Source organism: Photorhabdus akhurstii, from assembly GCF_018448925.1.
Taxonomy (GTDB): Bacteria; Pseudomonadota; Gammaproteobacteria; order Enterobacterales; family Enterobacteriaceae; genus Photorhabdus; species Photorhabdus akhurstii.
Genome location: NZ_RCWE01000001.1, coordinates 1 through 115,343 on the forward strand (window position 1 = coordinate 1; position 115,343 = coordinate 115,343).

At 41.6% G+C, this 115,343-nt stretch carries 103 protein-coding genes, 1 pseudogene, 1 riboswitch and 1 other annotated feature; of the genes and pseudogenes, 40 read left to right on the forward strand and 64 right to left on the reverse strand.

Features of this window, described 5'->3' with window-relative positions; all coding sequences use genetic code 11:
- Positions 1-822: 822 nt before the first annotated feature.
- Together EAE93_RS00005 and yvcK are read right to left on the reverse strand one after the other, a co-directional pair.
- Positions 823-990, reverse strand: coding sequence for a hypothetical protein (locus EAE93_RS00005; RefSeq protein WP_214038794.1), 168 nt, complete (start codon positions 988-990; stop codon positions 823-825).
- A gap of 565 nt (positions 991-1,555) precedes the next feature.
- Entirely contained in the window at positions 1,556-2,464 is a 909-nt protein-coding gene (gene yvcK, locus EAE93_RS00010; protein ID WP_036777875.1) for a uridine diphosphate-N-acetylglucosamine-binding protein YvcK, read from the reverse strand.
- Between the two features lie 244 nt (positions 2,465-2,708).
- A riboswitch (molybdenum cofactor riboswitch) is annotated at positions 2,709-2,853 on the forward strand.
- Here yvcK and moaA point away from each other — a divergent pair.
- The 5 genes from moaA to EAE93_RS00035 all read left to right on the forward strand — a co-directional run bounded on the left by moaA (position 2,840) and on the right by EAE93_RS00035 (position 5,951).
- Complete coding sequence (moaA, locus tag EAE93_RS00015; protein ID WP_214039010.1) at positions 2,840-3,823, forward strand: GTP 3',8-cyclase MoaA; 984 nt, start codon at positions 2,840-2,842, stop codon at positions 3,821-3,823. It overlaps the preceding riboswitch by 14 nt.
- A gap of 39 nt (positions 3,824-3,862) precedes the next feature.
- Positions 3,863-4,339, forward strand: coding sequence for a cyclic pyranopterin monophosphate synthase MoaC (moaC, locus tag EAE93_RS00020; RefSeq protein ID WP_036777877.1), 477 nt, complete (start codon positions 3,863-3,865; stop codon positions 4,337-4,339).
- Positions 4,339-4,584 carry a molybdopterin synthase sulfur carrier subunit gene (moaD, locus tag EAE93_RS00025; protein ID WP_036777878.1) on the forward strand — a complete coding sequence of 82 codons (246 nt, stop codon included), beginning with the start codon at positions 4,339-4,341 and terminating at the stop codon, positions 4,582-4,584. The genes moaC and moaD overlap by 1 nt, the downstream gene beginning before the upstream one ends.
- A gap of 20 nt (positions 4,585-4,604) precedes the next feature.
- Positions 4,605-5,060: a molybdopterin synthase catalytic subunit MoaE gene (moaE, locus tag EAE93_RS00030; RefSeq protein WP_105398923.1), complete on the forward strand. Its 456-nt coding sequence runs from the start codon at positions 4,605-4,607 to the stop codon at positions 5,058-5,060.
- 180 nt (positions 5,061-5,240) lie between these two features.
- Positions 5,241-5,951 carry a Bax inhibitor-1/YccA family protein gene (locus EAE93_RS00035; RefSeq protein WP_214038795.1) on the forward strand — a complete coding sequence of 237 codons (711 nt, stop codon included), beginning with the start codon at positions 5,241-5,243 and terminating at the stop codon, positions 5,949-5,951.
- A gap of 66 nt (positions 5,952-6,017) precedes the next feature.
- Here the strand turns inward: EAE93_RS00035 and EAE93_RS00040 are convergent, their stop codons facing one another.
- Genes EAE93_RS00040 through EAE93_RS00060 form a run of 5 tightly spaced genes read right to left on the reverse strand, consistent with a single transcriptional unit; the run spans position 6,018 to position 11,735 of the window.
- Positions 6,018-7,124, reverse strand: a complete 1,107-nt coding sequence (locus EAE93_RS00040) for an ABC transporter permease (protein WP_214038796.1) — start codon at positions 7,122-7,124, stop codon at positions 6,018-6,020.
- A 12-nt stretch (positions 7,125-7,136) separates the two neighbouring features.
- Positions 7,137-8,297, reverse strand: coding sequence for an ABC transporter permease (locus EAE93_RS00045; RefSeq protein WP_214038797.1), 1,161 nt, complete (start codon positions 8,295-8,297; stop codon positions 7,137-7,139).
- Positions 8,294-10,030: an ATP-binding cassette domain-containing protein gene (locus tag EAE93_RS00050; RefSeq protein WP_214038798.1), complete on the reverse strand. Its 1,737-nt coding sequence runs from the start codon at positions 10,028-10,030 to the stop codon at positions 8,294-8,296. Before EAE93_RS00050 ends, EAE93_RS00045 begins: the two co-directional genes overlap by 4 nt.
- A gap of 9 nt (positions 10,031-10,039) precedes the next feature.
- Positions 10,040-11,032 (reverse strand): secretion protein HlyD, encoded by a 993-nt coding sequence (hlyD, locus tag EAE93_RS00055; protein WP_214038799.1) that lies wholly within the window; start codon positions 11,030-11,032, stop codon positions 10,040-10,042.
- A 16-nt stretch (positions 11,033-11,048) separates the two neighbouring features.
- Positions 11,049-11,735: a transcriptional regulator gene (locus tag EAE93_RS00060; protein WP_036814589.1), complete on the reverse strand. Its 687-nt coding sequence runs from the start codon at positions 11,733-11,735 to the stop codon at positions 11,049-11,051.
- 302 nt (positions 11,736-12,037) lie between these two features.
- Here EAE93_RS00060 and rhlE point away from each other — a divergent pair, with 302 nt between their 5' ends.
- Complete coding sequence (gene rhlE / locus EAE93_RS00065) at positions 12,038-13,324, forward strand: ATP-dependent RNA helicase RhlE (RefSeq protein ID WP_214038800.1); 1,287 nt, start codon at positions 12,038-12,040, stop codon at positions 13,322-13,324.
- Positions 13,325-13,327: 3 nt separating this feature from the next.
- On the forward strand, positions 13,328-14,260 hold the full coding sequence (dusC, locus tag EAE93_RS00070; protein ID WP_214038801.1) for a tRNA dihydrouridine(16) synthase DusC: 933 nt from the start codon (positions 13,328-13,330) through the stop codon (positions 14,258-14,260).
- 127 nt (positions 14,261-14,387) lie between these two features.
- On the opposite strand, the gene EAE93_RS00075 is transcribed toward dusC, so the two are convergent.
- The 7 genes from EAE93_RS00075 to EAE93_RS00105 all read right to left on the reverse strand — a co-directional run bounded on the left by EAE93_RS00075 (position 14,388) and on the right by EAE93_RS00105 (position 22,492).
- Positions 14,388-14,942, reverse strand: a complete 555-nt coding sequence (locus tag EAE93_RS00075) for a GNAT family N-acetyltransferase (protein ID WP_214038802.1) — start codon at positions 14,940-14,942, stop codon at positions 14,388-14,390.
- A 250-nt stretch (positions 14,943-15,192) separates the two neighbouring features.
- A complete protein-coding gene (locus EAE93_RS00080; RefSeq protein ID WP_214038803.1) occupies positions 15,193-16,305 on the reverse strand; it encodes a lipase family protein in 1,113 nt (370 codons plus the stop codon).
- Between the two features lie 479 nt (positions 16,306-16,784).
- Positions 16,785-17,861, reverse strand: coding sequence for a lipase family protein (locus tag EAE93_RS00085; RefSeq protein WP_036814594.1), 1,077 nt, complete (start codon positions 17,859-17,861; stop codon positions 16,785-16,787).
- Positions 17,862-18,240: 379 nt separating this feature from the next.
- A complete protein-coding gene (locus EAE93_RS00090; protein WP_040150986.1) occupies positions 18,241-19,359 on the reverse strand; it encodes a lipase family protein in 1,119 nt (372 codons plus the stop codon).
- Positions 19,360-19,839: 480 nt separating this feature from the next.
- Positions 19,840-20,964 (reverse strand): lipase family protein, encoded by a 1,125-nt coding sequence (locus EAE93_RS00095; RefSeq protein ID WP_214038804.1) that lies wholly within the window; start codon positions 20,962-20,964, stop codon positions 19,840-19,842.
- 464 nt (positions 20,965-21,428) lie between these two features.
- The gene (gene sseA, locus EAE93_RS00100) at positions 21,429-22,268 is read right to left on the reverse strand and encodes a 3-mercaptopyruvate sulfurtransferase (protein WP_214038805.1); all 840 of its coding nucleotides are present in this window, start codon (positions 22,266-22,268) and stop codon (positions 21,429-21,431) included.
- A gap of 62 nt (positions 22,269-22,330) precedes the next feature.
- Positions 22,331-22,492, reverse strand: a complete 162-nt coding sequence (locus tag EAE93_RS00105) for a hypothetical protein (RefSeq protein ID WP_162835243.1) — start codon at positions 22,490-22,492, stop codon at positions 22,331-22,333.
- 164 nt (positions 22,493-22,656) lie between these two features.
- Between EAE93_RS00105 and dinG the strand changes: the two genes are divergently transcribed.
- Both dinG and yafC read left to right on the forward strand, forming a co-directional pair.
- On the forward strand, positions 22,657-24,792 hold the full coding sequence (gene dinG / locus EAE93_RS00110) for an ATP-dependent DNA helicase DinG (RefSeq protein WP_214038806.1): 2,136 nt from the start codon (positions 22,657-22,659) through the stop codon (positions 24,790-24,792).
- A 261-nt stretch (positions 24,793-25,053) separates the two neighbouring features.
- Positions 25,054-25,983 (forward strand): DNA-binding transcriptional regulator YafC, encoded by a 930-nt coding sequence (gene yafC / locus EAE93_RS00115; protein ID WP_214038807.1) that lies wholly within the window; start codon positions 25,054-25,056, stop codon positions 25,981-25,983.
- 165 nt (positions 25,984-26,148) lie between these two features.
- Here the strand turns inward: yafC and EAE93_RS00120 are convergent, their stop codons facing one another.
- The 4 genes and pseudogenes from EAE93_RS00120 to EAE93_RS25445 all read right to left on the reverse strand — a co-directional run bounded on the left by EAE93_RS00120 (position 26,149) and on the right by EAE93_RS25445 (position 28,933).
- Complete coding sequence (locus tag EAE93_RS00120; protein WP_036814600.1) at positions 26,149-27,249, reverse strand: alkene reductase; 1,101 nt, start codon at positions 27,247-27,249, stop codon at positions 26,149-26,151.
- 237 nt (positions 27,250-27,486) lie between these two features.
- Positions 27,487-28,293, reverse strand: a complete 807-nt coding sequence (gene dkgB, locus EAE93_RS00125) for a 2,5-didehydrogluconate reductase DkgB (RefSeq protein ID WP_036814601.1) — start codon at positions 28,291-28,293, stop codon at positions 27,487-27,489.
- A gap of 233 nt (positions 28,294-28,526) precedes the next feature.
- Positions 28,527-28,712, reverse strand: a pseudogene (locus EAE93_RS00130) (helix-turn-helix domain-containing transcriptional regulator); the annotation flags it as partial.
- 2 nt (positions 28,713-28,714) lie between these two features.
- Complete coding sequence (locus EAE93_RS25445) at positions 28,715-28,933, reverse strand: type II toxin-antitoxin system RelE/ParE family toxin (RefSeq protein WP_072165121.1); 219 nt, start codon at positions 28,931-28,933, stop codon at positions 28,715-28,717.
- Between the two features lie 421 nt (positions 28,934-29,354).
- On the opposite strand from EAE93_RS25445, the gene EAE93_RS00135 reads away from it, so the two are divergent.
- On the forward strand, positions 29,355-30,041 hold the full coding sequence (locus EAE93_RS00135) for a hypothetical protein (RefSeq protein ID WP_214038808.1): 687 nt from the start codon (positions 29,355-29,357) through the stop codon (positions 30,039-30,041).
- Positions 30,019-30,426, forward strand: a complete 408-nt coding sequence (locus tag EAE93_RS00140; RefSeq protein WP_181147847.1) for a hypothetical protein — start codon at positions 30,019-30,021, stop codon at positions 30,424-30,426. The genes EAE93_RS00135 and EAE93_RS00140 overlap by 23 nt, the downstream gene beginning before the upstream one ends.
- Before the next feature lie 160 nt (positions 30,427-30,586).
- Here EAE93_RS00140 and EAE93_RS00145 read toward each other — a convergent pair whose 3' ends face one another.
- From EAE93_RS00145 to rhtA, 3 genes are all read right to left on the reverse strand, one after another.
- A complete protein-coding gene (locus EAE93_RS00145; RefSeq protein WP_036814603.1) occupies positions 30,587-30,808 on the reverse strand; it encodes an alkylphosphonate utilization protein in 222 nt (73 codons plus the stop codon).
- A gap of 218 nt (positions 30,809-31,026) precedes the next feature.
- Positions 31,027-31,533, reverse strand: coding sequence for a DNA starvation/stationary phase protection protein Dps (dps, locus tag EAE93_RS00150; protein WP_105398909.1), 507 nt, complete (start codon positions 31,531-31,533; stop codon positions 31,027-31,029).
- 279 nt (positions 31,534-31,812) lie between these two features.
- Positions 31,813-32,706 carry a threonine/homoserine exporter RhtA gene (gene rhtA, locus EAE93_RS00155; RefSeq protein WP_110086421.1) on the reverse strand — a complete coding sequence of 298 codons (894 nt, stop codon included), beginning with the start codon at positions 32,704-32,706 and terminating at the stop codon, positions 31,813-31,815.
- 431 nt (positions 32,707-33,137) lie between these two features.
- Between rhtA and EAE93_RS00160 the strand changes: the two genes are divergently transcribed.
- Positions 33,138-33,701: an LOG family protein gene (locus tag EAE93_RS00160; protein WP_036814606.1), complete on the forward strand. Its 564-nt coding sequence runs from the start codon at positions 33,138-33,140 to the stop codon at positions 33,699-33,701.
- Positions 33,702-33,952: 251 nt separating this feature from the next.
- Here EAE93_RS00160 and EAE93_RS00165 read toward each other — a convergent pair whose 3' ends face one another.
- A complete protein-coding gene (locus EAE93_RS00165; protein WP_036777902.1) occupies positions 33,953-34,363 on the reverse strand; it encodes a hypothetical protein in 411 nt (136 codons plus the stop codon).
- A gap of 1,168 nt (positions 34,364-35,531) precedes the next feature.
- Between EAE93_RS00165 and EAE93_RS00170 the strand changes: the two genes are divergently transcribed.
- The 5 genes from EAE93_RS00170 (at position 35,532) to EAE93_RS00190 (ending at position 40,947) form a co-directional block, all read left to right on the forward strand.
- Positions 35,532-36,131: a TetR/AcrR family transcriptional regulator gene (locus tag EAE93_RS00170; RefSeq protein WP_214038809.1), complete on the forward strand. Its 600-nt coding sequence runs from the start codon at positions 35,532-35,534 to the stop codon at positions 36,129-36,131.
- 122 nt (positions 36,132-36,253) lie between these two features.
- On the forward strand, positions 36,254-37,291 hold the full coding sequence (locus EAE93_RS00175) for an NADP-dependent oxidoreductase (protein WP_214038810.1): 1,038 nt from the start codon (positions 36,254-36,256) through the stop codon (positions 37,289-37,291).
- A gap of 40 nt (positions 37,292-37,331) precedes the next feature.
- Positions 37,332-38,489: an iron-containing alcohol dehydrogenase gene (locus tag EAE93_RS00180; RefSeq protein ID WP_036814609.1), complete on the forward strand. Its 1,158-nt coding sequence runs from the start codon at positions 37,332-37,334 to the stop codon at positions 38,487-38,489.
- 110 nt (positions 38,490-38,599) lie between these two features.
- The gene (aac(6'), locus tag EAE93_RS00185) at positions 38,600-39,094 is read left to right on the forward strand and encodes an aminoglycoside 6'-N-acetyltransferase (RefSeq protein WP_214038811.1); all 495 of its coding nucleotides are present in this window, start codon (positions 38,600-38,602) and stop codon (positions 39,092-39,094) included.
- A gap of 257 nt (positions 39,095-39,351) precedes the next feature.
- Positions 39,352-40,947: an ABC-F family ATPase gene (locus EAE93_RS00190; protein ID WP_036814610.1), complete on the forward strand. Its 1,596-nt coding sequence runs from the start codon at positions 39,352-39,354 to the stop codon at positions 40,945-40,947.
- A gap of 82 nt (positions 40,948-41,029) precedes the next feature.
- Here the strand turns inward: EAE93_RS00190 and moeB are convergent, their stop codons facing one another.
- From moeB to EAE93_RS00205, 3 genes are all read right to left on the reverse strand, one after another.
- A complete protein-coding gene (moeB, locus tag EAE93_RS00195) occupies positions 41,030-41,782 on the reverse strand; it encodes a molybdopterin-synthase adenylyltransferase MoeB (RefSeq protein ID WP_110091447.1) in 753 nt (250 codons plus the stop codon).
- Positions 41,782-43,023 carry a molybdopterin molybdotransferase MoeA gene (moeA, locus tag EAE93_RS00200; protein ID WP_214038812.1) on the reverse strand — a complete coding sequence of 414 codons (1,242 nt, stop codon included), beginning with the start codon at positions 43,021-43,023 and terminating at the stop codon, positions 41,782-41,784. The genes moeB and moeA overlap by 1 nt, the downstream gene beginning before the upstream one ends.
- Before the next feature lie 222 nt (positions 43,024-43,245).
- Entirely contained in the window at positions 43,246-43,992 is a 747-nt protein-coding gene (locus EAE93_RS00205; RefSeq protein WP_036814613.1) for an SDR family NAD(P)-dependent oxidoreductase, read from the reverse strand.
- A gap of 381 nt (positions 43,993-44,373) precedes the next feature.
- Between EAE93_RS00205 and EAE93_RS00210 the strand changes: the two genes are divergently transcribed.
- From EAE93_RS00210 to yeiB, 3 genes are all read left to right on the forward strand, one after another.
- Positions 44,374-45,561: a YbfB/YjiJ family MFS transporter gene (locus tag EAE93_RS00210; RefSeq protein ID WP_036814630.1), complete on the forward strand. Its 1,188-nt coding sequence runs from the start codon at positions 44,374-44,376 to the stop codon at positions 45,559-45,561.
- Positions 45,562-45,732: 171 nt separating this feature from the next.
- The gene (gene folE / locus EAE93_RS00215; RefSeq protein WP_036777911.1) at positions 45,733-46,392 is read left to right on the forward strand and encodes a GTP cyclohydrolase I FolE; all 660 of its coding nucleotides are present in this window, start codon (positions 45,733-45,735) and stop codon (positions 46,390-46,392) included.
- Between the two features lie 21 nt (positions 46,393-46,413).
- On the forward strand, positions 46,414-47,562 hold the full coding sequence (gene yeiB / locus EAE93_RS00220) for a DUF418 domain-containing protein YeiB (RefSeq protein WP_036814614.1): 1,149 nt from the start codon (positions 46,414-46,416) through the stop codon (positions 47,560-47,562).
- On the opposite strand, the gene sanA is transcribed toward yeiB, so the two are convergent.
- The 6 genes from sanA to metG all read right to left on the reverse strand — a co-directional run bounded on the left by sanA (position 47,450) and on the right by metG (position 54,644).
- Complete coding sequence (gene sanA / locus EAE93_RS00225; protein ID WP_046393928.1) at positions 47,450-48,274, reverse strand: outer membrane permeability protein SanA; 825 nt, start codon at positions 48,272-48,274, stop codon at positions 47,450-47,452. The two genes, yeiB and sanA, sit on opposite strands and share 113 nt — an antisense overlap.
- 144 nt (positions 48,275-48,418) lie before the next feature.
- The gene (locus EAE93_RS00230; RefSeq protein ID WP_214038813.1) at positions 48,419-50,116 is read right to left on the reverse strand and encodes an NAD-dependent malic enzyme; all 1,698 of its coding nucleotides are present in this window, start codon (positions 50,114-50,116) and stop codon (positions 48,419-48,421) included.
- A 214-nt stretch (positions 50,117-50,330) separates the two neighbouring features.
- Complete coding sequence (gene cdd / locus EAE93_RS00235) at positions 50,331-51,215, reverse strand: cytidine deaminase (protein ID WP_040151014.1); 885 nt, start codon at positions 51,213-51,215, stop codon at positions 50,331-50,333.
- A gap of 142 nt (positions 51,216-51,357) precedes the next feature.
- Positions 51,358-52,053: a CidB/LrgB family autolysis modulator gene (locus EAE93_RS00240; protein WP_036814618.1), complete on the reverse strand. Its 696-nt coding sequence runs from the start codon at positions 52,051-52,053 to the stop codon at positions 51,358-51,360.
- A gap of 2 nt (positions 52,054-52,055) precedes the next feature.
- Positions 52,056-52,484: a CidA/LrgA family protein gene (locus EAE93_RS00245; protein ID WP_110086430.1), complete on the reverse strand. Its 429-nt coding sequence runs from the start codon at positions 52,482-52,484 to the stop codon at positions 52,056-52,058.
- A gap of 132 nt (positions 52,485-52,616) precedes the next feature.
- Positions 52,617-54,644, reverse strand: coding sequence for a methionine--tRNA ligase (gene metG, locus EAE93_RS00250; RefSeq protein WP_214038814.1), 2,028 nt, complete (start codon positions 54,642-54,644; stop codon positions 52,617-52,619).
- A gap of 221 nt (positions 54,645-54,865) precedes the next feature.
- Between metG and apbC the strand changes: the two genes are divergently transcribed.
- The 4 genes from apbC (at position 54,866) to asmA (ending at position 59,422) form a co-directional block, all read left to right on the forward strand.
- Positions 54,866-55,978, forward strand: a complete 1,113-nt coding sequence (gene apbC, locus EAE93_RS00255) for an iron-sulfur cluster carrier protein ApbC (RefSeq protein ID WP_040151018.1) — start codon at positions 54,866-54,868, stop codon at positions 55,976-55,978.
- 272 nt (positions 55,979-56,250) lie between these two features.
- A complete protein-coding gene (udk, locus tag EAE93_RS00260) occupies positions 56,251-56,892 on the forward strand; it encodes a uridine kinase (protein ID WP_118985326.1) in 642 nt (213 codons plus the stop codon).
- 58 nt (positions 56,893-56,950) lie between these two features.
- Positions 56,951-57,532 (forward strand): dCTP deaminase, encoded by a 582-nt coding sequence (gene dcd, locus EAE93_RS00265; RefSeq protein WP_036777925.1) that lies wholly within the window; start codon positions 56,951-56,953, stop codon positions 57,530-57,532.
- A 57-nt stretch (positions 57,533-57,589) separates the two neighbouring features.
- Positions 57,590-59,422, forward strand: a complete 1,833-nt coding sequence (asmA, locus tag EAE93_RS00270) for an outer membrane assembly protein AsmA (RefSeq protein WP_214038815.1) — start codon at positions 57,590-57,592, stop codon at positions 59,420-59,422.
- 134 nt (positions 59,423-59,556) lie between these two features.
- Here the strand turns inward: asmA and EAE93_RS00275 are convergent, their stop codons facing one another.
- Positions 59,557-59,994, reverse strand: coding sequence for a GNAT family N-acetyltransferase (locus EAE93_RS00275; protein WP_214038816.1), 438 nt, complete (start codon positions 59,992-59,994; stop codon positions 59,557-59,559).
- Between the two features lie 286 nt (positions 59,995-60,280).
- Positions 60,281-61,852 carry a TerC family protein gene (locus EAE93_RS00280; protein ID WP_036777931.1) on the reverse strand — a complete coding sequence of 524 codons (1,572 nt, stop codon included), beginning with the start codon at positions 61,850-61,852 and terminating at the stop codon, positions 60,281-60,283.
- Positions 61,853-62,097: 245 nt separating this feature from the next.
- On the opposite strand from EAE93_RS00280, the gene gndA reads away from it, so the two are divergent.
- A complete protein-coding gene (gene gndA, locus EAE93_RS00285; protein ID WP_214038817.1) occupies positions 62,098-63,504 on the forward strand; it encodes an NADP-dependent phosphogluconate dehydrogenase in 1,407 nt (468 codons plus the stop codon).
- Between the two features lie 182 nt (positions 63,505-63,686).
- Here the strand turns inward: gndA and EAE93_RS00290 are convergent, their stop codons facing one another.
- The 3 genes from EAE93_RS00290 to EAE93_RS00300 form a co-directional block, all read right to left on the reverse strand.
- A complete protein-coding gene (locus EAE93_RS00290; RefSeq protein WP_110091442.1) occupies positions 63,687-64,316 on the reverse strand; it encodes a beta/gamma crystallin domain-containing protein in 630 nt (209 codons plus the stop codon).
- A gap of 962 nt (positions 64,317-65,278) precedes the next feature.
- The gene (locus EAE93_RS00295; RefSeq protein ID WP_036814691.1) at positions 65,279-65,899 is read right to left on the reverse strand and encodes a beta/gamma crystallin domain-containing protein; all 621 of its coding nucleotides are present in this window, start codon (positions 65,897-65,899) and stop codon (positions 65,279-65,281) included.
- Positions 65,900-66,393: 494 nt separating this feature from the next.
- On the reverse strand, positions 66,394-66,885 hold the full coding sequence (locus EAE93_RS00300) for a YbaK/prolyl-tRNA synthetase associated domain-containing protein (RefSeq protein ID WP_214038818.1): 492 nt from the start codon (positions 66,883-66,885) through the stop codon (positions 66,394-66,396).
- A gap of 297 nt (positions 66,886-67,182) precedes the next feature.
- Here EAE93_RS00300 and yiaY point away from each other — a divergent pair, with 297 nt between their 5' ends.
- Positions 67,183-68,334 carry an L-threonine dehydrogenase gene (gene yiaY / locus EAE93_RS00305; protein ID WP_214038819.1) on the forward strand — a complete coding sequence of 384 codons (1,152 nt, stop codon included), beginning with the start codon at positions 67,183-67,185 and terminating at the stop codon, positions 68,332-68,334.
- A 226-nt stretch (positions 68,335-68,560) separates the two neighbouring features.
- Here the strand turns inward: yiaY and EAE93_RS00310 are convergent, their stop codons facing one another.
- From EAE93_RS00310 to hisL, 10 genes are all read right to left on the reverse strand, one after another.
- Positions 68,561-70,198 (reverse strand): bifunctional metallophosphatase/5'-nucleotidase, encoded by a 1,638-nt coding sequence (locus EAE93_RS00310; protein ID WP_214038820.1) that lies wholly within the window; start codon positions 70,196-70,198, stop codon positions 68,561-68,563.
- A 761-nt stretch (positions 70,199-70,959) separates the two neighbouring features.
- Complete coding sequence (gene hisIE / locus EAE93_RS00315) at positions 70,960-71,565, reverse strand: bifunctional phosphoribosyl-AMP cyclohydrolase/phosphoribosyl-ATP diphosphatase HisIE (protein ID WP_214038821.1); 606 nt, start codon at positions 71,563-71,565, stop codon at positions 70,960-70,962.
- Entirely contained in the window at positions 71,559-72,335 is a 777-nt protein-coding gene (gene hisF, locus EAE93_RS00320; RefSeq protein ID WP_214038822.1) for an imidazole glycerol phosphate synthase subunit HisF, read from the reverse strand. The genes hisIE and hisF overlap by 7 nt, the downstream gene beginning before the upstream one ends.
- Positions 72,317-73,054, reverse strand: coding sequence for a 1-(5-phosphoribosyl)-5-[(5-phosphoribosylamino)methylideneamino]imidazole-4-carboxamide isomerase (gene hisA / locus EAE93_RS00325; protein ID WP_214038823.1), 738 nt, complete (start codon positions 73,052-73,054; stop codon positions 72,317-72,319). Before hisA ends, hisF begins: the two co-directional genes overlap by 19 nt.
- A 5-nt stretch (positions 73,055-73,059) precedes the next feature.
- Positions 73,060-73,665, reverse strand: a complete 606-nt coding sequence (gene hisH, locus EAE93_RS00330) for an imidazole glycerol phosphate synthase subunit HisH (RefSeq protein WP_036814679.1) — start codon at positions 73,663-73,665, stop codon at positions 73,060-73,062.
- The gene (gene hisB, locus EAE93_RS00335) at positions 73,665-74,732 is read right to left on the reverse strand and encodes a bifunctional histidinol-phosphatase/imidazoleglycerol-phosphate dehydratase HisB (protein ID WP_036814678.1); all 1,068 of its coding nucleotides are present in this window, start codon (positions 74,730-74,732) and stop codon (positions 73,665-73,667) included. Before hisB ends, hisH begins: the two co-directional genes overlap by 1 nt.
- Positions 74,732-75,835 carry a histidinol-phosphate transaminase gene (gene hisC / locus EAE93_RS00340; protein WP_036814677.1) on the reverse strand — a complete coding sequence of 368 codons (1,104 nt, stop codon included), beginning with the start codon at positions 75,833-75,835 and terminating at the stop codon, positions 74,732-74,734. The genes hisB and hisC overlap by 1 nt, the downstream gene beginning before the upstream one ends.
- 2 nt (positions 75,836-75,837) lie before the next feature.
- On the reverse strand, positions 75,838-77,154 hold the full coding sequence (gene hisD, locus EAE93_RS00345; RefSeq protein ID WP_214038824.1) for a histidinol dehydrogenase: 1,317 nt from the start codon (positions 77,152-77,154) through the stop codon (positions 75,838-75,840).
- A 6-nt stretch (positions 77,155-77,160) separates the two neighbouring features.
- Positions 77,161-78,060, reverse strand: coding sequence for an ATP phosphoribosyltransferase (hisG, locus tag EAE93_RS00350; protein WP_046395504.1), 900 nt, complete (start codon positions 78,058-78,060; stop codon positions 77,161-77,163).
- 26 nt (positions 78,061-78,086) lie between these two features.
- Positions 78,087-78,210: a sequence feature (His leader region), on the reverse strand.
- Positions 78,186-78,233: a his operon leader peptide gene (gene hisL, locus EAE93_RS25450; RefSeq protein ID WP_109791964.1), complete on the reverse strand. Its 48-nt coding sequence runs from the start codon at positions 78,231-78,233 to the stop codon at positions 78,186-78,188. (Overlaps the previous feature by 25 nt.)
- Before the next feature lie 284 nt (positions 78,234-78,517).
- Here hisL and EAE93_RS00360 point away from each other — a divergent pair, with 284 nt between their 5' ends.
- Positions 78,518-79,345 (forward strand): SDR family oxidoreductase, encoded by an 828-nt coding sequence (locus tag EAE93_RS00360; RefSeq protein ID WP_214038825.1) that lies wholly within the window; start codon positions 78,518-78,520, stop codon positions 79,343-79,345.
- A gap of 6 nt (positions 79,346-79,351) precedes the next feature.
- On the opposite strand, the gene EAE93_RS00365 is transcribed toward EAE93_RS00360, so the two are convergent.
- On the reverse strand, positions 79,352-79,972 hold the full coding sequence (locus EAE93_RS00365; protein ID WP_036814671.1) for a glutathione S-transferase family protein: 621 nt from the start codon (positions 79,970-79,972) through the stop codon (positions 79,352-79,354).
- 181 nt (positions 79,973-80,153) lie between these two features.
- Between EAE93_RS00365 and EAE93_RS00370 the strand changes: the two genes are divergently transcribed.
- The gene (locus EAE93_RS00370; RefSeq protein ID WP_214038826.1) at positions 80,154-81,353 is read left to right on the forward strand and encodes a serine hydrolase; all 1,200 of its coding nucleotides are present in this window, start codon (positions 80,154-80,156) and stop codon (positions 81,351-81,353) included.
- A gap of 92 nt (positions 81,354-81,445) precedes the next feature.
- Here the strand turns inward: EAE93_RS00370 and EAE93_RS00375 are convergent, their stop codons facing one another.
- The 3 genes from EAE93_RS00375 to EAE93_RS00385 form a co-directional block, all read right to left on the reverse strand.
- Positions 81,446-82,300 carry a hypothetical protein gene (locus EAE93_RS00375; protein ID WP_214038827.1) on the reverse strand — a complete coding sequence of 285 codons (855 nt, stop codon included), beginning with the start codon at positions 82,298-82,300 and terminating at the stop codon, positions 81,446-81,448.
- Between the two features lie 578 nt (positions 82,301-82,878).
- Entirely contained in the window at positions 82,879-83,217 is a 339-nt protein-coding gene (locus EAE93_RS00380; RefSeq protein ID WP_036780031.1) for a hypothetical protein, read from the reverse strand.
- Positions 83,218-84,238: 1,021 nt separating this feature from the next.
- Positions 84,239-84,553 carry a hypothetical protein gene (locus EAE93_RS00385; RefSeq protein ID WP_036814664.1) on the reverse strand — a complete coding sequence of 105 codons (315 nt, stop codon included), beginning with the start codon at positions 84,551-84,553 and terminating at the stop codon, positions 84,239-84,241.
- An 889-nt stretch (positions 84,554-85,442) separates the two neighbouring features.
- Between EAE93_RS00385 and EAE93_RS00390 the strand changes: the two genes are divergently transcribed.
- Positions 85,443-86,267: a hypothetical protein gene (locus tag EAE93_RS00390; protein WP_110086317.1), complete on the forward strand. Its 825-nt coding sequence runs from the start codon at positions 85,443-85,445 to the stop codon at positions 86,265-86,267.
- Between the two features lie 76 nt (positions 86,268-86,343).
- Here EAE93_RS00390 and EAE93_RS00395 read toward each other — a convergent pair whose 3' ends face one another.
- From EAE93_RS00395 to EAE93_RS00405, 3 genes are all read right to left on the reverse strand, one after another.
- Positions 86,344-87,642, reverse strand: a complete 1,299-nt coding sequence (locus tag EAE93_RS00395) for an HAAAP family serine/threonine permease (protein WP_036814661.1) — start codon at positions 87,640-87,642, stop codon at positions 86,344-86,346.
- 909 nt (positions 87,643-88,551) lie between these two features.
- A complete protein-coding gene (ybjG, locus tag EAE93_RS00400) occupies positions 88,552-89,160 on the reverse strand; it encodes an undecaprenyl-diphosphate phosphatase (protein WP_036814659.1) in 609 nt (202 codons plus the stop codon).
- A 525-nt stretch (positions 89,161-89,685) separates the two neighbouring features.
- Positions 89,686-89,946 carry a GrxA family glutaredoxin gene (locus EAE93_RS00405; RefSeq protein ID WP_011145878.1) on the reverse strand — a complete coding sequence of 87 codons (261 nt, stop codon included), beginning with the start codon at positions 89,944-89,946 and terminating at the stop codon, positions 89,686-89,688.
- A gap of 159 nt (positions 89,947-90,105) precedes the next feature.
- Here EAE93_RS00405 and EAE93_RS00410 point away from each other — a divergent pair, with 159 nt between their 5' ends.
- The 3 genes from EAE93_RS00410 (at position 90,106) to rlmC (ending at position 92,200) form a co-directional block, all read left to right on the forward strand.
- On the forward strand, positions 90,106-90,438 hold the full coding sequence (locus EAE93_RS00410; protein WP_228999605.1) for a YbjC family protein: 333 nt from the start codon (positions 90,106-90,108) through the stop codon (positions 90,436-90,438).
- Positions 90,439-90,529: 91 nt separating this feature from the next.
- Positions 90,530-91,042: a type III secretion system chaperone family protein gene (locus EAE93_RS00415; protein ID WP_105399132.1), complete on the forward strand. Its 513-nt coding sequence runs from the start codon at positions 90,530-90,532 to the stop codon at positions 91,040-91,042.
- Positions 91,043-91,066: 24 nt separating this feature from the next.
- A complete protein-coding gene (rlmC, locus tag EAE93_RS00420; RefSeq protein ID WP_214038828.1) occupies positions 91,067-92,200 on the forward strand; it encodes a 23S rRNA (uracil(747)-C(5))-methyltransferase RlmC in 1,134 nt (377 codons plus the stop codon).
- A gap of 53 nt (positions 92,201-92,253) precedes the next feature.
- Here rlmC and artM read toward each other — a convergent pair whose 3' ends face one another.
- The 5 genes from artM to EAE93_RS00445 form a co-directional block, all read right to left on the reverse strand.
- On the reverse strand, positions 92,254-92,922 hold the full coding sequence (artM, locus tag EAE93_RS00425; protein ID WP_214038829.1) for an arginine ABC transporter permease ArtM: 669 nt from the start codon (positions 92,920-92,922) through the stop codon (positions 92,254-92,256).
- On the reverse strand, positions 92,922-93,638 hold the full coding sequence (gene artQ / locus EAE93_RS00430; RefSeq protein WP_036814654.1) for an arginine ABC transporter permease ArtQ: 717 nt from the start codon (positions 93,636-93,638) through the stop codon (positions 92,922-92,924). Before artQ ends, artM begins: the two co-directional genes overlap by 1 nt.
- Before the next feature lie 14 nt (positions 93,639-93,652).
- A complete protein-coding gene (gene artJ / locus EAE93_RS00435; RefSeq protein WP_214038830.1) occupies positions 93,653-94,387 on the reverse strand; it encodes an arginine ABC transporter substrate-binding protein in 735 nt (244 codons plus the stop codon).
- A 19-nt stretch (positions 94,388-94,406) separates the two neighbouring features.
- Positions 94,407-95,135 carry an arginine ABC transporter ATP-binding protein ArtP gene (gene artP, locus EAE93_RS00440; RefSeq protein ID WP_214038831.1) on the reverse strand — a complete coding sequence of 243 codons (729 nt, stop codon included), beginning with the start codon at positions 95,133-95,135 and terminating at the stop codon, positions 94,407-94,409.
- Positions 95,136-95,378: 243 nt separating this feature from the next.
- The gene (locus EAE93_RS00445; RefSeq protein WP_036814649.1) at positions 95,379-96,278 is read right to left on the reverse strand and encodes a LysO family transporter; all 900 of its coding nucleotides are present in this window, start codon (positions 96,276-96,278) and stop codon (positions 95,379-95,381) included.
- 334 nt (positions 96,279-96,612) lie between these two features.
- Between EAE93_RS00445 and macA the strand changes: the two genes are divergently transcribed.
- On the forward strand, positions 96,613-97,728 hold the full coding sequence (macA, locus tag EAE93_RS00450) for a macrolide transporter subunit MacA (protein WP_036814648.1): 1,116 nt from the start codon (positions 96,613-96,615) through the stop codon (positions 97,726-97,728).
- Complete coding sequence (gene macB / locus EAE93_RS00455; protein ID WP_214038832.1) at positions 97,728-99,671, forward strand: macrolide ABC transporter ATP-binding protein/permease MacB; 1,944 nt, start codon at positions 97,728-97,730, stop codon at positions 99,669-99,671. The genes macA and macB overlap by 1 nt, the downstream gene beginning before the upstream one ends.
- An 82-nt stretch (positions 99,672-99,753) precedes the next feature.
- Here the strand turns inward: macB and cspD are convergent, their stop codons facing one another.
- The gene (gene cspD, locus EAE93_RS00460) at positions 99,754-99,975 is read right to left on the reverse strand and encodes a cold shock-like protein CspD (protein WP_036814644.1); all 222 of its coding nucleotides are present in this window, start codon (positions 99,973-99,975) and stop codon (positions 99,754-99,756) included.
- Positions 99,976-100,318: 343 nt separating this feature from the next.
- On the opposite strand from cspD, the gene clpS reads away from it, so the two are divergent.
- Both clpS and clpA read left to right on the forward strand, forming a co-directional pair.
- On the forward strand, positions 100,319-100,639 hold the full coding sequence (gene clpS / locus EAE93_RS00465; protein ID WP_036814643.1) for an ATP-dependent Clp protease adapter ClpS: 321 nt from the start codon (positions 100,319-100,321) through the stop codon (positions 100,637-100,639).
- Positions 100,640-100,670: 31 nt separating this feature from the next.
- Positions 100,671-102,947 carry an ATP-dependent Clp protease ATP-binding subunit ClpA gene (gene clpA / locus EAE93_RS00470; RefSeq protein WP_036814641.1) on the forward strand — a complete coding sequence of 759 codons (2,277 nt, stop codon included), beginning with the start codon at positions 100,671-100,673 and terminating at the stop codon, positions 102,945-102,947.
- A gap of 83 nt (positions 102,948-103,030) precedes the next feature.
- Here the strand turns inward: clpA and infA are convergent, their stop codons facing one another.
- The 5 genes from infA to trxB all read right to left on the reverse strand — a co-directional run bounded on the left by infA (position 103,031) and on the right by trxB (position 108,719).
- Positions 103,031-103,249: a translation initiation factor IF-1 gene (gene infA, locus EAE93_RS00475; RefSeq protein ID WP_002211347.1), complete on the reverse strand. Its 219-nt coding sequence runs from the start codon at positions 103,247-103,249 to the stop codon at positions 103,031-103,033.
- Between the two features lie 156 nt (positions 103,250-103,405).
- Positions 103,406-104,098: a leucyl/phenylalanyl-tRNA--protein transferase gene (gene aat / locus EAE93_RS00480; RefSeq protein ID WP_036780073.1), complete on the reverse strand. Its 693-nt coding sequence runs from the start codon at positions 104,096-104,098 to the stop codon at positions 103,406-103,408.
- A 6-nt stretch (positions 104,099-104,104) separates the two neighbouring features.
- Positions 104,105-105,853, reverse strand: coding sequence for a heme ABC transporter ATP-binding protein/permease CydC (gene cydC / locus EAE93_RS00485; protein ID WP_214038833.1), 1,749 nt, complete (start codon positions 105,851-105,853; stop codon positions 104,105-104,107).
- A 2-nt stretch (positions 105,854-105,855) separates the two neighbouring features.
- Entirely contained in the window at positions 105,856-107,625 is a 1,770-nt protein-coding gene (gene cydD, locus EAE93_RS00490) for a heme ABC transporter permease/ATP-binding protein CydD (RefSeq protein ID WP_214038834.1), read from the reverse strand.
- 134 nt (positions 107,626-107,759) lie between these two features.
- Complete coding sequence (gene trxB, locus EAE93_RS00495) at positions 107,760-108,719, reverse strand: thioredoxin-disulfide reductase (RefSeq protein ID WP_214038835.1); 960 nt, start codon at positions 108,717-108,719, stop codon at positions 107,760-107,762.
- Positions 108,720-109,219: 500 nt separating this feature from the next.
- Between trxB and lrp the strand changes: the two genes are divergently transcribed.
- From lrp to EAE93_RS00515, 4 genes are all read left to right on the forward strand, one after another.
- On the forward strand, positions 109,220-109,714 hold the full coding sequence (gene lrp / locus EAE93_RS00500) for a leucine-responsive transcriptional regulator Lrp (RefSeq protein ID WP_011145896.1): 495 nt from the start codon (positions 109,220-109,222) through the stop codon (positions 109,712-109,714).
- Positions 109,715-109,861: 147 nt separating this feature from the next.
- A complete protein-coding gene (locus EAE93_RS00505; protein ID WP_214038836.1) occupies positions 109,862-113,287 on the forward strand; it encodes a DNA translocase FtsK 4TM domain-containing protein in 3,426 nt (1,141 codons plus the stop codon).
- Between the two features lie 90 nt (positions 113,288-113,377).
- Entirely contained in the window at positions 113,378-113,989 is a 612-nt protein-coding gene (lolA, locus tag EAE93_RS00510; protein WP_105399144.1) for an outer membrane lipoprotein periplasmic chaperone LolA, read from the forward strand.
- A 7-nt stretch (positions 113,990-113,996) separates the two neighbouring features.
- Positions 113,997-115,340 carry a replication-associated recombination protein A gene (locus EAE93_RS00515; RefSeq protein WP_214038837.1) on the forward strand — a complete coding sequence of 448 codons (1,344 nt, stop codon included), beginning with the start codon at positions 113,997-113,999 and terminating at the stop codon, positions 115,338-115,340.
- Positions 115,341-115,343 lie beyond the last annotated feature (3 nt).

A 115,343-nucleotide genomic window follows, 5' to 3' on the forward strand; every position in this document is an offset into this window, starting at 1 on the left:
ATATTAGCTTTTTGCGAGATTTAAATATTATGATATATCGTGGTTTTACGTTTAAACTAACATTAATCATATCCGATTTATTTTGACTGACACTGTTTTACCGGCATGGTTTTACTAATATTTTTTTTACCAACATTGTTTTACTGGCAATTCTGCGAGTTTTTATAAATCAATCACCTTTTATCTTTCCTTTATAAATCACTAATCAATAGCTTGATAGTATAAAAACACCGTTAATGTTTTTTAGGATAACGCCTTTTTTAGCATTTAAATCCGGCTAAATTAATCTTTTTATCTCTTTTTTATCACATTTTTTATTGATTTGTTCGTAAAATGATGGTGAGAAAATACTTGAGCGTTAATCTATTCCATTATGTTATTTTACGTGATTATTGCTTTTCAACTCTCGGTTAATGATTAGTGAATTTCGATTAAATGTCATTAATCACGCTACTGAAAAATTTGATTCATTGTGTTAAATCAGTCTGTTGAATGAAGTATTTAACCTCTCCCTGTTTGTCGTTTTAAATAGTCATAGCGGGTTAGGCAAATGTAAAATAAGTGGAGTGTAGTATTACCGATTTACCGATAAGTGGATTAAACATAGCAGGGAATAGGTTGTTTTTAGTCACTCTATACCTTTTAAAAAGCTGACATTAATGGCCTGCCTATTCTTTAATCCTTAGTTGATTAATCACCGGTAAAAGGGAGATGTAAGTTAAAAAATAATGTTGAAAATATGATAAGCTTATACAGCGATTTTCATTCTGAGGGGGTGTTTGTTTTTAATTATAAATCGGCCATGACGAAAGGTTTTTACATTTACTGAACCGTATTTAACCTCCTTGTTTTCATTAAACTGATATTTAGGTTTTCTGTTTTCTGTTTTCTGTTTTCTCCTTTTTCTGTATTTGATTTTTTAGGTTTAAAACCAATGAGGGTGGCAGAACGGCTAACGGTATTAAGATTAACGCCCATCTCTTTAATCATTTTTAATGTTGCTAAACATTCTTGCTTTTCTGGGGTTAATCTAAAATTTGCCCGGTTTTCTACAATTATAGTCTCTGATTTTTCGTAAACTTGTTGTAGTCAGGCAAAATCTTTTATTTAAGAAGATTGGTTTAATGTGGTTAATACGGTTAAATGTTTTGCTAAGATATATTATTGTTATTAGGTTAACACAGTCATCTTTTCACCTTGTTTAATCAATTTAAAACCCGTTTTCCCTGATGTTTTCTCTTCCAATGTCCGAATGCCATCGGACTTTTCATCCGCTTTTAAAAATCCTTAATCACTGCTTTTTACTTTTGATGATTAAAGTTTTTACCTGTTTTTTCGTGGTTAGCCTGGCCTCTTTTCCCGCTTTTAAAACCACACAGATAGATAAAAAAGGCTTTTTTTAACAATTGCCCCGTAAATCCTGGCCCAATGCGAGGGTGTCGCAAAAGGCCGGCATTGAAAACAAACCGCGAGTTTGGGTAAATTTTTCTGACGCCCGGTGTGAATGGAAGGCATCAGTTGTTGTAGAAATGTCGTCATAAAGGAGCCGCAACAGTCACCCAAGGTTTTGCAGGGTATTCTCTAACGCCTGATGCAGTAATTCACGGTCGTGTCGGTAGGGAACATCCTGTGCTTCGAGTATTTGCTGAGTGATAATTCGGCCGTTAAGGTCGCTGATATCTGTACAAGGGCCAACAATTACCGCATCAATTATCCGGCTGCCAATTTTGTTTTCCATTATTTCCAGCTTATCTTTCAGTGTCAGTTCAGCGGCGGCGGCACTTAATTCTTTGCCAAGATTACCGATATAAATCATATTGGCATTGCTACGGCGCAGGGATTGGGTGAGATCTTCAAGCAAAAGCAATGGCATCAAACTGGTAAAGAAGCTGCCGGGGCCGATGATAATCAGATCTGCCTGAGTAATAGCATCCAATGCCTCTTTTGTTGCTGTCGCGGGGGGATAAAGCATCAACTCCTGAGGAATACAGTGCAACTGATCAACATTAACTTCGCCATAAATGGTGTTGCCTTGATCATCTATCGCCATCAGGTCAACGGGCTGCTCAGACATTGGAATAAGATGAGCATTAACTTTCAGTAAACTGCGGATTAAATTAATCGCCTCAAGGGGCCTGACGCTCAGATGATCCAACGCTTTAAGCATCAGATTACCCAGATTGTGCCCGGCCAATTCTCCATTGCCACCGAAACGGTATTCGAACATTGCCGACGCGACACTGGGTTCGGTAATAAGCTGATTTAAACAATTGCGGGTATCACCCCAGGCAATACCGCCTTCCGAACGCCGGATTCTGCCGGTTGAACCGCCATTATCTGTCGTGGTGACAATGCCTGTCAGGCGGGAGCCTAGTGATGAAAGAGAGGACATAACGCGCCCAAGGCCATGACCTCCACCTAAAGCAACTACCCGATCTAAATCGGCTAATGTGCGGTTTCGCATAGAATTCCTGTTGCTAACTGAACGTATATTTACCGAATAATTTTAACGTAATTTATTATAAAACACGATTAACCAACTAGCGTTATGATTGGGCGCAATGTTTTAATCAATCACCAATAGAAATTGCCTGCGATTTATTCTGCCGCTGGCTAATTCATTGTATATTCAATTATATAACGAAAGTGGGTATTCGCATTTTCCTGTGTTAAGCGCTAGAATTTGTAGTGGAAATGTAAATCACAGATGTTGAAATTAACTCCTAGCCTCTGCATCTAACTCACTTTTTACACAGCGATATGATGTTTTGGCCGTGACCATTGAGTCACCAGGATGTGAGGCAGAAATGCCTGCGTCTCCCATGTTTGGAAAGGTGTTATTGTGGAACAACTCATAGATGCTTTTGCCCGCAAATTTTACTATTTACGGCTATCCATTACCGATGTATGTAATTTTCGGTGTACTTATTGCCTGCCGGAGGGTTATAAGCCCCGTGGACATCACTCCTTTTTGACATTATCCGAAATCCGTCTTGTTGGCCGAGCGTTTGCCGATCTGGGTACAGAGAAAATCCGTTTGACGGGTGGCGAACCGACCATGCGCCGTGATTTCACCGATATTATTTCCGTCATACGTGAGAATAAGTTGATTAAAACCCTGGCGGTAACTACCAACGGTTATCGAATGGAACGGGATGTTGCTCAGTGGAAAGAGGCGGGTTTAACTGCGGTGAATGTCAGTATGGACACGCTTGATCCTCGCCAGTTTCATGCGATTACCGGACAGGACAAATTTTTTCAGGTGATGCGCGGTATTGATGCAGCATTTGCGGCGGGTTTTAATAAAGTGAAAGTCAACGTGGTGTTGATGAAAAATGTGAATGATATCCGCCTGCCCGCTTTCTTGAACTGGATAAAAGATCGTCCAATTCAATTGAGATTCATCGAGTTGATGGAAACCGGTGACGGCGGAGAAATGTTTCGTCAATACCACATTTCGGGAGAAACTATCCGGGAACGTCTGTTGCTTGATGGTTGGCAGTTGCTTCAACGTTCACGCAGTGATGGACCGGCACAGGTTTTTAACCATCCTGATTATCAAGGAGAAATTGGTCTGATCATGCCTTATGAGAAAGATTTTTGTCGAAGTTGTAATCGGTTACGTGTTTCTTCAATAGGTAATCTTCATTTATGCCTGTTTGGTGAACAGGGGATACCACTGCGTGACTTGTTGGCAAGTGAAGAGCAACTCAATGATCTGAAATTGCGTATTCAGGGTGGATTGCGACATAAACGGGAAACCCATTTTCTTCATCAAGGCGATAGCGGCATCACCCCAAATCTTTCTGTCATCGGCGGTTAATTTACCGTCTGGATATTGTTGTTTTTTCAGGAGCTGAGAATGTCTCAATTAACCCACATCAATTCTACCGGTGAAGCGCATATGGTTGATGTTTCCGCTAAAGCTGAAACATCACGCGAGGCCCGGGCAGAAGCTTTTGTTGAAATGAAGCCGGAAACATTGGCAATGATTATTGATGGCAGCCATCACAAAGGTGATGTATTTGCCACCGCGAGAATAGCGGGTATCCAGGCGGCAAAGCGCACATGGGAATTAATTCCGCTATGTCATCCATTACAGCTAACTAAAGTAGAAATCCAGTTGGAGGCACAAACGGAATATAACCGGGTCAGAATTGAATCTTGTTGTCGTCTGACCGGGAGAACCGGGGTTGAAATGGAGGCACTGACAGCAGCGTCGGTCGCGGCTTTGACAATTTACGATATGTGTAAAGCAGTACAGAAAGATATGGTCATTGGGCCAGTTCGTTTGCTGGAGAAGATAGGCGGGAAATTAGGCTATTTTAAGGCGGAATAATGATTAAAGTACTATTTTTTGCTCAGGTACGTGAGCTGGTAGGTACTGATTCACTGGATCTCGATAATCGTTACACAACCGTTGATGGGTTGAGAAAGGCGTTAATATCAAAGGGAGAGCGTTGGGCCTTGGCGTTGGAAGATGGAAAATTGTTGTCAGCGGTAAACCAATCTCTCGTTCATGGCGGGCACTCATTACAGGATGGTGATGAAGTGGCTTTTTTCCCGCCAGTGACTGGGGGATGATCAATGCTGGGGAATGATTAATGAAAAACACCCGCATTTTCGTTGGGCCGGAAAATTTCAATGTAGGGGATGAATATCAATGGCTTGCGCAGTGTGATGAAGATGGCGCTATCGTCACTTTCACCGGCAAAGTCCGCAATCATAATTTGGGAGATAATGTCGGTGCGCTGAGATTGGAACATTATCCGGGAATGACGGAAAAAACGTTACAGCGTATTGTCACCGAAGCACGCAGTCGCTGGCCGTTGCAGCGAATCAGTGTTATCCATCGGATTGGTACGCTTTATCCGGGTGATGAGATTGTGTTTGTCGGTGTAACCGGCGCTCATCGTCATATGGCTTTTGAAGCGGCTGAATTTATTATGGATTATTTGAAAACGCAGGCACCTTTCTGGAAAAAAGAGTTTTTGCCTGATGGTGAACGTTGGGTTGAATCTCGTGAAAGTGATCAGGAAGCCGCGGGACGTTGGTCATGAAAGTTTTTGCTAAATTCTGCGAAGCGCTTCGAAAAAGAGTTGATTAAAAAGATTGCTATATGAGTAATTATTGAATAGTTAATTGTTTTGTTTATTTTCTATGATAATGTATAAAACTTGAGTGGGTTGTTGATACTGAACAACCTGGATTTTTGAATATTGTTATAAAAGGTAAGCTTCATGGATCGATATCCACGCTCTAATGGTTCGATAATCCAGCAAGCTGGAACCGGCCTGCAAACTTATATGGCCCAGGTTTATGGTTGGATGACTTGTGGCCTGTTGTTAACCGCGTTTGTGGCTTGGTATGTGTCACAAAATCAGGATATTGTTGAATATATTTTCTCAAACTCAGTACTCTTCTATGGGTTGATTATTGCCCAGTTTGGGTTGGTTTTCGTCCTCTCTGGCATGATTAACCGTATGGGAGCTTCGTTAGCCACGGGGCTATTTATGCTCTATTCGGCGCTGACCGGCCTGACGCTTTCTAGTATTTTCGTTATCTATACTATCGGCTCCGTTGCGAGCACTTTTGTCGTGACGGCGGGGATGTTTGGCGCACTGAGTTTTTACGGCTATACCACCAAACGTAGCCTGAGTGGCCTTGGCAGCTTCTTGTTTATGGGGCTGATCGGCATCATTTTGGCTTCTCTGATTAACTTATGGTTAAAGAGTGCAGCGTTGACGTGGGCGGTAACCTACATTGGCGTCGTTATCTTTGCGGGCTTAACCGCTTATGACACTCAGAAGCTGAAAGAGATGGGTGAAGATCTGGATGTGAATGACAAAGAGAATTTGCGTAAATTCTCGATTGTCGGCGCACTGACGCTGTATCTAGACTTTATCAACATGTTCTTGATGTTATTGCGTATTTTTGGCGATCGCCGTTAACCGCTGATTTGCTTCTGATAAAAGCCCTGCATCGTTAAGCATAGCTAAAATGCAGGGTCATTTTTGTTAAGCAATCTTCCGTCGAAATAACCAATAAGCAAGATTACCGGTTGTAGCGGTAATGGCCAAAAGAGGCCATAGACTTCTCCAGATAACAGTGAAATCAGCATCTTTGAGATAAATTTGCTTGGTGATGTCGTTAAAGTGCCAAATAGGATTAATCCAGGTGATCTCTTGTAACCATCCGGGCATATTTTCAACCGGAGAAATATAACCGGAGATTAAGATAGCGGGCATGATAAAGACAAATACGCCAATAAACGCCTGTTGCTGAGTGTAGCAAAGGGAAGAGATTAACAGGCCAAATCCCACCAGCGATAAACTGTATATCAGCATAGCGCAGTAAAACAGCGTGAGTGAACCAGAAAAGGGGATTTGATAGCAGAAGATGCCAATAGCGAGCACCAAAGTTGCCTGAAAGGTAGCGACAATTACCGCAGGAACCGCTTTGCCAATGAAAATCTGCCAAGTGGTCATGGGTGAAACCAGTAACTGGTCCAGCGTTCCCTGTTCCCTTTCACGCGCAATCGACAGCGCGGTGACCGTTAATATCCCAACCGTGGTAATCAGCGCCACCAAAGAGGGGACGACAAACCATTTATAGTCCAGGTTAGGGTTATACCAGTTGCGGATCACCAACTCGCTATTATTGGTCTTCGGCAGATTACCGATCAGTTCCTGTTGATAGTTAAGGACAATTTCTTGGATATAGCCCGCTGCAATTTGAGCGCTGTTAGAATTGCGTCCGTCCAGCAATACCTGGAGGGAAACCGGGTCATGGCTGGCAATCTTAGCACTGAAATCTTGTGGGAAACGTACCAATAATAAGGCTTTTTGGTGATCGATGACCGGTTGTATTTCTTGTGAATGGTTTAGCAACATCACGTCAGGAAATGCCTTTGATTTTGCCAGCCGTTGGGTGAGTTCAATAGAGGCTTTACCTTTGTCTTCATCAAAAATAGCAATAGTCGCGTTAGTCACATCAAGGGTTGCGGATAGAGGAAATAAGATCATCTGGAAGATAACCGGCATAACCAAGATGGCCCGTGTTTGCGGATCTCTGAGTAGAGACTGCAATTCTTTAATAATCAGGGTGTAAAGACGATAAAACATGCTAACTCCTTCTTAATCCAGACGCCGCTGGGTTTTCCATGCAGTCAGGCCAATAAACACAATAGCGGAGGCGATCAGTAATAATAGATTTATCATCAATACCGTGCTGATATTTCCCGCCAGAAAGAGCGTATGCAAGCTACTGACAAAATAACGAGCCGGGATGAAATAGGTTGTTACCTGAATAAAGGCGGGCATGCTGTTTATTTCAAAGATGAAGCCGGAAAGCATAATCGCAGGCAGAAAGGCGACATTCAACGCTATCATTGCTGCATTAAATTGGTTGCGTGTCACCGTAGAGATCAAAAGCCCGATACCAAGGGCAGTAGCCAGATAGAGGCTAGTGATCGCAGACAATATCCATAGCGAGCCTCGGTAGGGTACATCTAGTACGAATACAGCCACCAGCATACAGAGTAGCATGGAGAATGATCCAAGCACTTGATAAGGCAAGAGTTTAGAAAGCAGTAATTCGGTGCGGGTAATTTGAGTAGACAGCAGGGCTTCCATCGTACCGCGTTCCCATTCACGAGCGACTACCAATGACGTCAGGATGGCGCCAACCACGGTAATGATAATGGTGATTGCGCCGGGAATGATGAAATGCTGGCTAATTGTTGCCGGATTGAACCAATAACGGACCTGCATATCGATCAGTGGATTAACCGCGTTTCCCTGATCTTGCCCTCTTTGTTGTAGCCAAATCCGCCATACGCCTTTGGCATAATTTTGTACAAAGCTTGCGGTATTGGGTTCACTGCCGTCAGTAATGACCTGAATTTGTGCTTTAGCATCAGGGCGGGCAAGTTGCGTATCGAAATTAACAGGAATGACAACCAGCCCACGTATTTCTCCTGATTGCATCATATTAATTAATTGCTGACGATTATCACTGATTTTGGGTTCAATATAGGGCGAACCGGCAAAAGCTTGTATCAACTCACGAGCATCTTTACTTTGTTGCTCTACCAGAATACCAAGACGGACGGTGCTGGAGTCGAGATTAATACCATAGCCGAAGATAAATAACAGAATCAATGGAATGACAATAGAAATTAATCCGCTGGTGGGATCACGTAAGATCTGTTTTGTCTCTTTTACACAAAGTGCTTTCAGTCGCCACCAAGAGAAACGGACAGCTTGCTGTGGAGCATGTTGCTTTGGGCTATTCATTGTGGCTCCTCATCATAATTAATGACCAGATCAATAAACGCCTGTTCCATTGATGGGTCAGGATTTTCATCGGTAGCAACCAATTGTTTCAAATCATCTGGTGTTCCGGCGGCAATCAATTTACCGCGAAATACCAGCCCTATTCGGTCACAATATTCAGCTTCATCCATAAAGTGAGTAGTCACCATAACGGTGACGCCTTTATCTACCATGCCGTTGATATGTAGCCAGAATTCGCGTCGTATCTGCGGATCAACGCCAGAAGTCGGCTCGTCCAGAAACAGAATGTCTGGCTCATGCATCAATGAGCAGGAGAGGGCAAGGCGCTGTTTATATCCCAGAGGCAATTCATCGGTGGTTTGCTGTAAAACCGATTTGAGATTGAAAGCGTCGATCATGCCGTCAATTTTCTCTTTTTGTTTACGTCCTTGCAGACCGTAAATGCCGGAAAAGAATTTCAAGTTCTGTTCAACGGTCAGGTTGCCGTACAGAGAAAATTTCTGCGCCATATAACCTAAATGTTGACGGGCTTTCCCGGAGCTGGTTTTAAGATCCATTCCCAATACCAGAGCCTTACCGCTAGTGGGCACCATCAGCCCGCACATCATTTTAAATGTGGTGGATTTACCGGCGCCGTTCGGGCCAAGCAGACCAAAGATTTCTCCGCGTTTCACCTGAAAATCAACATGGTCAGTGGCAGCAAAATCGCCAAATTTTTTGGTTAAATCCTGTGCTTCAATCACTGTTTCTGTCGGGTTAGCTGCGATTCGTGGCATGATCTCTGCCAATTCCGAACGACGGGTAGAGCCGCCACCGAGTAAATCGATAAAAGCATCTTCAAAGCGAGGAGTTGCTTTAATGATTTCAGCATCTGGTAGTTCAAGCCGGTTAAGCAATTCTTGCGGGGAGACATCAGGTTTGAGAATAAGACGAACATATTTTCCCTGAATCACGCCATCGGTGACTTGTGGCAAGGTAAGGGCATGTTGCAGTGTTTTTCTACGGGAGTTCTGTTTGGTATCAAGTAGAAAAGAGCGTCCGTACATCTTTTGGGTTAATTTTTGCGGCTGCCCGTGGTAGAGCAATTTTCCTTGATTAAGTAACAGGACATCGCGACACTGTTCAGCTTCATCCAGATAAGACGTGCTCCAGAGAATTAGCATTCCATCATCTGCCAGCTCGTGAACCATGCGCCAGAGTTCGCGGCGGGCGATTGGGTCAACGCCAACGCCGGGTTCGTCCAGCAGCAGAACTTTGGGTTTGCCAAGCAAAGTACAGGCCAGCCCCAGTTTTTGCTTCATACCGCCTGAAAGCTTGCCCGCCAGTCGCCCGGTAAAACGGGTCAGATCGGTAAACGTGAGTAATTGCTCATAGGTTTTCTTACGTTCATCACCCAGAACGCCGCGTAGATCCGCATACAGATTCAGATTTTCTAATACGGTGAGATCTTCATACAGGCCAAATTTCTGCGGCATATAGCCCAATTCAAAACGCACTTGTACGCCATCTTTTATTGGATCAAGCCCCATGATTGCAATAGAACCACTATCGGGTTTCAGTAAGCCTGCTAACATGCGTATCAGCGTGGTTTTTCCCGCTCCATCCGGCCCGACAAGGCCGGTGACAGAGCCACCGTAGATCTCGGCGGTTAGGCTGGATACCGCAGGATGACTCAAGTTAGGAAAAGTTTTCTCGACTTTTGCCAACTTTATCGTATATGCAGCGCTGCTCATGACAGCCCCTTATTTGTCTGAATCAGAAAAATGCAGGGTCACTGGCATACCTTGACGCAGGGCTTCATCCGGGTCGGTGACAATAATGCGCAACCGATAGACTAGATCGGTACGCAGATCGGGGGTCTCTACATTTTTTGGCGTAAATTCGGCTGTGGGTGAAATAAAGCCAATTTTGCCGTGATAAGGTTTATCTTTACGGCTGTCGGTATAGAGCAAAATTTCACGTCCGGGCGTTGCCTGCCCAAGATGGCTTTCACTGATATAAGCTCGAACCCAAACCGGGTCAGTCAGAGAAAGCGTAAACACCGTATTGCCTGCCGCCAGCATGGTGCCGGGTTCAATGGCGCGGGTTAGGATAGTCCCCTGCGAGGGGGAAGTCAGTTGAGTATCTTGTAAGTCCAATTCAGCCTGAGCAACAGCCGCTTCGGCTTGAGCAAGCTGGCCTTTGGCTTCTGCAATTTCTTCTTTACGATAACCGGTTTCGAACTGGTTCAGTTTATCTTTTGCCGCTTGTAAAGCCGCTAATGCTTGATTACGGTCAGTTTTAGCATCATCTAATTCGTTGGCTGAAATAACTTTGCTTTGCCACAAACCTTGTTGGCGTTTGAAGAAACTATCAGCGAAATGCCAGGCAGCCTCACGTTGTGCAACTTCTGAACGGACTTGGGCAATTTCTTCGGTGCGATAACCCTCTTCCATCATAGCTAAACGGGCTTTAGCGCTATCACGAGTGGCTTTCGCTTTATTGAGAGCGTTAATAAATGGCCCATTATCCAGTTGGCCGATTGCTTGATTAGCTGCAATGGTATCGCCTTCATCAACTTGCAGGCTGGCGAGTTTGCCGCCAACTCGGAAACTCAGATTAACAGTACGTATATCTACGTTGCCATAGAGAGTCAGAGTTTTATCATTTTTACCTTGATAATAGTAACTTCCTAAAATAGCGCCAAGAACAACGGCGACCACTAATATTGCCAGCGTGACTTTTTTGTTGTACATGATATTCCCTGTTATTTTATTTATTCGAATTCTGTTTTTTCAGTCCATTCAGTAATAAATCAATATGCTGGATAAGGATCTGATCAATCAATTTATATTCTTCTGGCCCAATATTATTCCAGCCTGTTTGACGTAATAAGGTTTCCCTTGCCATTCTGAAAGTGAGAATTTCTCCCATGAGTGCATGGGCATGCAGCATGGTAGAGAGCTGATGTTCATCGGCGCCGATATAGCTGGCAATCAGTTTATTTAATCTATTATGGAGGGGAGCTAGCGCTTGCTCATGGATTAGAGTATAGGCATCTGTTGGGGCGAGTTGCTCTCTGGCCATTATCCGGCTGATATTGATACTCTCTTTTTCAATCATCAGACGATTAACGCCAAGAAATCCTTCGTGAATTAATCTCAATATATTTTCCGGTGAGCCTGTCGTTGATGATGAAAAAAAATCATCAATCTCTTTAAAAAGATGAGTGAACTCCTTCTTGATTGTATCAGTAATATACTGGGCGACTGCCTGATAAAGCCCCTCTTTAGATCCAAAATAGTAGGCTATGGCAGCAATGTTCTGTTGAGCGCGCAATGCGATTTCCCTAGTTGTTGCACCGGTCAGTCCTGATTTACCGAAAATTTCAAGGGCTGCTTCGAGTAACTGTTGTTTGGCTTGTTCGCCTCTGGCGGTTTGGGTGTTGTTGACTGACATGGACATGCATCCTGTTGCAAATAATCAAAAGACTTAAACAAAATATCAATCATGGGGTAACTCTATACTTATAGTAAATCAATGTAAATTGCATAAAAATGTTATGGATCATGAAAATTACCGGCTAAATAGCTGTAGTTTTAGTTGCGCCATCAGAAAGTATATCTGATATAATAATTCAGATATGGCGCATTGCAGTTTGTGTTTTTTTCTTTGTGGTATTTACCACGTCTGATTTTCTTCCCATAAAACTGCCCCTGAATAGCGTTCAGGAATGGTGAAGTCTGGAGCATTTCTTATTTATGAATTTTGAATCACTTGGCTTAAGTGCTGATATTTTGCGTGCCATTGAAGAACAGGGTTATTCAGTGCCAACGCCAATCCAACAGCAGGCAATCCCTGTCGTATTAGCAGGTAAAGATTTATTAGCGAGTGCTCAAACAGGCACGGGTAAAACCGCAGGTTTTACCTTACCCATGCTGCAACGGTTAAATGATTCTTCTATTCAGGTGAAAGGGCGCCGACCGGTCAGAGCATTAATCCTGACGCCAACCCGTGAATTGGCTGCTCAAGTGGGGGAAAATGTACGTGATTACAGTAAATACCTCAGATTGCGCTCTCTGGTTGTTTTTGGCGGTGTTAGCATTAATCCTCAGATGATGAAATTGCGTGGTGGTGTGGATATTTTGGTCGCCACGCCGGGGCGTTTACTGGATCTTGAACATCAGAATGCAGTTGATTTATCGCGGGTAGAGATTCTGGTATTGGATGAAGCTGACCGTATGCTGGATATGGGATTTATTCATGACATCCGCCGAGTGCTGAATAAATTACCGCCGAAACGGCAAAATTTGCTGTTTTCTGCAACTTTCTCTGACGATATCAAAAATTTAGCCAATAAATTACTGCATGATCCTGTTAGTGTTGAGGTTGCACGTCGTAACTCTGCTTCTGAACAGATTGAGCAGTTTGTTCACTTTGTCGATAAAAAGCGTAAAGGTGAGTTGCTTTCTTTCTTGATCGGGAGCCGTAACTGGCAGCAAGTTCTGGTGTTTACCCGAACCAAGCATGGGGCAAACCGTTTGGCGGAACAGTTAAATAAAGATGGTGTAACGGCTGCTGCTATTCATGGTAACAAAAGTCAGGGAGCGAGAACCCGTGCGTTGGCTGATTTTAAAGCGGGCCGCATCAGGGTATTAGTTGCGACAGATATTGCAGCTCGTGGTCTGGATATTGATCAACTGCCTTATGTAGTGAATTTTGAATTGCCTAATGTCGCCGAAGATTATGTCCATCGTATCGGTCGTACTGGTCGGGCAGACGCAACAGGGCAAGCCCTTTCTCTGGTTTGTGTTGATGAGCACAAATTATTGAAAGATATTGAACGTTTGCTAAAACGGGAGATTCCTCGTATGGCGATTCCCGGCTATGAGCCAGATCCCACCATCAAGGCCGAACCTATTCAGAATGGCCGTCAGGCACGTGGCGATAATCGGCAGAAAAACAGCCATCGTCGCTCTGGGGCGCCTTCGCGTCAGCGTAGCCGCAATCATGATGGATCTCATAAATCGCCGAGCGCCAGAGGTTAATTAATGCGGGTTTTACTGGCGCCGATGGAAGGTGTGCTGGACTCTTTGGTCAGGGAACTTCTGAGTGAGATTAACGAGTATGATCTGTGCATTACGGAATTTTTACGGGTTGTCGATAGCCTATTGCCGGTAAAATCTTTTTATCGGCTTTGCCCTGAATTACGTAACCAAAGCCGGACGCCATCCGGCACATTGGTACGGATTCAGCTCTTGGGTCAATATCCACAGTGGCTGGCGGAAAACGCGGCACGAGCGATTGAATTAGGGTCCTATGGAGTTGATTTAAATTGCGGTTGCCCGTCAAAAACGGTCAACGGCAGCGGTGGCGGGGCAACGTTGCTAAAAGATCCTGAACTGATTTATCAGGGAGCGAAAGCGATACGTGAAGCGGTACCTGCTCATTTGCCTGTGACGGTTAAGGTTCGCTTGGGTTGGGATAGCGGTGATCGGCAATTCGAAATTGCTGATGCGGTACAACAGGCGGGCGCGACGGAAATTACGGTTCATGGGCGAACGAAAGAGGATGGTTATCAAGCGGAGCGTATTAACTGGCAAGCGATTGGTGAAATTCGCCAACGTCTTGCTATTCCGGTTATCGCTAATGGTGAGATTTGGGATTGGCAAAGCGCGCAGGATTGCCTGAGTGTGACAGGCTGCGATGCGGTCATGATTGGGCGAGGGGCGCTTCATGTTCCTAATTTGAGCCGAGTGGTGAAATATAACGAGCCAAAAATGTGCTGGCAGGATGTTGTTCAACTACTGCAAAAATATATCCGGTTGGAAAAGCAGGGTGATACCGGGCAATATCATGTTGCCCGGATTAAACAGTGGCTTGGTTATTTGCGTAAAGAATATGGAGAGGCAACAACGCTGTTTGAGGAGATAAGAAAGTTAAAAACATCTGCTGATATAGCGCATGTGATCTCTTTGGTATAACAGATGATTAAGAGCAACTTAAAACCTGTTTCCATTAGGGCTATTATTTTATTTTGCTCTTCTTTGTTATGAAAAATGAACTTGGGCAGTGCTTAGGCAAAAGCATGCCCATGAATATGTAAGACCGTTACTCTTTTTGAGGATTATTGTTATTCCACTCGTCGCGAGTTATTTCCCATGTTTCCGAGAGCATTCTTCCACTAACAAAATCTTTATTCTCTAGTCTTATTAACCGCATACCACTTTTAATTGATATTTTCTTTGAGGCAATATTGTCACTGGATTTAGGCGCTCTGAGTACTTTGCGATTTAGGGTATTAAACCAAAAATCGGTAACTACTTGGACAGCTTCGGTCATAAATCCGTTTCCATGCCATTGTGGGTCTAGCCAGAAACCTCTATTATTATTTTCTTGCTCATATAGCGATATCATTCCTATTATTATAGATGGCTCATCCTTCTTTCTTATAGTCCAAAACCATGCATTTCCTTCTGCCATTGATGGTAGCGCAATATTATTTATATATTCCCAGGCGCCATTATCTGGGTAGGGCCACGGGGTGTTTGCTGTGAGATAGCGAACAATTTCCCATTGAGGAAAGATGTTTTGAATTTGTATATGATCCTTACTTTCTAAAGGAGATAATATTAATCTTTTGGTTTCTAGTTTTTTTTGTTCCATTTTAGTTTCCCTTTGTAATGTTCTGTCTTATAAAAAAGTAGCAAAAGGTGTTAATTGAAATATTAATGATTCCTCCTGTCTTGTTAGATGATAATGAATTTAATTACCATTATGTGATATTTTTGTCAAAGAAATTTTAATTGATGTGATAATGGTTACTATGAATGATCTGGGTGCGTTGGGAAAAGAATGGAACCTTTAATCAAGGTTCCATTTTGGCTAAGTTATAAAAAGAGTCAATACGATGAAATTAACAGGTATTATCTTCATCTTGAATGATAGATGAGAGGAAGTTTCTAATATTGCGAGACTGACCATCGTTAATCACAACAATGTCGTAATCAGTCGGTGGATTAGAACGATCATTAACTACAGTAAAACTCATGCCATACTCTTTGGCATAAGCATCAAGGTGTCGAGATACTAGTTTTTCAATTAAACCTTGAGAAGGTTTTAAATCAGGTGAAGTAAAAGCTAAATCTGGCGTAAGTTGAGTGTAATTCTTATCCTTCACGACGGAGATAAAACCGTTAACGATTAAAGTTGATATTGGATAGAGAACCTTAATTTCTTCTAATCCTTTTACACTCCAGGCGAGGGTAACGATATCTTTACGATTGTGGACTCGGAGGAAATTACTTTTATAGCTAGAGAGTAATGTTCCATTAAAAACAGATTCACTATAAGATGCAAAAACATCGTTACCGGCAGTTGGGGCAGCAAAGGAAGAAACATGAATACGAATATTATTATTTCCTTTATCAATATAACGTCTCTTTAAATACACACCAAGCGTAGAGGCCATTACACCGCCTAAACTGTGCCCTGTAAGAGTAATATTATGTACGCCTTCTTCCAGAGCAATTTTATCAATTGCTTCAATCAATGATTCTCCATAACCAGGTGGGTTATTGCTCTTTATTTGGTTGACAACATAGTCTAAGGTTATGTGGGTTCCTTTTGAAATTTTAGCATCTTTGGGGGCTTTTGAATCCCAAATTGACCAGTTTTCAGTTGTGCCTACATTGAAATTCTCATCAAACCAGTTAACAGCAGACCATGATCCACGAATAACAATTCGATAATCGTTTGGATTGTTGAGATCTTTCACAACGAATAAAACGTGATCATCTTTTTTATCTGTAGCACTCTTTTTCTTATTAACATCAACACTACCGACACGAAAAACAGCAGGTCCCCAAGTGATAGCGAATCTATTGGCTGTCGCTTTACTACTTGCTAATGATTTTTGAATATTTTCTGAAACGATAGCCGGTTCTGGTTGATATGTTATTATACTTCCCGAGTTAATAATAAAGCCTAACGCGAGATTTATTTTTTGATCTTCAAGAGAAATTGTCATTTTTGTTTCCAATTTTTAATATAATGAATGCTGATCTGATGTGTTAGCTTAAACATCAATGATCAATATTTTGGGTTTTTATCTAAATAACAGAGTAAAAGTTAATAATAATCTTTAAATCTGTTAAATGAGAGTATATAATTTTTTAAAGTTATTTTATTTAACAAAATAAATTATCTATTATGAACTTTGAAATAATTGATAAAAATTATGCTATGCTTTTGTAAGATTATATTAACTATTGGGAATGATAACGTGAAGGGTGTGGCTATATATTATCTAAGAAAAACAATTTATATTGGTATCTACAAAGTGAGTGATAGTGAATTACTGTAATTAGTGATAGGTAGTAAAAATAATTTATTTGCTCTATTCAATTATAATTTATTGAAATTAATGAAGCCTTTAATAAAGGCTCCATTTAAATAAAATATATACATAATAAGATAAAGTTATGTAATATCGATTTTATCTTTGGTTTAAAACTTGAAGAGATCAATAATCCTTTCGGATAGACTATCATTAACCACAACAATATCGTAACTAGTCGGTATCTCTGGACCATTCTCGATTCGAATGAAACTCATGCCATAGCCTTCGGGATATGCATCGATATGTTGATAACCTATCTTATTAAATAAGCCGTGAATGGAGTCTGGAATCTTTATAGTAAAAGAGTAATCTGGGAAGATCTGGGTGTAATTTTTATCGAGGACAAAAAAAATAGCTGCATCAACCAATACTTCGATTGCTATATGTGGATAGATAGCCTTAATTTTCTTTAAATCTTCGATAGCCCATGCCAAGGGAACGATATCATGATTATTATGAATTCTCAGAAAATGACTTTCATAAGAGTTAGGGCTTAATGTTCCTTTGAAAAAAGCGTCAGAATAGGATGCGAAAATATCATTGCCGGCAGTGGGGCCTGCAAAGGAGCAAACGTGAATACGTATATTGTTGTTGTTGATGTAGCGCCTTTTAAGATATAAACCAATAGTAGAAGCGAGTAAACCGCCCAAACTGTGTCCCGTGACGGTAATATTCAGTATCTTATCTTTTCCTTCTTCTGTGGTAATTCTATCAATTTCATCGATTAGTGATACGTAATCCTTATTAAGAGGCTTGCCATTAATAAGAGACTTTAATGCTAAGTCTGTTCCATAGGAGATCTTAGCGTCTTTAAACTCTTGGGGGATATTTATATCCCAATTTGACCAGTCTACAGTTGTAGCTACAAGAAGATCTTCATCAATCGCATTAATCTGGGACCAGGTTCCTCGAATAACAAGGCGATAATCACTTGGATTGTCGGTATTTTTCACAATCATTACAACGTGATCATATTTTTTATCATGGTATTTGTTATCAATACGGAACACTGCCGGTCCCCAAACGATAGAGAATTTATCTGCCGTTGTCTTACTGCTTTTAAGTGATTTATTAATATCAGACTCAATGATGTTTATTTTGTCTGGTTTGTCAGAAATTTCTCCAGAATTGATAATAAGACTTAACGCGAGATTTAATTTTTGCTCTTCAAGAGATATCGTCATTTTTACCCCCGTCTATTTCTTTCATATGATAAGTATTGATCTGATGTTTGGACTCAAACATCAAGGTTTAAATTTTTTAATCTTCCGTCTAAATAAAAATATAGTTAATTTTAAAGTTAATAATGAATTTTAAATCTGTCAAATGTGTGCAAAGGATTTTTTAATGTTATTTTATTTGGCGATATGTAAATTATTTATTACGAAATTAAAAATAGGTGATAAAAGTGATGTGCCAAATAATTCCATGAAAATATCATTACATCTTTGAAAGATTATATGAAATTACTTTGTGTATAATGTCGCTTATGGAAAGTCATTTATTGCAATGAATGGAACCTTTAATAAAGGCTCCACTTATATTTTACATGATGGAATAAAGTTATGTAATACTAATTCTATCCTTGGTTAAAAATTTGAAGAGATCAATGATACTTTCGGATAGGCTATCATTAACCACAACAATATCGTAATCAGTCGGTATATTTGAACTATCATCAATGGTGATGAAACTCATGCCATACTCTTTGGTATAGGCACGAATATGTTGATTGCCAATATTAACCAGTAAATCGTCAAACGACGCTATTGGTAATATTGGAATCTGTGAATTAATAGGGAGATCTGGGGAAATTTGCGTGTAATTCTTATCAAGGACGGAAACAATAAGAGCATCAATTGTGACAGTTAACACTGGATAGATAGCTTTAACTTCCTCCAAACCTTTTATATGCCAGGCTAAGGGAACGACATCTGTACTATTATGAATTCTCAGAAAATCACTTTTGTAACCGGCTACTGATATATCATTGAAAATAGATTCAGAGTAGGATGCGAAAGCATCGTTACCAGCAGTTGGGCCTGCAAAAGCACAAACATTAATTCGAATATTGTTGCTTCTTTTATCAAGATACCGTCTCTTTAGATATAAACCAATGGTAGAAGATAGTACGCCTCCTAAACTGTGTCCTGTGATAGTAATATTTTGTATCCCTTCTTTCAGGGCAATTTTATCAATAGCATCAGTGAGTGATTCTCCATAACCTGGAGGATTGTTGCTTTTCAATTGATTAAGAATATAGCCTAATGCCATGTCAGTGCCATAGGCTATCTTGGCATTTTCAGGTGATCTTGAATCCCATCGTGCCCAATCTTGAGTCTTACAGACAATAATATCTTCATTGAGCCAGTTAATATCGGACCATGATCCCCGAATAACCACGCGATAGTCATTTGGGTCATGGAGATTTTGTGCAATGAATAGAACGTGATCATCCTTTTTATCTATAACGCTTTTTTTCCCACCAACGTCATCAACGCGGAACACCGCGGGTCCCCAGATGATAGTGAATTTATTTGCTGTTGCTTTACTGTTTTCCAATGATCTGTGGATATTTTCCGAAACAATGCCCGGTTCTGGTTTGCTAGTTTTTATACCTCCAGAGTTAATAACGAGGCTGAGCGCGAGATTTATTTTTTGATCTTCACGAGAAATAGTCATTTTTACTCCCTATTTTTTCATGTAATAAGTATTAATGCGAGGTGTAGGTTTAAATATCGAGATTTAATTCTTTTTTTCTTCCATTTAGACAAAAACAGAATTAAACTTAAAGTTAATAATAACTTTTAAATCTGTCAAATAATTACATGGGTTTTTTGATATTGCTTCATTTGACAAAAATATAAATTATTTATTTTTAAATTAAAAGTAAATGATCAAGATTATATATTGAATAATTACATGTAAATATTATTGCTATTTTTTAGAATTATATTTATTACTTGATAGTGGTAATATATAAATAACTTTGAGATCGTCTTTGTGAATAATTTCATTGGGAATGATTATAAATCAGTGATATTCTAATGATATGTAGAGGGAAGTGATTTTATTATTATATTTAAGTCGCTGTTGTTTAATTGAGCCTTTGTAATAAGGCTCCATTAATTTTATATAAAATATAGATAAAGCACAATAAATTTATTCTGCATTAATATTACCATCAGGCAGAGGTATAAGTAAGAAATAAGCGACGATATCTTGAGATAGATTACTATTAATAACCACAAGATCATCAATAGGTGGTTTAGTACCGTCATTAACCTCCACTAAATTCATGCCATATTGGTTGGCATAGGCTTTAATATGTTGAAAAACAACTTGCTTATTGAGATCTAATTTTAAAATAGGTGCCGTAAAAGATAAATCTGGCGTGAGTTTGGTGTAACGCTTATCTTTCACAAGCAGAACAATCTTTTTAAATCTGTCAATTAATTTTTCATCTAATTTAATTAATGGTTCATAGATAGTTGGAATCTTTTCTAATCCGTCCAGATTCCAGATGAGGGAAATGACATCTTTTTGATTATGGACCCTTAAGAAATAGCTCTTATAGCTGGTTGCTGACGTGTGGTTAAAGACATATTTAATGTAAGAGGCAAAAACATCATTACCGGTATTTGGGCTGGCAAAAGAGCAAACATGAATACGAATATTGTTATTCCCTTTATTAAGGTATAAGCGTTTTAAATATAATCCAAGGGTAGAAGCGAGAATACCACCCAAACTGTGGCCGGTGATGGTAATATTATGAATACCTTTTTCCGCAGCAATTTTATTAATTGCTTCAATGAGTGATTCTCCATAACCAGGAATATTGTTACTTTTTACTTGATTAACAATATAGTCTAATGCGATGTGGGTTCCATAAGAGATTTTAGCGTCTTTAAATTCTTCAGGGATATTTTGATCCCAAAGTGACCAATTTACTGTTTCGTGTACAGCAAAGTTTTCAACCTGCCAGTTAACATCAGACCATGATCCACGGATAACGATGCGATAATCATGAGGAATTTTGCGATTTTTTACAATAAATAAAACGTGGTCGTCCTTATTATCTTTAGTGTTTTTTCCATTATCAACACGAAAAACAGCGGGTCCCCAAATAACAGAGAATCTATTGGCGGTTACTTTGCTCTTTTCCAATGATGTTTGAATGTTTTCCGCAACCATAGCCGGTTCTGGTTTTTCGGTTATTATACTTCCTGCACCACTGATAAAGCTGAGCGCGAGATTTATTCTTTGATCTTTAAGAGAAATAGTCATTTTTAATCTCCATTTTCATAATATAAATTTTAATATTATGCTCTGGTAAAAGTATCAATATCCAACTTTTTATAACCCATCGCATAAGAATATTTTATTTTTATTTCTTTTTGGTAAAACGTATGGCAGATAAATATTTAAATAAAAATCAATCAGTTTTTAACCTTACTTGGTGTCGATCTCCTCATGTGTTTCTTCTAAAGATAATCCCTGTTTGAATAGTATCTTAATCTTATTTTTAAATAAAAAACAGAGTTGAATTTTAAGTTGATAATAATAATATTTAAATTTATAAATATATTTATTTCATTATTTAATGTAACTATGATTGATAAAAAATAATATTAAATGAGAATGGGAAATGAAATTAATAAATGGGGTTTTGAAATATAACGGTACGAAAATGATTTGATTGGGTGTTATTAATTAAAGGGCATAGAGTGGATATGCCCTATGGTATTTAATTATTTTTCAAGTGGTAGGGTGTTATTTTCTGCTCCCCATTCAGCCCATGAGCCATCATATAAATAAACATCTTTTTTACCGATGATGTCTAAACCTAGCACCAAAACGGCAGCGGTCATACCCGATCCACAACTCGCGATAATAGATTTGGTCAAATCGACATCTTGCTGATGGAAAATATCTGTTATTTCATTTGCTGATTTAAAATGACCATTTTCTACTAACATGGTCCACGGAACGTTTTTACTACCGGGAATATGGCCCATTTTTAAGCCAGGGCGCGGTTCTGGCGCTTTGGCTTGAAAACGGTCCGTTGCTCTGGCATCGACAATTTGGGTCTGTTGATCATTGAGCGAATCCAGAATGTGTTCCAGCGATTTCACTTTGTTGGCATTGAAATCGGCACTAAAGATTTGGGGATTGCGTTTCACTTCACCTGATTCTGTTGGCAATCCTGCCTGTTGCCAACCTTGTAAACCGCCATCAAGAATACGGACGTTATGGCTACCGAAGATCTTAAATGTCCACCACGCGCGAGGGGCAGAGAACATATTGCCTTGGTCATAAATCACGACGAGATGATTTTCACTAATGCCCATTGCGCCAACCGCCTGACTAAAAGTTTGCGGATCGGGCAACATATGAGGCAATCCACTTTGATGATTGGCAACTTTGTCTAAATCAAAAAATTGGGCGCCGGGAATATGGGTATCCAGCCAAAGTTTATGGCAATCAATTTGTTGAGGTGGCGGTGGGGCGGTTGCATCAAGGATGACAATGTTCTCATCATCAAGATGATCTTTTAACCATTGTGGAGTGACAAAGTATGCGTTATTCATGGGGTCCCTCACTTGACACGAAGATGAATTAGATACAAGGATAAAATAAGTGTTACAGCCCGTTATTGTTGTTGTATCGGTGCTGTAGCGGTCTCTTGCTGTTGATTGGTTAGTGATTCTATCGGTGTGGTTGAGCGGGTATACATATTAAGGCCCGCTAAGAATACGCCGCCAATTGAACCAAATGCAAAGATAGCGATGAAAATGATAAGGAGCTTTTTCATTATTGTTCTCAGGTGTTGTAGAAAATAGGAAGTATATAGCGTTCTGAATAGCTGGCAAGGTGCTCGCCAATTTAACAAACGAGTTGATTGTCGCCTCGACATGAAGCTGATTTCATTTCTGCTCTGTGGGACAATAGCGCCCCGGTTGTATGGCAGAGAATTCAATGGCACTTTCCAATTCAATAAAAAATCAGATAAGCCAGTGGTATAAAGCATTACCTCAACATATTGATGGTTTTATTTCTCGTGCTCCGCAGCGACAGATGATTGCCGAAGTTGCAAAAACGCTGGCGGATCAAGAAGGTCGTCATTTGGTTATTGAGGCGCCAACAGGCATTGGTAAAACCCTCTCTTACCTGCTACCTGGCATTGCTATCAGTAGAGCGGAAAGTAAGCCATTGGTTGTCAGTACGGCGAATGTCGCTTTACAAGATCAGATTTACAGTAAAGATCTGCCACTGTTGCGCAAAATTATTCCTGATCTGAAATTTACCGGTGCTTTTGGTCGTGGTCGTTATGTCTGTCCACGCAATCTTGAAGCTATCTGTGCAACCGATAGCGAACAGATTGATCTTATGTTTTTGGTTGAGGACAAAACAGAACTTGCTAATAGTGAAGAGAGGGAATTGTGTCGTCGGTTGCGTAGTGATTACACAACCTTTGCTTGGGATGGATTGCGTGATCACCATACACTGGCTTTGTCCGATGCTTTGTGGGGGAAAGTGAGCACGGATAAAGCAAATTGTCTGGGGCGTAACTGTCACTATTATCATCGTTGCCCATTTTTTATTGCTCGCCGTGAGATCGAAAATGTCGATGTGGTGGTGGCTAACCATGCGTTAGTGATGGCGGCATTGGAAAGTGAGTCAGTACTGCCTGATGCTAAAAATTTACTATTGGTCCTCGACGAAGGACACCATATACCTGATGTTGCCAGGGATTCTCTGGAAGTTGAGGGGGAAATCACCCTGTTTCAACTTAATGGTCAATTAGATACTTTTGTTCGTCATGTTGAGCAATATCTGGTGCAATTCCATCCGGCAAAGCCGCCGCGCCTAGCTAATGCTAGTCGCCTGAATGAACACTGTGAAAAACTACGGGAATGCTTTAGAGAGCTTGCCACTATCACTCAGGCGCTTTTACCTGAAAAGAATGAAGTCGATGAGTATCTGTTTGAGATGGGTAAATTGCCGGATAATTTGCTGCTTTGTTGTCAGCAGTTATTTAAATTGACCGATGGTTTACGGGGATTAACAGAAGCGATACTGAATGATTTAACTGACCGGACGGCTAAGCAGGATATTGTCAGATTGCATCGTTCTATTTTGCATACCAGCCGTGCGCTTGGATATTTTGAAAATATGGCTAAGCTGTGGCGTTTGGCGGCGTTGGAAGAGTCATCCAGTGCGCCGATATCAAAATGGCTGAGACGCCGTGATGAAAGAAATCAGTCACATCTCTATTTCCATTGTGCCGGCATCAGAGTCAGCGAACAGCTTAATCAACTGCTTTGGCGCAGTATTCCTCATGTCGTCGTGACATCGGCAACGCTTCGTTCTCTGAATAGTTTTTCTCGTATTCAGGAGTTGACCGGGTTAACTGAAAAAGCAGGCGACCGTTTTGTCGCATTGTCATCACCTTTTGATCATATGCGGCAGGGCAAATTGGTTATTCCCAAAATGTCATTGGAACCGACACTTCACAATGAAGCCGCTCATTTGCAAGAAATGGCGTGTTATTTCAGGGCTCAATTGCTGAGGCAGCAACATAAAGGCATGTTGATTTTGTTCAGCAGTCAGAGGGCGATGGATATCTTTCTCTCTTATGTGACAGACTTACGCCTGATGTTACTTGTGCAGGGTGATCAGCCACGTTATCGGTTAGTGGAAACACATTGTCAGCGTATCAATGAGGGACAATGTAGTGTGCTGATTGGATTGCAATCTTTTGCGGAAGGTTTGGATTTAAAGGGGGATTATCTATCCCAAGTTCACATTCAAAAAATCTCATTTCCGCCAGTGAATAATCCGGTCATTATTACTGAAAGCGAATGGTTGAAATCACTTAAACGTTATCCTTTTGAAGTGCAGAGTTTACCAAGTGCTTCTTTTAGCCTTATTCAGCAAGTCGGGAGACTTATCCGTAGTCATGAATGCTATGGTGATGTGGTGATTTATGACAGGCGCTTACTGAGCAAAAGGTATGGCCCAAGATTATTGCAGGCTTTGCCCGTTTTTCCCATTGAGCAGCCGGAAGTTCTTTCAGCGGCGGAAATTGGGAACATGAAAAAGGATAATTGAAACTCACACTTGGCGAAAGCAGGGCGATTCTTGTGGTTATTGGTAGTAGCATAGCAATATGAGATTGTTTTAGTCTTACATGAACGAAATTTATGTTTTTATCGGATAATAGAATCGCCCCGTACAGCTTTTTTCCAGACAGTGTTGTCCAGTGGTGCGATATCACTGTAATTAATGTCTGCTGATAGCATTTAATATGAAAAAGTGTTTTAATAACAAAAATGTTTAAAATATCAATACTCTTTTGCAAGAAAGGCAATAATGAAAGCAAATTCAGAAGAGTTGACAATTTTCGTGTCAGTAGTGGAAAGCGGGAGTTTTAGTCGTGCGGCGGAACATCTGCAATTAGCAAATTCCGCCGTGAGCCGTTCTATAAAAAAACTTGAAAAGAAACTAGGTGTGAGTTTGCTCAATCGCACAACCCGTCAGCTTAGTCTAACCGAAGAAGGTCAGCGTTATTTCCGTCGAGTTCAGCATGTTCTACAAGAAATGGCAGCCGCTGAAACTGAACTTATGGAATCTAAACATACGCCAAGTGGTTTATTGCGTATCGATGCTGCAACACCAGTCGTATTACATTTACTGATACCACTGATTAAACCTTTTCGCGAACGCTACCCAGAAATAACGTTATCATTAATTTCTTCGGAAACTTATATCAATCTGATTGAGCGCAAAGTGGATATTGCCATTCGTGCAGGCAACTTAACCGACTCCAGTCTTCGAGCCAGACCACTTTTTTCCAGCTACCGAAAAATTGTCGCCTCTCCTGAATATCTGAAAAAATATGGCATACCGCAATGTATCGATGAGTTGAAAAATCATATTTGTCTTGGTTTTACCGAGCCGGTATCACTTAATACCTGGCCGATAGCCTGTCAGGACGGGCAACTACATGAAATAACAGTGGGACTTTCTTCCAACAGTGGTGAAACCCTTAAACAATTATGTGTAACGGGTAATGGTATCGCGTGTCTGTCTGATTATATGATTGATCAGGAGATTGTCAGCGGTGAACTTGTTGAACTGTTGGTTGAAAAACGATTACCCGTCGGGATGCCTTTCAATGCTGTATATTACAGTGATCAGGCTGTAAGCACCCGAATTAGAGCATTTATCGATTTTCTGAGTGAATATGTAAACAGTTCCCAAAGGGGGTTAACGAGTTTATTAAAAAGTGGGAAGAATTAGTTATCCTATTTGCGGGAAAGAGTAATTCCTCCGAAAATTGCTAAATGAGTTTGTTTCAGTCATAACATATTCTCTTTTGAAATAGAAAATTAGACGCCTTGACAGTAAGAATGAATTATTTCATCACAATTTTCCCACTCTTTAAAAGAGTGGGAGGGATTTCTATTAGCTTATAGCCAAATAATCGGTATAACCTTCCGCATTACCACCGAAAAATTTTTCTTTTATCGGCGGATTTAGTTCTAGCCTATTGGCAAGACGATAGGGTAAATCTGGATTAGCAATAAAGGAGCGACCAAATCCGATCAGATCCGCCCAGCCTTTAGTTAGCGCTTCTTCCGCGCGTTCCAAAGTGTATTTTCCCGAATATATCAGCGTGCCGTGATAAAGTATGCGAAAAGCTTCTTTGAAGGCGACTGGCATGACGGGAGCGTCTTCCCAGTCAGCTTCGGCAATATGAATATAAGCTACCCCGATATTATTCAGCACACTCGCGGCAGCCAGATAAGTTGCTTCGGGCGTGTCATCTTTTGAACCCATCAGGGTTGTGAGTGGCGCCAGGCGAACACCTAGCTTATCTTTCCCTATTGCGGTAGCCACTGACGCAGCGACTTCTCTCAAGAAACGTAAGCGATTTTGTAAAGTTCCACCATATTCGTCATCTCGTAGGTTGGTCTGAGAATCAATAAACTGATTAATAAGATAACCATTCGCCGCATGAAGCTCTACGCCATCAAAACCGGCGGCAATAGCATTATTTGCCGCTTGAACATAATCATTTACGATATCTGGAATTTCATCGAGTGTCAGCGCCCGTGGCTGCGAGTGTTGTACCATTTCACCGATACCATGTTCAGGTCCACGGCCTTCCACATCTAGAAAAACTTTTACACCTTTTGCTTGAAGGGCAGAAGGAGAAACAGGCGCAGAATTATTAGGTTGTAGAATAGTGTGTGAAACACGTCCTACATGCCATAATTGAGCAAAAATTTTGCCTCCTGCCATATGTACCGCATCTGTTACTTTTTTCCATCCTATTACTTGCTCAGACTTATAAATACCTGGCGTCCATGCATATCCTTGTCCCTGTTGGCTGATTTGTGTACCTTCGCTGATAATTAGTCCCGCACTGGCACGTTGGGCATAATATTCAGCCATCAAATCAGTCGCTATACCGTCTGTTCCGGCCCGTGAACGTGTCATTGGCGGCATAACAATGCGATTAGATAACGACAAACCATTCAGAGAATAGCGTTCAAACAGCATAATATTCCTCACTCTTCATTAATCATTGATTTTAATTTGTGTATATGGAGATATTATGCTTCGCGAATTCTTTCTAAAAAGGCTTATTAGTACAAAAGACTTTTGCTGTAAATGTAAAAATGTTCGAGTTTTTTTATATCTAAGTAAATATGTAAACAGCTCCCGAAGGAGCTGAAATAAACAAATATTCTCCTGCAACGCTAAGAGATTATCGAGTTTATTAAGAAGTGGGAGTAATTAATTATCCCATTGCGGAGCAAGCTCTTTCGGACTAACCAGGCGTTCGTTACGGTCAAGTGTGGCGATAGCCGTCATATCGTTTGCATCAAGTCTAAGCATGGAAGCCCTCAGATTACTTTGTAAATTTTCGCGTTTAGTTGAAGAAGGGATCACGCTATAACCTAATGTCATCGCCCAAGACAAAATCACCTGCGCAGGAGTGGCCTGATGTTTTGTGGCTATGCGTCCGATAACCTCATCTTGAAGAGCTTTACTATAAGCAAGGGTCATATAGGAAGTGATATGAATTCCATGATCTTTCGCCCAAGCTGTCACATGACAGTTTTGTAGATAGGGAGAAAGTTCAATCTGGTTCGTGGCGATGTGTTCAACACCTACTGCATCGATAGCCTGTTGCATTAGATCAATGGTAAAGTTTGAAACGCCGATTTCTCGTGTCAATCCCATATTTTTGGCGGCCAGTAACGCATTCATTGTTTCATCAACACTGACAACGTTATTTGGGGATGGCCAATGAATTAACGTCAAGTCAACATAATCAGTGCGCAGCTTAGCTATACTCTCTTTAAGACTCGGTATCAATTTTTCCTTGCCCAAATTTTCTGTCCAGATTTTTGTCGTGATATAGATATCTTCACGGGCTACACCGCTTTCTTCTATGGCTTGTCCTACCGCTGCTTCATTCTCATAAATCTGTGCTGTATCAATTGCACGATATCCCAATTCAAGAGCATTTTTTACTGATGTAATCACAACATCATCTTTCAAACGAAAAGTACCTAATCCAAATGCAGGAACAGACATAATAAGCCTCATTTAATATTTAATTAAGAAAGGTTTTATTATCATGAGATAAATTGCAATAAAAAAGAGCAATAAACGCAGAAGTCTTTTGCTGATATGACAAAGATATAACTTAAATTAATTTAAATAAATTATTTACAGGAACTTCATTTAACAAGAGGCATAGTTAGTTTTTTGATATTTTTCTCAAGCTTAATTTAGCTCTATATATTGTTTTTTATATTCTTGCGCTTTTTGTCAGCAATCTGAGCCATTCCTCCATGCGCCTCTACTACGTGGCGCAATGCTATTAGAAACGTTTCCTGCCCGCCTTCTTCATCCATATCAACAAAATCCTGATGCAGATAGTACTGCGCAAATTCAGGGTCTTCGCGGAGAAGCTGCGCCATCGCATCATCATGTAAACGTGCTTTGGTCATAATCACCTCTTTAAGTAATCTTTCAGGCATGCAATAGCCAGGTCTATATGAAGCTCCCAGACACCTTCTCTGCATGGTTTATGATCACCAAAATTTCCTGTGACCATCCGGTTAACCCGCGACGAAATTTTTGATTTCGCTATCGGGTCACGAATCTCTTTCAGGAACTCTATATGTAAATCCCGTTCATCGGAAATGGGGTAATGTTTAATCGTATTCATGTGGCATGTTGTAGCTTTAAAGCTACAATTTTGTCAATATAACTGATGAATATTAATGTGTGACTTTTCAGACTAGTGATCTCCTAGTGCAACAAAAAACACCGGGTTCAGTGTGGCAGTGGATTAAATCAGTATCTGATGAAATGGCGCTTCCTTACATTGAAAAAATTTTAATTAACCATTGGTTACGTGAAGTTGATTCTATTAGCAACTCGTTGTTAAAGTTGTATTTTTCTGAGACAGTCCTAGTGAAACGTTTACTATTAATTCACTTGGTGAAGGGAAAAGGTTATTGCAGATAATTTCGAAAAATTAAAGAAAAAGTAGCTAGGACCGAAAAAGTATGAGACAAGAAAGTTGGATAAGTATGGTTTAGTGTGGTTTTGTGAGCTGATTCCTTTAATGAGTTACAGGAGTTTTCATGAGTAAGAGAAGCGATATAGAAAGAGGAAGGTTGGTTTATACTGAAAAGTTGGGATGGGTAGATGTAGGTCATGCTAAGGGAGATGATGCTAGAAGGTTAATGGCTGCTATAAATTCAGGGGATGATACTAAGGAGCCTTATTTTATTATTAAATATTCACAATATATGGGGTTAGGGTTGGAGTATGGAACAGCTAAAATAACAAGGTGGAAAGTCAGGAGAGGGCTATCTTTACATGATAAGCGGAGAGTTGCTCTTACTATTATGATGTATACAAGCCATTTATTTGAATCTCATCAGGATTCATTTCCCTTTAATTGGTATACGGATAGTGGGTATAGCGGTGAAGATTTGGTTTCTAACTTACTTGGTTTTTACCAGGCTATAAATCAAATAAACTATTTACCTCATCTTAATCCTGTAAGTAAAAGTAACGCATTAAAGCGGTGGGACTACTATGGCCCTATAGGTAAATATAAAAATAAAATGTTCAAGCCTTTGTTGTTCCCTGATCCTGAAAGATATCCTAATAACGCCAGACCTTATTATTCGTCTTTACCCGCATTTTTGAATACTATATCACCTATAAATGATATAGATGGAAGTCAAGTATTAATACATATTAACGATAAAACTGGATATAACATAGGTGTAAAAAGAGATGTTGGCATTGAAATTGAATAAATTTATAAAAAAAATATTTATTATATTTATTTGTTTGGGGATGGTTTTAATTATCCCTGTTTTATTTGTAAATATTAATTTGTCATATACGAAAAATGACTTTATTAAATATAATATGTTCACTTTTGATGAAATTAAAGGAATTCCATTTATTTCAAGTGACTATATTATTTATTACGATTCACCTGATGGGACAAAACCAATGATTAACGAGGTTGTATTTTCAAATGTTAATCCGAATCGTAAAATAGAGTTAATAAACTATATTGAAAATATAGGATTTATGAAAAATGGCGGTGAGTATTGGAGTAAAGGTAATATTTTTATAAAGATAAAACAAGGTGATACAGATCGCACGGTTTTGTTCTCCGTTGAGAAAAATTAAAAGATATTAGATTGTTTTAACGATAGTTATAAGCATAGACATAAAGAAAGGGGGGCTGTTAGTTCGCTTCGCTCACCGCTTAACAAGGTTGCCCTTGAGCAGCCTTCTCCCCCCTTTTTTTATCGCTAATCCGGTAAATAAGATCGATAGAAAAGGCGATTTATCCTACTTTTTTCAGGAAACAGGTTTTCAATACTAACCCTCTGATTTTATCTGCGTTACATTCGATTTCATCGTCACGATGAGTTAAACGGATATTTTTAATTAAAGTGCCGCGTTTTAGCGTTGCTGATGTACCCTTTACTTTTAGATCCTTAATGATCTGTACAGAATCGCCATCATTAAGTAGGGTGCCGTTACTATCTTTTACTTCGCCATCCATTTTATTATTTCCTCAAGTTATTTCTGAAAATAAGTGTGGATTATAGACAATTTGTGCTGATTTTTAAAGAATATAGCGAAATTTATCCGTATGGCGGGCATTTTATGATGTTTTGCTGTGTCGGAGTCTTGGGTAATGAAAGGTTAATGTAAACAGGCCCCCGTTGTTAACAGGGGCCTGTAAGTCTCAGAGCTCTTAATATGACGGCTCTTTATATTTTACTGCTCAACGCTTGCTTCAATAAACCATAAGAATTTGTCGAGATCACGGGAGGCGGCGGTTAACATATCCGCGGTGTTTTCATCCTCAACTTCATCCATCGCTTTGCGGATATCATTAGCGACAACAGCATAACGGTCGGCTAGTGCTTTTAGGTGGTCCTGTACGTCATGGATATTTGTTGGGTAACTTTTCAATATTGTGTGTCTACTAATTTCTTGTACGGTGCCAAGAGCTGTTCCACCAAGTTGTACGACTCTTTCTGCAAAAATATCCGTATGTTCAGTAATCGTGGTACGAAAGGTATCCAGCATTTCATGGATGGAAATGAAATTTCTGCCACGCATGTTCCAATGTGCTTGTTTGGTAAGCAGCGAAAGATCAATAAATTGGATAACCATGTGGTTTAGAATTTCAATGGTTTCCTGTTTAATATCATCATCGATATCATTGCGAGTATAAAGTAGTGTGGATATCCCTGTTTTGATTAATCTTGCAGTATCCATAATAGTTTTCCCTTGGTATTAATAATGAGTTTTTTATTGACTGAGACGAATGTAACTCAATATTAGTCTTAAATCATATAGCTTGTTCCTATTAAATCAATAGTTAATTTTTATAGGAAAAATATTTATCATAGAATTCTTATAATAATATTGAAAAATATAATAATTTATCAGATGAATTTGTGTGAATAACTTAATCATGAATGAATTCATTTATAAAAAAACCGGAGAATAACGTTATGACTCCGGCTTCCATTTTATCTCGATTAAAGAAAATAATTAATCGACTTCGGTGATTTTAGGTTTTCCTTTTATTGTTGACGTAGAACCGATGGAGGCAAAAATAATACAGAATAGTGCCAGCCATTGCGTTATAGTCAAATGTTCATTCAGAAATACAATACCAGATAGCGCACCCAGTGCGGGTTCAAGGCTCATCAGAGTACCAAATGTCTGTGCGGGTAAACGGGTCAGAGCGATCATTTCCAGTGTATATGGGAATGCAGTAGATAGAATCGCAATTGCCAGCGCCAGAGGGAGAATGGACATGTCAAATAATAGTTCTGGCCCTGTTTGGATCAAACCGACAGGGAAAAATATCATAGCAGCGATAAATGAACCAACAGACACTGTTGCTGCTCCATGACCTGCACCGGCGCGTTGGCCGAAAATAATATATAGCGCCCAGCAAACACCCGCGCTGAGTGCATAAATGATCCCTATAGGATCTAAGTTATTAATATTATTATTGCCAATGGGGAGTAGGAAAGCTAAGCCGGTGATAACCAATGCCACCCAGAGAAAATCTATTGGTCGGCGTGATGAGAACATAGCTACAGCCAGCGGGCCGGTAAACTCAAGGGCCACGGCAATACCTAAAGGAATAGTTGTCAGCGCCATATAGAATGTATAATTCATCGCGCCAAGAGCAATACCATAGGTAAGCAGCGGCATGATGGATTTTCGGCTAAAACGCAGACGCCAGGGTTTAAAAATAATAAACAGAATGATAGTTCCAAGACCTAGGCGCAGTGCGGTAACACCCGGTGCGCCGATGACCGGAAACAGCGTTTTGGCAAGAGAAGCACCGCTCTGAATTGATGTCATGGCAAGCAGTAACAGTATTACAGGTATTAATGGAAAGGCACTCTTTTGGAGCTTGGAAGAAGACATCCGGGCAAAACCTCAATTAAAATCAAATGATCTGACCGATAATCTTCGCAGTGAAACGTAGATAACTCAATAGGTTTAGAGAATATAATTTTAACGAAATATTTTTCATTTATTAGACCATATTATATGGTTATAGTGAAATTAAATTTTATTATTGAAATATAATCCTGATATAAATCTATATTTTATTTTGATGTGTTGATAATTGAGGGATTACAAGTGATGAAGGTATTTATTACAATCTGATTGATGTTTGATTTCATATCATAATAATTAAGCATAAGTTATGATTAATGCTAATATATTGAATATGAAAAAGCCATTCTTATTTTGTTTTGCTTGATATCAGTTTTATAAGTGAGTTGTATGATTGTGATATTAACGTATAATCCTGATTTTCATGTGGAGATAAAGCAACAGGAGCTGAGATAATGAAAAGTATTGCTGTTTATTGTGGTTCAAGTCTGGGTGTATCTGAAATCTATAAAGAAAATGTCATTATCTTCGCAAAGGAATTGGTTAAACGTAATCTTACGCTTATTTATGGTGGCGCCAGTGTAGGTATTATGGGAACTGTTGCTAATACGGTTTTGGCAGAGGGCGGGAAAGTGATTGGTGTTATTCCAACATTATTGGAAGCACGGGAAATATCACATAAAAATCTGACTGAATTATACGTTGTTGAAACTATGCATCAGCGTAAAAACAAAATGATTGAATTAGCTGATGGTTTTGTTGCTTTGCCTGGTGGTTTTGGTACGTTGGAAGAGTTTAGCGAGGTATTTACCTGGAGTCAGATTGGGTTACATACAAAACCTTGCGGTATTCTTAATATTAATAACTTTTATGATCCGCTCATTGCCATGATTAATAAAATGGCGGATGAGCAATTTTTGCATGAAAAATATCGTCATATGGCAATAATCGAACAAGATCCTGCTATCTTACTCGATCGTTTTGATACTTATCGGGCGCCATCGATAAAAACATATTAAAATCAATTTTATAATGAAAAAGCGATATCATTTTAATACTGTAAATAAGGAACCAGAAAATAAAACTTGAGCTGATAAGAGTATTAAATGTAGTGGCTAGAAATCACTATTTTAATCAGGTTGAGTTAATTGTATTATCCAAAATGGAGATACAGATATTGCTTCTCGAAATAAATAAACCATTCCTGTTGCATAAATATTTATTTAAATATTTTACCACAGGAATGGTTGTTAATATTAATGGTTAAATATTAGCTTACAATCATATATTCTACTATTGGATTGTTACCGCCATCCGCTGTATAGGATAAGTGTAAATCATCACCTAAATAATCGGTTGAGATTGAGTAGCTGCTGCTGCCAATCAAAGGATTGCTCCATGTAATATAGATACTATAGATTTCGCCTTTGCTATCTACAAATACATAGGTACAACGCCCTGCAACACCACCTAACAGGCTGTTTGAATCACTTCTCCAAATCGCTTTTCCAGGAGTGTTGTCATTGCTTCTATTAATTACTTGAGGAGGAAGAGTGGTCCACTCACCTTGATCAAGACGGATAGAATCCTGAATAAGTTTAAGTTTATATGGTGATTTGTTAGTTACTTTCGCGATAACGCTGATTGGCGCTTTTAAGGAAATTGCTTCGATCTCTGACATAGTATCACCTCTTGTGATTGATTTTAAAAGTATAATTAATAAATTCCAAGATTTTAATTCAACCTGTTATGGTTATATAAAATAACTTGGGGTGGAACCTTCTTAGCTATATTTGATAGCTTATTTTTACTTCTTATTAGAATTCCATTTCCTCATATTTCCTGAATTTCAATTTTTCATATCTGAGTTTTCTTAACTTATCATTACCACCATTTTATTATCGCTTTTAATAATTTTTATCCTTTTAAAATATTAAAATCAAAAAAACTATCTATTAAATGGCGTAGATAAAAGGCTTTATTTTGCCTCGATGTTTTTTAAGATACCGTTTCTCTCAGATAAAAGTCAATTTTTTTGCTCTTTGTGTTTTATTATAAAATAACAACCGGTTAATTATATTTTTGTACTTAAAAACGTAGATGTAAATGATAAAATATGTCTATGTTTTTAATAGATAATATATAAAACAACTATAATGGCAAATAAAAATAGGCCGCTAAATCTATGGCGAGTTAATAATGATTTTATTATTTTTGAACATTAATTCATCATTATATTGATGAAATGTTAATGTGTTGTAATATCGAATGAGTATAACTTAGTCACAGATTGTATTTATTTTGAGTAGCAATAAATACACTAATTTTATAAGTCTTTCTTATTGCTAATAAGTTTTCTGATTCATTGACTTATTGATTAACAGATATTTGGATAATGAGCTAATATTATATTCACGACAGGGATTATTACATCCTTGATTAAAATAGCATAAAAAAATGAAATTGTTATAAATATAATGTCATTGAACCTTAATATGTTTATTTTCAGTGTGGCATTATTGGTTATTTTTATTTCTTCTTTGTGTCTGATTTAAAAACACATTCAGCATAAAACTAAATCGTATCACGATATCGTTTTGTCATTCAGAGTACCAATTGGAAGCTTCTTGCTATCTTATTAAAAGTAAAAAATCAAAACAGTTTATTTTTAATGACGTATTATTCTATTGATAAGTTGCCGGTGTAACATGCGCTTTAGAGTGACGCTATAAATCAGTAAGAAACGGGTAGCAAGTGGTGTTAGCAGAGAATTTCCTAATTTTTTTGCCCACTGAAAATTTTTGTTTTAAATTGTAGACGACTGGTCTAATTCGGTATAAGTTGTATCTATGCAAACGAATAGAAACCCCCAAGATATCCGTCAGCACATCCTAGACATTGCTCAACAAGTTATTGGATGTAAAGGCTTTTCAGCCGTCGGACTTAATGAAATTTTAAAGGCGGCAGAAGTGCCGAAAGGCTCGTTTTACCATTATTTCGCGTCGAAAGAGGTATTTGGCGCCGCTATGCTTGAAGATTACTTTACGCGCCATCTCGAAAGGATGGATAACATCATGATGCGTAAGGAGTGGACAGCGAAAGAGAACTTAATGCAGTACTGGCAAGGTTGGTTGGAGCCGTTGGAAGACGGTACTGTTTGTGGGCAAAAGTGTTTGGCGGTTAAGCTCGGAGCTGAGGTGAGTGATCTATCTGTAGCGATGCGCTTGGTGTTGGAGAATGGGACAAAGAGTATTGTTATGCGCCTTGCCTCTGTCGTGGAAAGCATTGTCCATGAGGGTGGATTGAATTGTTCTGTTGAGGAAGCTTTTCCACTGGCTGAAGCGTTATATCAGACTTGGTTAGGGGCTAGCCTGATGGCGAAGATCACCCAGAGTAGCGCACCGTTACAAAGTGCTATGGCTACCACGAAGCGATTATTGAATGCATAGCGAATAAAAACACTGTTGGAAGTCACTATTCATCAGTGTTTTTTTATACCTAATGATTAGACGACTGGTCTACTTTTTGAGTATCTCAATGATACTGACTTTAATGTTGAAGGAGAAGATGAATGTTCCAAACACAACAAATAAATCGCCGTATCGTCTTGGCTTCACGTCCGAATGGTTCCCCGACACTGACTGATTTTCGTCTGGAACAGCAACCTATTCCTGAGATAAAGGAGAAAGAAATACTGTTACGCAGCGTTTTTCTTTCGCTAGATCCTTATATGCGTGGGCGAATGAGTGATGAACCATCTTATGTGCCACCGGTGGAGCTTGATAGCGTTATGGTTGGTGCAACAGTGAGTCGGGTCGTGTCTTCAAATCATCGGAGATATCAGGTGGGTGATTGGGTACTGGCATATAGCGGTTGGCAGGATTATGCCGTTTCCGATGGTAGCGGCCTTCTCAACTTAGGCCAATCGCCTGTTCACCCATCCTATCAATTAGGTGTGTTCGGTATGCCTGGCTTGACTGCTTATACTGGGCTGTTGGATATCGGTCAACCCAAGGCTGGTGAAACATTGGTTGTTGCTGCGGCAACGGGTCCGGTTGGTGCAACGGTTGGTCAGATCGGTAAGCTTAAAGGCTGTTATGTCGTTGGCGTAGCGGGTGGTGCGGAAAAGTGTCGCCATGCTGTTGATATATTGGGATTTGATGTTTGCCTTGACCACCATGCTCCAGACTTTGAAGAACAGTTGTGCAAGGCTTGTTCGAAGGGAATTGATATTTATTTTGAAAATGTGGGCGGCAAGGTATTTGACGCTGTTTTGCCGTTACTGAATGACTTTGCTCGCGTTCCGGTTTGCGGAATGGTTTCTCGTTATAACTCCACTAACCCTCCAGAAGGGCCAGATCGCTTGTTTTTGTTGATGAATAAACTGTTGAGGAAGCGAATTCGGATGGAAGGGTTCATTGTTAATGATAATTATACTCGGCGTTTTGATGAATTTTCACGTGATATATCCGCATGGTTTGATGATGGCAGGATAAAATATCGTGAAGAGGTGGTGTCAGGTTTGGAAAATGCTCCACAGGCGTTTATTGGTCTGTTACAAGGCCATAATTTCGGCAAGTTAGTCGTCCGTGTCGGTCCTGATAATTAAATGCTACTAGACATAATTCGGCCTATACAGTGAGGTAGTTGTGCGAAATTTTAAGTATTACAACCCAACTAAAATCGTTTTTGGTAAAGAAACTATTAGCCGTCTTGATAGCTTGGTGCCACGGGATGCGCGGGTACTGATTCTCTACGGCGGTAACAGTGCTGAAAAAACCGGAACGTTGGATGAAGTCAGAAGTGCGTTGGTTAATAGAACTATTCAGGAGTTTGGTGGTATTGAAGCTAATCCGACTTACGAAACTTTGATGAAAGCGGTTGAATTGATACGCAATAGTGAAGTGAATTTCTTGCTCGCTGTCGGTGGCGGCTCTGTGATTGATGGCACTAAATTTGTGGCGGCGGCTGTGAATTTTGCAGGAGAGCCTTGGCGTATTTTGGAAGAGGGGGGATCGCTTGTTCAGAGTGCTCTCCCGTTTGGTACCGTTTTGACGCTACCCGCGACAGGCTCAGAGATGAACAGTAGTTCGGTAATTACCAATAAAGCGAAACAAGTTAAGCTGGATTTTATGAGTTCGCTTATTTTTCCTCAATTCTCCATTATGGACCCAACGAAAACCTATACTCTGCCGTTACGTCAGGTGGCTAATGGGGTGGCTGATGCTTTCACACACGTTATGGAACAGTATTTGACTTATCCGGCCAACGGTATGGTGCAGGATCGGTTTGCTGAGGGGCTATTGCAGATATTGATTGAAATAGGTCCTCAGGCGATAAACGCCTCGGATAATTACGAGATCCGCTCCAATCTAATGTGGGTCGCGACTTTGGCTCTCAATGGTTTGATTGGTGCTGGTGTGCCGCAGGATTGGTCCACACATTACATCGGTCATGAATTAACGGCGCTTTACGGTATTGATCATGCTCGAACACTGGCGATTCTCCTGCCTGCTACTCTGAAAATCTGCCGGGAAAGCAAGCGTGCCAAATTGTTGCAGTATGGTGAGCGTGTTTGGGGTATTACCAGTGGAGATGAAGAACAACGAATTGATCAAGCTATTGCATATACTCGCGGTTTCTTCGAGGATTTAGGAATTCAGACCCATTTGTCAGATTACAACCTTGGTGTTGATGACATTGATCGGGTGGTGAAACAATTGGAAGCTCACGGTCTGACTCAATTGGGTGAAAACAGAGACATTACGTTAGATATTAGTCGCCAAATCTTGCAAGCAAGCCTTTAAGTTGGAGGAGCGCCCTGGGGAAAATTCCAGGGCTTCTCTCTGGAGTCTATTTTAGGGAACGAATTTGCAGTACGATATAAGTTAAATAGGAAAAAATGTTTGAGTCAAAAATGGATAATAAACATCAGCAATCGTCGCATATTCAGTTGGAAAATAATCTCTATCGAATTGTAGTGAGTAACAGCCATAATTTTAATGAATGGTTGTATTTGCGGAATGCATTATGGCCTACGGCATCAGAAGAAAGTCACTGTGAAGAAATGAACTCGATTTTGAATTCTGATAACCAGATTGCTTTTATGATCCAATCGGATTTAGGTGATTTTTGCGGTTTTGCAGAGGCTTCACTGAGATTTGAATATGTCAATGGATGCAATTCCTCTCCAGTAGCTTACCTTGAGGGGATCTACATTACCCCGGAATTAAGAAGAAACGGTTTAGCGACTCGTCTTATCACTCATATTAAAAATTGGGCTAAGGATCATGGATGTACTGAAATGGCATCAGATGCTGAAATAAATAATGAAGAATCGCTGGCTCTTCATTTGTCTCTTGGGTTTGTTGAGACAGAACGGGTAGTTTTTTTCAGGAAGTTAATCAAATAGGGATGAATTGGATGGTGAAATGGGACTTGGATTATTTCTATCATCATTCATCTCTTATAACTGAATGCTGATGCGAATTACATTGTGCTACATATATTATGTGCCTCTGACATGATAACGTAGCTCCATGTATTTATCTTGAATTAGCTCGAATAACGCTCAAAACTTCCCGCGATCTCTTAACCTTGTTGTGGCATAATGCGCCGCTATTGATTTTTCCGATTTCCCTTTTGTTTCTAAATGTAAGAGCGAATGCAGTGTTAAGTACAAACAACATCACCATGCAATTTGGCAGTAAGCCCCTGTTTGAAAACATTTCTGTCAAGTTTGGCAACGGTAACCGTTATGGTCTGATTGGCGCGAATGGTTCCGGTAAATCCACTTTTATGAAAATCTTGGGTGGCGATCTGACACCCACTGCCGGTAATGTCAGCACTGATCCCAATGAGCGTATTGGTAAACTGCGTCAGGATCAGTTTGCTTTTGAAGAGTACACGGTGTTGGATACCGTGATTATGGGGCACACGGAACTGTGGCAGGTAAAGCAGGAGCGTGACCGCATCTATGCGATGGCGGAAATGAGTGAAGAGGATGGCTATCGCGTTGCGGATCTGGAAGTCGCTTATGGCGAGATGGATGGTTATAGTGCCGAAGCACGTGCCGGAGAGTTGTTGCTAGGTGTTGGTATTCCTGTAGAACAGCATTACGGTTTGATGAGCGAAGTGGCGCCGGGCTGGAAATTGCGTGTATTGCTGGCTCAGGCGCTGTTTTCTAATCCTGATGTTCTGTTATTGGATGAACCAACGAACAACTTGGATATCGATACGATTCGTTGGTTAGAGCAAATACTGAATGAACGAAATAGCACCATGATCATTATTTCCCATGATCGTCATTTCCTGAATACAGTTTGTACTCATATGGCCGATCTTGATTACGGTGAATTACGTCTATTCCCCGGTAATTATGATGAATATATGGTTGCCGCCACTCAAGCCCGTGAGCGCCTGCTAGCTGATAATGCGAAGAAGAAAGCACAGATTGCGGAATTACAGTCTTTTGTCAGCCGTTTTAGCGCTAATGCGTCTAAATCAAAACAGGCGACTTCCCGTGCTCGTCAGATTGATAAAATCCAGTTAGAAGAAGTTAAAGCATCTAGTCGTCAGAATCCCTATATCCGTTTTGAGCAAGATAAGAAATTGTTCCGTAATGCTTTGGAATTGGAAGGTTTGACTAAAGGTTATGACAATGGTCCTCTGTTTAAGAATCTCAATCTTTTGCTGGAGGTTGGCGAGAAAATAGCCGTTATCGGTGCTAACGGTATCGGTAAAACGACCTTTCTGAAAACATTGGTTGGTGAGACAGAGCCAAATAGTGGCACAGTTAAATGGTCTGAAAATAGTAGCATTGGTTACTATGCTCAGGATCATGCCAGTGATTTTGACTGCGATCTGACGGTTTTTGACTGGATGAGCCAATGGAAGAGAGAAGGGGACGATGAACAAGCTGTTCGTAGCGTATTAGGACGTTTGTTGTTCAGCCAGGATGACATTAAGAAAAAAGTCAAAGTGTTATCGGGTGGTGAAAAAGGACGGATGCTATTTGGTAAGTTGATGATGCAACAGCCAAATATTCTGATAATGGATGAACCAACAAACCATTTGGATATGGAATCCATTGAATCCCTGAACCTTGCGCTTGAATTGTATAAAGGTACTTTGATATTTGTTTCTCATGATCGGGAATTTGTTAGCTCATTAGCAAGCCGAGTTATGGAAATTAAATCTGATAAGGTCATTGATTTCAAAGGTACTTATGATGAGTATCTGAGAAGTCAGGGAATTGTTGAATAATAATCTTATGAGATAAATCGCCCTGGTTGAGATAACCGGGGCGTGTTATTTCTATTGTTTGTTATTTCTATCGGTAGATAGATTAACTGTTGCACACTTCGCAATTGGGATCTTTGGATAATTTAATATCACGAAATTGCATCGTCATTGCATCAAACAATAAAACCTTGCCGCTATTGACTTTGCCGTATCCAGTAAGGAGTTTGATGGTTTCCATTGCTTGCAATGTACCGATGGTACCGACTAATGGCGCCATCACTCCCGTTTCTACACATGTTAAATTGTTTTCGCCAAACAGTCTGCTCAGGCAACGGTAGCAGGGGGCATTTGGCTGATAAGTAAATGTAGTTAGTTGCCCTTCCATGCGAATAGCCGCGCCGGAAACCAGAGGTGTTTTCCTTGCCAGGCACCAGCGGTTCAGTTGTTCGCGGATTGCCACATTATCAGTACAATCCAAGACAACATTGTTCTGGCTGATAAGTTCATCTAGCGCTTGATCTTCCAGTAATCCATTAACGGTTTTAATCGTGACATGTGGGTTTATTGCCCGGAGCGTCAATTGGGCTGAATGCACCTTAGCCATGCCGATACGTTCATCCCGATGCAGTATCTGCCGTTGCAGGTTCGAGAGAGAAACGGTATCAAAATCCAGTAATGTTATTGTTCCGACACCTGCTGCGGTCAGGTACTGAGATGCCGCGCAACCTAAACCACCCGCACCGACTATCAGGATCGTCGAAGATTTCAATTTTTCCTGACCGTCAAAATCAAACCCACGTAGAACAATTTGACGGTTATAACGTAGGATTTCTGTGTCTGTGAGTTCAATGGTCATTATTCATTTTTCAGTAAGTGATTGAACAATTCGATTTCAACATTTTCACCAACTTCTACCCGCCCACGCTCACGTTCCAGAACAATGAAGCAGTTCCCCTGACTGAATGAACTAAATATATGAGAGCCTTGATGCCCTGTCGTACGAACTTCTAGTTCACCTTGTTCATTCACCGAAGCAATACCCCGTTGAAAATCCATTCTTCCCGGTGTCTTTTTCAATGGCGTGGCGACCTTGGCTCGCATACGCATAGGGGGTTGCCATGCCGTAAAGCCAGATAGACGCGCGATTAAAGGTTGAACTAATTGATAGAAAGTGAGAACGGCTGAAACTGGATTACCGGGCAAGCCACAAAACCAGGCGTTTTTTAGTTTGCCAAAAGCGAAAGGTTTACCCGGTTTAATGGCCAGTTTCCAGAAACTGATTTCGCCTAATTCATCCAGTATCTGCTTAGTGTAGTCTGCTTCACCCACAGAAACGCCGCCACTGCTGATGACTAAATCAGCTTTTTGATCTGCTTCCTCAAAAACATGTCGTAAAGCTTGGGGATTGTCTGCAATAACCCCGAAATCAATAACGTCGCAATCCAGTTTCTCCAGCATCAGGCGAATGGCAAAACGGTTGGTATCATAAATTTGCCCTTCTTTAAGCGGTTGACCGATAGCTTGTAGTTCATCACCCGTTGAGAAAATGGCGACTTTCAATTTGCGAACCACTTCAACTTCGGTGACGCCTAAAGATGCAATCAAGGGTAACTGAGCGGTGGATAATTTGTTGCCTACCGGTAGTACCACCGCACCTTTAGTTATATCTTCGCCAGCCAGACGGATATTTTGACCTTGTTTAGCTGGCTGAGTGAAAACGATGCCATCGTCAGTAATTTCTGCGTGTTCCTGCATAATAACCGTATCAGCGCCAATGGGGATCGGCGCTCCAGTCATAATGCGGATACAAGTTGCAACCGGCCATTCTCCTTGAAAGGGGGAGCCTGCCAGCGCTTTTCCTGCCAGAGGCAGTGGTTTGGTGCCATTTAAATCCGCATGGCGTACGGCATAACCATCCATTGCTGAATTAGCAAAAGGGGGCACATTGATAGGAGAAATAATATTTGTTGCAGTGATGCGTCCTGATGCTTGCGGGAGGTTGACGGTTTCTGTGTCAGTCAGTGGTGTAACTTGCGTCAGAAGTTTTTCCAACGCCTGCTGCAAAGAGATCAATCCAGAGGTATGACAGTGATCCATAAGTGATGCTCCCAGATAACGTTTTTTATTAATGGCATTATGGCAGAGATCATCATAGGTGTGAGTGATATTTGATTTTGATCGTATGTTCCATAAACGCGGCGATATTGGTGTCGGTTATCCAAAATGCCGCGACATGTGATAAGTACGTAGAACATGACGATTAACCTGGCGTCAGAGGATATGCTGTTGTCATAGCCAGGTTAGAAAGCGGGCAAGAGATTATAAGGTTTGACCACTGTCAACTGTTATGATTTGTCCTGTCATCGATTCCGCTTTTAACAACATTAAGGTTATTTCTGCAACATCTTCTGGCGTTGAAATTCTTTCTAAGGGCAAATAAGTGCAAAGCGTATGCATTTTCTCTTCTCTCCCTTTCCACCATCTTGTTTCAACGGCGCCTGGCGCTACGCAGTTAACCCTGACCGATGGAGCCAGTGCCCGAGCTAAGGATTTTGTCAGTCCGTGAACCGCTGATTTGGAAGCGGCATAGGGGATACAAGAACCTAAGCCCGTTTCGCCGGCGATACTACCGACATTCACAATAGCACTCCCCGTTCTTGCTTTAAGATAAGGTGCCGCATACCGGCAACAATAAAATGTGCCTTTCACATTAACATCAATAATGGTATCCCAAATATCGCTAGATATAGCATCGAGATCTTCAAATTGAAGTTGTCTGGTTGTCGCCGCGTTATTCACCAGATAGTCGATCCCGCTAAATGTTTCCACGACAGTGTTTATCATTGCCTGCACAGCCGATTCGTCGGCAACATCCGCTTTTATTGCAATAGCTTGCCCCCCATCGTTGATAATGGCTTCTGTTGTTTCCTGCGCCTCAAGTTCACTTTGTGAATAGATCACTGCGACAGCCGCACCTTGTTTTGCCAGCATAATACTGATAGCCCGTCCTATACCGGTTCCACCACCGGTTACAATGGCTGTCTTACCTTGAAATGCTTTATACATAAAAATGCTCCTTAATTAATATTTGGACATAACATGATAAATCATATCTCTTATAGACAGGTTTGTTAGTACCATTTTGGCATTATTGTGTGGACAATATTGTGTGGAAGCCTGACTAATTCAGCTAATGTTGTGTTGTAAGACTCGATTTAATCTTAATAGAGGTAACTTACTAGAGGTAAAGTAAATAAGTGGAGCCGAGTACGAAAATTTATATACGCTGACGTTCCAGATACTGTAATTAATTGCTTACTGATTTTTTATTTATGGGCAGAAATAATTTACGTTTTTCTGGGAACTTTGTTAATTAAAAGTGTGTGTTGTATTTGATTTCTGTTACGGCTTATGAAAAATGAATTAAAAAAATAATATTTTATGGCTATGAACAATTCAATTTCTCCTCAACAAAGTCACCGCTACCTCGCTTTTCATATCGCAATGAGTGGATTTTTGGCGCTGGTCGTCGCGATGGGAATTGGACGTACTGCCTTCACTCCTCAAGTGCCTTTAATGATTGCAGAATGCCAGTTTAGTCTGACTGGGGCTGGTATCGTTGCGGCTTTTAACTATCTGGGATATCTGGCCGGCTCCTATGATGCAATGCGGGCACGCCGTTTGATTGAATATCGGCTTTGGGCCGGATTATGGGGGGCGGTGATTATCACGCTGCTCTCTGCGCTACTGTATGGGGCGATATTGCACAGTATAGCCCGTTTTTTTATTGGTTGGGCAAGCGGCTGGACATTGGTATTGGTGACATCATGGGCCAATGAACAGTTGACTAAATTGAATCGTCCTGCGTTGAGTGCTGCCATATTTGCGGGACCGGGAGTCGGGATATTCGTTACTGGTATCCTTGCTATCGGTATTCAAGCATGGCAAGTGAGCGCTTCCGAAGCGTGGTTGTTATATGGCATTTTGGCGCTGGTTTGTAGTATCTATATTAGTCGGCATTTGCCCCGTCGTGGCGAGTTACACCGTTCACAAGTCGAGGTGAAAAAACTGACTTTGACTCCGGCAATTAAGCGGCTGGTATGGAGTTACAGCCTGGCGGGGTTTGGTTATATTTTACCTGCGACTTTTCTTTCGCAAATGGCAAGTGATCGTTTCCCCGGCAGCTTATTTGCACAGTTTGTCTGGCCAATATTTGGCGCCGCCGCAGTTATCGGCATCGGTTTCGCTATTTTGACCCGTCATATGTTGACAACGCAAATCCGGCTTGCGATCACTTTATGGATTCAAGCTGTGGGCATTCTCATCGCTGAGAGCATTCCGGGAATCGGTGGTCTGGCATTAAGCTCTTTGTTGGTTGGCGGTGGTTTTATGTGTGTGGTGCAAATGGCGTTTCAGTATGGGCGTGAATTAGCACCAGAACATAGCCGTTATATGGCCGGGTTATTAACCACCGGATATGCGGTCGGGCAGCTTATTGGGCCGATGCTGTCAGCGGTTTCTACCGCGATAACCGGGAGATTGGAGCCTGCGTTATATGTCGCATTGATTACTTTGGTCATTGCTGGGTTATTGGTTTGTAACAAAAATAAACCGACCAGTGAAGGGCGTGTGTAAAAAATTCATATAATTATGAAAAGCAATCACTGGATAATCACCACGTGCTCATTTACAGTGTGTGCAATAGTTACCTGTTAGTAGTGAATTGTTTCAGTTATGGTCTTCATGACTCGAACATCCATTTTACTACCCGCCAGATGATGAAAAGTAATGTCTTTGGAGAAAATAATGTCATCCTTAAGTAAAGAAGCTGAACTTGTGCATTCGGCGCTGGAAGCTCGTGGTCTTGAAACGCCTTTGCGTGGTCAGGCGTTGGTGCCGGAAGTGCGTAAAGCGCGTATTGAGGAGCATATGACGGAAATTATGAAACTGTTGAATCTCGATTTGCGTGATGACAGTTTGGCAGAAACCCCCGGTCGTATTGCGAAAATGTACGTCGATGAGATTTTTTCCGGGTTGGACTACAGCAATTTCCCGAAAATCACATTGATAGAAAATAAGATGAAAGTGGATGAAATGGTGACAGTGCGTGATATCACACTAACTAGCACCTGTGAACACCATTTTGTAACCATTGATGGCAAGGCGACGGTTGCCTATATCCCAAAAGATAAAGTTATTGGGCTGTCTAAGATTAACCGTATTGTGCAATTTTTTTCACAACGTCCACAGGTACAGGAACGTCTGACCCAACAGATCCTGATTGCATTACAGACACTGCTTGGTACTAATAATGTTGCTGTATCGATTGATGCGGTTCATTACTGCGTGAAAGCGCGGGGTATCCGTGATGCAACCAGTACCACGACAACAACTTCCTTGGGGGGATTGTTTAAATCTAGTCAAAATACCCGTCAAGAGTTTTTACGCACGACTCGCCATGTGTAATTTTTACATCGGGATATAAGAATGGCCTGCCAGAGAATTGACTCGCTGGATAGTATTCGTGGTCTGGCAATACTGGGGATATTGCTACTCAATATCTCCGGTTTTGCTTTGCCATCCGCCGCTTATTTGAATCCGGCATATAATGGTTCAGCTTCTTTAACTGACTTGATTGTCTGGTCTGTACTTAGCGTTTTTGTTCAGGGGAAGTTCCTGTGTATTTTGGCTTTTTTATTTGGTGCAACCTTGGAGCTACTGTTACCAAGGGGCACAATATGGAATTATCCACGGTTAACCATACTGGCTCTAATTGGACTGGGGCATGGCATCCTATTCTGGGATGGCGATATTTTGCTCTCTTATAGTTTGGCCGGTTTTTTCAGCTTTCAATTGATTAGCCAAAATAGCGCCAGCAGCAGGTTATTTATGAAAGGCGCTATTTTTTATCTGATCGGATTAGCGCTATTGTTTATTCTTGGCTTTCTTTCCCGTGGCGAATCTAATGATATTTCTTGGCGGCTGACGGAATTCCATATGTTATACGAAACATATTGGAAAACGTCTGGTGGATGGCTGGCAGTAAAAGAGCGTTTCAATCAGGTCATGTTGATGATGGTTATGCTGTTTGTTCAGTATGGCTGGCAGCTTATCGGCATGATGTTATGTGGTGCGGGATTAGTGCGTAATGGTTGGTTAAAAGGTGAATTTTCAGTAAGCCATTATCGAAATGTGGCGCTATTGCTGATACCACTCAGTGTTGCTGTTCAGATATTCTCTGTCGTGTTCCAATATATCCATAATTGGGATTACTTTTGGTCAGGTATTGTCGGTTATATCCTTGCTGAGTTGGTAACGCCATTTCAGGCACTGGGTTATATGGCTTTGATATATGGTTTCTGGCCGGTTATTTCATGCTGGCGAATTAATTACTGGCTCAGTCAGGTTGGACGAATGGCGATGAGTAATTACTTGCTACAAACCTTAATTTGCACTCTGTTGTTTTATCATCTTGGGTTTTTTGGTCAATTTAGCCGTTTGGAATTACTTGCATTTATTCTTCCTATTTGGGCGGTGAATATTCTGTTTTCATGCTGGTGGTTACGCCGTTACCCGCAAGGGCCGGTAGAACGGCGGTGGCGTGAGATGACGGCGGTGTTGGCCCGGTCTGCTTAAGTTGGGTTTTGTCCGTTGCCCGTAATTCTTCTGGGGTTACGGCGGGGTAATCAGTCATGCCTTTTGGTACCTTATGCGGAGCTGGAATGGGGATCAGAGGGCCGAGGAAACGAGGTTCACGTTTCAGAATATAAAGATCAGTCAGGGCGCCGAGGCGAGCAATGATTTCCCGTAACCGAACAGTAACCATATTTTTAGGTGTAGAAACTGCATAACATTGGGCGGTAATTCCCATATGCATAGCGATAAACAGTGCTCGTTCGCAATGAAATCGTTGAGTGATAATCGTAAAATCATTAGTGTTAAAAACCTTTCGGGTTCTGACTATCGAATCAAGTGTTCTGAAACCCGCAAAATCCAAGACGATATTTGCAGCAGGAATACCCGCTTTTACCAAATCTCTGCGCATGGTGACTGGTTCGTTGTAGCTCTGTTGAGCGTTATCGCCACTAAGTAATAAATATTTAATTTTGTCGCTGTTATAGGCGTTAACGGCTCCTTGGATACGGTACATATAGTACTGATTTGGGGCGCCAGAAAGGTAATATTTAGACGTACCAAGTACTATACCCACTTCGCGTTCAGGAAGTCGTTTAAGATCATCAAAGATATAGGGGGCTGTTTTCCAGCTAATCCAGCGGTCAAGTGCGATAGCTGTCAGTATCAGCATCCCTGTGATGAATAACAGACCAGTTATCAGGCGCTTCCACATGCTTTTGCCTTTTTATACACATTAATGACTGAATTTGTTAAAGGCTACTTTACCTGAAATTTCTAAGCAAGTTTTCTCTTTAGGAAAGAAGCCTGTTAATTTACTTTTACTAACAGGCTTTTTGCATATTTCTAGCGATAAGAATCAGAATGAAGTACGTTTGTACACGCGATATTCAGGTTTCCAGAAGTTGCGCTCAATTGCTTCATCCAGCGCGCCATCTGAGGTAACAGTGGCAACGCCCTGTATTTGTGCTTCTTTGGCGACTTGTTTAGCAATTTTGCGTGATACTTCCTGAATATCATCAATAAGTGGCAGTAACGGGCCTTGGCCTTGTTGGGCTAGAGGTGAACAATCCGCCAGCGTCCGGCTTGCTGCCATCAACATACCGTCAGTAACCAGTTTGGCCCCTGACGCAATAACACCCAGACCAATTCCAGGGAAGATATAGGCGTTGTTACATTGGGCGATTGGATACTCCTGGTCTTTATATTTTACCGGATTAAATGGACTGCCTGTCGCAACCAGAGCCGAGCCATCCGTCCAGTTGATGATATCTTCAGGACGGGCTTCAACGCGGGAAGTTGGGTTCGATAATGGCATGACGATTGGACGTTCACAGTGTTTATGCATTTCACGGATGATCTCTTCTGTAAACAAACCTGACTGACCTGAAACACCAATCAATACCGTCGGTTTAGCATTATGGACAACATCGAGCAGCGAGATGGCATCGCTGTTTACATCCCATTGAGTCAATGAGTCGCTTTTCTGTACCAGCTTATTCTGGAAATCCAATAGATTTGGCAGTTTGTCTGTCAATAAACCGAAGCGGTCAACCATGAAAATACGGGCACGAGCCTGTTCTTCGCTTAACCCTTCTGATTTCATCTGGGCGACGATCTGTTCTGCAATGCCGCAACCGGCGGAACCCGCTCCGAGGAAAGTAACAGTTTGATCCTTCAATTGACGGCCCGCCGCGCGACTGGCAGCAATTAAGCTACCTAACGTAACGGCGGCAGTTCCCTGAATATCATCATTAAAGCAACAAATCTCGTGGCGATAGCGATTAAGAAGAGGCATGGCATTTTTTTGTGCGAAATCTTCAAATTGCAGCAGCACGTTTGGCCAACGGCGTTTAACAGCCTGAATAAATTCGTCTACAAATTCATCATACTCTTCACCGGTGATGCGCGGGTGACGCCAGCCCATATATAACGGGTCATTCAGGCGTTGCGGGTTGTTGGTGCCGACATCCAGCACGACTGGCAGTGTATAAGCTGGGCTGATACCACCGCAGGCGGTATACAAGGAGAGTTTGCCGATAGGAATACCCATGCCGCCAATGCCTTGGTCGCCCAAACCAAGGATACGTTCACCATCGGTAACAACAATGACTTTTACATTTTGTTTGGTCGCATTTTGCAGCATGTCATCAATATGTGCTTTGTTTGGATATGAGATGAACAGGCCACGGGCACGGCGGTAAATATCGGAAAAGTGCTCACAAGCTTCGCCAACGGTTGGCGTGTAGATGATTGGCATCATTTCGTTCAAATGTGCATCCAGCAGGCGGTAGAACAGGGTTTCGTTAGTGTCCTGAATATTTCGCAGATAAATGTGTTTATCTGCGTCATTTTTGAAATCAAGATACTGTCGATAAGCACGTTCAGCTTGTTCTTCGATGGTTTCGACCGCTTCCGGTAATAAACCGTAAAGATTAAAGTTGCTGCGTTCTTCTTCAGTAAAAGCGCTGCCTTTATTCAGCAGGGGAAATTCCAACAGCATTGGGCCAGAATAGGGAATATATAGTGGACGTTTACTTTCGTGTTCCAGTTCCATGAATCTTACTCTTTGAACTAAATGGATAACAAGGTTAGCTATAGATCCTAAGAGATAGGAAAAATATGTACAGTAAATGTTACTTAATTAGAGGTATTATGAGTAAAAATGAGAGATAACATCCAGAGTTAGCTAATAAAATGTTACGGTAATTGTTTTTTATAGCGGAAAACCCTCTATCTGCATAGAGGGAAAAATGAATTTTCCACTGGATTCAGAAAGTGTAGTAATCAAATTTGCTGCAACCGAGCGTAGCAAGTATGGATTGAGTTGCACTCCGTTGGGATAAATCACAGTTTTTTTCCTCAACCAACACAGCTCTGTCGATAGCCAGGCAATCACCACCAGAAATGTTCATCAGAATTAGCGCTGCTTGTAATGGGGGTAAGCTTGGGTTAAACGCGGCATTTTCTGCATAACGCCCAGGATAAATTTTTCCATCTTTTCCTAAAAGCGCAGCACCACTGTAGGAATTACTGTATGGGGCATAGCTCTGGTTTGCTGCATCTAATGCAGTCAGGACTAATGTATCCGTGGTTTCTAGTTTATAACCATGATTAACCGGGTCCATCAACAACGTCTTGATGCCCAGATCGTTTGGGCCAAAAGAATCTGGCAGATAATGACCTAATGTTGAAGGTACTTGCTTTGGCAGGTGAATCTCTAATTGGGAGCCACTATTAAGTTCATTCATAAATTGGCGGCAATGGCCGCACGGAGAGTAATTCACAGTAACAGACGCCAGTTTTTTCTCACCTAATAACCAAGCGTGGGTAATCGCACATTGTTCAGCATGAATCGTTTGTTGTAGTGGTACGCCAGCAAATTCCATATTCGCGCCAAAATAGAGATTTCCACTTTTTCCGCGGGCAATGGCGCCAACATTAAAATGTGAGATTGGTGTCAGGGAGCATGCCGCTGCGAGTGGCAACAGGGCGACAGCCAGGGTGTTATCGTCAAAACCGCAGGCTTTCTTAATAGATTCAGCCTGTTTAGCCGTGAGCATGGCAGGAAAGTCATTGTTTCCTGCGTAAGGTAAAAGGGCATCCTGTAGTTTAGAGGGTAACTGTACCCAGATAGGATGAAAACGAGCTTGCATAGTGTGATCTCCGAATTAACTTAAGATCATTCTAAGTTGTCTGGTTATATTTGTAATGTGATTAATGTCATATAGATGAATGAGACTTATGTAATTGAAGTGAGTAATCAAGCGATTAATATCAAATTTCCTAACAGCTAAATTAGCTAAATAGGTATAACAACACTGGGAATATAAAGGGAGCTGTTAGTGAAGTAATGATACCGCAGGTCATCAATGCCAATGAGCTGTACGCGCCTTCAACGAAATTAACTTCTGCACAGCGGGCAGTACCCAAAGCATGTGATGCTGTTCCCATTGCTAAGCCGCGGGATGCTTTGGTTTTTACCTGTAACAGATCGAACAGGTTATGACCAAATATTGCACCGAAAACGCCGACGAAAATAACACAAGCAGCGCTGATTGCCGGAATACCGCCAATGGCATCAGCTACTGCCATTGCTATTGGTGTTGTGACGGATTTAGGTAATATCGAAGCGGCCATTTCAGGCGTTGCGCCCATCCACAAGGCAATAGCAGTGCCTGTCACCATAGCGACAATAGTGCCGATAAAACAGATGCTGATAATGGACTTCCATTGGGCACGGATCTGATGTAGCTGCTCATATAAAGGAAATGCCAGTGCAACCACGGCGGGCTGGAGTAGATCATTTAAAATTCGGCTGCCGGCAAAATAGTGTTCATAGGACGTGTGGGTTATTAGCAATATCGGAATAATGATGGCGATAGAAACCAATAAGGGGTTCAGAATAGGAATTTTGAATCGTAGCGACAGTTTTCTTGCGGTGTAGAATACAACTAATGTTAATGGCAGCGACCACCAAATGTGACTTAACATTTTTATTTCTCTTGTTTCTGTTGTTCACTCTTAACTTCTGATGCGGAACCCATAATCGGGCGTTCACGATGAACATAATGGGAACTGTAAGCCACGATGATCATAACGATTACGGTGCTGATTAGACATGAAAAAACAATCGGAACTATCTGTTGGCTGAGTTGATCGTAATAATTCATCACGCCGACGCCGATAGGCAGAAACAACAAAGTCATATTTTTTAGTAACAGACTACAGCCTGGTTTTGCCCAATGAGCAGGAATTAGTTGAAAAGCTAATAAAACGAACAATATCAACATGCCGATAATACTGCCGGGAATAATGATGGGTAATAGGGAAGAAATGGCATTACCTGTCAGCAAACACAAATAAATCAGAACAAATGCTCGCAGGTACTGCCAACCAATAATCAGTACTTCACGAAACGACATAACAAAATTCCTAATTCTGGTGAGGTATTCATCATACAATTAACCTTGGGAATGTGCCATAGATCACATCCAAAAAAACGGGGACCATTGCTGATCCCCGTGGGTAAAAATATTAATGAAATAAATTGACTATTATTTCACTTGCATACCGGGCTGGGCGCCGCTGTCAGGGCTGAGTAAGAAGATATCTTTTCCACCAGGTCCGGCCGCCATAACCATCCCTTCTGAAATACCAAAGCGCATTTTGCGTGGCGCCAGATTGGCTACCATAATGGTTAAACGGCCTTCCAGCGCTTTTGGATCAGGATAACTGGAGCGGATACCAGAGAATACCTGGCGGGTTTCGCCACCTAGATCCAGCATCAGTTTCAACAACTTATCCGAGCCTTCGACAAAATCAGCCTGTTTAATAAGGGCGACGCGCATATCAACTTTGGCAAAATCATCGAAGGTGATCGTGTCCTGAATCGGATCTTCTGCCAGTGGACCGCTGACTTTTTGTGGTGTGTTGATGCTCTCTTTAGATGCCGCGACCATAGCGTTCACTTTATCCATATCAATACGAGTGAACAGCGCCTTAAAGGCAGAAACTTGATGATCCAGCAACGGTTGTTCAATACCATGCCAAGTAAGTTCTGTATTTAAGAAAGCCTCTGCGCGTTCTGCCAGATTTGGCAAAACGGGTTTCAGGAAAGTCATCAAAACGCGGAACAGGTTGATGCCCATTGAACAGATAGCTTGAAGCTCGGCATCACGGCCTTCTTCTTTTGCCACCACCCACGGCGCTTGCTCATCCACATAACGGTTTGCCAAATCAGCCAGTGCCATGATTTCGCGGATTGCTTTGCTGAATTCGCGGTTATTAAACTCTTCTGCAATCACCTTTGCCCCATCAATAAACTGTTGGTAAAGCGCCGGATCAGCCAGTTTATCCGCCAGCTTGCCGTTAAAGCGTTTATTAATGAAGCCTGCATTACGGGAGGCCAGGTTAACAACTTTATTAACGATATCGCTGTTAACACGTTGAACAAAATCTTCCAGATTCAGATCGATATCATCAATGCGAGCAGAGAGTTTGGCTGCATAGTAATAACGCAAACAGTCTGCATCCAGATGATCCAAGTAAGTGCTGGCTTTAATAAAAGTACCGCGGGATTTGGACATCTTCGCGCCGTTGACGGTGACATAGCCGTGAACGAACACGTTGGTTGGCTTACGGTAACCGCTGCCTTCCAACATGGCCGGCCAGAACAGGCTATGGAAATAAACAATGTCTTTACCGATAAAGTGATATAGATCGGTAGTGGAATCTTTTGCCCAGAACTCATCAAAGCTTAGATTTCCGCGTTTGTCACACAGGTTTTGGAAAGAACCCATATACCCAATAGGGGCATCCAGCCAAACATAGAAATATTTGCCCGGCGCATCAGGAATTTCAAAACCGAAATAGGGGGCGTCACGGGTGATATCCCACTGTTGTAAACCGGATTCAAACCATTCTTGCATTTTGTTGGCAACTTGTTCCTGTAATGCGCCGGAACGGGTCCAGGCTTGCAACATGTCACTGAATGCGGGCAGATCGAAGAAGAAGTGCTCTGTTTCACGCATTTCTGGCGTCGCGCCGGAGACGGCAGAACGGGGGCTGATTAGTTCAGTCGGACTGTAAGTCGAACCGCAAACTTCACAGTTATCGCCATACTGATCTTCTGCCTTACATTTCGGGCAGCTACCTTTGACAAAGCGATCCGGCAGAAACATATTCTTCTCAGGATCGTATAACTGAGAAATAGTACGATTCTTAATATGGCCGTTTTTTTTCAGTTCGAGATAGATTTTCGTTGAGAACGCTTGGTTCTCTTCACTATGCGTAGAGTGATAGTTATCGTAGCTCACCGAAAAGCCAGTAAAATCCTGATGATGCTCTTGGTTCACCGTGGCGATCATCTCTTCAGGAGCAATACCCATTTGCTGAGCTTTCAGCATGATTGGCGTTCCATGAGCGTCATCGGCACAGATAAAGTGAACCTCTTTGCCGCGCATTCGCTGAAAACGGACCCAAATATCTGCTTGGATATGTTCCAGCATGTGACCGAGATGGATTGGACCGTTAGCATATGGCAACGCGCACGTCACCAATAATTTTTTTGCGACTTGAGACATAGTAAGGATCTGACTTCCAATAAGTGAAAAAGGAAGTTTGATGTTAACCGATTAAAAAAATTGTCGCTAGGGTAAGGCTCAATCTTAGTGCGTTTTGTTGGATAAAAATCGAATCAGCGAACGGGAAGCGGGTTTTTGTCGCCAATCTTATCTGAACGCTTTAGGTTCTGTTATGATGGAGAGATGGTTTTTAGCTAATGATAATCATTAAAGGAGCCGGGATGAACTCACAATCCCCCGAGCAGACCAATCCTGACCTGCTGAAATCTCAGGTAACAAAAATACTTGCTACTTTTACACACCTGACACTAGAACGTGATTTGATAACACTGAAAGCGCTACATCACTGTACGATGCTTGATGGTGTTTTGCACATTGAATTACTGATGCCGTTTGTCTGGCAACGCGGCTTTAAAGCGTTAAAAGCGGCGACAACGGAAAAATTACAGGCGGTAACCGGCGCAAAATCGGTGGCATGGAAATTGATCCATGATATCAGCACATTACGTCGTGCTAATGATCTGCCGGGAATTAATGGCGTCCGTAATATTTTGGCTGTCAGCTCAGGTAAAGGCGGGGTGGGTAAATCCAGCACCGCCGTAAACCTGGCGCTGGCATTGGCTCAAGAGGGGGCAAAGGTCGGTATTCTTGATGCAGATATCTACGGCCCTTCTGTTCCGAGTATGTTGGGAACCTCCAAAGAGCGCCCAACTTCCCCTGATGGGCAGCATATGGCGCCGATCATGACGCATGGCCTTGCCACTAACTCTATTGGTTATTTAGTAACAGACGATAATGCAATGGTATGGCGTGGCCCAATGGCTAGTAAAGCATTGATGCAGATGTTACAGGATACATTATGGCCGGATCTTGATTATCTGGTTATCGATATGCCGCCAGGGACCGGTGATATTCAGCTCACTTTGTCGCAAAACATTCCAGTAACGGGGGCGCTGGTGGTAACAACGCCTCAGGATATTGCCTTAATTGACGCAATGAAAGGTATCGTCATGTTCCAGAAAGTGAAGGTGCCTGTACTGGGGATTGTCGAAAACATGAGTGTGCATGTTTGCAGCAACTGTGGTCATTCGGAACCTATCTTTGGTACGGGTGGGGCAGAAAAATTGGCGGTTAAATATCACTGTAAATTATTGGGACAAATCCCTCTGCATATTTCACTGCGTGAAGATCTGGATCGTGGTCAGCCAACGGTTATCAGTGATCCTGATAGTGAATTCACGGATATTTATCGCGAAATTGCCGCGAATATTTCAGCGCAGATGTATTGGCAAGGTGAGAAGATACCAACAGAAATCTCATTCCGTGCCGTTTAATGCGGGTATTTGATTGATGATAGCGGGCGATGGATGTTTTCATTGCCCGCTTTTTGCATGGGGAGATTTTGTATGGGGAATAAGTATGCTTGTCCGATTTCCCTCGTTACGATTTCCCTTGTTACATCGTTTTTATGCGAAACGCTTCGAAAAAAATGAGACTTATCTTGTTTACACTGGAACAGATACCATTAACTCCCTATAATCTCGCCAAACTTAGCACTCATAAGTGCTTTGTTCCCATTTTTTTCTAGAATCAGGTTATCTCTATTATGGCTGACGAAGCATATCAGTGCACAATTGTAGGAATTTCTGGTGCATCTGCCTCAGGTAAAAGTCTCATTGCTAATACACTTTATCGTGAATTACGCGCTCAGGTTGGTGATCACAATATCGGTATTATACCAGAGGATTGCTATTATAAAGATCAGAGCAATCTATCAATGGAAGAGCGTTATAAGACTAATTATGACCATCCAAGCTCAATGGATCACAATCTGCTCTTTTCTCACCTGCAAGCGCTGAAAATGGGTGAATCAATTGAATTACCACAATACGATTATGTTGCCCATACACGTAAACTAGAATCGATTCATTTTGCGCCGAAAAGAGTTATTATCCTAGAGGGTATTCTGTTATTGACTGATAAACGCTTGCGTCAGGAGATGGACTTCTCTATTTTTGTTGATACGCCACTGGATATTTGCCTTATGCGTCGTATTAAACGGGATGTGCATGAACGGGGACGTTCTCTGGATTCGGTGATTGAGCAATATCATAAAACTGTGCGTCCAATGTTCTTGCAATTTATTGAACCATCAAAGCAATATGCAGATATTATTGTGCCGCGCGGGGGTAAAAACCGGGTCGCGATTGATATATTGAAAGCCAAAATTGGTCAGTTCTGCGAATAATAAAACTTTGCTTGTCAGGCATTGAATTGATAAGCATCATCGTATTTGAGAGGAAATAATGCGACTCTGTGACCGCGACATAATTAAATGGCTTGATGAAGGTAAATTAGTCATTGCTCCACGTCCGCCGATTGAACGTATTAACGGGGCAACTGCTGATGTGCGCCTTGGGAATCAGTTTCGTGTTTTCTGTGGTCATACTGCGGCATATATTGATTTGAGTGGTCCGAAAGATGAGGTCAGCGCTGCGCTTGATCGCGTGATGAGTGATGAAATTATCCTGTCTGACGATGAGGTTTTTTTCCTCCACCCTGGCGAGTTGGCACTAGCTGTTACGCTGGAATCCGTCACATTGCCGGACGATTTGGTGGGTTGGCTTGATGGCCGTTCTTCTCTTGCTCGTCTTGGGTTGATGGTGCACGTGACGGCACATCGGATTGATCCGGGTTGGCATGGTCAGATTGTTCTCGAATTCTATAACTCCGGTAAATTGCCTCTGGCGTTACGTCCGGGCATGGTCATCGGTGCTTTGAGTTTTGAACCATTGTCTGGTTCCGCAGACCGTCCGTATAACCGTCGTCAAGATGCGAAGTATAAAAACCAACAGGGTGCGGTGGGTAGTCGTATTGATGAAGATTAATATTTTTATCGGCTATTGAGTTGCATTGACTGTTTTGACAAAAAAGCGGAGGAAGTCATGAAGAGATTACTGACGACACTGATTATTTTGCTGGTCGTGATTATTACCGGTCTGGCAGCATTAGTCATGTTGGTGAACCCGAATGACTTTCGTGCTTATATGGTCAAACAGGTGCAAAAGAAGAGTGGCTACCAACTCGTCCTGCAAGATGGTATGCGCTGGCATGTCTGGCCAAAACTGAGCATTATTACCGGGCGTATGTCATTAACGGCCCCAGGAGCGGCTCAGCCAACAGTGACGGCAGAAAATATGCGTCTTGATGTGGAGTTGTGGCCGCTTCTTTCTCATCAACTTGCTGTGAAAGAGGTGATGCTGAAAGGGGCGATATTGAGAGTAACCCCAGAGAGTCAATCTCAGAAAAAAGAGAATATCCCTATTGCACCAAAAGGGAGTGCGGCCAATCCTGTTGCGAAGGGTGAGGGTTGGAAGCTTGATATTGCCAGAATTAAAGTCGTGGATAGTTTGCTTATTTGGCAGCGTGATGAGCATGAGCAGTTAAATGTCCGCGATATTAATCTGCTGATGGCGCGGGATAACCAAAACCATATCAGCGTGGAGTTAAGTAGCAAAGTTAGTAAGAATCAGCAAGAACTGGCTTTTAATCTTAATGCTGATGTTGATATTACTGATTATCCATATCGTGTTGCTGGTAATATTGACTCTTTTGATTATCAATTCCAGGGCGCGGGTATACCTACGGGGGGAATTAGTGGTTCAGGAAAAGTACATGCTGTTTATCAAAAAGAGACGGCAGATGAACCGCAAATCGTTTCTTTACAGATGTTGAGTTTCACCGCTAATGAGAGTGAACTGCATGGCAGTATAAAAGCCATGTTGGGGGCTCACGCGGATTATCAGATAGACTTATCTTCCCAAAAACTGAATCTAGATAATCTGATGGGATGGGACTTGTTTCCTAAAGAAGGCTCAGAAGTTAAACGTTATTACCGGGTAGAGAATAGTTCGGCTAAACCGGTGATCGCTGTTTCAAGCTCTGCCCAGACTGATTATAGCGCCACGTTCCTAAATGATTTTAATGCTAATGTGATTATTAATGCGGATAAGTTTGTTTATCGAGGAATGGAGATCGATAACCTGATATTGAAAGCGACAAGTAATAGTGGTGTCGCTGAAATTTCTACTCTGAATGGCAAATTATTTGGTGGTGATTTCTCTATTCCGGTTTTTTTAGATGCAACGGGTAATCAACTTAAGTTACACGCAAAACCTTTGCTGCGGAATATAGAACTGGAACCGGTACTCAAAGCATTTTCTTTACCACAGGCATTTAGTGGTAAATTCAATCTGAATGGCGATCTTTCTGGTAAAGGATATGATGGTTATGCGATTTCGCATATTTGGCAGGGTGATCTTAATTTCAGTTTAGTTAATGCCAAAATGTATGGATTAAATATCCCACAATTAGTCCAGCAATCTGTTGCTCGTGCAACGGATAAAGTGAATATTACTGATAATATGGATAACTTTACCCGTGCCAAAAAGCTTGATGTTAAAGCAGTACTGAATCGAGGTGATATAAAAATCAGTCGACTTCATGCGGTATCTGATCTGCTAAATATTGATGGACAGGGTAAGGCTAATCTACTTAAACAAAATGTTGATGTCGCTTTAAAAGTACAGGTAACACAAGGATGGGGCAAAGATAATGAATTGGTTAGTCGTCTGCGAAAAATGAAAGTACCACTGCGAGTTTATGGTCATTGGGATAATCTGCAATACAATTTGGATATTGAACAACTGCTACGTAATGAGTTGGAGGACAAGGTAAAACAGGCTATTAACGATTGGGTTGAACGTAGCAGTCATTAGCTGTATTAGCTCATGCCTGATTTGACCGTTCAATTCTGGTTAATTGACTATTATGCTTAACCAGATACTTAAATAAATTCTTATCGTTGCCTGAGCGGTCAATTTCGGTACAAAAGTGAATTTCTACTTGTGAATTAAATTTTAATAATTGCTAACATCTCTTCATTTTTTTCATCCATGCCGACTTCAACAAAGCCAAAACTGGCGTAAAAGTTTCTTGCTACAGTGTTGCTTGGCTTATAACAGATTTCTATTTCTTTTAATCCATTTGTTTGCCTAATTTCATTAAGGGCTAGCAGCATTGCCTGGCGTCCAATGCCTTTGTTTTGATGTTGTTGATCCACCATAAATCGCCAAATTGATGTCTTTTGATCTGTTTCAGGCACCCACATAAAAAATCCGACAGGTTTGCCATCTAAGCAAATTGCACGTGTTTGGTATGAGGGATTGAATTTTGATTCAACCAGTGACCACACGTTATCTGCGACATATTCACATTGGTCATCGGTTACTGTTAGATCACAGACATCTTCATAATTGTCTTTATCAACATCAGCGAGGGTTATATTCATGTAATATCCTTTTAAATTGATGAATAATGTTATTGATTGGCAAGTGTATATGAAGTTTATTGAATTGAGAAGCTATGGCTTTTTTTTCTAAATACAAAGTTATTTAATTTAGTTAGATAAATCATTAACAGTATTCGCATAGAGTTCCGCATATAATAGTTCCGAATATAGTATTGATAGCAAAGGCTAAAAAAATCCCGGTACAGTTTAAACTGACCGGGTTTTATTTTGTTTCTGAGGAAAAACTCAGTGATGGCAAATATGATTAGTGATCAATAACACTGAGTTATTCTTTATTTTCTTCCTCTGACGCCAGAGGGGTGATTTTTACCTTATTAATTCGGTGACTGGTTACTTCCAACGGTTCAAACAGATAATTATCAATCTGTAATTGCTCGCCTTGTTGTGGAATATGTTGTGAATGTTCCATCAATAAACCTGCCAAGGTTTGATATTCACGTTTTTCATCCAGTTGCAAAGGAACATAAAGGATCAAATCATCCAGCGGCATATAACCATTGGCGATCCAACCACCATTTTCAGTCGCTTGAATATCATGGCGGGCATCAGTTTCTTCGCCATCTACCGGCAAATTACCAGCGATAGTTTCCATTACGTCGGTCAAAGTCACCACGCCTTCCACAGAACCAAATTCATCGACAACAAACGCGAAGTGAGTTTGTGCCTGGCGGAACTGCTCTAATGCCTGGAGTAGAGAAAGCTGTTCAGGGAAAATCAGCGGTTGTTTTATCAGCGAGTGTAAATCGAAAGGCTGTTGATTGAGCTGTTGATTCAATAAATCAATAACATGGACAACACCTAATGGTTCGTCACTGATATTTTCATCTGTTACCACAATGCGTGTATGAGGACTTTTACTCAGTATTTGCGTTAGATTTTCGGTTGGTGCATGAATATCAAGGTACTCCACGTCGTGACGGGAAGTCATGATACTGTTGACGTTACGCTGCGCCATACCCAGAACTCTGGCAATCATTTGGCGTTCTTGTGGATCAAACACTTCCTGATTATCAGAAATCAGATTAGATGTATGATTGTCCAATTCTGCATTTTCATGCTTACCACTCAGGATACGTAAAACGGCTTCGGCTGTTCTTTCACGCAGTGAACGGGAAGCAGTAAGAAACCTGCGGCGGTTAAACTGAGCAAATTGGTTTAAGGATTCAATCATAATGGAGAAGCCGATAGCGGCGTACAAGTAGCCTTTTGGTATGTGATAACCAAAACCTTCGGCTACCAGACTGAAACCGATCATCAATAAGAAGCTCAGACAGAGAATAACGATAGTCGGGTGAGCATTGACGAAAGTGGTCAGCGGCTTACTTGCCAGTATCATCAGGAACATCGCAATGGTGACTGCCGCGATCATGATACCGATGTTGTCTACCATACCAACAGCAGTAACCACTGAATCTAGTGAGAATACAGCATCAAGGACAATTATCTGAACGACAACCGTCCAAAATTTAGATGTTTTGCGCTGTTGTCCTGAGTGGGCATCTTTACCTTCCAGCCGTTCATTGAGCTCCATCGTCGCTTTGAACAGTAAGAAAAGACCGCCTATCAGCATAATCAGATCGCGGGCGCTAAATGGATGTTCCCAAAGCGTAATTAATGGATGAGTTAGCGTTATCAGCCAGGAAAGACTAAAAAGCAGTACGACACGCATCAGTAATGCGCAACTCAGACCTGTAATTCTTGCTTTGTCTCTTAGTTTTTCAGGAAGTTTATCTGCCAGAATGGCAATAAAGACCAAGTTGTCGATTCCAAGGACAATTTCTAGAACGATAAGAGTAACCAGTCCAGCCCATATCGTCGGATCAGCGATCCATTCCATACAGTTTGTTTTACCTTTTAATATGACGGCTCATGCCGAATAATGAATAATGGGCATTGACTCATCAAATTTCAATAGTTGATTTTTCATCTTGGGAAGTTTTTTCCAAAAAATGAGGTGTAGCGGCATCGATGGCACCAATAACTATCCATTAGGACGCATCCTGAGTTAACATGTGATCACATTAACAAATTGCACACTAATTATTATTGGTGAGCCGAATTATCATCAGACAGGAGTTATTCATGTCCAAGCAGCAGATTGGTGTTGTCGGTATGGCGGTGATGGGGCGTAACCTGGCACTCAATATTGAGAGCCGTGGTTATTCCGTATCTATATTTAACCGTTCAAGTGATAAAACTGACGAAGTGATCGCCGAAAATCCGGGGAAGAAATTAGTTCCAAGTTACACTATCGAAGAATTTGTCGATTCACTGGAAAAACCGCGCCGTATTCTGCTCATGGTTAAGGCTGGTGAAGCAACCGATAAAACTATTGCTTCGTTGACTCCACATCTGGATAAAGGTGATATTTTGATTGATGGGGGTAATACCTATTTTCAGGATACTATCCGTCGTAATCGCGAGCTTTCTGCTCAAGGTTTTAATTTTATCGGTACCGGGGTTTCCGGTGGTGAAGAGGGGGCATTGAAAGGGCCATCTATCATGCCTGGCGGTCAAAAAGAGGCGTATGAATTGGTAGCGCCAATTCTGCAAGAGATTGCGGCTAAAGCCGAAGGTGAACCTTGTGTGGCCTATATTGGACCGGATGGCGCCGGCCATTATGTGAAAATGGTTCACAATGGCATTGAATACGGTGATATGCAGCTTATTGCTGAAGCCTATTCTTTATTGAAGAATGCCCTAAATCTGAGTAATGAAGAACTGTCTGAGATTTTCACTGACTGGAATAACGGCGAATTGAGTAGCTATTTGATTGAAATCACTGCTGATATTTTCCGTAAGAAAGATGAAGCAGGCCAATATTTGGTTGATGTGATTTTGGATGAAGCAGCAAATAAAGGCACGGGTAAGTGGACCAGCCAGAGCTCTCTGGATTTAGGTATTCCAGTGACGTTGATCACAGAATCAGTATTTGCACGTTATATCTCTTCTCTAAAAGATCAGCGAATGGCTGCGGCTAAAATTTTGAGCGGGCCAGAAGCACAACCATTTAAAGGTGATAAGGCCGAATTTATTGAGAAAGTCCGCCGTGCGCTTTATTTGGGTAAAATTGTCTCTTATGCTCAGGGTTTTCAGCAATTGAAAGCGGCATCTGATGAGTACCAGTGGGATCTCAATTACGGTGAGATTGCCGGGATTTTCCGGGCGGGTTGTATTATTCGTGCTCAATTCCTGCAAAAAATTACTGACGCGTATAACGAAAATGCGGATATTGCTAACCTGTTGTTGGCGCCTTACTTTAAGAAAATTGCTGATGAATATCAGCAAGCGCTGCGTGATGTCGTCTCTTATGGGGTGCGGAATGGTATCCCAACCCCGACTTTCTCTGCCGCGATTTCTTACTACGATAGTTATCGTTCTGCTGTATTGCCTGCTAATTTAATTCAGGCTCAACGTGACTATTTCGGCGCTCATACTTATAAGCGTACTGATAAAGAGGGAATTTTCCATACTGAATGGATGGAATAAGCCCAATTATCACCGGTTGATCTAGAGAATGAAGATTTCACATCTGACATGATGTGGTCTTAATTTCGATGATCGTCTGTAATATGCCGTTGCGGTTTTTCTAACAAATGTACCGCAACGGTGTAGCTTAAATTTCAGAATATGACTTGTCTGAGAGTGATGATTGTCACATTAATCCCGGATTAAGCAATAGGATCAGTACTGATAATGTGAAAATCAAAACGATTATTCCCTACATGAACCAGCTTCAAGTTTTTAGGGAAATTGAGACCTTCATCGACAGTTGCAATACCGACAGCATCATAAGAAAAATAGAATGACCCGTTACCAATATATTCTCCGGTGTTGACATTTCTTACATAAATTGAAGTGACTATCTCTTTCTGTACCAATAGTTCGTTAACGACAGTATAATTATCATCTGTTGTTGCGTTAACGTCGATTGTTTCTTGTTCTTCTCCATTAAATATCTTGACAATCATAGAGAATTTTATATCTGAATGAGTATCGTCGATGATTCTTAGTGCAACCAGTTTCGTATCTTTCTGCATAATTCTGAATTTAGATAATCCTCTGATTTCTCTATCGATATCTGGATTATCGACTACCCACTCATAATATTTACTCTCTGGATCGTTATAATGGCGCCATGCATGGACTTTTGATAACTTGCCAATTTTTACTGAACGGAACTTATCGTTAAGATTGGAAGGGAGCGATATAATTTTATCTAGCTCTGGGTAATCATGTGACTTACCCTGATAGTTTTTTTCTTCGAAAAATGTGACGCCGGTAATTAATTCTTTTGTCATTCTTTTACTCCTTAAAGTTAATGTAAGTAATATATATACCCGTCATCTTTCAAGTTGCCTCTTTGTTGGCTGCACTCACTCACCCCAGTCACATAGTTATCTATGCTCCCGGGGATTCGCTCCCTGGCCGTCGCGATGCATCTTGAAATCCATAGGGTATAGGTTGCCAAGAAAAAAATGTTCCCATTAATAAACTCCTATGTAATGTTTTTCTGGAAGTATACCCGATTGTATTAATGCGAAGTATATAGTATTTGCTCGTTTCTACTATTTTTACAAATTGGCTTTTTATATATGATATTTGCTAATAATAATTTATTCGTTCCTCATCTTTAGATGTGATATATCCAGTCAATAAAGGAATAATATTCGATAGGTTAATATTAAAATTAGCATAAAAATGTATAAAGTAAAGCTGTTTAAAAAGTACCTAATAATATCTTGATAATTATATTAATATAGTCCAACTAACTGTTTGAAATATGAGAGTTTGATACTTTTAGTGAGTCTTGTATCTTAGGCTTGGTATTCAATTTAATTGTGAATATTTTTCATGTTTGGTGTTTTGAGTAGATGTTATAAGATTGTTTTTTATTAATAATATTATGAAAATACCTAGAATTAAATATGCAATAATGTAATGGTTGGATGTTTCTATAATTTTTAGAATTAATCGTTAGGGAACTATTTATCTCAAAGGAAATAGATTATGATCATTGTTCCTAGGGATATTGATTTAATGTTTTTTTAGGTTAAATTATTATTTAACTTTTTAGTTATAAATTTTTATGAAAAAAGACAAATAACAGTGAATGGCTAACTGATTGTTAAAAATTTATTTTATTGGCAAAAATGAATACACCGTTGCGGTTTTTAATGATATTCCGCAACGGTGTTGCTTAAATTTTCAGAACGTAGCCTGTCTGAAAACAATGGTTAATTATTGTTACATTATGACCGGATTAGTTAGAAAAATCGGTACTGATAATATGAATATCGAAACGATTACCACCTACATTAACTATTCTGAGATTTTTAGGGAAATTAGCTTTCTCATCAATAGTAACAACACCATTTGCATCACGATAGAAATAGAATGATCCGTTATTAATATATACTCCAGTACTGGTATTTCTTATTGCAATGGCAGTGACTAACTCGGTCTCAAATGGCAGTATACCAACCAGTGCATAATCATCATCAGTTGTTGTTTCAACTGGACCCACACAATGTGTATTCGTGAACATTGAGAATTTAATACCTGAATAAGTATCATCAATAAGTCTTAATGCAACTAGACAGGTATCTTTTGGTGCTACTTTGAACTTAGATAATCCTCTAATTTCTCTATCGATATCTGGATGATCGTATTCCCATTCACGATAGCGTTGACCTGGTTCACAATCGCTCTGATGACGCCATGCATAAACTTTTGATAGTGTTCCAATTCTTACTGAGCGGAATCTGTCGTTGAGATCATAAGGCAATGGAATAATAACATCATTTTCTGGATAATGGTGCGCTTCACCCAGAAAGTATTTTCTATCGAAAAAAGTTGCACCTGTAACTAACTTATTAGTCATATTTTTCTATTCCTTAAACTTTATTTTAAAAAAAACGTCATCTTTCTTTTTGAAAGCGATATGAGAATACAGTGAGTGTGGGTTCTTGTATTTAATAAAATATAATGAATAAGCATATTAAATTGTTGCCAATATAACACCAATATAATTGACATATCATTTTATGCTGATAATTGAAATAAAGATTCTGAAATTAAAAATAATTGAAGATTCCTATCAAAAGACACCTTTATTGGGGTAGGGAATTATTCCCTAATGTAATTGATAATTTCTTGTATATGGCTCAGTAGTGAATAATTAGATATTCATGGTATTTGATAATTATACCTCTCTGTTTAATGTTTAGATAATGTGGAAATAAGAATGGCTTTATCTCGTGATATAAATTTATGGGGGCGGGATAGTTACCACTTTAAATGAATGTGTTTAAAATATTATCTTAAATAGCCTATTTCTATAGGCTATTTGACAAATATCATTTTTCGCAATGGTATTTATTTTACTCGGTGAAAACTCACTAATTCAGGTTGTGCGATTCGGTGATAATCTTGAGTGTTAAGAATCACTGAGCGTTCAAGACTACCGGCATTGAAAGCCAGTTCATCGAAACGTTCAAACAATAAAGGGTCTGCGACTAGTTTCAGATCTGGACGGAAACTAAAAGGTGGAATAGCGCCAAACACACATTGAGTCAGTTCAAAAACTTCTTTAGGGCTTGCCAGTGAGGCGCGGTTGCCACCGATCTGTTTTGCCAGTGAAGAGAGGTCGGCTTGTTGATCCGCAGGCAGTACAGCGAGTACGTATTGACGGAATCCTTCCCCTTTAACATGGCAAACTAACCCTTTTGCTCCTTGTCCAAGTTGCGTACCACGGATTTTTGCAACTTCTTCGGAACGTCCGGCGGTTGGATGTTCCACCACCCGATAGCTGGCATGATGATTATCGAGTAATGCAGTCAGGCGGTTAAATATTTCGTTAGAGGGCAAAATAAACTCCTAAGTAATAATCTTGTGAATTGATATATTAATCTTATCGATTATTGTATTTATTATATTGCTAATTACATATATTACCAATAGGGAAAATTATCAAATACTATTTTGATAAACATCATCTAACTCTACCGATGTATATGTTTATATTTTTTGAATTATATGGTTTAAATAGAACTATTATTTATGTTTGTTGCAAGAGCAATGATCTGTAATTCCATTAGGTGATTTTTAAATTTTAATTTTTATATATTTTCATTCTAAAACTATTTTAATATTAAGGAATTATCAATGATGACTACGACTTTTTTTATGGCCTCAGTAAATATGTTTGGTGCGGGTTGTTTGGTTAAAGCGATAAATACGATGAAAGTTGATGGTTACAAACGAGCATTGATTGTGACTGATCGTGTTTTAAGTAAAATTGGAGTGGCGGAAAAAGTTCAAGCTCTATTATCTGATGTTGATATTGAGAGTGAAATCTATGATGGAACCCATCCGAATCCGACGACAGTTAACGTTGAGGAAGGTTTGGATATTCTGCGTCAGCATAATAGTGATTGCGTTATTTCTTTAGGCGGTGGGTCGTCACATGATTGTGCAAAGGCGATTGTGTTAGTCGCTGCTAATGGAGGAGATATCCGGGATTATGTAGGTATTGGTCGTTCATCTAAACCGCATTTGCCATTAATCTCTATCAATACGACTGCGGGTACTGCGTCAGAAATGTCACGTTTCTGTGTCATTACCGATACTGAAAGCCATATTAAAATGGCCATTGCTGATAAGAAAATAACACCTGTTTTGTCTGTGAACGATCCAGAATTGATGGTGGGAATGCCGAAAGGGTTAACCGCCGCAACCGGAATGGACGCAATGACTCATGCGGTTGAAGCCTATGTTTCTACTGAGGCTAACCCAATAACGGATGCTTGTGCACTGAAAGCAATCTCGATGATTAGTCACTCTTTACGCCAGGCAGTCGCAGATGGGAACAATATAGAAGCACGTGAAAACATGGCTTATGCACAATTCTTGGCGGGTATGGCGTTTAATAGTGCATTACTGGGGTATGTTCACGCCATGTCTCACCAATTGGGTGGTACTTATAATTTACCACACGGTATATGCAATGCTGTTTTGTTACCACACGTTCAAGAGTTCAACGCTAAAGCAGTTGCGGGGCGTTTGAAAGATATCGCCGCCGCGATGGGGGTAGATGTAAGCGCTATGAATGATCAGCAAGGGGCTGCGGCATGTATTGCTGAAATTCGTAAATTGTTAAAAGATATTGGTATTCCGTCGGGTCTAGCGGAACTGAATGTCAAACTAGAAGATTTACCAGAGTTAGCAACTAATGCTTTGAAAGATATATGTTGTTTGACTAATCCGGTTCAGGCTACCCACGAGGAAATTGTTGCAATCTTTAAAGCTGCTATGTGATTTTGGCATCCTTTTTCAGATAGGGGAGCAGTGCCTAAAAGGCGACGTGGACGTCTACGTCGCCTGACAGTCGTTTTTCGTGTGACTGTTTTTGCCCTTTTCATCTACCGGAAAAGGGCTGTAGATTGTGGTTACAGAGGGAAGCGATATATAGAATTGTATGTATTCGCTGTACCTATTTCGCAGGGCATGATTAATAAAATAACCTAACAAAATAGGCTGTTAATTATTCTTTGTTCACGTTAATGATGCGATCTTGTTTAGGATAAGCAATAGGAGATTTTTCAGCGAAATATTTCATTACTGCATCAACGTCAGGCACGCTATATACAGGATCAATACCTTCGTTAAACACAGAAAAGTTACTTCCCCCTGTTGCTAAAAATTCGTTAGCAACCACACGGTATTTTCGATTTAATTCAACAGGTTCACCATTGATTTTTATTGAGCTGGCAATAACACGATCGCCTATTGGTTTGGTGCTATCCCACTGATATTCAAAACCATTAGAAACCGCTAAAACTTGCGAACGTGAACGATCCCATTGTTGTTCCAGCAGACGTTTAATTTGTTCGCCGGTTAGTGTCTTAGTTAATAATATATTAGAGAATGGCTGAACAGCGTAGATAGCATTGTAAGTTACCTCACCGCTAGTCATGTCAGCACGAATACCGCCGCTGTTCATAAATGCAATTTGGGCGCCGCCACTCTCTTTAGATGCAGCAGTATACAAATGTGCATCTGCAATCACTTTACCCAGTGAAGATTCACCAGCGCGATTAGTTTGCCTATTCAGGTCGCTATCCAACTTACCAATGACCCGGTTTGCCAATGGAGCGGCTATTTTTTCATATGCATCCAATATCTTAGTTACTTCTGGATCTTTTTCATATTTACGGTTATCAACCCAAATATTTTTTGCTTTAAAATCCACAATATCCTTAGTGTATTTGTCTAGTTTTAGATCCAAATTGGTTATTAACGCGCCGTTAGCTTGTGCGGAAGTGACTGGCTTACCATTAACCACACAGTTGTATGCTTGATGCGTGTGACCAGTAATGACGAAATCAATTTCTTTATCCAGTTGGTTAACAATGTCTAGAACCTTACCGGTTAGATCATTACAGGTATTCACATTAATACGCCTTCCATCACGTTTCTGTTCAGCGCCTTCATGAATCAGAACACCTATTGCTTTAATACCTTGTTTCTGTAGTTCAGGCACTAAAGCATTAATGGTTTTAACTTCGTTAGCAAAGCTCAAACCTTCGGTTCCGCTTGGTATCACGATCTTTGGCGTACCTTCCAGAGTCAGACCAATGAAAGCCACCGGAATGCCTTTAAATTTTTTAATGATATATGCAGGAAATAGGGTTTTACCCGTTTGATTGACGGTGACATTTGCTGCCAGATACTGAAATTTCGCCCCCGTAAATGGTTCTAGCCCCTGACAGCCAGTCATAGGATGACAGCCGCCATTCTGTTTACGCAGTAGTTCATCCTTACCTTTATCAAACTCATGATTACCAACGGCAGTTGCTTCCAAACCTACTTTGGATAGTGTTTCAATCGTTGGCTCATCATGGAACATTGAAGAGAGTAATGGGCTTGCACCGATCATATCACCAGCACCAACGACAATATTGTTAGGGTTCTCTTTCTTTAACTCCTTGATTAGCGTGGACATATGTTCAATGCCACCTGATTTGTTGGGATCTGGTGCTTTCAGGGAGCCATGAAAGTCATTCATAGCCAGCACACGAACATCAATAACATCTGTTTTATCGTGACCGGGTTTAATGACACATCCGGTCAATAGGGTACTGCCAATCGCCAAAAAAATTAATTTATGCTTATTATTCATCTTATTATCTCTTGGTATCGAGTTCACGTTTTGGACAGTCAATCACTTTTAAGTCTTTGCTGTAATAAATGTAAAACTCATCACGATTGATCTGAATGGTTTTATCTTTAATATGGTACTTCGACGAACAAAAGCAGATTATTGTACTTGGAAATTGAAAAATATTTATCTAAATCAAAAGTATAGGTTTATTTTTTATAATTAAAGGTATTTGTATTTACATCATGCAGGTAGTAACCCGCAGATAGACTACTTTCGATGCGATTCCAGTGCTATTTCACATCAATACCATACAAATCCATTTTCTAAATAAGATCGGTTTTTGTGGGGGAAGATTTTGATCTTGAAATAGGCAATTAGTTCGATTTTTTATCCAGAATTCAGGTTAGTAATTCAAATCCTATTTGAATGAAACCTTTTCTTACTGAGAAGGTTGTATTTAAATGAAATCATATAAATTTAAAAAAACCATTCGGGCCAAATACCTATCTTTTTATTTAATGTGGAATTAATTGCCTCCCCACAAACCGATTAATAGGCTGTGTCTAAAAGTAACAGCCGATTCGCAAATCGGCTATTTTGAGGTGAAGTTGTTTTTCAATGGTGAAGCTGGAATGGAAAATCAATTGTATTGACGGGATAAGGAGCTAAAATTAGACTGTCTTCTGTCTTCTGTCTTCTGTCTTCTGTCTTCTGTCTTCTGTCTTCTGTCTTCTGTCTTCTGTCTTCTGTCTTCTGTCTTCTGTCTTCTGTCTTCTGCTTCATCTTTCCCGTAATCGACGAATAACACGGCTAAGATCCAGCTCTTGATCCTGTAGTAGAACCATTAGGTGATACATCAGATCTGCCGCTTCATTCGTTAGCTCTTCTCTGTTATTAACTACCGCTGCCAAAGCAGTTTCTACTCCTTCTTCACCCACTTTTTGAGCGATTCGTTTCGTACCGCTGGCATATAATTTTGCGGTGTATGAGTGGTCAGGGTCGGCTGTTTTGCGACTTGCCAGCAATTTTTCAAGCTGATAAAGAAATCCCCATTCAGTTTGTGCCGGAGCAAAGCAACTGCATGTACCAGAGTGGCAGGTAGGGCCGATTGGGTCTGCAAGTGCCAACAGAACATCATTGTCACAATCAGGATAGATGTTGACCAAATTAAGAAAGTGGCCGGAGCTTTCACCTTTGGTCCACAGACGTTGTTTACTGCGGGAAAAGAAGGTTATTTTGCCCGAACGGATAGTGGTATTCAGTGCTTCTTTATTCATGTAACCCATCATTAGGACATCGCCGGATATAGCATGTTGCACAATAACCGGCATCATATAAGCGACTTTTTCCCAATCCAGTTTTTCGATTTGTTGTGCGGTCAGCAAGTTCTTATCTCCACGCCTTGTTGTGAAAGGTACTGTTTTAATTCACCAATATTAATAATGTGTTTATGAAATACAGATGCTGCTAGTGCTCCATCGACATTTGCCTGTTTAAAGGCATCAAGAAAGTGTTCTGGTGCGCCTGCGCCGCCAGAGGCAATAAGAGGGACATGACAAACCTCGCGCACCTGTTTTAGTTGAGCCAGATCATAGCCATTGCGAACACCATCCTGGTTCATCATATTGAGTACGATTTCACCTGCACCACGGCGTTGCGCTTCTTTTACCCAATCGAGGGTTTGCCATTGAGTAGCCTTTGTGCGTTTTTCGTCACCGGTAAACTGATAAACTTGATAGCCGCCGGTGTTTTCATCAAACCAGGTATCAATCCCTACGACGATGCATTGAACGCCATAACGATCGGCTAAACGGGTAATTAAGGTTGGATCGGCCAGGGCAGGGGAGTTGATAGAGATTTTATCTGCCCCAAATGAGAGGATTTGCCCTGCGTCTTCGATGGTTTTGATCCCACCGGCAACGCAAAAAGGAATATCGATCACTTCCGCAACTTTGGCGACCCAACTTTTATCAACTACCCGTCCATCAGATGAGGCGGTGATATCGTAGAAAACCAGTTCATCTGCCCCTTCCTCAGCATAACGTTGAGCGAGTGGCACAATATCGCCGATAGTTTCGTGATTGCGAAATTGAACACCTTTAACCACTTGTCCATCACGAACGTCAAGGCAAGGAATTATGCGTTTTGCCAGCATTGAATTGCCTCCGTCAGGGTAAATTTCTCATCAAGTAATGCACGACCAATAATAACCCCGGCTACACCGCTGGCAGGCAGAGAAGCGATATCATTTAATGTGCCGATGCCACCTGAAGCCTGAAACGCGATTTGTGGATAGTATTGGCAAATTGACCGATATAAGTCGACATTTGAGCCAGTTAGCGTGCCATCGCGGGAAATATCGGTACACAGTACATATTTCAACCCGTAAGGCAGATATTGCTCAATAATCTGTTCCAGAGTGACAGAGGAGTTCTCTCGCCAGCCATTGATGGCAATCTGTTTCATGCCTGTATCGTTGATACGGACATCCAGCGCCAGCACAATATTTTCCGCACCATAACGTTTAAACCATTGGGTAACTAGTGCCGGTTGTTTTATGGCGATAGAGCCAATTACGATCCGGTTGGCCCCTGCGTCAAGCAATGTTTTCACATCTTCTTCTGTACGGATGCCGCCGCCAACTTGAACAGGTATAGAAACCGCTGCAAGTAATTTGCGCAGTAAAGGGATCTGGCGGGCGGATGGATCTTTAGCACCGGTCAGATCGACCAGATGGAGCCGTTTTGCTCCCTGTTGTTCATATTGTTGAAAATGAGACAGGGGATCGTACTTATAGTCCCGTTGTTGAGCATAATCCCCCTGATGTAACCGTACTACTTTGCCATCAATCAAATCTAATGCCGGTATAATCATTGTGCTTACATCTCCAGAAAATTCTTTAATAGTCTGGCTCCGGCAGCACCGGAACGTTCAGGGTGAAACTGCACGCCAAAGAAGTTATCTTTGGCGATTGCACTGCTGAAAGTATTACTATATTCAGTTTGCGCAATGGTGTAGGTATTCAGCGGGATCGCGTAGCTATGGACAAAATAGAAATAGGCATTGTTTTCAATACCACGGAATAACGGGTGTCCGGCTTTTGGCAGAACTTGATTCCAGCCCATGTGTGGCAATGGAAGCCCATGAGTAGCCATTTTTTGGACGGGGGAATCAATAATTTCGAGTAGGGTGATATTATCACTTGTAACATTATCGCTTTCTTCGCTGGTGGCAGCGAATAGCTGCATGCCGAGGCAAATACCTAACACAGGTTGGCTGAGTACTTTAATTAATGGTATAAGCTCCCGTTGTGTCAATTGATCCATTGCGGCATTGGCAGTGCCGACGCCAGGCAAAAGTAATTTATCTGCTGCCAGGATCGTCGCTGCTTCCTGGCTGATTTGAGGTTGATAGCCTAATTTTCGGATGGCATAAGCTACCGATGCCAAGTTGGCGCAGCCAGTATCGAGAATGACGATTTTCATCACAGAACCCCTTTGGAACTAGGCAATGTATCGCCTTCTATCCGAATCGCCTGACGTAGTGTTCGACCAAAGGCTTTAAACAGGCTTTCTGCTCTATGATGATCGTTGCTGCCTTTCGTTTTCAGATGCAGCGTACAGGCCATTGTATAAGAGAGTGAACGAAAGAAGTGCTCAATCATTTCAGTGCTTAGATCACCCACCCGCTGGTGTTTGAATTCAGCTTTATATTCCAGATGAGGGCGACCAGAGATATCGAGAGCACAGCGGGCAAGGCATTCATCCATTGGCAACACAAAACCAAAGCGGCAGATGCCCCGCTTATCTCCCAAAGCTAGTTTCAGTGCTTCCCCCAATGCCAGGCCGGTATCTTCAACGGTGTGGTGATCATCAATACAGAGATCGCCTTTAACCTGAACATGCATGCGGAAACCTCCGTGGGTGGCAATCTGATCCAACATATGGTCAAAAAACCCGACGCCGGTATTGATATCGCTGCCGCCTTCACGGTCGAGCCAAACGTCAATATTGATGGATGTCTCTTTAGTGACACGTTGAATGTGAGCATGGCGATCTTTATGGGTCAGTTGTTCACTGATGGCGGACCAGCCAAAGTTTTTCGGATGATAACGTAATCCCTGAATGCCCATATTTTTTGCCAGTTGCAGATCGGTTTCCCGGTCGCCGATCACGTAGCTGTTAGCGGTATCCATCGATCCTGTTGCCAGATATTTTTCTACTAGTTTGATTTTTGGCTTACGGCAATGACAGTTCTCTTCTGGTTTGTGAGGGCAGATTAAAACTTCATCAAAATGGATGCCTTGAGAACTGAAAATCTGCATCATCAGGTTATGTGGCGGTTCAAACTGTTCTAATGGAAAACTGTCTGTGCCAAGACCATCCTGATTGGTGATCATAATTAGCCTGAACCCCGATTTTTGCAAGGCAAGCAGCGCAGGAATAACCTCGGTTTCCAGTGCCAGTTTATCCAGACGATCAACCTGAAAATCGGTTGGCGGTTCAGTGATCAGCGTACCATCCCGATCAATAAAAAGGAGTTTCTGGTTCATCAGTTTGTTGTCTCCTTTGGTTGTTCATTTATAGTGGAAAGGTTGTTGATGGCTTCAACCACCTGCTCACACTCTTTACGGCTGCCGATGGTGATCCGCAGACAACCCTCTAAACCGGGCTGTTTGCGCTGATCGCGCAGGATAATGCCCTGATGCCATAATGTTTTGAAAACAGTTTCTGCGTCATAGAATTTCACCAATATGTAGTTGGTTTCACTGGGAAATACCTTTTCAACGATAGCCAATTTATTCAAGGTTTGTTGCAAATAATCGCGGTTCTTCCTGGTCTCAATGACGCGTTTTTGCATAACGGCGATGCCTTTTGCTGTCAGTGCTTGTGCTGCAATATCCGCAACGGGAGTAGAAAGCGGGTAAGGTGCAATCACTTTTAACAACAGAGTGATGATATCCACAGATGCGAGAGTAAATCCACACCGCAGACCGGCTAAAGCAAAAGCTTTCGAGAGGGTTCGCAAAATGACTAAATTTGGATAGTTTTTTAGCCAGCTTGCGATACTATTTTCCGGGCAGAATTCAATATAGGCTTCATCGATAGTGACAATTGCACGATTGGCGGTCAGTTCCAGAATTTTACGCAATGAATCAGGATTAATTGAGTTTCCTGTTGGATTATTAGGGCTACAGATATAGATCAATTTTACCCGGTCAAGGTTATTTTCAATCGCTTCGATATCCAGTTGCCAATTTTCCAGTGCGGCAATTTTCTTTTGTTCGACACCAAAAGTTTCAGCGCTGACACTGTACATACCATAAGTCGGAGGGCAAAACAGAACCGCGTCTTGTCCGGGTTCACAAAATACGCGGATGAGAAGTTCAATGGATTCATCAGCACCCCGACAGGCTAGCACTTGCTCAGGTTGTAATCCGACATAAGCGGCATAATGACGGATAACCGAGGCTGGCTGGCAGTCAGGATAACGGTTTAATGTTTGCTCAGTGCATTGGAAATCAGGCGCTAGTGGGTATTCGTTGGCATTCAACCAAACATCACCCTTGCCGCCAAGGCGACGGGCAGACATATAAGGTGTTAATTTGCGGATATTTTCTCGTGCCAACAGATTGGCATCAAAAATGTTATTCATATTCACTCCTTATCTGCAATATTCAGTGCAGCTACACGTAAAGTGACGGCGTTTTTATGGGCGGTCAGTTGTTCTGCTTGCGCTAGTGTTTCAATGGTCTGAGATAGGTTCAGTAGCCCTTGTGGCGTCAGTTGTTGAATTGTCATGCGCTTTAGGAAATCTGCCAGACCAAGGCTGGAATAGGTTGAGGTGTAGCCATAAGTTGGTAATACGTGATTGGTTCCTGATGCGTAATCTCCCGCAGATTCCGGCGACCAGTCACCGAGGAAAACAGAACCGGCGTTAGTGATTTTTTCAACCAGTTGCTCTGGCTGACGGGTTTGGATAATCAGGTGCTCTGGGCCATAGCGGTTGCTGATTTCTACACATTGTTGCAGGCTTTTTGTCACAATAATCCGGCTGTGCGCTAGTGCTTTGGCGGCAATCTGGTTGCGAGGAAGCAGGGTAAGCTGTTTTTCGATTTCCGCTATCACTTTCCTGGCTAATGTTTCATCAGGTGTGACCAATATCACTTGTGAGTCAGGGCCATGTTCTGCTTGTGAGAGTAAATCGGCAGCCACAAAAACGGGGTTTGCCCCCGCATCGGCGATAATAAGCAGTTCCGATGGGCCAGCAGGCATATCAATGGCGGCACCATCTACACGCTGACTAACTTGTCTTTTGGCTTCGGTAACATAAGCGTTACCTGGACCAAAAATCTTATCTACTTTGGGTACGGATTCTGTTCCAAATGCCATAGCGGCAATGGCTTGAGCGCCACCAATCTGGAATATTTCCGTAATTCCACACAGTGTGGCCGCATAGAGAATTTCATTGGCAATCGGTGGTGGGGAACAAAGTACAACTTTATGGCAACCCGCTATTTGAGCAGGTGTTCCGAGCATCAAAACGGTAGAAAGTAATGGTGCAGATCCGCCGGGGATATAAAGCCCGACAGAATCAATAGGCCGTGTTACTTGTTGACAATAGACCCCAGGTTGGGTTTCTACTTCGATCTTTATAGGTTTTTGCGCTTCGTGGAAGACGCGGATATTATTCATTGCCCGTTGCATTGCCTGTTTAATGTCGTCATTCAGGCTGTTTTCCGCGGCGGCGATCTCTTCCGGCGAAATACGGATATTTTCAATAGCCATTTTGTCGAAACGGCGGCTGAATTCACGCAGAGTGTGATCGCCATATTCTTTTACCGCATGCAGAATTTGCTCCACTGTACGGGAGATTTCTTCGGAAGCTGAAATAGCAGGGCGTGTCAGTAAAGCGCTTTGCTGTTCATCATGGCATTTTTGCCAATGGATCAGGGTATCGAAACGGCTAGTCATTTTCGTTTACTCCATCATCTTTTCAATCGGCAATACTAAAATGGAGCTGGCGCCAAGGGATTTAAGCTTTTCCATCGTTTCCCAAAACAGTGTTTCACTGCTTACCATGTGCATGGCAACGCGGTTCTGATCCCCCGCCAGCGGTAGAATCGTTGGACGTTCTGCCCCAGGCAGCAGAGCAATCACTTCTTCCAGTTTTGCACTTGGTGCGTGCAACATGATGTATTTGGATTCACGGGCTTGGATCACCCCTTGAATGCGAGTCAACAGTTTCTCAATCAGTTGCTGCTTATCGGCGGGCATTTCACCATCACGTTGAATAAGGCAGGCTTTGGAACGGTAGATAATTTCTACTTCCCGCAGGCCATTCGCTTCCAGTGTCGCGCCAGTTGAAACCAGATCGCAGATAGCGTCTGCTAACCCGGCGCGTGGGGCAACTTCAACTGAGCCATTTAGCAGACAGGATTTAAAGTGGACTTTTTTCTGATCGAGATAACGTTTTAACAGATGAGGATAAGAGGTTGCGATACGGGCATTTTGTAAACATTCGACGCCGGTATAGTTGTAGTCTAGAGGCGCGGCCAATGAAAGGCGACAAGTGCCAAAATCAAGACGGCGTAAAGTGAAATAACGTGGATCTTCTCCTTGAGCGCGACGGTTTAATAGCTCTTCTTCCAGCACGTTTTCACCGATAATACCCAGATCGACAACGCCGTCCATAACCAGCCCTGGAATATCGTCATCACGTACTCGCAAGATATCAATTGGCATATTCTCTGCGAATGCAATTAGGCGCTGTTGTTGCAGATTGATTTTAATACCACAGCGAGCCAGTAATTCTCGTGAATCTTCGCTTAATCGGCCTGATTTCTGCATTGCGATACGTAAACGTGATTTATCTAACATTTTTATCCCCACTTAAAATCGTAAACATAAAAAAACCCTCGGAAGGATTCTTCCGAGGGTTTTCATCGCATTCATGCCACCGGAAGACCCGCTAAACGTCTTCCAGCACACAACCGCCTGAAAGACTAATCAGGATGATGATGGTGGTAATGGCTAAATTGAATGCGGATCATAATGGTTTCTCTTTATTTATTATTGCTATTGGTAACTGTTTGCTGCCGGCTGTTTTTATTCATTGACCGGTAGAGGTTAAATTTTTTGCTCGCTATTCAACCTATACGATTTGACGGACTAAAAGCAATCTATTTTTTTAATAATCAATTTATATTGTAATAATGTTTTGTTTTTACTCGAAATATTGTTTTCTATGAGAGAGATACAGGACCAATAATAACAGTGGCTTAATGTTCAAATTGTTTGCATAATCAAAATAATATCAGGCATATAAGGAGTGGTGATGAAAAAAGTTTCCATTATCGGTCTGGGGTGGTTGGGGATGCCATTAGCTAAGGCATTGAGTCGCAGTGGTATGCAAGTTGTTGGCAGTAAAACGACGTCAGATGGTGTAGAGGCAGCACGTATGTCTGGTATCGAATGTTATTTGTTACAACTGGAACCTCAGATCAATTGTGCGCTTGATGATTTAGAGCAACTGATGGTAGCCGATGTGATGATCATCACTTTACCGGCAAGTCACACGGCGGGGGGCAGTTATAACTACGTTAAGGCAGTTCAGTTAATTGTCGATACTGCTCTTTCATACTCCGTGCCAAGGATTATTTTCACCAGTTCTACCTCTGTTTATGGTTTTGTTGCTGGCAATCTCAATGAAGATGCGCCTTTTTGCCCTGAAACGCCTTCCGCTCAGGCATTGGTTGAATTAGAGAATTGGTTGCACAAACTGCCAAATATTTCCGTTGATATTTTACGTTTAGCCGGTTTGGTAGGCAGTGATCGTCATGCCGGGCGTTTTCTGGCGGGCAAAAAGGACGTTAAAGGGGGGAATCAGCCGGTCAATTTAGTTCATCAGGATGATGTGATTTCAGCCATTAACCTATTAATTCAGAGGAGTGACGGTGGGCATATTTATAATTTATGTGCGCCTGTTCACCCAACCAAAGCTGAATTTTACCCTAAGGCCAGTAATCAGCTTGATTTAGTTCCACCTGAGTTTTCCAGAGAAGAAACTCAGGTGCGCAGCAGAATTGTTGATGGCAGCCGTATTTGCCAGGAGTTAGGATTTAAGTATCAATATCCCGATCCTAGATGGATGCCAATGAGCTGATTTTTCTCAACTTAACTCGATCATGACAATTTCTTTGAACGCTGGTCTTTCTGCCATTAATTGATACCAGCGTTCAATATTTGGTAGAGATGGACGTTTGATTGGGATGTTAAGCCAAGGATAAATCATGGGTCCTAATGCAATATCAGCTATGCCAAATTTATCGCCAGAAAGATATTTCTGTTCTGCCAGAGTATTATCGAGTACTTTCATCAGTTTTTCGATTTCAGTCAGAGTTTGTTCTATTTGTTTTTGATCCCGCTCTGCTTCCGGTGTACGAACGAAACCTATCACGAGTTGTTTGATATGAGGAAACAGATGTGAACCAACCCAATCCATCCATTTATCGGCATTTGCCCTTTCCTGTAGATCTTGCGGATAAAGCACATCTTTGCCAAATTTTGCTGCAAGATAACGAACGATTGCGTTAGATTCCCACAAAATAAAATCGCCTTCTTGTAAACAAGGGATTTGCCCATTTGGGTTCATTTTTAGATATTGTGGGTCGTCCAATTTGCCAAATTTACCGCCAATATTGATCTGGTTGTACGGTACATTGAGCTCTTTCAGACACCAGAGCACTTTTTTTACATTGGAAGAGTTTTTACGGCCCCAAATGGTCAGCATGGGCTTCTCCTTGAATTGGGATAATTAAGAAAGTCGGTTATTTGCTACCAATATGCTTTATTGGATTACATGAAAACCAATGATCAGCACAATCTTTACACTGTTTATGTTGGTTTCTTATCGTACAACATTTTATATTAATAAGAATTTGACATTTTTTCTTATTAAATAAAGGGGAACGATGATGAAGAAAAGTCTGGCGATGAAATGTGCTACTGCGGTGCTGACAGTGGCATTAATGGTAAGTGCCCGTGTTTATGCATCGGATGAACCTGTCGTTCCACCAGTGGACGCTAGAGCTTATGTGTTAATGGATTATGACAGCGGTAAAATCTTGGCAGCGGGAAATCCCGATGAGCGGCTCGATCCAGCCAGTCTGACAAAAATTATGACCAGTTATGTTGTTGGTCAGGCGATAAAAGCGGGAAAAATCACGCCGGAAGATATCGTTACTGTGGGAAAGGATGCTTGGGCGACGGGTAATCCCATATTGAAAGGTTCTTCTCTCATGTTTCTTAAACCCGGTGATAGGGTAAAAGTGATCGATTTGAATCGTGGCGTTGTCATTCAGTCTGGCAATGATGCCAGCATTGCTTTAGCTGATTATGTGGCGGGTAGTCAGGATGTATTTGTTAGTCTGATGAATAATTATGCAAAAGCACTTGGGTTGACTAACACCCATTTTCGCACGGTTCATGGATTGGATGCTGAGGGTCAATTCAGTACTGCGCGTGATATGGCGATATTGAGTCAGGCCATGATCCGTGATGTTCCTGATGAGTATGCCCTGCATAAAGAGAAAACATTTACCTTTAATAAAATCCAACAGCCTAACCGTAACCGATTGTTGTCGAATAAGAATATAAATGTTGACGGTGTGAAAACAGGATATACCAGCGGCGCTGGTTATAACCTGGTTGCTTCAGCGACAGAGGGACCTATGCGGCTGATTTCTGTTGTACTAGGTGCGCCAAGTGATCGGGTTCGTTTCGCCGAAAGTGAAAAATTACTTGCATGGGGACTCCGTTTTTATGAAACAGTGACCCCCATTAAAGCTAGCGAACCGTTTGTTTCAGAAAAGGTTTGGTATGGCGATCGTTCAGATGTTGCTCTTGGCGTGGAAAAAGATGCGGCAATCACCATTCCTCGCGGGCAGCTAAAAAATCTGAAAGCCAGTTACACGTTAAATCAGACGCCATTGACAGCGCCTTTGGCGAAAAATCAGGTTGTCGGCGTGATTAATTTCCAATTGGGGGATAAGGTGATTGAGCAACGTCCTTTGGTGGTTAAAGAGGCGGTGGAGGAAGGGGGCTTTTTCAGTCGTATTTGGGATTTGATTGTGATGAAAGTGAGTGGTTGGTTTAAGGCGATTTTTGGTTGATTTGACGTCAATGTGTGGTTTATGCGGCGGGTTGGGGGGAGTTATATTCTGCCTTACTTAGGGCGCGGCATTTTGCCGCGCACGTTTTACGCTTATTTTTTTTCATCCAGAGAGCAACGTTTGTTGTTTTTTACAGCAGATCCGTTGTACCGGCCTTTGAATAATAAGACACCATCAGGTTTATCTTGCCAGTAAGCCCATAATTCAACCTCAGTTCTAACATGATGACCAATATTTTCGTAGCGAATATGCGTAGGTGATAAACCTCGATAATTGCGGGTTGATGTTCCTTCATACCGGAGTTCATAGCTATTAGCGAATCCTGTTAAATCGCCACTTCTGAATAGAATACAGGTTGCTACGTCATGAAACTCTACCCATCCATTAAGCGGTTTATTTTCACCTTCAGTTTCTATTTCAAAGACAATGACATTTTTGCCAGTTTCAGTTTTACCAAATACCATCAGTTTTCCATCTTCAATGGGGTGTAATAAGGATATTGAATTCTTTTCTGGATCTATAATCAAACCACCATATTCAACCCCATTGACATTGGCTGTGTAGTTGGGAAAACGACTAACATTGCCTCCGCCGAAAATAACAAGAGGTTCCTGAGGATTTGAAACATCAAGTTCACCAGCAAAAGGTCGGACAGCATCACCGTCAGAAAAAATCTTTTCACTTTCTCCAGTGCCAATAGCACCATATATCTCTATTTTACTGTTCCAGGCAACTTCATCTTTTGCTATGGGAACGATAATGAGATTCTCAGAAACTAAGATCGGTGGAGATTGGTAAGTAATCCCCTCAAATATAACATCATAAACATCAAAAAATTCAACACTGCCCTCAACAAATTTGACGGCTCTATGCCATGCTCCATCGTAGAAATGATCTGTTGCGTAACCGGAGGATGGCTTTTTAATACGTTGGCTTTCTTCTGACATTTTATCACCTATTATGAAGAGAAATGAGTGAGAGAAAAATAGATATTCAAGCATTAAAAATAGTAGTAAGCGTTATTGATATTTGTCAAGAAAATGGATTTTAATTATTTTATAGGTAATATTAGATAAGAAATTAATTTGTAAAAAATTAAAATATTAATGTCCATAAGTAGATTTAATACAATTGTTTTAATATGTTGTTATTGGGTGTGTTAAATGTATGATCAATAAATTTATTAGGATTAATTTCAGGTCTATTATTATCTTTTTATTACTCTTCTAGGTTTTTATTTTCTATTTGAAATGATTTTTAGATTCATTGCATATAGATTAATGACACCAAAATAGCATTATTGAAATAAGATATTATTTATTAATTATTGTGAACTTAAAGCTGTGTTGTCAGAACAGGCAGAACCTTGTGATTAAGGTCCTGCCTGGAGAAGGGAATCTCTGGTAGAAAATACTGTTAGTTTTTACTCAACGTTAGCTTTGTTCTACCAGAGAGATACTACACTCAATTTCTATTGTAGCAATAAGGAATTAGGCGCAGCTATTTAGCAATTTATGACTTGATATTAAGAAGCCAACAATGTTGCGTTGTAGATATAATTGTAACCACCAGGAGAAACTGCTGATGAAGAAGTTATATTTACACGTTTGTTATTACTGCAAGCGTTCAGAAGAAGATGATACAGTGCAGCACCTCTGTAGTCCTGCGCATTCCACCATAACAGATAGTTAAATTTGCCGTTAGGGAATTGCATAGTTACAGTCACTTGCAATTGGTTTTGATCAGGTGCAGCCTGAACTGAAGTTACTGTACCAACAGCGAAATAGTAATTAGGAGTTGGAGAAGTGTTTTCAGGTTTATTTTCTGTTGCCGCTTCATTAGAAGCAGGATTTGCGTAGTTCATCGTGTTAACCTTTTAATTTAATGTAATTGAACAATAGAATTTTTTACCAAAATGTGCAGAACAGTAATTTGTCCGCCGAAGAAATATAAGATAATTGGTAATTGTAATCCATATTAAAAGTTTATCTGTGTTATATAATTATTGATGCTGTTAAAATGTTGCCAATAATATATTTCCTCTAAATGGTTATAATAATCAAAGGTATAACTCTAATCAAAAAATAATATTGATATTTATTTCGTGTCGTTGAAATTAAAAAATTAACAATCTGTTCTAGTAGGTATTATTTATGCAGGATGTTCTTATTAATAGAGTATGGGTGAGAAATAAGCTGTAGGCATTGAAATGAACAGCCAGTATGTAGTGAATGGTTTAAATTTCTGTTTTCTAGTTAATATTCAGATAAAACATTATGAAATTATTATTACCCTATAATATTTCGCATAGATATATATAACTGCAATGTTTGAAATTAATTAATTTGAATCTATTTTAATGTTAATAATGCCTGAGTGTATGATATTTTATTAATAATTATATATTGCGAATGTTATTGATGTAATTACATATGTTGTTAATTATTCACAGTGTACAATAATGGGATATTGTTATACCTTGTCTTTTTAAGATTGAATGGGGGCTGTGTTCTATCCTAAAGGTGGTTTTTATAAGAAATGTTTTCGAACGAAATTAAATTTTGATAATAATATATTGATATTGTCTGTGTGAAATAGATAATTGGTTAATTAATTGTAATTTTTTGTGGTTTTATTTTATATTGTTTTTATGAGTTTATATTTTTATATTAAATACAACGGCAGGCAGAGCGTTAATATTACGCTCTGCCTCAAATAGGGTAAAATGTGCTGTTGTAAAAGTCAGCTTCATTATACCAAAGAAATGTTGTGCCAAACTCCTATCACAAAAGTACTGTATGTTACGATTAATGAAATCGCTTCAATCAGATAGAATTTCTATTAGGAATCTATTATTTGGCTCAAGCATTTCACAGGCGATTATTTTACATAGAGATTTCTACGCAATTAATATAATCGCAACCGAGAGGACCCACTTTTCCTACGGTTCCTATCTTCACATCTTTCTTCGCGCAAAGCGCTTCCATCAGAACTTTATAAATCGCCATGCCTCTATTGTCTAGCAGATTCCATTTTAAAAGCATTTCTTCAGATGTGCCATCAAGCATTAATACAGTCACCATGACTTGCATAACTTTGTCTGGCATAACTTTCATTGCAATGACTTTACAGCTACGTAACATTACGTCGTCTATCATATCTTTGTCTTTGATTAAAGAAGGATGCATGTCGTTAATCATAATATAAACTCCAAAATATAAATTAATTAATAAATGACTTATATTGTCTCTGAATAATTAACGGAAAACCGTTTGTTTGAGAAATATAAGGTGGTTGGTACTTCTACTATAAAAGCAATCTACATAAGAAATTTTTTTCGCACTAAAAATATAGGACATTTAACATTTTTAATTGGCATATAACATTTTCTCTAACACATATAACTATAGGTGCCATTTATAGGTTGTCAAATAAATTTGAAAAAATAATGTAATTAATTGATAAGTAGAGTTATATTGCTAAAAATAGAAAATAAATTGTCAACATGATAAATATAAAACAACCGGAAGTTTTTATATTTCATATAATTAGATCAAATTAAAATGTTATTTGTAATTTATTTGTTTTGAATGATTAGCTTGATAATTAAAAATTTAAATTATATTTTTAATTGTTGTAAATAAATATGGTTAATTTATTTATTTGAAATTTATATAAATATTAATGTAAATGAGATATTGTATGTGTTTTTTATAAAAAAAACTTTTCTTTATGAAGTATTGGTCTATTATTTAAAAAACTCAATAGTAAATAAAATAGCCATGCAAATAACTATTTCAATATTAAGACTAAATTGTATTAGAGCAATTTTCTATTTATCAATAGAAGAATGTTATTAGAAATAAAATAATTAGAATTCATTATTCTATTGAATATAGACGTAGATTGCTTATTCTTGGCAGGGAGTTAATATGTGCATTTAGTGCCTTAGCAGTAACATATTTGAGATAATGCCTGGGAGGTAGTTATCAATTGGCATGACAATATAGCGTTAAGTCGTTGTTGGAAAAATAATTATCGTTTTCTAATGGGCGTATAGGCTCACTGTTCTATGATGAAGGTGGTTATATGTCATATCTTGATCCGTTAGCGCTTTCTATCCGTTTCGGAAATCGCAATAACTTAAGTGCTGACAAGCGATGGACGGATAAGCCTAATCCTCTCCGTATGCTTAATCAGGAGCAATTTACTTACATTTATGAAGATAGTTTGCATTTTCTTTATGGTCGATATAGATTCAACCCAAGTAATGGACGCGATAATATTTTGACCGATATACAGGTGTCGAAAATCAAGACTGGGAAATATATTGATCAATATGGTCATGATGAACAGTATGAAGTTCTTGGTCTCCTTGGCGGTATGGGAACATTTCCTTTACATTCAATATTCGGTACGTTCAGAACAGAAGAAGTCGATCTGATTAGTTATTATTTTTATATTGCATATGTATTGACGGGTAATTATTCCGTTCATAACCGTTATTTTTACCAAGGTTATCCAATGGGGCCTAATAACGATGAGGGGTTAGATTATCATCTTATGTGGAATGCCGTTGATATCATTCCGCCGCCGTATAAACCGGGTTTACCACGATATTTCCCGCTGATTAACGGTTATATTCTCTTTCCTTCAACAACCGAGGCTGTAGTTATCTCTAATATTCCTACTGATGCCAGATTTATCCGTCTTGAAGAGACAGGCAATAGGTTTCCTTTTACCGGGGAGATTGCGACCAAGACGCCTTATATCCTGACAGATAAGTTGCGTCAACAATGGGACGAAGAAGAGGAGCAGGGGGTGCCAATAGATGAACGCGGATATTTTAACGAGGACGATTTATGGCAATATGATGAACAGCAAGGGGATTGGGTGAAGTGGAGGGAAGCTTAAATTTTTCCGTCGGTTAGCTCATATCATTATTTGGTTGCTGTTCGTTTAAAGAGAACAGCAACCAAGTCGTGTTTATCTATGCAAACAGTGAATAGAGGACCGCAGAGATAGCCACCAATCCCATAAAGATGACAAATAGGTTACTTAGCTTGCCGCCATATTTGCGCATTGCAGGAACTTTGCGGATTGCATACATTGGCATAATGAACAGCAGCATTGCGATAACAGGGCCACCCAGTCTTTCTATCATTTCTAAAATACTTGGGTTCAGAGTCGCAACAATCCAAGTCGTGACTAACATGAAAATGGACGTGATACGATTCAGCTTTTTAGGCTCAATAGTTTTGCCTTGGTCACGCAACGTCTTAATAACCATACCATTAAAGCCTTCACGCGCTCCCAGATAATGACCAAGGAAAGATTTGGTAATGGCTATGAATGCAATAAACGGAGCAATGTAGGCAATCACTGGCGTATTAAAGTGGTTAGCCAGATAAGAGAGGATAGAAATATTTTGTGCTTTGGCTTCTGCCAGATTTTCTGGAGACAGGCTCAATACGCAGCTAAATACGAAGAACATCACGGTGGCGACCATCATGATATGGGCGTATGCCAGGATGCGGGAGCATTTTTTCTCAGCATTCTCACCGTACTCTTCACGTTTTGCCACGGCAAACGCCGAGATAATTGGCGAGTGGTTGAAGGAGAATACCATTACCGGGATTGCCAGCCATAGCGTAATAAGCAGCCCATGACTTGCACCTGATGCAGAGACGGTGATGTTTTCAAAGATTGCGGTGTTCCAATTAGGGATCAGATAGAACGCCAGCAGCATCAAAACGGCAACAAATGGGAATACCAGCACACTCATCGCCTTAACAATAGCCTGTTCACCGAAACGAACGATGGTCATTATACCAATAATTAGGATCAGAGCCAGCAGGGCGCGAGGAGGTGATGGCAGATGTAATTGGTGAACAATAAAGCTGTCTACGGTGTTGGTAATAGCAACGCTGTAAACCAACAGAATCGGGTAGATAGCGAAGAAGTAGAGCAGGGTGATAAGTTTACCTGCCAGGTTGCCAAAGTGCTCTTCTACGACTTCGGTAATATCTTCACCTGGGTTTTTACCCGATAGAACGAAACGACACATCCCGCGATGGGCGAAAAAAGTCATTGGGAAAGCCAGTAGCGCCATCACCAGAAGAGGCAGCAGGCCGCCAATACCAGCGTTGATGGGTAAGAATAATACACCGGCGCCAATCGCGGTGCCGTATAAGCCAAGCATCCATACTGTATCTGATTTACGCCAGGTTTTATAATCGCTTGGGCTGGTCGCCTGCGATGCGATTGTACCTGTTTGAGTCATATCCATAGTTATCTCCGAGAATAACGCGGTAAATTAAAAAACGAAATTACAATGCCGCAAGTATGCAATAAATGCAAATACATGTGGCCTAACTCTTTCTTTATAAAAAATAAATTCTTTAAATATCTTTGGTGTTTATTTAAACGTTTTTATTACCACATTAACATCTTGGTCGAAAATTGGACTTTGAATTAACAAGCCAAAATTTTCGCTTTACTTTCTTTTTTGAAAGAAAGTCTGGAAATTTTAAGACCAGACTTTTGATAGCGGCAAGATAGCGATTTTTAGTGAATAGTACCGTGATCATAGTCTCAAATGCGGAATATATCTCGAAAAGTCATCATGTTGCGAGATTTAGTGTAATTGTTGCCTAAATATTGCGAATTTTAACGAGGTCAAATTATAACCTCAATTTTCCTATTACTCAACTCTCATTATTATCTTATGTTTTTGTTATTCTCCATCCATTTGTTTATATATTAATGAATAAAAATGGCAAATAGAGTGTATGGTTAATAAATTGATAAATATCAATTTGTTACCGAATTTTAAAAATAGCTGTCTCTGATGTCATGTTTGTATTTTTGTGAAAGATATATATAAAACCAGGATAATGGATTAGTGGCATCAATAATATGCATGAAAGATGTACTCTCTATCCTTTGATCAAGTTTTAATAATCTCCTTCGTTATATATCTATTTACATAGTGATTTATACAGATTTATTGATTTATATGAAAATCGTTGGACTGAATTTAAGCGCAAATAAATGTTAAAATAGGGTACAGAATATTACCCCGTTGGTTAACTCATGTTCATTTTGGCATGTAAAGTTTAGCCAATAATTTCTAATAAAAAGACCTTGATTGGAATAGGGTTTGTTTATCCCAAGTCACTAAGTTGCATTTATGTTACTAGCTTTTTATCCAGCCTTTACGGATAGGAAAAGCGCAGCAACGTTGGTACAGGCTGTTTAATCTTTTTTGTAAACTTTCACCAGACAGGCTCCAGATTATTTGCGCAAAAGCGCATCCCATTAGGCTGACGATAAATGCTCCGACCATATCCATCGGCCAATGAACGCCTAAATAGACTCTGGCCCATGCGATAGCCAGTGCAATTGCCATCATACATAAGCCTGGCCAAATTCTATACCAGAATAGAAAGGATAAAGCGAAAGTGAAGACAGCTGTTCCGTGGTGACTTGGGAATGAGGTTGTTGGTGCGTGAGGCAGAAAGTTATAACCAAAACCTTCTGCGAAAGGGCGGTCGTGAGGGCAGAGTAAACCGATACAGTATGAGGTTAGCATGGCAAAACAGAAGGCAATGGTAGTTTTACTGACGACAACCCGATGATAAGGGAGAGTACGTTCTGAACCCCAAAACCAAAAACTCACTAATGTTAGAGGAAAAATAAGAACCAGATATTTTGCAATGAACACCGCCATTGCGATCATGGCTGGTGATGATTCCGGTGTAGCATTGAAAAAAGTAAATAGATCATGATTTATTTGTTCTAACAAATCGGGCCTCACATATAGTCACTTATGTACATCACGATAGTCGGACGCAAGAGAGTAAAGTTGGCCGACTTGTGAGTAAAGCGTAATTGTTGATGTTATTTATGTTTGGTTTATATTTCGGTCAAGGAAATATCAGGTAATCTTCATGACAGAAACTAAGCAAGTAATTGATATATATGATAATAGTTTCTGGATTACCGAAGTGATAGTACAAGTAGTTGATAGTTTGATCATTTGTAGAATCGGTTATGTGTTTATGACGGTATATTCTTCAAACGATAAAAAAACCCGATAGTCTTGAACCAAAGTGGATGACTATCGGGTTCCTCAATATTGGGATATCAAAGAAAAGCAGTGGCATTAACTCAGACTACGACTTGGCAAGAAAGTTCTTCGTGATAAGAAAAAAAATCAGATTTTTTTTCAGTTTGGTGAAAATAACATTTTTTGCACAAATCAACCGAGTCCCTGCGGCTAATAATCAACGGCGGTTTTTGCCGCAACAAAGCAGAACGGGAAGTTCGATTATTGTAGCAGTTGGTGTTCCTTCACGTATGCTTCGAAGTCTGTACAGCCACCAATATGCTTCTCGTCAACGAAAATCTGTGGAACCGTTTCTACGGGTTTGCCAACCGTTTTTTCCAGATCAGCTTTAGTAATACCTTCTGCGTGAATATCAACATAACGGAAATCAAAGTCATCACGTTGCTCTTTCAGTCGTTCCGCCAGTTCTTTCGCGCGGACACAGTATGGGCAGCCAGGACGACCGAAAATCACAGTAAACATATAAATTCCTCTTGGTTATATTAAAATAATGCGGTTTGATGTGTTGTTCATGCTTATTTGATCGCTACTATGCCTGCATAGATCTGTAAAAAAAAGCAGAAATTGCCTTTTGTTTTAATTCAACATACCAATTTTGGTAACAGAGTTTCCGGTAGTATAATGCAGCATCAAGTTGTTAAAGAGGGTGTGATGAAAAGTCGTCAAGGCAGTATGAGTTCATTGGCAGATATGCCAAAACAGGTTATCCTGCTAGAAATTGTCGGCATTGGCTGCTTGCTCCTAGCATATTTGACTATTAATGATATTGTCGTCTTAACAGATTTACTAATGACGCCAGAAGCACATGTTGTTATGATTTTTACCGGCGTGGGTTGTTTGGTCCCCGCTGCGGTTAATATCATTTGGCGTGCAGTGTGTGGTCTCTCTTTTCTGGGAATTGATCATAAAAAAGAGAGTAAAAATAAGGCAGAAGGTAGTGATAACGGTAGATAAAAATAATTTATCAGTTATTGGTGATAGCGCGATAAAGAATTATTTCGTAAGCTATAGCGCTTTTTCATTTTCCGTTGTATGGGGTTGTTAGATGAGTTCACTTGTCATTCCTGACTTATCGGTATTGCGTGAGTGGTTGGATCAGCTCAAAATTTCCTACTTTGAGTGCGATTCATGCCAAGCGCTGCATCTACCTCATATGCAGAATATTGATGGTTTATTTGATGCCAAAATTGATCTGTTAGACAATGTAATCTTGTTTTCTGCATTGGCTGAAGTTAAACCAACCGCCATTATTCCTCTGATGGCTAATCTAAGCCAGATTAATGCCAGTTCCCTGACAATCAAGGCTTTTCTTGATATTCAGGATGAAAATTTACCGAAACTGGTGGTGTGTCAATCTTTCCTTATTTCAGCCGGGCTGACTTTTTCCCAGTTTTCTCATTTCTTGCAACAAAGCGAAGAGCAAATTGCAGGTGTGATCTTTGAAATTCACAGTAATAACTTGTTGTATATTAATCGTGATATTGAAATCGAGAGTGACATTGAAGAGGAAGAAGAAGCACAAGCTTCTTCTAAGGCGCCGACTTTTACTTTGCACTAATATTTCCAACACGGTTATCCTACAATGCAATGTACGCATTATTCTGCGGGGCATTGTCACTCTTGTCAGTGGCTTGAAAAACCCTATTCTAAGCAGTTAGAAGATAAACAGCAGAATTTAAAACAGTTATTATCTCAAACCCTTGTGAATCAATGGTTACCTCCAATCGCCAGCCAATCAGACGCTTTTCGTAACAAAGCCAAAATGGTCGTCAGTGGCAGTGTAGAACGTCCATTACTAGGTATGTTGCATCGTGATGGCACGGCGGTTGATCTGTGTAATTGTCCCCTCTATCCAGCGCATTTTCAGCCTGTATTCGATGTTGTTAAATCGTTCATTGCTTATGCCGGGTTGACGCCGTATAACGTTGCTCGTAAGCGGGGGGAACTAAAATATTTGTTGCTGACAGAAAGCCGTCATAGCGGTGAAATGATGTTACGTTTTGTACTGCGTTCTGAAACGAAGATTGCTCAATTGGAGCGAGCCTTACCCCGATTGCTTGAGCAATTGCCGCAGCTTACGGTGATCTCTGCGAATATTCAGCCGATCCATATGGCGATCTTAGAGGGGGAGAAAGAGATCCTATTTACTGAGCAAAAAGCGCTCAAGGAACAGTTCAATGGCATTCCGCTTTACATCCGTCCACATAGCTTTTTCCAGACTAACCCGAAAATGGCGTCTGAATTGTATGCAACAGCAGGGTGTTGGGTTCGTGAACTGAAAATCAGTAGCATGTGGGATCTATTCTGTGGTGTTGGGGGTTTTGGTCTGCATTGCGCAGATAAAAACACTTGTTTAACCGGAATTGAAATTAGCCCCGAAGCCATTGATTGCGCCCGTGATTCGGCAAAAATACTGGGTTTGGAAAATATCGAGTTTCAAGCTTTGGACTCGACAAACTTCGCCGTGGCGAAAGAGCAAATTCCGCAATTGGTTTTGGTAAACCCACCTCGTCGGGGAATTGGTAAAGCGTTGTGCGATTATCTCAGTAAAATGGCGCCGGATTATATTCTTTATTCAAGCTGTAACGCTCAGACAATGGTGAAAGATATTGCGGCACTAGCCAACTATCGTGTAGAAAAGACACAGTTGTTTGATATGTTTCCCCATACCGAGCATTACGAAGTTTTAACGTTATTGAGGTTAAGTCACGATTAAATAACCAAAGAATATGTGGGGAATGGGGGTTCTAGAAGAACCGCCCATCCCATTTAGTTATGGCGCTCAAAAGCGAGTGCACGGCGTTCAATCATTCGCATCAGCAAAGTCAGGATGCCGTTAACACATAGATAAATCACCCCTGCGGCGATAAAAACCATCACATCATAATTACGGCCAAATAGAAGCTGACTGTATCCCATGACTTCCAGCAAAGTAATCGTACTTGCGAGAGAAGTACTTTTGAAAATCAATACGACTTCGTTGGAATAGGAGGATAACGCCCGTTTAAAAGCATAGGGCAGCAGTATCCGCATAGATTGTGCTTTAGACATGCCCAAGGCTTGACAGGATTGCCACTGACCGGTAGGAATGGCTTTTACTGCGCCATAGAATAGCAGAGTAGAATATGCCGCACTGTTAAGCGCCAGCGTTACCATTGCGCACAGCCAAGGCTCAGACAGTAATTGCCAAAGCCACGGGTACGCTTTTATGGCTGGAAATTGCCCAGGTCCGTAATAAATCAGAAAGAACTGCACCAGCAAAGGCGTACCGGTGAACAGAGTAATGTAGGTTTTTACCAGTTGTGTCAGTACCGGCAATTTCATGGTCAGAACTATAGTGAACAGAACGGACATCATGAAAGCAACAAAAAGCGCTGTAACAGTCAGACTCAGGCTGGTTGTCAACCCTGGCAAAATTTGTTGAATATATTCAAGCATCAAGAAACACTCCGATCAAAGCGGGTGGTATGCATCTCAATTTTCTTTAGAATAAATTGACTGAGTAGAGTGATACCCAGATAGATAAGCGCCACAATCATATACCAGGTAAAAGGCTCCTGAGTGCGTGTGGCAATACTTTTGGTTTGTTGCATCAGATCATTCACACTGATAAGTGATACCAGTGCGGTATCTTTCAACAAAACTAACCATTGGTTGCCGAGTCCTGGTAGAGCATGTCGCCACATTTGCGGCATGATCAGGCGGAAAAATATTGCAGCGCGACCAAGACCCAATGCTTGACCGGCTTCCCATTGACCGGCAGGAATGGCTTTTATCGCACCACGGAGTGTCTGGGATGCGTAGGCAGAGTAGAGCAGGGAAAGGGCAATGACGCCACAAAGAAATGGGCTGACATAAAAGTCTTGAATATCTATCTGAATCCTGGGATGCCAGAAGATAAGATAAACATCAAAGCCATCAGCCAGTATCAGGAGAAGTTGTGACGCGCCGGAGTAGACGAACAGCACGACCAAAATTTCCGGCAATCCTCTGAACAGAGTGACCCAACAGGTGCCAAGTATGGCAAAGGGTTTCCAACGGGCTGATTCCCAGGCAGCAAATAGCATGGCTAAAATCAGACCAAGCACTAATGCAGACACGGCAAGGCCGACGGTGATGCCGGCGGCGCTTGTTAGAGATTGGAATTCATTCATGGAGATTCAGCTACTTATTTAAACCATTTTTTATAGATGATGTCATAAGTACCATCTCGTTTGATGTCAGCAAGTGCTTTATTAAATTTATCTTGTAGTTCTTTGTTACCCTTACGAACGGCAATCCCTAAACCGATACCAAAGTAATTTTTGTCGGTGACTTTGTTACCGATGGTATTTAAATTTTCATTCTTTTTCAGCCACTCGTTAACAACGGCAGTGTCACCGAAAACGGCGTCCAGACGGCCATTTTTCAGATCCAGAATCGCATTTTGATAGCTGTCATAAGGAACGGTTTTAATCTCTTTTCGTTGTTCCATCAGATACTTCTGGTGAGTTGTACCATTCTGGATACCCACAAGTTTGCCTTTCAGCTCTGCGACGCTGGAGATTTGACCTTTAACGGAAATAAAAACCGCTGAGTTGTCGTAATAAGTGTTAGTAAAATCAACCTGCTTTTGGCGCTCAGGAGTGATATCAATACCGGCGGCTAAAGCGTCGAAGCGACGGAATTTCAGACTGGGGATCAGGCTATCAAAGGATTGGTTAGTGAAGGTACATGTTGCATTAATTTTCTCACAGAGAGCATTGGCCAGATCGACATCAAAACCCTGAATTTTATTATTTGCATCGATGAACTCAAATGGAGGATAAGTGGCTTCTGTGGCAAAACGAATGGTCTCTTTTTCCGTGGCGGTTGCAGATAAAGCTACTGTGCCTAGGAGGGCTGCAAAAAGTAGTTTTTTCATCGCTATATCCTATTAATAGTTAGTGTGATAGATAATTAGCAAAGGCTTTGGTTTGTGGTTGGGTAAAATGGCTGATATCACCTTGTTCTACAATGCGGCCGTTTTCCATATATACGACACGGCTTGCGGCCTTGCGGGCGATTTCCACTTCATGGGTAACGATAATCTGTGTAATGCCCGTTGCAGATAATTCATGGATGATATTGACAACCTGTGCTGTAATTTCTGGGTCCAGTGCTGCCGTTGGTTCATCAAATAATAAAACCTGTGGTTCCATCATTAATGCTCGTGCGATAGCAACCCGTTGCTGTTGTCCTCCAGATAAATGTTGTGGGAAGCGGCCTGCAAAATCATCTAAGCGCAAACGGGAAAGGAGCTTATTCGCTTTTTCCTGTGCCTGTTGCTTGGATAAATTCAACACGCGACAAGGCGCTTCGATCAGGTTATCTATAACAGTAAGATGGGGCCATAAGTGATATTGCTGAAAGACCATACCTACATTTTGGCGTAGAGAACGAATCTCCTTCGTTCCTGGCGTTTGTTCAAAATTGAATTGATGATTAGCAATATGTAACTGGCCGGATCGTGGTATTTCCAGCAGGTTTAATACTCGCAACAACGTACTTTTACCCGCGCCGCTTGGCCCTAGCAAAACCATCGTTTCCCCGGGAGAACACTCAAGATTAATATCAAACAGTGCTTGGTGGGCACCGTAATAACAATCAATGTTTTTTAATTGAATACTCATGCTTTAATTCTGAATAGTCAGTGGTTTGGTCCGATGCTAAACCCGTTGGCATAATTATGCAACATCTTATGCACAGAATATTATTAATTGATATTTCAATTACATGCCTGATTAACGCGTTCTATTTTCTCCTTGTGTGATTTTCCAATAAAAGCTTATTTATTCTTTTACCCTACAGAGGAAAGATGAAGCGTCCGAACCGTTATTTATAGCGTCAAGTATTAATTGTGGCTCAAATTCTGGTTAAGTAAAGAATGCCATCAGCAAGGGTGCTAGCAAACTCAGCACAAAACCGTGGACTATCGCTGCCGGGACGATACTGACTCCACCACACCGTTGTAATATCGGCAAGGTGAAATCCATAGAAGTCGCACCGCTTAACCCTATTACGCTTGAGCGATATCGATCAATAAAAACAGGAATTAGCATAATTGCTGCTAGCTCACGCGCCAGGTCATTAAAGAATGCGGCACTGCCGATTACCGGCCCGTAAGCATCAGAAAGTAAGATACCAGAAAGGGAATACCAGCCGTAGCCGGAAGCCAACGCTAAACCTGTTTTCACTGGCAGCCCAAGGATAAGTGCTGCAATCGCACCGCCGACAAGTGCACTGGTCGCGACAATAATTGCAATAATCATACCTCGGCGGTTCAGCAATATTTGTTTCAGGTTCATACCGCTGTTACGTAATTGAATACCGACAAGTAATAGTAAAACGATTAAGGCAATTTCACTAGCATGATTGGAGAAGTGTAGCCATGACCAGCCAGTGAGTCCAAATAGGAAACCTAAAATCAGCACGCCACATAATTTCAATGATTCAAAAATCATATGTAAACGGGAAGGGGGTTTTTCTTGTTTATGTGGACTAATAACCCAAGGATCGCATTTTTCAAGAAGGAATAGTGCTAGCATATTAGCTGTAAAAATACATAAAAAAAATGTCATCGCATATTGAAAGATAGAGAAGAGGTTACGGCCTAAATCGTCTAACAAAGCCAGGCTGGTTCCCATTAAAAACAGAATGACATAAACCATCGCGTTAAGAAGGCGATGAATAGCATTTAACAATGCCTTATTATTCAAATGGATAAGATAGCCTAGCGTTAACGGCAAAAGAATGATCAGCAGCCCAGAGTACATAATTAACATCCTGTAAAACAGTTAATGTCTTTTTATCCAAATCTAGTATAAAAATCGGTTGTAAAGACTTTCAAAAATGGTTGTAAAAACCATGAAAATAAAAGATATCAATTTTTTTACATTAAGAGAATAGTCAGGATAGAGAGAAGTATGCTGTTGCTCAAAGAATTTTTTATTCTTAAGGTGGAGTGTTATTAAAAACGTTTAATGTGTATAAAACGTAAAAGGAACAGTATCTATCTAGAATGAGTGGAAGTCCTTAGTCTTCGTGGTATTGCAAGAAATAAGTTTTTACCATTTCTTTGAATTCAATGCTTAATATGGTGATATTTAAATGAATTTTATTCGTTCGAAACGTCGATGGGTTGTGTTGTTAGCTATTGTGGCAGTTATCACATTGGTTCTGGGGTATTTTCTACATGGGACGGAAGCGATTAAATATCAAACAGTTCCTGCCATTAAAGGTGATTTGGAAAAGAATGTATTGGCAACAGGGAAACTGGATGCAGTCAGAAAAGTAGATGTTGGCGCACAGGTAAGTGGTCAGTTGCAGAATTTGTATGTTGAGGTGGGTGATAAGGTGACAAAAGGCCAGTTATTGGCATTGATTGATCCTAAGCCAGCGCAAAACCAGGTTAAAGAAGTTGAAGCCACGATCAGAGAGTTGAATGCTGATCTGATAGAAGCCAGGGCACAATTGAAATTGGCGCGGCTTACATTACAGCGTCAGAACAATCTGGCAAAAGTGCAGGCGGTCTCGCTCCAGGAATTGGATCAGGCTAAAACGGATGTTGAAGTGAAAAGAGCGAAGGTAGAAACTTTATTGGCGCAAATCAGTAAAAACCAGGCCAGCCTTGATACTGCTGAGACGAATTTGCAATATACCCGGATTACCGCACCAATGGATGGTATCGTTGTCAATATCAAAACGCTTCAGGGGCAAACAGTCATTGCGGCACAGGAAGCCCCGACCATTCTGACGCTGGCTGATTTGGGCACGATGTTGGTAAAAGCAGAAGTATCAGAGGCAGATGTTATTTACCTGAAACCGGGTCAGAAAGCTTCTTTTACCGTATTAGGCGCCCCGGATAAAAATTTTCCAGGGGTGTTGAAAGATATTTTGCCGACGCCAGAAAAGATTAATGATGCAATTTTCTTCTATGCCCGTTTCGAGGTGGCTAATCCTCAGCAACTTTTGCGTTTGCAAATGACCGCCCAGGTGAAAATTCAACTCGATTCCCATCGTGATGTGTTAATGATCCCGATCTCGGCTCTGGGTAAACAGATTACGCCAACTCGCTATGAGGTGGATATCCTGAATGGAGATAAAGAAGAGAAACGAGAAGTGACCATTGGCGTACGCAATGATGTGAATGTACAAATTCTGTCTGGTCTGAAAGAGCATGAGCAGGTGATTACTGGTCTTAGTGATGCAGCAGGGGATGAGTAATGAATGCGTTACTTGAGCTGAAAGGTATAGAGCGCAGCTATCCCGCGGGTGAGCAACAGGTAAAAGTACTGGATGATGTCACCTTGTCTATTTACGCCGGTGAGATGGTTGCGATTATCGGTGCGTCAGGCTCGGGTAAATCGACACTGATGAATATTCTTGGGTGTCTTGATCAACCCAGTAACGGTGAATACCGGGTTGCGGGACAGAATGTTGCTGAACTGAGTAATGATGAATTGGCCGCACTGAGACGGGAGCATTTTGGCTTTATTTTTCAGCGTTATCATTTACTGACTCATTTAACTGCTGAACAGAATGTGGAGATTCCCGCTATTTACGCAGGAGCCGCTAAAGCAGCACGTCGCCAGAGAGCAATAGAGTTGCTTGGTCGTTTAGGGCTTGAAGAGCGAATCGACTATCAGCCGGGGCAGCTCTCAGGCGGACAGCAGCAGAGGGTCAGTATCGCCAGAGCGTTGATGAATGGCGGTCAAGTCATTTTGGCTGATGAACCAACCGGAGCGTTGGATAGCCATTCTGGCGAAGAGGTGATGGCAATCCTCAAACAACTGTGTGAACAGGGGCATACCGTCATTATTGTCACTCATGATCCGAAAATTGCGGCGCAGGCACAGAGGATTATTGAGATCAAAGATGGTCGCATTATGAGTGATTCTGGCACGCAAGTGAGTAGAAAAGTCACTAAGGCCCCGTCATTAACATCAAAAATATCGTCGATACGCCAGACCCTTGGGCGGTTTAATGAAGCCTTATTCATGGCATGGCGGGCGATGGTTGCCAACAAGATGCGAACTTTACTAACCATGTTAGGGATTATCATTGGTATTGCTTCCGTTGTGACTATTTTGGTTATCGGAGATGCGGCTAGGGCATCGGTGTTATCTGATATTAAAGAGATTGCGACCAACACTATTGATATTTATCCGGGAGAAGATTTTGGCCTTGATGATCCGGTCAATATGCAAGCGCTGAAAATAGAGGATGCCGACGCGATTAAAGCGCAGCCCTATATTCTGGCGGTTTCACCAGAAATTGAGGGACAAATGCGCCTTCGTAAAGGGAACATTGATGTAGCTTCGAGGGTGACTGGCGTGGGTGATGAGTTTTTTCAAGTTTATGCTCTGCGCTTTTCCCAAGGGATGGGATTCTCATTGGATATGATACGCCGTCAGGGGCAAGTTGTGGTGATTGATAAAAATACCCAGCGTAAGCTGTTTCCTCACCAGAAAAATGTGATTGGAGATGTGATCCTGGTGGGTAATATGCCGGCCACAATTGTGGGAGTGGTATCTGATAAGAGAGCGACATTTGGCAGTAGCAAATCATTGCATGTCTGGTTGCCTCATAGCACGATGACCAGCCGTCTGGTGAACCGAAATTATCTGGATTCGATTACTGTCAGAATAAAGGATGGTTATAACTCTAAGGATATAGAAAAGAAGATTGTTCAATTGCTCACTTTACGCCACGGGAAAAAGGATATTTTCACCTATAACGTGGACATGATGGTAAAAACGGCGGAAAAAACAGCCCATACTTTACAACTGTTTTTGACGATGGTGGCGGTAATTTCGCTGATAGTTGGCGGTATTGGCGTGATGAATATTATGTTAGTTTCGGTGACTGAACGTACAAGAGAGATCGGTATCCGTATGGCAGTAGGCGCCAGAACCAGTGATGTGATGCAGCAGTTTCTGATAGAAGCTATTTTGGTTTGTCTGGTTGGCGGTGTTTTGGGCATTGCACTCTCTTATACGATTGCAGTGATTGCACAACTGGCGCTGCCTGGTTGGCATTTTGTCTTCCAGCCGATAGCCTTACTCAGTGCTTTCGCCTGTTCTACCGCAATTGGCGTGATATTTGGGTTTCTACCTGCCCGTAATGCTGCTCGACTTGATCCGATAGAAGCGTTGGCAAGAGAATAAGTGGAAATGAAATACGTTACGCCGCAGGCAATGACCAGCGGCGTGTGAATAATACCTGGTTATGACCCACAGGCCAGGCTATTTAGCCTTTGGGTTCGTTTTCAAGGGGAACAATAATACTGGCATGATTTCCCTTTGGGCCTTGGTGAACGCTGAAATTCACCTTCTGGCCCGCTTTCAGCGTCCGGTAACCGTCCATCTGAATGGTTGAGTAATGAGCGAATATATCTTCTCCGCCGCTTGCCGGGCAAATAAACCCAAAGCCCTTCGCATTATTGAACCACTTAACAGTACCTGTCTCCATACTTCTACATCCCTCGTTTAATAATTTCGGTTGAGATGAGCCATTAATATAACAGTCGTAAACAATCACATGTAAACAGCGACATTATCTATGTTTGTTCACAAAACATACTCTAGTAAAAATCAAATTCTCGTCAAGCACAGAACAAATGTCTGGTTGTTTTGAATGACTAAAGTTTGATATAGATAACGATATGAGTTTCGTTCATTCACTTTCATGCTGAGTTTTCATAGGGGAATAGTCTGTGGTAAAAGGAGTTGCCCAGAGAATGATAAGATAAATAGCAACATAATTTATTTGCTGGTAGTAGCTGGTATTAGAGGTTAATCCTGTTGGGAAAATAATGAGCGAGTATCATAATAGTTTGAAAAGTAAGGAATCTGTTAAGGATGAACGACAGCAAAAATTGCAGCCGCCGTCAATGTATCAGGTCATTCTTAACAATGATGATTACACTCCGATGGAGTTTGTAGTTGACGTATTACGAAAGTTCTTTTCTTATGATATTGAACAGGCAACGCAGTTAATGTTGGATGTCCACTATCAAGGGAAAGCTGTTTGTGGGGTTTATACTGCTGAGGTGGCAGAAACTAAAGCGGCTCAGGTAAATATGTATGCCAGGGAGCACGGGCATCCATTACTTTGTACGCTGGAAAAAATCTGACCAGGTATACTGATTTTAGGGGGAGGTGCCTATGCTCAACCAAGAGCTTGAACTTAGTCTTAATATTGCCTTTGCTAAAGCACGGGATAATAGACACGAGTTTATGACTGTGGAGCACCTATTGCTGGCGTTGTTAAGCAATTCATCAGCGCGTGAAGCATTGGAAGCCTGCAAGGTCAATCTGGCTCAATTGCGTAAGGAGCTGGAGAATTTTATTTCACAAACGACACCGTTGTTACCTGAAAATGATGAGCGGGAAACTCAGCCGACGTTGAGTTTTCAACGTGTTCTTCAACGCGCGGTATTTCATGTTCAATCCTCTGGGCGTTCAGAAGTTTCCGGTGCTAATGTGCTGGTGGCTATCTTTAGCGAACAGGAGTCTCAAGCTGCTTATTTGCTGCGTAAACATGATGTTAGTCGTCTGGATGTGGTTAATTTCATTTCTCACGGAACGCAAAAAGAGGACACTGAATCGGATCATCAGGAGACAGGCTCGCAATCTGCGGAAGAGCACTCTACAGGTGAGGATCGGTTGGAAAATTTCACAACTAATCTGAATCAACTCGCTCAAAGAGGGCAGATTGATCCATTGATTGGCCGTCAGGATGAGTTGGAAAGAACAATCCAGGTGTTGTGTCGTCGTCGGAAAAACAACCCATTGTTAGTCGGGGAGTCGGGGGTCGGTAAGACCGCCATTGCAGAAGGGTTGGCATGGCGGATTGTGCAAAAAGATGTACCGGAAGTGATGGCTAATTGTACGATTTATTCGCTGGATATTGGTTCATTGCTGGCGGGAACTAAATATCGTGGTGATTTTGAGAAGCGCTTCAAAGCATTGTTAAAAACCCTTGAACAGGATAAGAAAAGTATTCTATTTATAGATGAAATTCATACCATTATCGGTGCAGGCGCCGCGTCAGGGGGGCAGGTCGATGCGGCTAATCTGATTAAGCCATTGTTATCTAGTGGACGTATCAGAGTGATTGGTTCTACGACCTATCATGAATTCAGTAATATTTTTGAAAAAGATCGGGCGTTAGCGCGTCGTTTTCAGAAGATTGATATTGTTGAGCCTTCACCCGAAGAGACGGTACAGATTATTAAAGGGTTGCGACCAAAATATGAGGCGCACCATGATGTACGTTATACCACAAAAGCGATCCGCGCTGCGGTTGATTTATCAGTGAAATACATTACTGATCGCCACTTGCCGGATAAGGCGATCGATGTAATTGATGAAGCTGGGGCGCGTACCCGTCTGGTGCCGGTTAGTCGCCGTAAAAAAACGATTAATGTGTCGGATATTGAATTCGTCGTTGCCCGGATTGCCCGTATCCCTGAAAAAACTGTTTCTGCTAGTGATAAAGATGTCCTAAGAACACTGGATGAGCGGCTGAAAATGTTGGTATTTGGTCAGGATACCGCGATTGCGGCATTGACCGAGGCCATTAAGATGAGTCGTGCAGGGTTGGGGCAGGATAATAAACCGGTGGGTTCTTTCCTGCTTGCAGGTCCGACAGGCGTGGGGAAAACGGAAGTCACCGTACAGCTTGCTAAGGTGCTGAATATCAAATTATTGCGTTTTGATATGTCAGAATATATGGAGCGCCATACAGTAAGCCGTTTAATTGGGGCGCCACCGGGATATGTTGGTTTTGATCAAGGAGGATTGCTTACAGATGCTGTGATTAAACATCCTCATTCAGTATTACTGCTTGATGAGATTGAAAAAGCACATCCAGATGTATTTAACCTGTTATTGCAAGTCATGGATAACGGTACTTTGACTGATAACAATGGCCGTAAAGCGGATTTTCGTAACGTCATTTTAGTCATGACAACAAATGCGGGAGTACGTGAAACACAGCGCAAGTCCATTGGATTTAAGCAGCAGGATAACAGTTCTGATGCAATGGAAGAGATTAAGAAAGTGTTTACACCGGAATTCCGTAACCGTCTTGATGGCATCATCTGGTTTAATACGCTTTCTATCGAGGTTATTCAACAGGTAGTTGATAAGTTCATTGTCGCCCTGCAAGCACAATTGGATGAAAAAGGCGTTTCGTTGGAGGTCAGTGCGGATGCTCGTCAATGGTTATGTGACAAAGGCTATGATAAAGCAATGGGTGCTCGACCAATGGCGCGGGTTATTCAGGATAGCTTGAAAAAACCGTTGGCAAATGAACTTCTGTTCGGCTCATTAGTTCACGGTGGCTCAGTAAGTATTGGCCTGGATAAGGTAAGACGCGTACTGACCTACGATTTCAGCAGTGCTTATAAGCAGAAGCCGGAAGATGTAGTGCACTAATAAAGAGCGACACCACAGGTGAAAACAACGTTGTTAAATACAAAGTTGCTACCTGTGGTGTAATACCTGAAAACGGTAATGAATCAGCGGCTACGGAAGACGATACGGCCTTTGCTCAGGTCATATGGGGTCAGCTCAACTGTAACCTTGTCGCCTGTCAGGATGCGGATGTAGTTTTTACGCATTTTACCTGAGATGTGAGCAGTGACTACGTGCCCGTTTTCTAACTCAACGCGGAACATAGTGTTTGGTAGTGTGTCTAGCACGGTACCTTGCATTTCAATATTGTCTTCTTTGGCCATCTAATCCTCTAAGTTTAATAACCATCGTTTTTAACGGGCAAGATAATGCCGAAAAACCCTCATTATGTAAAGGAATGTTGTATTTTAACCCGCTATTTTGCAAATGGTGCATGGTGATATTTACGTTATAATCAACATGAATCGGTCAAATGTTGATTATAATTCCAGTACTTGTTGTGACCAGCAACCGAGTCTTAATGACCGATTTCTGAATTGATAAAGATGCTGAATAAATTCTTCCCTGGAGATCTCTTTTGCACCTAGTGACGCAGTGTGATGGTTAAGCACTTGGCAATCCAGTAGTTCACCACCGTGTCGCAGAAAATGGTGATAGAAAGCAATGAACGCACATTTGGATGCATTTTCCATTCTGCTAAACATAGACTCACCACAGAATAGTGTGCCAACGCTAACACCATACAAGCCACCAACAATCCGCTCATTGTGCCAGACTTCTATTGAGTGCGCTTGTCCTGTTTGATGCAATTTCTGATAACCTTGTTGGATATCCCGGCCTATCCATGTTCCTTCCTGCCGTTGAGCGCAGAAATAAACCACCTGTTCAAAGGCATGATTCACCGTAATACGGTATGGATGATTGCGCAAAAACCGGCGTAATGTTCGGCCGATATGCAATTCACCCGGAATGATTACCGCACGTGGATCGGGGGACCACCAAAGTGGCACTTCGCTGGGTAAAAACCAAGGGAAAATGCCTTGATGGTAAGCCGCATTTAATCGTTTAGCGGATAAATCGCCTCCTACCGCCAGTAGGCCATTAGGCTCCGTTAATGCTTCTTTCGGGTGAGGGAAATCATATGAATCATCATTCAGTTGAATTATTGGCATCGTGTGTTACTGCTCCGGTTCAAGACGAATCTGATGTTGCCGTTGATGAAATTGATAATAGCGACCTTGCTGGGTCAGTAATTCATCATGTTGCCCTTGTTCAATAATGGTGCCGCCATCCATGACGTAAATACGATCCATATGATCAAGTCCGTACAGACGGTGGGTGACAATAATTAATGACTTATGCTGACAATGCTGGCGCAGTAGAGACAGAATTTGCTGTTCAGTGTCCGCATCCAGCCCTTCAGTAGGCTCATCCAGCAGCATCAATGGAGCCGAGTGCAATAACGCTCTGGCAATTCCCAGGCGGCGCTGTTCACCACCTGACAACTGACGGCCACCTTCGCCCATCCAGCAGTTTAGCCCCTCGTCGGTCTCCAGTAGATTGCTTAACCCTACCTGTTTCAACACAGTTTCCAGCTCATTATCAGCTGCGTTTGGCTTTGCCAGTAATAAATTTTGGCGCAAAGTATGACTGAACACATGCACACGTTGTGGAACAACCGATATCATACTGCGCAGAGTGGATTCGTCATAATCAGTAATGGGATGTTGATTCAGACAGATTGTGCCTGAATCAACATCCCAGGCCCGGGTCAGTAATTGTAGTAAGGTAGATTTACCACAACCGGTTTTGCCTAACAGCGCGATATGTTCTCCCGCTTTCAAGCAGAGAGAAATGTTTTTCAGGACGGCTATTGGCTGATCAGGATAGGTGAAACTGATATTTTTGATATCAATGCTGGCTTGTGCCGAACTTTCCGGCCCTGATGCAGGAAATGTGATTTCCGGTTCTTGTTGCATCAATTGAGAAACATGGGTTGCAGAGGTAATGACTTGCCCTAGATGTTGGAATGCAACTGTGACAGGCCCCAGGCTTTCAAACGCGGCAAGAGAACAGAAGACAAACAGTGCAATTAATGCTCCCGGCTGGCTGTTGCCTCCCACGCCGTTAGCTGCCAGCCATAAGATCAATGTGACAGTCATACCGGTGGCGAAAATCATGATTGCCTGTGACAAACCGGTCAGATTGGCTTGCTGTTGTTGACGTCTTAACCAATGTGACTCAATATCGGCCATTGACTTGCGAAAACGGCCAACAGCACCGAATACCATCAATTCAGCTTGCCCTTGCAACGCCGCTGTAAGTTGGGTGCGGTATTGACCACGCAGAATAGTCAGATCACGGCCGACGAATTTACCTGCGTTATAAAATACCAATGGCAGCAGGATCAACAGCGCCAGCATAATACCGCCAAGAGTATAGGCTAATGTAAGATCCAGAAAACTAAGACCGAAAGTGAGAACTATAATAACGATAAAAGCTGATAATATCGGTGAAATCACCCGTAAATAGAGGTGATCCAATGTTTCAACGTCAGCGACTAACCGGTTTAATAATTCGCCCTGACGAAAACGAGCCATTCCTCCTGGTGAAAGCGGCAAAATTTTTTGAAAGGCAAAAACTCGTAAATGTGCCAATACCCGAAAAGTGGCGTCATGGCTAACCAACCGTTCAGCATAGCGCCCGGCAGTTCGAAGAATGGCAGAGCCACGGACACCTGCGGCCGGTAGCATATAGTTGAATGTATAACCGGCAAAACCTGCTAGTGCTGCGCCAGCAAGGAACCAGCCAGAGAGGGTCAGTAAACTTATACTGGCGAGGAGCGTAACAACGGCCAGAACCATACCTAAACTGATAAGAAACCAATGACGGCGATAGAGCGCCAGAAAAGGAAGCAATACCCGCATGATTACAGCTCCTCACTTCGATGGGATAACAGACGGGTGAATACCCCCTGAGATTGGCTTAGCGTCGGGTAATCTCCCTGTTCAATAATCAACCCCTTTTCCATGACCCAAATCTGATCATATTCCAGCGTTTCTCCCAATTGGTGGGTAACTAACAGGGTCGTCTGATGATGAGATGCCTGATTGAGTGTTTCCATAACCCGTTGTTCGCTATGCGCATCCAGGCTGGCGGCAGGCTCATCCAATAATAGTAACTGGCAGGGTTTCAATAGGGCACGGGCAACCGCGATACGTTGGGCCTGACCAACGGATAATCGTGCTGCATTATCACCGATGATAGTATTCAGCCCATCGGGTAAATCATGAATGAATTCGGTGACGTATGCTTGTTCCATAACCTGATGGATTTGTTGTTGATTGGCATTAGGTTGGTTCAGACGAATATTATCAAGCAAAATCTGTTCAGGCAGATGTGGATTTTGTCCAACCCAACTCAGTTGGTTACGCCATCTTTGTAGATCCAACTCACGCAGCTCAGCGCCATTAATTTGTATTGAGCCACGATAGGGCAGGAACCCTAACAGTAAATTCAACAGGGAGCTTTTACCTGCTCCGCTTGGACCAACTAATGCCACCCGCTGATTTTTCTCTATAGTAAAATTCAACGGGCCAGCAAGCCGGTTGCCATCGTGGGCCAGAATTTCCAGATTATTAGCAATGATGGTTAACGAATCTTGGGTATTTAGCGTTTTATCACCACCGGTAGATGCATGTTCGCCATCACTGCTCAATAAAGTCACTAATGCTTCTGCGGCGCCGACCGCCTGTGCTTTGGCGTGATAATAAGTGCCTAGATCACGCAATGGCTGGAAAAATTCTGGAGCGAGGGTTAACACCAGAAAACCGGCAAACAGGGTCACGCCCATCCCGTAACTGCCAAAATTAAGTTCCCCCAGATAGGAGAAACCGAAATAGACAGCGACAATAGCAATAGAAATGGCAGCAAAGAATTCCAGCACTGCGGAAGAAAGGAACGCTAATCTCAGCACTTCCATCGTCCTGCAACGGAAGTTTTCGGTGGATTCGCTGATTTGTTGTGCTTCTGCTTTACCGCGATAAAACAGGCGCAATGTTTCTAGACCGCGTAGCCGATCCAAGAAATTACCGCTTAACCGGCCTAGTGCGACAAAATTACGCCGATTAGCGTCTGCGGCGCCTAAACCAACCAGTGCCATAAACAGGGGAATCAGCGGAGCCGTCGCGAATAAAATTAGCCCGGCAGCCCAGTTAACAGGGAATAGGGTGATCAGGATAAGAATAGGGATCATGACGGCAAGAGACATCTGCGGCAGATAGCGGGAGTAATAATCCTGCATATCTTCTATTTGCTCAAGAATGATAGTGGCCCAACTACCGGCCGGTTTGCCTTTAACCCACGCCGGGCCAAGTTGCTCAAGCTTATCCAATACCATAGCGCGGATTTTCTGACGTACAACCTTGCCACAGATAAAACCGATCCGTTCCCGAATAGCGCTGATGATTGCCCGTAGCGCAAAGGTGGCTGCTAACAACCAAAATTCATTCGAGATGTTCTCGCGCGGAAGGTTATCCATGATTAAAGCTTGCAGAATTGAGGCAAGTAACCAAGCTTGAGTGATAATCAGCAATCCACTGATTAAGCCGAGTAACATGGACAGGCGGAGCCAACGTTGGGCCGGGGCACTTTGCTGTTTCAGCCAGCGAACCAATTCGTACTGTCTTGTTTTGTCCATAGAAAAAAATTCTAATCTAGCAGGTGAGGGTAATGGTGTACCAAAAGGCTGGACATATCCTATGTATCAGCATCCTGCCGATATGTTACATGTTAAAAGGCGCTACCGAAATAGCGCCTTGAAAGAAAAAGAATTTATTTAGCGGCTAGCCCATCCAGGAAACGTTCTGCGTCAAGGGCTGCCATACAACCTGTACCGGCGGATGTAATTGCCTGACGGTAGGTATGGTCCATAACGTCACCGGCGGCGAATACACCGGGAATTGAAGTCTGAGTGGCGTTACCCTGCAAACCGGATTGAACTTTAATGTAACCATTATCCAGTTCTAATTGGCCTTCAAAGATAGCGGTATTGGGAGTATGGCCGATAGCAATGAATGTGCCGGTAACCGCTAATTCTTCTGTAGCGCCGCTTTTGGTATCGCGTAGGCGAACACCGGTAACGCCCATATCATCACCGAGTACTTCATCCAGAATACGATCGGTATGCAGGATGATATTGCCATTTCTTACTTTATCCATCAGGCGACCGATTAGGATCTTCTCTGAACGGAAAGTATCACGGCGATGAATTAGGTGAACTTCTGCTGCAATATTTGCCAGATATAAGGCTTCTTCTACGGCGGTGTTACCGCCGCCGACAACGGCGACTTTCTGGTTACGGTAAAAGAAACCATCACAGGTTGCACAGGCTGAAATACCACGTCCTTTGAATGCCTCTTCAGAAGGTAAACCTAAATAACGGGCGGAAGCGCCTGTTGCGATAATCAGTGCGTCACAGGTATATTCTTGTTCATCACCATAAAGGCGTAAAGGCCGGTTTTGCAGATCAACTTTTTGAATATGGTCAGAAATGATTTCGGTTTGGAATTTTTCAGCATGTTGATGCATGCGTTCCATTAACCCAGGGCCAGTCAGACCTTCCGGATCGCCAGGCCAGTTTTCGACCTCGGTGGTGGTAGTCAACTGACCGCCTCTTTCGACCCCGGTAATAAGAACCGGATTTAAATTTGCTCGGGCAGCGTAAACCGCGGCGGTATAGCCTGCTGGACCGGAGCCAAGAATAATGAGTTTGTGGTGTTTGGCGGCGCTCATGAATACCTCATTTCCATTTATCACCTAATCGAATATCGAGGGATTGTAGGAGAAATAGGAGGGTAAAAAAAGCTAAAAGACTCATGTTACTAACGATTTTACCGATAGATATTAACTAATAATGATTTTAACCTGAGAAAAGTGTTCTTTTAGTGCTGTTTGTATTTCATTTGTTCGTTTTCAATTAATGGTAGACTATCGAAACGATTAACTGAAAATTTGTTCCACAGGTTGTTCTGATTTTTGCTCATTTACTTTGACAATCGGCTGTGCATTTGCGAAAACATCACTGTAAGAGATAATTATCCACCTCGCTAAATTCGTTTCCATAAAAATCGACATGCGGATAATCCTCTTTTGTGTAGCATTAAAAAAATGGCCTGTGAGTTGCTTTACGCTGATAGAGCGAGGCTTTAACTTTAAGACATCTTTTCCAACTCAAACTCAGAGAGATAGGGGAAAATGTTATGGGTGTAGGAAAATAAAGAGAGATCAACAAGATGATAGATAATAAAAAACGTCCGGGAAAAGATCTTGATCGCATAGATCGTAATATCCTAAATGAGCTACAAAAAGATGGGCGAATTTCTAACGTAGAACTGTCTAAACGGGTAGGTTTGTCTCCAACCCCGTGCCTGGAGCGTGTTCGTCGTCTGGAACGTCAAGGGTTTATTACTGGATACACGGCATTGCTGAATCCTCACTATTTGGATGCATCTTTGCTGGTATTTGTTGAAATTACTTTAAACCGTGGCGCTCCAGATGTTTTTGAACAATTCAATGCTGCTGTACAAAAATTGGAAGAGATTCAGGAATGTCACTTGGTTTCCGGTGATTTCGACTATCTGTTAAAAACCCGCGTACCAGACATGTCAGCTTACCGTAAGTTGCTAGGCGAAACTTTGTTGCGTTTGCCAGGTGTTAATGACACCCGCACATATGTTGTAATGGAAGAAGTTAAGCAGAGCAACCGTCTGGTCATTAAGACGCGCTAAAATCTTACCAAAAATGTACAGGTGCAAAACTGGAAAAACTTAGGTACACTCCTGTTTATGCATACAGTTTCAACGCTGAGCTATCTCGGCGTTGTTCCGTTAAATCAATTGTTCCGTTAAATCAACAGGAAACCTGGAGAGCCTTTCTTGAGCCAGGAATATACAGAAGATAAAAATATTAAGTTAAAGAGACTGAGTAGTGGGCGCAGGCTGTTAGAAGCTGTGTTGCTTGTTATTGTCATCCTGGCGGCTTATCTGATGGTCGCGCTTGTCAGTTTTAATCCTTCTGATCCCAGTTGGTCTCAGACTGCATGGCATGAACCGGTGCATAATTTGGGTGGCGGGGTTGGCGCATGGTTGGCCGATACGCTGTTTTCTGCATTTGGTATTCTAGCTTATGCCATTCCCCCGGTGATGATATTGGGTTGTTGGACTGCTTTTAGGCAACATGATGACCGGGAGTATGTCGATTTCTTCGCGCTGGCTTTGCGCGTTATTGGCGCATTGGCAATCGTCTTAACTTCATGTGGATTAGCGGCGCTGAATGTTGACGATCTCCATTACTTTGCTTCCGGCGGGATTATTGGCAGTCTGTTTAGCAGCGCAATGTTGCCTTGGTTTAATGAATTGGGCGCGACTTTAGTCTTGCTGTGTATTTGGGCGATTGGGTTTACGCTATTTACTGGCTGGTCATGGTTAACTATTGCTGAAAAAACAGGGGCAGTGATTCTGGGGGCAATAGGATTTATTACCAACCGCAGCCGTAATGAACAAGAATATACGCCATACGATGAAACGGTTATTGAGCGGGAAGATCTCGCCTATGATAAAACAGAACCTGAATTCACAGCGGCTGATATTGATCATGATGATGTGCTATTTACAGCACCTTCAGCCGCAGAGTTAGCAAAAACTGAACTGGATGAACCAGAATCAGTGAAAACAGAAATCGAACAAGAACAGCCAACGGATATTCCTACCATTAATATGGCTGATATTGATGTTGAACCTAAAATTCTGGTCAATACATCTGATGATGATATTGTACAGCCTCAGCCATTAGTGGAAGAGAGTGAAAAGAATAATAACGACGAACCTGTTCGTTATACGTTTGAAATTCCCGCTGAGTACCATGCTGAACCTATATCGGAATTTAACCGTCAAGGGACGCCAACATTTGAATCCGTCAAAAATAGCCAAAACAGTAGTGATACTTTCACTTTTATGCCTGAAACAGAACCAAAAAATACAGAGCAAAAAAGTGTTATAGCAGCAACCGCCGCAACGGTTATAACGGGTAACTCTCAGGTTAAACAAGGAATCGGGCCAGAACTACCTCGTCCTAATCCTGTCCGTATTCCAACCCGCCGTGAACTGTATGGAATCAAAGTTCCTTCACAACGTCTTGCAGAACAGCAGCGTGAGTATGAGATCAAACAGCAAGTAGATGGATCGGATGATGATATTGATGTTGATGAACAGCAAGAAGCGTTGCTGCGTCAGCAATTTCTTGAGCAACAGCGCGAGCGTTATCGTATTACGACGGATACAGAAAAACAGGTCTCAATTCAGCCTCAAATAAGACAGAATTTATTTGAGCCGGAAAATCGGCCTTCGGTGGAAGAACAGGCTCAAACAGCGACAGAGATTGTTAAACAGACAGTTGAGCAGTCGCAACATAAGCGTTATCAAGAGCAAAGTCGCCAAGAGAAAAAAGAGCTCTCGGCTCTGGAGAGTTTATCGATTTTAAATAACTTCTCGCCGGTTGAAGATTTAGTTGAAAAGGAGCCAACAGAGCCGCTGTTTATGCCTTCTGTTCAATCCGCGCCGAAAAATCAATCAGAACGGCCCACAGAAATTGCTTTTGCGTCAGCGCCTGTACACAATACTGCGCAGCAACCGCAGCAACCGCAGCAACCGCAGCAACCGCAGCAACCGCAGCAACCGCAGCAACCGCAGCAACCGCAGCAACCGCAGCAACCGCAGCAACCGCAGCAACCGCAGCAACCGCAGCAACCGCAGCAACCGCAGCAAAATAGCTTATTTCATCCATTTTTGGTTCGTAACGATCAACCGTTGCCAAAACCAACGACACCAATGCCTTCGCTCGAACTGTTAACCAGTCCTTTAGCAGAAGAAGAACCCGTTGATATGTTTGCCCTTGAGCAAACGTCCCGTTTGATTGAAGCGCGTCTGAGTGATTATCGAGTTAAAGCTGATGTCGTCGGTTTCTCACCCGGTCCGGTGATTACCCGGTTTGAACTGGATTTAGCTCCGGGTGTTAAAGCAGCACGTATTTCCAATTTATCAAGAGACTTAGCACGTTCTCTATCCGCGGTCGCTGTGCGTATTGTTGAAGTGATTCCGGGTAAACCTTATGTTGGTTTAGAATTGCCGAATAAAAAACGTCAGACGGTCTATTTGCGTGAAGTATTGGATTGTGAAAAGTTCCGTGATAATCCATCGCCACTAACCATTGTATTGGGTAAAGATATTGGTGGTCAGCCGGTTGTCGCTGATTTAGGTAAAATGCCGCACTTGCTGGTGGCGGGTACAACCGGTTCGGGTAAATCTGTTGGCGTCAACGCCATGATCCTCAGTATTCTCTATAAAGCGAAACCAGAGGATGTGCGCTTTATTATGATTGACCCGAAAATGTTGGAGCTATCGGTTTATGAGGGCATTCCGCACCTGTTAACCGAAGTTGTTACCGATATGAAAGATGCTGCTAATGCACTGCGCTGGTGCGTTAGTGAAATGGAGCGCCGTTATAAACTGATGTCCGCATTAGGGGTGCGTAATCTAGCGGGTTATAACGAAAAGGTTAAACAGGCAGAAGAAATGGGACGCCCAATCCCTCACCCATTCTGGAAGCCCGGTGATAGCATGGATATTACTCATCCAGTACTGAAAAAAGAGCCATACATCGTTGTCATGGTCGATGAATTTGCTGACTTAATGATGACTGTCGGTAAAAAAGTTGAAGAGCTGATTGCACGATTAGCGCAGAAAGCGCGTGCTGCCGGTATCCATTTGGTTCTGGCGACCCAACGTCCATCGGTCGATATTATTACCGGTTTGATTAAAGCGAATATTCCGACGCGTATTGCTTTTACGGTTTCCAGCAAAATTGATTCCCGCACCATCCTTGATCAAGGCGGCGCTGAATCCCTGTTGGGCATGGGGGATATGCTTTATCTGGCGCCAAACTCCTCGATTCCGGTGCGTGTTCATGGCGCCTTTGTTCGGGATCAGGAAGTTCATGAAGTGGTGAATGATTGGAAAGCTCGCGGACGTCCAGAATATATTGATAGCATTCTCAGTGGTGGTGATGATACTGAGGGTGGCTTAGGCTTTGACAGTGATGAAGAGCTAGACGCTCTGTTTGATCAGGCAGTTCAATTTGTGACGGAAAAACGGCGAGTTTCGATTTCTGGCGTCCAGCGTCAATTCCGCATTGGTTATAACCGAGCGGCGCGTATTGTGGAACAGATGGAGGCGCAACAGATTGTCAGTGCTCCAGGTCATAATGGTAATCGTGAAGTATTGGCCCCACCGCCACATGAGAGTTGATAGTGAATATTGAAGACCCTGATAGTAAATCACTTGAAGTAATAACGTTGAGAAAAAAGAAGTAATAACGCTGAGAAAGGTATTTCTTACATGAAAAAGCTGATATTGATTGGTTGTTTAATGGCTGGCATGAGTATCAATGCGGCATGGGCAAATGCTAGCCAGAATTTGCAGGAGCGTTTGGGTAAGGTAAATAGTTTTCATGCCAGTTTTACTCAGACAGTCACCAGTGATGATGGGGCAACAATTCAGGAAGGTGAAGGACAATTGTGGGTTAAGCGTCCAAACCTATTTAATTGGCATATGACATCACCTGATGAAAGCGTCTTGGTATCGGATGGTAAAACATTGTGGTTTTATAATCCGTTTGTTGAACAGGTAACGGCTAATTGGTTGAAAGATGCCACAGGTAACACGCCGTTTATGTTAATTACTCGTAACGATGCTAAAGATTGGTCTCAATATAAAATTAGCCAGCAAGGAAATGATTTTGAACTGACGCCGAATAATGTCGCTGGCAATCTGAAACGCTTCTCGATCACCGTCACGACGGATGGTACTATCCAAAAATTTTCTGCCATAGAACAGGATGGACAAAAGAGTGCTTATCAATTAAAAGGGCAGCAAAATACCCATGTGGATGCGGCAAAGTTCAGTTTTACGCTACCGAAAGGCGTTACGCTGGATGATCAGCGCCAGTGAGGTTTAAGTGAATAACCTGTCACTCGATTTTTCACAAAATGAATTCCAGCCGTTGGCCGCGCGTATGCGGCCAATGGCATTAGAGCAATATATCGGCCAGCAGCATTTACTGGCAGAAGGAAAACCACTTCCAAGGGCTATCCGGGCTGGACAACTTCACTCCATGATTTTATGGGGGCCGCCGGGGACAGGCAAAACAACATTAGCTGAAATTATTGGGCATTATGCTCAGGCTGATGTTGAACGGATATCTGCGGTCACTTCCGGCATCAAAGAGATACGTGAATCGATTGAAAAGGCGCGTCAAAACCGGAATGCAGGGCGTAGAACTATCCTGTTTGTTGATGAAGTACATCGTTTTAACAAAAGCCAACAGGATGCTTTTCTGCCACACATTGAAGATGGCACGATCACCTTTATCGGTGCGACAACAGAAAACCCCTCTTTTGAACTGAATTCCGCATTACTTTCACGGGCACGGGTCTATCTGCTTAAATCATTGACAACAGAAGAGATTGAGCAAGTACTTGATCAGGCAATGAATGATAAAGAGCGCGGTTATCATGGACAGAATATCATTTTGCCTGAAAATACCCGTCACATGATTGCGGAGCTGGTTTCCGGCGATGCCCGTCGTTCATTGAATTTGCTGGAAATGATGGCGGATATGGCAGAAACCAATGCTCAGGGAGAGAGGGTTTTGACACCGGCGCTATTGAAAGAGGTCAGTGGAGAGCGAAGTGCTCGTTTTGATAATAAAGGTGATCGTTATTACGATTTGATTTCAGCACTGCATAAATCCGTTCGTGGTTCTGCACCTGACGCTGCGCTTTACTGGTATGCCCGGATCATTACCGCCGGTGGTGATCCGTTATATGTTGCCCGCCGTTTATTGGCTATTGCTTCCGAAGATGTTGGTAATGCCGATCCTCGGGGAATGCAGGTAGCCATTGCTGCATGGGATTGTTTTACGCGCGTTGGGCCGGCAGAAGGTGAAAGAGCGATTGCCCAAGCTATTGTTTATCTTGCTTGCGCACCGAAAAGTAACGCGGTTTATACCGCGTTTAAGGCAGCGATGGCTGATGCGAAGGAGAAACCTGACTATGATGTTCCTGCACATTTGCGCAATGCGCCGACAACATTGATGAAAGGGATGGGGCTTGGCGAAGAATATCGTTATGCTCATGACGAACCTAATGCTTATGCGGCGGGTGAGGTTTATTTTCCACCTGAGATGCGGGAAACCCGCTATTATCATCCGGCTAACCGAGGATTAGAAAGTAAAATAGGCGATAAACTCGCCTGGCTTGCTGAACAGGATCAAAATAGCCCGATAAAACGCTATCGCTAACGT

What these genes read in the sequence shown, in the direction of transcription:
- EAE93_RS00240 (WP_036814618.1), bottom strand. Translation starts at nt 52,053, where the DNA reads ATGTTAAGTCACATTTGGTGGTCGCTGCCATTAACATTAGTTGTATTC.
- EAE93_RS00085 (WP_036814594.1), bottom strand. Translation starts at nt 17,861, where the DNA reads ATGACGATATCTCTTGAAGAGCAAAAATTAAATCTCGCGTTAAGTCTT.
- macA (WP_036814648.1), top strand. Translation starts at nt 96,613, where the DNA reads ATGAATTTTATTCGTTCGAAACGTCGATGGGTTGTGTTGTTAGCTATT.
- moaC (WP_036777877.1), top strand. Translation starts at nt 3,863, where the DNA reads ATGTCTCAATTAACCCACATCAATTCTACCGGTGAAGCGCATATGGTT.
- EAE93_RS00140 (WP_181147847.1), top strand. Translation starts at nt 30,019, where the DNA reads ATGTTGGCATTGAAATTGAATAAATTTATAAAAAAAATATTTATTATA.
- EAE93_RS00165 (WP_036777902.1), bottom strand. Translation starts at nt 34,363, where the DNA reads ATGTCAGAGATCGAAGCAATTTCCTTAAAAGCGCCAATCAGCGTTATC.
- EAE93_RS00075 (WP_214038802.1), bottom strand. Translation starts at nt 14,942, where the DNA reads ATGGAACAAAAAAAACTAGAAACCAAAAGATTAATATTATCTCCTTTA.
- EAE93_RS00405 (WP_011145878.1), bottom strand. Translation starts at nt 89,946, where the DNA reads ATGTTTACTGTGATTTTCGGTCGTCCTGGCTGCCCATACTGTGTCCGC.
- EAE93_RS00390 (WP_110086317.1), top strand. Translation starts at nt 85,443, where the DNA reads ATGTCATATCTTGATCCGTTAGCGCTTTCTATCCGTTTCGGAAATCGC.
- EAE93_RS00230 (WP_214038813.1), bottom strand. Translation starts at nt 50,116, where the DNA reads ATGGAACTGGAACACGAAAGTAAACGTCCACTATATATTCCCTATTCT.
- EAE93_RS00080 (WP_214038803.1), bottom strand. Translation starts at nt 16,305, where the DNA reads ATGACAATTTCTCTTGAAGATCAAAAAATAAATCTCGCGTTAGGCTTT.
- EAE93_RS00365 (WP_036814671.1), bottom strand. Translation starts at nt 79,972, where the DNA reads ATGCTGACCATTTGGGGCCGTAAAAACTCTTCCAATGTAAAAAAAGTG.
- infA (WP_002211347.1), bottom strand. Translation starts at nt 103,249, where the DNA reads ATGGCCAAAGAAGACAATATTGAAATGCAAGGTACCGTGCTAGACACA.
- gndA (WP_214038817.1), top strand. Translation starts at nt 62,098, where the DNA reads ATGTCCAAGCAGCAGATTGGTGTTGTCGGTATGGCGGTGATGGGGCGT.
- udk (WP_118985326.1), top strand. Translation starts at nt 56,251, where the DNA reads ATGGCTGACGAAGCATATCAGTGCACAATTGTAGGAATTTCTGGTGCA.
- yafC (WP_214038807.1), top strand. Translation starts at nt 25,054, where the DNA reads ATGAAAGCAAATTCAGAAGAGTTGACAATTTTCGTGTCAGTAGTGGAA.
- macB (WP_214038832.1), top strand. Translation starts at nt 97,728, where the DNA reads ATGAATGCGTTACTTGAGCTGAAAGGTATAGAGCGCAGCTATCCCGCG.
- dinG (WP_214038806.1), top strand. Translation starts at nt 22,657, where the DNA reads ATGGCACTTTCCAATTCAATAAAAAATCAGATAAGCCAGTGGTATAAA.
- EAE93_RS00385 (WP_036814664.1), bottom strand. Translation starts at nt 84,553, where the DNA reads ATGATTAACGACATGCATCCTTCTTTAATCAAAGACAAAGATATGATA.
- EAE93_RS00290 (WP_110091442.1), bottom strand. Translation starts at nt 64,316, where the DNA reads ATGACAAAAGAATTAATTACCGGCGTCACATTTTTCGAAGAAAAAAAC.
- EAE93_RS00060 (WP_036814589.1), bottom strand. Translation starts at nt 11,735, where the DNA reads ATGTCAGTCAACAACACCCAAACCGCCAGAGGCGAACAAGCCAAACAA.
- hlyD (WP_214038799.1), bottom strand. Translation starts at nt 11,032, where the DNA reads ATGTACAACAAAAAAGTCACGCTGGCAATATTAGTGGTCGCCGTTGTT.
- cdd (WP_040151014.1), bottom strand. Translation starts at nt 51,215, where the DNA reads ATGCAAGCTCGTTTTCATCCTATCTGGGTACAGTTACCCTCTAAACTA.
- trxB (WP_214038835.1), bottom strand. Translation starts at nt 108,719, where the DNA reads ATGAGCGCCGCCAAACACCACAAACTCATTATTCTTGGCTCCGGTCCA.
- clpS (WP_036814643.1), top strand. Translation starts at nt 100,319, where the DNA reads ATGAGCGAGTATCATAATAGTTTGAAAAGTAAGGAATCTGTTAAGGAT.
- EAE93_RS00205 (WP_036814613.1), bottom strand. Translation starts at nt 43,992, where the DNA reads ATGTATAAAGCATTTCAAGGTAAGACAGCCATTGTAACCGGTGGTGGA.
- cydC (WP_214038833.1), bottom strand. Translation starts at nt 105,853, where the DNA reads ATGCGGGTATTGCTTCCTTTTCTGGCGCTCTATCGCCGTCATTGGTTT.
- hisF (WP_214038822.1), bottom strand. Translation starts at nt 72,335, where the DNA reads ATGCTGGCAAAACGCATAATTCCTTGCCTTGACGTTCGTGATGGACAA.
- hisH (WP_036814679.1), bottom strand. Translation starts at nt 73,665, where the DNA reads ATGAAAATCGTCATTCTCGATACTGGCTGCGCCAACTTGGCATCGGTA.
- yeiB (WP_036814614.1), top strand. Translation starts at nt 46,414, where the DNA reads ATGGCCTGCCAGAGAATTGACTCGCTGGATAGTATTCGTGGTCTGGCA.
- EAE93_RS00415 (WP_105399132.1), top strand. Translation starts at nt 90,530, where the DNA reads ATGAGTTCACTTGTCATTCCTGACTTATCGGTATTGCGTGAGTGGTTG.
- EAE93_RS00040 (WP_214038796.1), bottom strand. Translation starts at nt 7,124, where the DNA reads ATGTTTTATCGTCTTTACACCCTGATTATTAAAGAATTGCAGTCTCTA.
- asmA (WP_214038815.1), top strand. Translation starts at nt 57,590, where the DNA reads ATGAAGAGATTACTGACGACACTGATTATTTTGCTGGTCGTGATTATT.
- EAE93_RS00280 (WP_036777931.1), bottom strand. Translation starts at nt 61,852, where the DNA reads ATGGAATGGATCGCTGATCCGACGATATGGGCTGGACTGGTTACTCTT.
- hisC (WP_036814677.1), bottom strand. Translation starts at nt 75,835, where the DNA reads ATGAATAACATTTTTGATGCCAATCTGTTGGCACGAGAAAATATCCGC.
- EAE93_RS00145 (WP_036814603.1), bottom strand. Translation starts at nt 30,808, where the DNA reads ATGGATGGCGAAGTAAAAGATAGTAACGGCACCCTACTTAATGATGGC.
- dusC (WP_214038801.1), top strand. Translation starts at nt 13,328, where the DNA reads ATGCGGGTTTTACTGGCGCCGATGGAAGGTGTGCTGGACTCTTTGGTC.
- hisB (WP_036814678.1), bottom strand. Translation starts at nt 74,732, where the DNA reads ATGAACCAGAAACTCCTTTTTATTGATCGGGATGGTACGCTGATCACT.
- EAE93_RS00120 (WP_036814600.1), bottom strand. Translation starts at nt 27,249, where the DNA reads ATGCTGTTTGAACGCTATTCTCTGAATGGTTTGTCGTTATCTAATCGC.
- artM (WP_214038829.1), bottom strand. Translation starts at nt 92,922, where the DNA reads ATGCTTGAATATATTCAACAAATTTTGCCAGGGTTGACAACCAGCCTG.
- EAE93_RS00105 (WP_162835243.1), bottom strand. Translation starts at nt 22,492, where the DNA reads ATGAAAAAGCTCCTTATCATTTTCATCGCTATCTTTGCATTTGGTTCA.
- dcd (WP_036777925.1), top strand. Translation starts at nt 56,951, where the DNA reads ATGCGACTCTGTGACCGCGACATAATTAAATGGCTTGATGAAGGTAAA.
- artQ (WP_036814654.1), bottom strand. Translation starts at nt 93,638, where the DNA reads ATGAATGAATTCCAATCTCTAACAAGCGCCGCCGGCATCACCGTCGGC.
- hisA (WP_214038823.1), bottom strand. Translation starts at nt 73,054, where the DNA reads ATGATTATACCGGCATTAGATTTGATTGATGGCAAAGTAGTACGGTTA.
- artJ (WP_214038830.1), bottom strand. Translation starts at nt 94,387, where the DNA reads ATGAAAAAACTACTTTTTGCAGCCCTCCTAGGCACAGTAGCTTTATCT.
- EAE93_RS00035 (WP_214038795.1), top strand. Translation starts at nt 5,241, where the DNA reads ATGGATCGATATCCACGCTCTAATGGTTCGATAATCCAGCAAGCTGGA.
- EAE93_RS00210 (WP_036814630.1), top strand. Translation starts at nt 44,374, where the DNA reads ATGAACAATTCAATTTCTCCTCAACAAAGTCACCGCTACCTCGCTTTT.
- yvcK (WP_036777875.1), bottom strand. Translation starts at nt 2,464, where the DNA reads ATGCGAAACCGCACATTAGCCGATTTAGATCGGGTAGTTGCTTTAGGT.
- EAE93_RS00175 (WP_214038810.1), top strand. Translation starts at nt 36,254, where the DNA reads ATGTTCCAAACACAACAAATAAATCGCCGTATCGTCTTGGCTTCACGT.
- EAE93_RS00295 (WP_036814691.1), bottom strand. Translation starts at nt 65,899, where the DNA reads ATGACTAATAAGTTAGTTACAGGTGCAACTTTTTTCGATAGAAAATAC.
- EAE93_RS00410 (WP_228999605.1), top strand. Translation starts at nt 90,106, where the DNA reads ATGCAGCATCAAGTTGTTAAAGAGGGTGTGATGAAAAGTCGTCAAGGC.
- EAE93_RS00370 (WP_214038826.1), top strand. Translation starts at nt 80,154, where the DNA reads ATGATGAAGAAAAGTCTGGCGATGAAATGTGCTACTGCGGTGCTGACA.
- lolA (WP_105399144.1), top strand. Translation starts at nt 113,378, where the DNA reads ATGAAAAAGCTGATATTGATTGGTTGTTTAATGGCTGGCATGAGTATC.
- hisD (WP_214038824.1), bottom strand. Translation starts at nt 77,154, where the DNA reads ATGACTAGCCGTTTCGATACCCTGATCCATTGGCAAAAATGCCATGAT.
- artP (WP_214038831.1), bottom strand. Translation starts at nt 95,135, where the DNA reads ATGAGTATTCAATTAAAAAACATTGATTGTTATTACGGTGCCCACCAA.
- EAE93_RS00005 (WP_214038794.1), bottom strand. Translation starts at nt 990, where the DNA reads ATGATTAAAGAGATGGGCGTTAATCTTAATACCGTTAGCCGTTCTGCC.
- aat (WP_036780073.1), bottom strand. Translation starts at nt 104,098, where the DNA reads ATGCCAATAATTCAACTGAATGATGATTCATATGATTTCCCTCACCCG.
- EAE93_RS00135 (WP_214038808.1), top strand. Translation starts at nt 29,355, where the DNA reads ATGAGTAAGAGAAGCGATATAGAAAGAGGAAGGTTGGTTTATACTGAA.
- EAE93_RS00310 (WP_214038820.1), bottom strand. Translation starts at nt 70,198, where the DNA reads ATGAATAATAAGCATAAATTAATTTTTTTGGCGATTGGCAGTACCCTA.
- EAE93_RS00170 (WP_214038809.1), top strand. Translation starts at nt 35,532, where the DNA reads ATGCAAACGAATAGAAACCCCCAAGATATCCGTCAGCACATCCTAGAC.
- EAE93_RS00090 (WP_040150986.1), bottom strand. Translation starts at nt 19,359, where the DNA reads ATGACTATTTCTCGTGAAGATCAAAAAATAAATCTCGCGCTCAGCCTC.
- EAE93_RS00045 (WP_214038797.1), bottom strand. Translation starts at nt 8,297, where the DNA reads ATGAATAGCCCAAAGCAACATGCTCCACAGCAAGCTGTCCGTTTCTCT.
- EAE93_RS00445 (WP_036814649.1), bottom strand. Translation starts at nt 96,278, where the DNA reads ATGTACTCTGGGCTGCTGATCATTCTTTTGCCGTTAACGCTAGGCTAT.
- metG (WP_214038814.1), bottom strand. Translation starts at nt 54,644, where the DNA reads ATGTCTCAAGTCGCAAAAAAATTATTGGTGACGTGCGCGTTGCCATAT.
- apbC (WP_040151018.1), top strand. Translation starts at nt 54,866, where the DNA reads ATGAACTCACAATCCCCCGAGCAGACCAATCCTGACCTGCTGAAATCT.
- EAE93_RS25445 (WP_072165121.1), bottom strand. Translation starts at nt 28,933, where the DNA reads ATGAATACGATTAAACATTACCCCATTTCCGATGAACGGGATTTACAT.
- EAE93_RS00395 (WP_036814661.1), bottom strand. Translation starts at nt 87,642, where the DNA reads ATGGATATGACTCAAACAGGTACAATCGCATCGCAGGCGACCAGCCCA.
- dkgB (WP_036814601.1), bottom strand. Translation starts at nt 28,293, where the DNA reads ATGTCTGTTCCTGCATTTGGATTAGGTACTTTTCGTTTGAAAGATGAT.
- moeB (WP_110091447.1), bottom strand. Translation starts at nt 41,782, where the DNA reads ATGACCATTGAACTCACAGACACAGAAATCCTACGTTATAACCGTCAA.
- rlmC (WP_214038828.1), top strand. Translation starts at nt 91,067, where the DNA reads ATGCAATGTACGCATTATTCTGCGGGGCATTGTCACTCTTGTCAGTGG.
- EAE93_RS00160 (WP_036814606.1), top strand. Translation starts at nt 33,138, where the DNA reads ATGAAAAGTATTGCTGTTTATTGTGGTTCAAGTCTGGGTGTATCTGAA.
- clpA (WP_036814641.1), top strand. Translation starts at nt 100,671, where the DNA reads ATGCTCAACCAAGAGCTTGAACTTAGTCTTAATATTGCCTTTGCTAAA.
- hisG (WP_046395504.1), bottom strand. Translation starts at nt 78,060, where the DNA reads ATGTTAGATAAATCACGTTTACGTATCGCAATGCAGAAATCAGGCCGA.
- yiaY (WP_214038819.1), top strand. Translation starts at nt 67,183, where the DNA reads ATGATGACTACGACTTTTTTTATGGCCTCAGTAAATATGTTTGGTGCG.
- EAE93_RS00375 (WP_214038827.1), bottom strand. Translation starts at nt 82,300, where the DNA reads ATGTCAGAAGAAAGCCAACGTATTAAAAAGCCATCCTCCGGTTACGCA.
- EAE93_RS00095 (WP_214038804.1), bottom strand. Translation starts at nt 20,964, where the DNA reads ATGACTATTTCTCTTAAAGATCAAAGAATAAATCTCGCGCTCAGCTTT.
- EAE93_RS00380 (WP_036780031.1), bottom strand. Translation starts at nt 83,217, where the DNA reads ATGAACTACGCAAATCCTGCTTCTAATGAAGCGGCAACAGAAAATAAA.
- cspD (WP_036814644.1), bottom strand. Translation starts at nt 99,975, where the DNA reads ATGGAGACAGGTACTGTTAAGTGGTTCAATAATGCGAAGGGCTTTGGG.
- rhlE (WP_214038800.1), top strand. Translation starts at nt 12,038, where the DNA reads ATGAATTTTGAATCACTTGGCTTAAGTGCTGATATTTTGCGTGCCATT.
- folE (WP_036777911.1), top strand. Translation starts at nt 45,733, where the DNA reads ATGTCATCCTTAAGTAAAGAAGCTGAACTTGTGCATTCGGCGCTGGAA.
- sseA (WP_214038805.1), bottom strand. Translation starts at nt 22,268, where the DNA reads ATGAATAACGCATACTTTGTCACTCCACAATGGTTAAAAGATCATCTT.
- EAE93_RS00275 (WP_214038816.1), bottom strand. Translation starts at nt 59,994, where the DNA reads ATGAATATAACCCTCGCTGATGTTGATAAAGACAATTATGAAGATGTC.
- moaD (WP_036777878.1), top strand. Translation starts at nt 4,339, where the DNA reads ATGATTAAAGTACTATTTTTTGCTCAGGTACGTGAGCTGGTAGGTACT.
- moaE (WP_105398923.1), top strand. Translation starts at nt 4,605, where the DNA reads ATGAAAAACACCCGCATTTTCGTTGGGCCGGAAAATTTCAATGTAGGG.
- cydD (WP_214038834.1), bottom strand. Translation starts at nt 107,625, where the DNA reads ATGGACAAAACAAGACAGTACGAATTGGTTCGCTGGCTGAAACAGCAA.
- EAE93_RS00360 (WP_214038825.1), top strand. Translation starts at nt 78,518, where the DNA reads ATGAAAAAAGTTTCCATTATCGGTCTGGGGTGGTTGGGGATGCCATTA.
- EAE93_RS00050 (WP_214038798.1), bottom strand. Translation starts at nt 10,030, where the DNA reads ATGAGCAGCGCTGCATATACGATAAAGTTGGCAAAAGTCGAGAAAACT.
- EAE93_RS00245 (WP_110086430.1), bottom strand. Translation starts at nt 52,484, where the DNA reads ATGTCGTTTCGTGAAGTACTGATTATTGGTTGGCAGTACCTGCGAGCA.
- dps (WP_105398909.1), bottom strand. Translation starts at nt 31,533, where the DNA reads ATGGATACTGCAAGATTAATCAAAACAGGGATATCCACACTACTTTAT.
- lrp (WP_011145896.1), top strand. Translation starts at nt 109,220, where the DNA reads ATGATAGATAATAAAAAACGTCCGGGAAAAGATCTTGATCGCATAGAT.
- moeA (WP_214038812.1), bottom strand. Translation starts at nt 43,023, where the DNA reads ATGGATCACTGTCATACCTCTGGATTGATCTCTTTGCAGCAGGCGTTG.
- sanA (WP_046393928.1), bottom strand. Translation starts at nt 48,274, where the DNA reads ATGTGGAAGCGCCTGATAACTGGTCTGTTATTCATCACAGGGATGCTG.
- rhtA (WP_110086421.1), bottom strand. Translation starts at nt 32,706, where the DNA reads ATGTCTTCTTCCAAGCTCCAAAAGAGTGCCTTTCCATTAATACCTGTA.